This is a genomic window from Undibacterium sp. Jales W-56, assembly GCF_025548535.1.
Classification (GTDB): Bacteria; Pseudomonadota; Gammaproteobacteria; order Burkholderiales; family Burkholderiaceae_D; genus Undibacterium.
The window spans coordinates 861,396-976,738 of record NZ_JAJLQW010000001.1 but is presented as its reverse complement, the minus strand read 5'-3'; the positions used below and the strand labels follow the sequence as shown (position 1 = coordinate 976,738).

Here is a 115,343-nt window from a genome sequence, read left to right as displayed (position 1 = left end):
CAAGGCCGGCAATCTGCGCTAGTAGTAAAACCGGTTAAACAGAATCACACCCCAGGTTCCAAGCGAAATCAGCAAAGTCAGCAAGACCGCAGCACTGCCGAAGTCTTTCGCATTTTTTGACAGAGTATGTCGCTCCAGCGAGACCCTGTCGACGACCGCCTCGATCGCCGAGTTAATCAACTCAACCACCAGGATCAGCAACAGACTGGCAATCATCATCAGTTTCTCAAAAGACGAAACCGGTAACGCCAATGCCACCGCCATGCCGATCACGACTAAAATCAATTCTTGCCGAAAGGCGTGTTCATTTTTCCAAGCTGATTTAAAACCATCAATCGAATAAAAAAAAGCAGAAAAAATACGCTTGACACCGCTCTTGCTTTTAAACTCGCTGACGGCTTGTTCCTGATCGTTCATGAGTGCTTCCTGAAATAAAAAACTTTAGTATTGGATGGTCATGCGATCCAACAATCATCCCTAGCTACGACAGCAAACTAGCTGGTGCCGCAGATTTTAACAGCACCGTATCGCAAATATGCGACTTAGATCATTTCTGCGACCGGCTCGCTGATAAACTCCGTTCTCAGGTAGTCGCACAAAGCATCTGATTTAATTCAAGCACGACTCGCCTTCCTGACTTCATTTATCCATTCGTCATTCGCCAAATAATGAAAACAATCGCTCTGTGCTTTTTTTGCCTGTGTCTATGGATCGATGCTCATGCCGAAGTGACAGAGCATCTCGACTACATCAACTATCCGGCGAATGCCGATCCGCAGCTTTCGCTAAAAGCCATTTTGAACAGCGCTTCACCGATTCGGGAAAACGGCAGAGTTTTTCATGGCTTCACCAAATGGTGGGTGAAGTGGCATTTCTGGTGGCAACAAGCGCCGGATGGCCGATGCAAGATGCGCAAGGTCAAAGTTGACCTGTCAGGAACGATCACGCTGCCAAGATTGGTCGGCAATATATCTGACGCGCAGAAAATGCAATTTGAGCAGTTCGCCGCGGCGTTAAAAACGCATGAGCTTGGTCACTACAACAATGGCAAACAGGCGGCCTATGCAGTGGAGCAAGCGATACTCAGTTTACCTGGCATGGACGACTGTCAAAAACTCGAATCACAGGCGAATAATCTGGGCATGCAAATCCTCAAGGACTACAACCTGAAGGATGCCCAATACGATACGACCACCCATCATGGCAAAACGCAAGGCGCCTGGCTTAACTGAGCGCAACAAGTACGGCCAGCCAAGACAACTGCAGGGCTAATTACGCCATTAAATTCCAGCATCGTGAGCAATTCAGCTCGATTTCTGACGCCAACAAGCTGACGCGCTTTTCACATTGTGGTATAAAGCATCTATTGCAATGCACCAACCATCATATGAAAAACGACACCACGAATTCCGAAAAAACCTCGATACAGGTAATCGAACGACTGGTATCCCTACTGGATGCCCTGTCGCGCTATCAGGATCCCGTCAGCCTGAAAGAACTCGCCATCGTGACGGGCCTGCATCCGTCGACCGCGCACCGCATTCTGAATGATCTGGTCACGACCCGCTTCGTCGATCGCGCCGAGGCGGGCTCCTACCGCCTGGGCATGCGCTTGCTGGAGTTAGGCAATATTGTCAAAAGTCGCCTGAATGTACGCGAAGCCGCGCTCGAATTCATGCGCACCCTGCACCGCCAGACGCACCAGACCATTAACCTGTCGGTACGTCAGGGCGATGAGATCGTATATATCGACCGCGCTTTTTCGGAGCGCTCCGGCATGCAAGTCGTGCGCGCCATCGGTGGTCGCGCCCCTTTGCACCTGACCTCGACGGGCAAATTATTTCTATCGCTCGACGAGCCGAAAGCGATCCGTGCGTATGCGACCCGCACCGGTTTGGCTGGTCACAATAAAAACTCGATCACCGATTTACACAAGCTGGAAAAAGAACTTGCCGAGGTCCGCGAACACGGCTTTGCACGCGACAACGAAGAACTGGAACTCGGTGTGCGTTGCATGGCGGCCGGCATACGCGACGACAGCGGCAAGATGATTGCGGGCTTGTCGATTTCAGCACCCGCCGATCGTTTGCAAGAAGAATGGCTGGAGGATCTGATCTCCACCGCCGAGCAGATTTCTGAAACGCTGGGCTACGTTCCGTCCTGAATTATAAAATGCTGCAGCAGCGATTTGGTAATATTCAGCGGCGAGTCAGACGTATCACGAACCGGCTGCTGCCATTGTCGGTGCGCTCGCAGCGTGCCTCTCCGCCATGATGCCTGGCGATCTGCTGCACTAATGCCAGCCCCAGGCCAACACCCGTATTGGTCACGATATGCGGGCTGCGAAAAAACGGTTCAAATACGCGCTCCAGATGCTCGGCAGCGACACCGGGGCCATGATCGCTAACGACCAGTTCCGCGCCTTGCTCGCCGCCACGTAATTCGACTAAAGTCGGCGGCTTCCCGTATCGCTTAGCGTTTTCCAACAGATTCCTGATTAAACGCCGCAACAAGCGTGACTGCCCTTGCAAGATGACGGGAACGCCGCCAAGCTCGACATCGTCGTAGCGCGTGCATTCCTCGGCCACCAGCGCCAGCAGATCGACCTCTTCGAGCGCACCGAGTCCGACCGGCGCCTCCAGCCGGCTAGCCAGCAATATCTCGTCTAGCAAAGCATCGAGTTCAGCGATATCCTGCTCAAGTTCAGCACGTCGCCTGGGTTCGGCACTTTCTTTCATCAAGGTCACCGTCAAACGGATGCGGGTCAACGGGGTACGCAATTCGTGCGAGGCATTGGACAGCAGCGATTTATGCGCCACTACCAAGGATTCGATTTTTTCAGCCGCACGGTTGAAAGCATGTGCGAGTTGTGCAACCTCGTCGCGCCCCTCGACTGCGACGCGTGTCTGCAAGTCGCCCTCACCCAGCGATTCGACCGCCATCTGCAAGCGTTCCAGGCGTAGGGTCAGACGCCGGATAAACGGATAAGCACCGACACTGACGATGAGAGCCAGTCCGCCGAATACCAACGACCACACATGATCAGGCACGCCTCCGATTCTATGACGCAATCCAGTACCGATAACGGTATATACCGCCATGCACGCGAGTAACGTCAGATAAAAACTCAGGTAAAGCCGTGATCTCATTCCTGCACCTTTGCAAATACATAGCCTGCGCCGCGCACCGTGATGATACGCCGGGGTCGTTTCGGGTCATCTTCAATGGCGAAGCGGATACGCGAGATGTGAACATCAATCGAGCGGTCGAAGGCTTCCAACTTTTCACCTTTGACGCGATCCAGCAAGAAATCGCGGGTCAGGACCCGACCGGCATTTTCGGCCAAGACCTGCAACAGATCGAACTGATAAGAAGTGAGCGGCTGAACATCGCCATCTTTCTTCAAGCAACGTGTATCCGGATCGATTTCCAGGCGACCGAAACGCAAGCTGCGGTCCGGCGAGTAGGAAATATTCGACACACCCTGTCCATCAGACGCATCAGGCATATCGATTATTCGCCGTTGTCGCCGCAGAATGGCAGACAGTCGAGCCAGCAATTCACGCGGCTCGAAAGGTTTGGGCAGATAATCGTCGGCACCGAGTTCCAGTCCAACAATGCGGTCTGTAGCATCGCCGCGTGCAGTCAACATCAATAGCGGCACCTCGCTATGACGGCGCAGGCGGCGACAGACTTCCAGTCCATCCAGATCCGGCAGCATCAGATCGAGTACCACCAGATCGAAGCGTTCTTGCGCCAGACGCGCCAACGCTTCCGCACCGGTACCGGCGATACAAGTGCGGAAATGCGCTTCGCCCAAATACTCGCTGAGCATTTGGGCCAGACGGACATCGTCTTCGACCAGCAGAACGAGTGGATTCATCTCAAGAATCCGCTCATCCGTATCACATGGTCGCGCTCAACCATGACTGCCGTGATGATTGGCGGTCAATCCGCCGAAACGCTGGCGCTGCGCCGGGGTCAGCAATTTCGTCAGCTCGACCATCAACTGCGTGACGCGACGAGAACCCAGCTCTGCCATTGATACCTGTTCGCGACGCAAGCCCTCAATCGCCTGTTCATCTATTTTTTCCTGCGTCAACAACATCAACATCTTGCTATTCCTCTCTTGATAAGCTTGTTGCAAGGCGCTCAGCTCGGCACTCGCCTGCGTAACTTTTTCCATTGTCTGCGCTTTTTGCTGCTCACTCAAGCCCGCTATGACATCGATATGCGCCGGCAAACCGGTTAAACGTGCAGCGAGTGAGGCCGGACTGCTGACGCCCATGAGCATTACACCATGCTCCTCGTGCCCGCCGGCATGCTGATCATGCATATTGCCCGCGTAGACCTTCAGCCCGACTACGCCAGCCATCAGCAAGGCGAATACACCGGCCGCCGACCAGCTTGCGAACCAGCGTTTATTTATGGAGGAATTGCGCATCGTTGTTCTCCTGAAAAAGTAAGGGGAAAGTCCCGTTACGCAGTGTCGGAGAATCCGGTCAAGTCCGTGTGTAGCTTGAGTAAAGATTTGTAAAGCAGGATCGATTGCCTAGCTGACTTTTTTTGAATGATTTGTGAAGAGATTCGGAAAACAGTCGCAAACAAAAAAGGCATGAAATTAAATTCACGCCTCGGTTTGTTTAAGTCTTTGCCGCAATTCGTTCTAATCGTGGCAGATAAAAGTTATCGCCATCGAGTGAGTAAAGCAAGCGACTGACGCGTCCGGTGATCAGCTCGCGTTTGACAAAGCCGATGTAGCGTGAATCCTTGCTGTTATCGCGGTTGTCACCCAACATCAGATATTGTCCTTCGGGCACCTTGACCGGGCCGAATGAGCGCATGGCCTGGCGTTCTGGCATGACGATGATGCCATGCTGTTTGCTCCCTACGGTTTCCTGATACACAAGTTGTTTGCCCTGGTATTCGCGGGTCGGGGTCAGATGATTGGCGGAATGATCGAATGCCTCTTGATAAGCTGACGGCACGCCGTTGATCACCAGTTGCTCATCATGCATTTCGACCACATCACCGGGCACTGCGATCAAGCGCTTTACCAGGCGGGTACCGTCTTCCGGCGAACTGAAGGTCACGATATCGCCACGTACAGGATCCGCCACATGCGACAAAATCACATCGGTAAACGGCAGTTTGACATCATACGCAAGCCGGTTGCAGATCACCCTGTCGCCCTCGACCAGGGTCGGATACATCGAGCTAGACGGCACCAGGTAAAAATCCGCCAGGGCGCTGCGCACCAACACCATCCCGAACATAAACAGGATGAAACCCTTATTCTCAGCAATCAATTTCTTAGGACTAAACATAATGACACTCTCCAAACACGGTTAGCTGAAACGCCATCGTAATACTTTGTCAGATTTGGTGCGATTCCCGGATAATTCAAGGAAGCCTGAATAGGACAGACAAAGCAATAGACAAAAAAATACCCCGAAAGTTCGGGGTATTTTTAATCGCTGGAAAAAACCCGATTATTTCGCGTTCATCAATGCCACGGTCGTATCCAGCATACGGTTCGAGAAACCCCATTCGTTATCGTACCAGCTCGACACTTTAACCAAGCGGCCGCCGTTGACTTTGGTCAGTGTTTCATCGTAAGTCGAGGAGGCTGGATTATGGTTGAAGTCAACCGAGACCAACGGCGCTGTGTTGTAATCCAGAATGCCTTTCAAAGCGCCTTCTGACGCGGTCTTCAACACCTTGTTGATTTCTTCGACTGTCGTGTCGCGGGACGCTATAAAAGTCAGATCGACAACCGACACGTTGATCGTCGGCACGCGCATTGCGTAGCCATCGAGTTTGCCGTTCAGTTCTGGCAAGACCAGGCCAACCGCCGCTGCTGCGCCGGTTTTAGTCGGGATCATGCTCATGGTGGCGGAGCGTGCGCGACGCAAGTCTTCGTGCATCACGTCAGTCAATACCTGGTCGTTGGTGTAGGCATGGATGGTGGTCATCAAACCGCTTTCGATACCGATTGCATCGTTCAGCGGCTTTGCCAATGGTGCCAGGCAGTTAGTGGTGCAGGAGGCGTTGGAGATCACTGTGTCTGTGGATTTCAGGACATTGTGGTTCACGCCATAGACGATGGTTGCATCAACATCTTTACCGCCCGGTGCGGAGATGATGACTTTTTTCGCGCCGCCGGCCAAGTGAGCAGAAGCTTTTTCTTTGGTCGTGAAGAAGCCTGTGCATTCCAGAACGACGTCGACATTCAGTTCACCCCAAGGAATATTCGCCGGATTGCGTTCTGCGAATACTTTGATCTTGTCGCCATTGACGATCATGCTGTCGCCTTCAACCGATACTGTGCCCGGGAATTTGCCGTGGGCGGTATCGTAGCGTGTCAGATGGGCGTTGGATTCTGCATTGCCGAGATCGTTAATCGCAACGATCTGGATGTCGTTTTTGAATTTGCCACCTTCGTAGTGGGCACGCAGAATGTTGCGGCCGATACGGCCATAGCCGTTGATTGCGACGCGAATCGTCATGGTTTTATCTCCAATAAAAACAGTGAAAAATCTTTTTAAATCTTTGTAAATCTTAGGGCTTACTACTAAAAAATTAATGCAAAGTCGGAGCTGCCTCTGCTGTACTCAGGTGCAACTGCGTCAGTTCATTCAAATCAGGCCAGCCGTAAGCGACTTCTTGCAACTCCAGCTCATCCCAGATGAAATCCTGTTCGACTAAAAATTGTCCGCCAAAATTTTCATAAAACTGTCGGGCGGCCTTATTGCCGGTCAGTACCCAGACCAGCATATTGCTGGCGCCCATTGCTTGCAAAGTACGCGCTACTTTTTGCAACATACGCTGGCCGATGCCTGAATTCTGAAATGCCGTGCGCAGGTAAATTGCCGTCAACTCGGCGTGCATGCCCTGTTTTTCTTCCTTCAGCAGCATGCCGGAGGCGAAGCCAATAATCTCGTTATCCGCAATCGCGACAAACACGCAAATTGCGTCATTACCGGCACTAAGCACTTTCTCCCAGATTGCGGTACTGTCATCGAGTTTCATCTCATCCAGGTAATCGTCCGGCATGATGCCGCGATACGTCGCACGCCAGCTCTCGATGCGTACCGCAGCAATCGCCTGCGCATCGGCAACCGTGGCGCGACGCAGGCTGATTTCTTTCATGATATTTGCTGCGCTCATGCCAGCGTCGCTTTCACTTTGGCCACCACGTTATCCACAGTGAAGCCAAAATGTTTGAACAGCACGCCGGCCGGTGCGGATTCGCCGAAAGTATCGAGCCCGACAACGGCACCTTCCAGGCCCACATATTTGTACCAGAAACCGGTCACGCCAGCCTCAATCGCGATGCGTGGCAAGCCTTTGCCCAAGACACTCGCTTTATACGCTGCATCCTGACGATCGAACACATCGGTCGATGGCATCGAGACTACGCGTACCGCGATGCCCTGCTCTGCCAAGGCTGCGGCGGACTTCACCGCGAGTTCAATTTCAGAACCGGTGGCGATCAATACCGCCTTCGCATTTGCCGCATCTTGCAAAACATAGCCGCCGCGTGAGATATCCGCGATCTGTTGGGCGCTACGCTCCTGGTAAGGCAGGTTCTGACGCGAGAAAATCAGGGTTGACGGACCGTCGTTGCGCTTGACCGCAAATGCCCAGGCCGCCGCAGATTCAACGGTATCGCATGGACGCCAGTTATCCAGATTCGGGATCAGGCGCAGGCTGGACACGTGCTCTACCGATTGGTGGGTAGGACCGTCTTCGCCGAGACCGATGGAGTCATGCGTAAACACGAACAGCGTGCGGATCTTCATCAGCGCTGCCATGCGGATCGCATTGCGGCTGTAGTCGGAGAAGGTCAGGAAAGTCGCGCCGAACGGGATGTAGCCGCCATGCAAAGCGATGCCGTTCATGATTGCGCTCATGCCGAATTCACGTACACCGTAGTTGATGTGGTTGCCGGCCTGGTTGGCGCGCACTGCGACGCATTCCTTCCAGTTGGTCAGATTGGAACCGGTCAAATCCGCCGAACCGCCGAGGAATTCTGGCAAGCTCGGGGCAAAGGCCTGAATCGCATTCTGGCTGGCTTTCCGGGTGGCGATATTTTCTTTTTTCTCTACGCAAGCCGCGATAGCGTTTGCTACGACTTCATCAAAATTCGCCGGCAAAGCGCCTTTCATGCGGCGTGTCAGCTCAGCGGCTTTTGCCGGATATTGCGCGGCGTAAGTAGCAAACTGGTCATTCCATTCGGCTTCGGCTTTGGCACCATCGGCCTTGGCATCCCAGGCTGCATACACGTCGGCAGGAATGTCGAAGGGAGCGTAGTCCCAGCCGATGTGCGCACGAACTGCGGCAATTTCTTTATCGCCGAGCGCAGCGCCATGCACATTGTGGGTGCCTTCCATGTTCGGCGAACCTTTACCGATCACGGTTTTGCAGCAGATCAGGGTTGGCTTGCTCGATGTTTTGGCTGACTCAATCGCCTTGGATACCGCGGCGGCGTCATGGCCGTCAACTGCAGGAATTACATTCCAGCCATAGGCTTCAAAACGTTTAGGCGTGTCGTCAGTGAACCAGCCTTCGACATGACCATCAATCGAGATACCATTATCATCCCAGAAGGCGATCAGCTTGTTCAGCTGCAGTGTGCCGGCCAGCGAACAGGCTTCATGCGAAATACCTTCCATCAGACAGCCATCACCCATGAACACGTAAGTGTGGTGATCCACTACATTCAGACCGCCCTGGTTGAATTCGGCAGCCAGTAATTTTTCCGCCAAAGCCATACCGACCGCATTCGTGATGCCCTGGCCCAGCGGCCCCGTGGTGGTCTCTACGCCGGGGGTAACATGCACTTCAGGATGGCCGGCAGTTTTGGAATGCATCTGGCGGAAATTGCGAATCTCCTCCATAGGCAAATCATAGCCGCTCAGATGCAGCAGAGAATAATGCAGCATCGAGCCGTGGCCGTTGGACAGCACAAAGCGGTCGCGGTTAATCCATTGCGGATTCGCCGGATTGTGGCGGTAATGGCCTTTCCACAAAGCCACGGCAATATCGGCCATCCCCATGGGAGCACCCGGGTGACCGGAATTGGCTTTTTGAACGGCATCCATGGACAAGGCGCGGATCGCATTGGCCATTTTGGTGATTGTTGCTGGCTGGAGGGAAGAAGTCATAGCGTCTGTTTGGGCTGATGTAGTCTGAGAAAAACTGGTCGGTGAAGCAAGGCAGTAACGATTAAATATCAATCAAGTTCTGCAAAGTCCGTTATTTTACCAGAGCGTGACACGAGAACTACTGATCGCGGCTGCGGAGGCGCAAAACTTTGCGTGTTTCAAGCGTACAAGCAAGCTATATCGCGTGATTTCAATCATTAGCAGGGAATTCCCCATGGAATTGGCAGATTTAATTGCTATCTGCCAGACCATCCGCCAATTCAAGGCGATATTATTGCAATAATTTTAATAATTTTTAAGCAAATCTTTGCAAAATTGGCAATTGCGCGTATTGAATATAGCTTGCCTGTCCTATGGATCACCCCGGGATCACCCCGTCACGCATTCGCTACGAGTGCGCCGCGCCCTTGCTGTCTATATAATCCGTTAATCAAAGTAGTTCTGCGGCCGTGCTAACTACGCTTCAATCTTTCCTGCAGACACGATATGCCACGCTTTTATTGCCCTCTTCCGCTCGCCATTGGCGCTTCGATTGACCTGCCAGCCGAAGTCGCGCATCACGTCTTTGTATTGCGGCTTGCGGTACATGAGAATATTTGCGTGTTCAATGGCGAAGGCGGCAGCTATATTGCAACGCTGACCACGGTCGGCAAGAAAAATGTCACGGCAGACGTCAAAGTGTTTTTGCCGGAAGAATGTGAACTGCCGTATGCCCTGACCCTGGCGCAAGCGCTGCCGGAAGCGTCCAAGATGGATTGGATTATTGAAAAAGCGATTGAACTGGGCGTCACGACAATACAGCCGCTCTCGGCCCAGCGTTGCGTCGTCAGGCTATCCGCTGAACGGGCAGAAAAAAAACTCGCGCACTGGCAAGGCATCATCACTGCCGCCGCCGAGCAATGCGGGCGCAATCGCCTGGCCCACTTATCGCCCATCATGGATTTGCCGAAATGGCTGGCGCTGCAAGACATCCACAAACGCATCTTGCTGTCCCCCAGAGCAGAACAATCGCTCGCCGATTGGGCGCGCCATCATCCGGCGCAATCGGTCAGCCTGATGATCGGTCCCGAGGGCGGTTTTTCTGAGGATGAGGAGATGCTGGCGATCAGACAAGGCGTGCTGACTTTAGGCATGGGGCCGCGCATCTTGCGTACAGAGACTGCGGGTCTGGCGGCGATCGCCGCTTTAAATGCCGCGTGGGGCGGAATGTAAAAAAACGCATATTGACCGGCATGGATCAGATTATTCTCTCCGCCTCAGAATAGTTGGACCTGTCAATCCGCGTGAAAACGAACCCGCAAGCTGGGCGCGCCTATTGGCACGAAATGTCTCTGAAAGCCGCACCCAGCCTGCGGGTTCAATGTGGGAAATGCCTAAAAACACTTTCATCAAGATGCAGCGCCAGGCACAAAACGGTGCAATACGTCGGTATTGCCAGGCTTTAAGATTTTGTACAAAACGACGCGATGCGCTTGAGTACGGGGTTTTTTAGAAGTTACCTGCGAATGAGTGTAAGCAGCTTGCCGTTTTGGGTAAATCCACTTCATAAAAAATTCATAATCTCATTGATCTTTTAGTATTAATATTGCTGTCATTAAGCTTGTAATGTGATTCATCCACCACCTCAGAAAGGGATCGTATGGGACTTCTTGACGCAGCATTAGGCATGTTGGGCGGCAACGCGGATCAGAGCAATGATCCTAAAGCCAAATTGATACAGGCAGCGCTGGCGATGCTGACCAATAATCAATCGGGAGGCTCCGGCGCAACCGGAGGTCTGACTGGCTTGATCAATTCATTTCAAAACGCAGGCTTGGGCGACATCGTCAATTCCTGGATCGGCAACGGACACAATCTACCGATTTCCGCGGAACAAATTCAAAGCGCACTCGGTGACGGGCAATTGGCGCACTTGGCCGCCGCAGCAGGCCTGTCGCAGGATGGTGCGGCGGGGCACCTGGCAGAAATGTTGCCAGGCCTGGTCGACAAACTCACGCCGCAGGGCGCAGTATCTGAATCAGGCTCCGGCGATCTGGGCAGTATTTTGCAGCAAGTATCGGGGGCCTTCCTGAACAAAAAATAAGTCGACGCGATGCCGATTGTGAGTCGCACCGGCCGGTAGCGGCTCACCATCTGGCATCGATTTTCCAGCACCTTGCAATATTTATACTGGGTAGGAGTAATGGTGATTTCATACCTTAATCCGCAATGATTACCTCGTGATTTAAAAATACTCCCCCTAAATATTATTGATCCGATTCACGATCTGATCAAACTTCTGGACTGCGCAGCACCGCATCACAAATACCTCGCGTAATGTATAGGGGCTGTCAACAAACTCAGTTAAACTCTGCTGCTTTATTGCAATTGAGCTGGCCATGAGTGAATCCCCTGTAATTAGCTGGACTGAAAACGATCAGACTCATAGCGCCCGCTGGCATTCCGAAAGCGGTTCGCCCGCACCAAAACGGGTGCAGATCGCCGATGACCGCATGACCGCCGAATCCGCCTATCGCCTGGCTTGCGAAGGCACAGGATTGCTGTGGCGCGGCGACTTTCAGAATGCCCGCCAGCTCCTGCAGGCGCTGGCACGCCGCATCGATAAAAAACCCGCCAAATCTCGCAAAACAGATAAAACACCTGTGACGCTGACCGAGGCATTTCATCTGCACCGTCAAGCCCAATCGCAACGCGCCCGCGTGCTGGCGATGCTGCTGATCCCTTTCAACGCCGATTACAGCATTCCTTTACGGCGCGCTCCCGATGTGGGTCTGGCATGCACCGAAGTCTATGGCGCAACAGCTGAAAACAGCACTGCATTCGTCGCCTCTCTCAGAGAATTATTAGGTCTGGTAGGCGCCCATGAATGGCGTAGAAATGGCGTAGAAATTCCTGCCTTGGGCCAGCGTATCCATCCGTATTACGGCGTGTTCTCGCCGGTGCGCGGCGAATACCTCGATCTGCTGGCCAAAGCGCCGCTACCGGGCCAGCAACTCGCCTTCGATATCGGCACAGGGACTGGCGTAATCTCGGCCATCCTCGCGCAACGCGGCGTCCAGCGCATCATCGCCACCGACCAGGATGAGCGTGCACTGAGTTGCGCGCGCGACAATCTGCAACGTCTAGGCATGGCCGGTCAGGTCGAGGTCATCAAGGCCAATTTATTTCCGCCAGGCCGCGCAGCGCTGATCGTCTGCAATCCGCCGTGGCTACCGGCCAGGCCGAATTCACCGATAGAACATGCGATCTACGATCAGGACAGCAGCATGCTGCGCGGATTTTTATCCGGCGTCGCGGCGCATCTGGAGCCCGGGGGCGAAGCCTGGCTGATCATGTCCGACCTGGCAGAACATCTGGGCCTGCGCAGTTCGGCCGAGCTCTGGTCATGGATTGAGGCAGGCGGATTGGAAGTCATCGGCAAAATGGATATCAAGCCGCGTCATGGCAAAGCGACTGATGTCAGCGATCCTTTGCATGCCGCGCGTTCTGCTGAAATTACTTCGTTATGGCGTTTAAAAATCAAAGTCGCAAAGTAAGGTAAAGTAAAGGCACCTGAAGTGCGGCGGCGATAAGAATCGGCTTGCGCAATGCACTTGAGTTCCTTCTGGCAAATACTTACCGGTGTCAAGATGCGACGCGATGCACTCACTCTGCTAAAACTCGGCATGGCGACTTGGATGATCGCCTTCAGTTTGCCCGGCGCCGGCGCCGCCGACCGCTATCTGATCGACCCCGAGCACACTTTTACTGTCTTTGAATACAGCCATTGGGGACTATCCCTGCAACGCGGACGCTTCGATAAAAACAGCGGGGTGATTGAACTGGATGTGCCGAATAAAACCGGCTCGGTACAACTCGACATCGATGCCAGTTCCGTCAGCACAGGCAGCGCCTTGTTTGACAATAGTCTGCGTTCGGCCAGTTTTTTCGATACGGCCCAGTTCCCGACGATTGGATTCAAATCGACCGCCTTGCGCTTCGACGATAATGCCAAACTGACCGGCATCGATGGCGACCTCACCATCAAGGGCATCACCCATCCGGCAAAATTTGAAATCACCCAATTCAATTGCCGCTTCATGATTCTGTATCTGAGATCCGCCTGCGGCGCGAACGGCTATACCAAAATCCTGCGCAGCGACTTCAATGTCGGTCGCTATGTGCCCTTTGTCAGCGATGAGGTGACGCTATATTTCAGCGTCGAAGCGATTAAAGAGTAAGCTTCGTTGCAAATCCGTCCAGGTTTTCCTGCAAAAAGCCTCGGCCTGCTCGCATATTCAACCATAGCAGGGCATTTGCACCTGCGGCGAGGTGATGCGGCATACGACTGGCAATAAAGATGCCGTTGCATCGGATTTGACGTCGGACCATGTTATGTGGCCGCATCATCATTAGTTTTAAGCCGTTTTTTGCGCATCTTGCTGAGTATTCGGTGCTGAAAGCCCTTGTTTCCTCCGCCTTAAGCCAAAACCACCTTAGAAAGCATTTATAATCGAAGGTTTTTGCAGCAGTTTTCCTCAAACAATATGAAGGTATTTCGCGGACTCCCCAACGCTGCCTCCCGTGCGCCCTGCGCGCTGGCGATAGGCAACTTTGACGGCGTGCATCTTGGGCATCAGGTTCTGTTGTCCCATTTGCGTGCAGCCGCTACACGCCTGAATGTCGAGGCGGCGGTCATGACCTTTGAACCGCATCCGCGCGCATTCTTCGCGCAACGCTCCGGCGACCTCAGCAAAGCGCCAACGCGTATTGCCAATCTGCGCGACAACATGGCGTCGCTGACCGAGGCCGGGATTGACCGGGTGATTGTTGAACATTTCAATGCGCATTTCGCTGCCTTATCACCGCAAGACTTTATCGAGAAAATCCTGGTGCAAGGGTTGCATGTCAAATGGCTGATGGTCGGCGAAGATTTCCGTTACGGCGCAAAACGTGCCGGCGATATCGAGATGCTGATGGCAGCCAGCAAACTGCATGGCTTTGTCGTCGAGACGCTAGCAGCAGTACAACACAAAGGTCAGCGCATCTCGTCCTCGGCCGTGCGTGCTGCACTGGCTGCGGGTAATTTTGTCGAATCCGAACATCTGCTCGGCCGTCCTTACCGCATCTCCGGTCATGTCGTGCATGGCCAGAAACTGGGGCGCACGATCGGCTTTCCTACCCTGAATTTACGCATCGCGCACCACCGCCCTGCACTGCAAGGCATCTTTATCGTGCAGGTGCATGGCCTGGCTGACCAGCCCTTGCCTGCGGTCGCCAGTCTGGGGGTACGCCCAACCGTGGATGACAGCGGCCGCGTGCTGCTGGAGACGCATGTGTTTGACTACAGCGGCAATGCCTACGGCAAAGTCATTCAGGTAGAGTTTTTACAAAAGCTGCGCGACGAAGAAAAATACATCGATCTGCCGACCCTGACCGAAGCCATTGAACGCGATGCCGAACAGGCCAGGGCGTATTTCCGCAATCGCGCCACCGGCGCCATCTCGGCTACGGACCGAATTTGAAGATCGCGCATTGAAATTCAATTCCAAATGCATTGCGTAGCCTTCACGAAACATACAGAAAATATCCTACTTAAAGAAAATCATGTCCAACGAAAAGTCAGCAAAAATCGCCAGCAAGTATCCAATCAATATGACTGAAACGCCTTTCCCGATGCGCGGCGATCTCGCCAAGCGCGAGCCGCAATGGGTCAAGCAATGGCAAGATAAAAAAATCTATCAGCGCATCCGCAAGGCTTCCGCGGATCGCCCCAAATTCATCCTGCATGACGGCCCGCCGTATGCCAACGGCGATATCCACATCGGGCATGCCGTCAACAAGATCCTGAAAGACATGATCGTCAAAGCCCGCAACATGGCAGGTTTCGACGCGCAATACGTACCGGGCTGGGATTGCCACGGCATGCCAATCGAAATCCAGATCGAAAAACTGCATGGCAAAAACCTGCCCGTCGCCGAAGTGCAAGCCAAGGCACGCGCCTATGCGAACGAGCAGATCGAACGCCAGAAGGCTGACTTTATCCGCCTGGGTGTCTTGGGCGAATGGGACAATCCGTATAAAACCATGGCGTTCGGCAACGAAGCCGATGAAATCCGTGCGCTCGGCAAGTTGCTGGAAAAAGGCTATGTGTACCGCGGCCTGAAACCGGTCAACTGGTGTTTCGATTGCGGCTCGGCGCTGGCCGAAGCGGAAGTCGAATACGAAAACAAACGCGATCCATCGATCGACGTCGGCTTCCCGTTTGCCGAACAAGACAAGATCGCTGCGGCCTTCAAACTCGCCAAACTGCCGGTCGACCAAGGCTTTTGCGTGATCTGGACCACGACCCCGTGGACCATCCCGTCTAACCAGGCATTGAACATGCATCCGGAAATCACTTACGCACTGGTCGAGACCGTGCGCGATGGCGAACCTTTGCTGTTAATCCTGGCACAAGATCTGGTGGAAGCATCGCTGAGCAACTACGGACTCGAAGGTAAAGTCATTGCAACCTGTCTCGGTGCCGATTTATCCGAAGTCAAATTCAAGCACCCATTGGCGCAACTCGATGCGGGCTACGACCGGTTTTCCCCTGTCTACATGGGCGAATACGTCAGCACCGATACCGGTACCGGCATCGTGCACTCGGCACCGGCTTACGGCATCGAGGATTTCCAGTCCTGCAAAGCACACGGCATGAAGGATGATGCCATCATCGCGCCGGTCATGGGCGATGGCAAGTTTGCATCCTCACTGCCTTTCTTCGCTGGCATGACGATCTGGGAAGCCTCCAAACCCATCTGCGACAAACTCAAAGAAGCCGGCGCCCTGTTCTCGCTGAAAATGTTCGATCACAGCTACATGCATTGCTGGCGCCATAAAACGCCGATCATCTACCGCGCGACATCGCAATGGTTTGCGAGCATGGACAACACCCCGAAAGATGGCGGCAATAGCCTGCGTCAGACCGCATTGAAAGCGATTGACGAAACCGCATTCTTCCCGGCATGGGGCAAAGCGCGCTTGCACGGCATGATTGAAAATCGCCCTGACTGGACGCTGTCACGCCAGCGTCAATGGGGCGTGCCGATGGCATTCTTCCTGCACAAAGAAACCGGGCAACTGCATCCGCGCACAACCGAGCTGCTGGAACAAATCGCCCAGCGTGTCGAGCAGGAAGGGATAGAAGCCTGGCAAAAAATCGAAGTCGCCGATTTACTTGGCGACGAAGCCCCTATGTACGTGAAAAATCGCGACACCCTGGACGTCTGGTTCGATTCCGGCACGACGCATTACACGGTCTTGCGCGGCTCGCATAAACAGCAATCGCACTTCCCCGCCGACCTGTACCTCGAAGGCTCGGATCAGCATCGCGGCTGGTTCCATTCGTCCTTGCTGACGGCATCGATGCTGGATGGCCGCGCGCCTTACAAAGCCTTGCTGACGCACGGTTTTGTGGTCGATGGCGAAGGCAAGAAGATGTCCAAGTCCAAAGGCAACGTAGTCGCTCCGCAAAAAATCTCGGATACCTTGGGTGCCGATATCCTGCGCTTGTGGGTCGCGGCAACCGATTACTCAGGCGAACTGTCGATCTCCGACGAGATCCTGAAACGGGTGACGGAATCGTATCGTCGCATCCGCAATACCTTACGCTTCCTGTTGGCGAATGCCTCGGATTTCAATCCGGCGACTGATGCCGTAGCGCTGGACCAGATGCTGGAAATCGACCGCTATGCGATCGCGAATATGGCGGCTCTGCAAGCCGATATCCTCGCGCATTATGAACAGTTTGAATTCCACCCGGTAATCGCCAAGCTGCAATCCTTCTGCTCGGAAGATCTCGGTGGTTTTTACCTCGATATCCTGAAAGACCGTTTGTACACCAGCGGCACGACATCCGCAGCACGTCGCTCCGCACAGACGGCGATCTGGCATATCACGCAAAGTTTGCTGCGCTTGATGGCGCCGACATTGTCCTTCACGGCAGAAGAAGCCTGGGCAAATTTTGCAAGTAAAGAAGCGTATGCGGACAGCGACGAGACCATTTTCACGCAAACCTATTACGCCTTGCCGGACATCGACAATGCCAATGCCTTGATGGAGAAATACACTGCGCTGCGTGCGATCCGTACAGACGTGACCAAGCAACTGGAAGAGGTCCGTGTCGCTGGCGGCATCGGTGCATCTTTGCAAGCCGAAGTCACAATGAAAGCCAGCGGCGCCAAATTTACTTTGCTGCAAAGCTTTGCCGATGATCTGCGCTTCGTCCTGATCACTTCAGCCGCGACAGTGGAACAGGTAGCGACGGAAGCCGAAGAAGCAGTGGTCGTCACGCCATCTGCCCACCAAAAATGCGAACGCTGCTGGCACTATCGCGCCGATGTCGGTGCGCATGCTGAGCACGCAGGCTTATGCAGTCGTTGCGTCAGCAATTTGTTCGGCGCGGGCGAGGCCCGCAAATTTGCGTAATACTGTTCGGATCCCGTGCTTTTAGCTCCCTCTTCCGCCAGCGGAAGAGGCTTGGGGTTGAGGCGAGAGAGATTACCGTACTGAATCGATATTCATCTCGTTGACCGAAATAATTTACTTCTCATACTATGGCCACCAAAAAACGTAATTCGTTTTCTACCGTCTCTCAGTCCTCCGGCAATTCGCTAGTGCCGTGGCTGGGCTTGGCGAGCATTATCATTTTGCTCGATCAGCTCAGCAAAATTACGATTGCCAAATTATTTACGCTAGGTGAATCGCTGCCGCTCACCTCATTCTTTAATCTGGTGCTCGCGTATAACAAAGGGGCTGCCTTCAGTTTTTTATCGTCTGAATCCGGCTGGCAGCGTTATCTGTTCACCGCAATCGGCGTGATCGCAGCGCTATTCATCACTTATCTGCTGAAGCAACATGCGGGGCAGCGTTTATTTTGCTGGGCACTCTCGTTGATCATGGGCGGCGCGCTGGGCAATGTGATTGACCGTCTGATGTATGGCCACGTGATCGATTTTCTCGACTTTCACTACAAGGAAATTTATCACTTCCCGGCCTTTAATATTGCGGATAGCGCGATCTGTATCGGTGCGGCATTGTTCATTCTCGATGAATTGCGTCGCGTTAAAAAATAAGGAGTAATCATGCGACTTGCTGGCAAAAAAATCGTACTCGGCTTAACCGGCGGTATCGCCTGTTACAAGGTCGCAGAACTGACGCGCGGCCTCACTAAAGCAGGCGCATCGGTACAAGTCGTCATGACACCCAGCGCAATGCAATTCATTACGCCAGTGACCATGCAAGCCTTGTCTGGCAATACGGTATACACCGACCAGTGGGATGCCCGCATCCATAACAATATGCCGCATATCGACCTGACCCGCGATGCCGACGCGATTGTGATAGCCCCTTGCAGCACGGATTTCATCGCCAAGCTGGCGCACGGCGCTTGCGACGACCTGCTGTCAACTCTGTGCATGGCGCGCCCACACCATGTGCCGCTGCTGATCGCTCCCGCAATGAATGTGGAAATGTGGCTCAATCCGGCCACCCAACGCAATGTCGCGCAAGTCAAAGCGGACGGCATACAAGTACTGGGCCCTGCTGCGGGCGAACAAGCCTGCGGCGAAGTCGGCATGGGCCGCATGCTGGAAGCGGATCAATTACTGACCGAGATCATCGCGTCTTTTCAGGCGAAAACCCTAACGGGAAAATCTGTCCTGATCACCGCCGGTCCGACGTTTGAACCCATCGATCCGGTACGCGGCCTCACCAATCTGTCGTCGGGAAAAATGGGTTATGCGATTGCGCAGGCTGCATGGGAAGCCGGTGCTGACGTGACCCTGATCTCAGGCCCGACGGCTTTAGATACGCCCTATGGCGTACGCAGAATCACCATACAGACGGCACAACAAATGCATGACAGCGTCATGGCAGAACTGGCAGCACGTCATCAGAGCGTATTCGTCGCAGTCGCCGCAGTCGCCGACTGGCGTGTCGCCAACGCGAGTCCGCAAAAAATTAAGAAGACCAGCGACAACGATACGCCGCAACTCCAGTTTGCGCAAAATCCCGATATTCTCGCCAGCGTCGCTGCGCTGACCAATGCCCCCTTCTGCGTCGGCTTTGCCGCAGAATCGGAAAATTTACTGGAATACGGTACAGCGAAACGGGCAAAGAAAAACGTGCCTCTGTTGGTCGGCAATATCGGTCACCATACCTTCGGCAAAGATGAGAATGAATTGATCTTGTTCGATGCAAAAGGTCACACCACCCTGCCGCGTGCGGATAAGCAAACCCTCGCCCATCGGCTGATACAAGAAATCTCCCGGCGTTTGTCAAAATAAATCCGCTCAGGCAATCAACGAATTAACTTAACTACTTCCAAGCCAATATACGCATGAAAAATATCGATCTGAAAATCCTCGACGTCCGCATGAAAGAGCAATTGCCGGCCTACGGCACGCCAGGCAGCGCGGGGCTCGATCTGCGCGCCTGCATCGATACGGCGATCACGATCAAACCGGGCGAGACTGTCTTGATTCCAACCGGTCTGGCAATCCATATCGGCGATCCAGCGTATGCCGCGATGATCCTGCCACGCAGCGGCATGGGTCACAAAAACGGTATCGTGCTGGGTAATCTGGTCGGCTTGATCGATTCCGACTACCAGGGCCAACTGATGGTCTCCACCTGGAATCGCGGCCAGAATGAATTCACCCTGCAGCCAATGGAAAGACTCGCGCAACTCATCATCGTTCCCGTTTTACAAGTCGGTTTCAATATTGTCGAAGAATTCAGTGACAGTGCACGTGGCGAAGGTGGATTTGGCAGTACCGGTAAACATTGAGTATCAGCTGCTGAATAGCCCTGACAATGATAGTCTTGCCGTGATCTCACAACATGGCCGTATCGACCTATGTGCCGCCACCGCAGAAGACCTGCCTCGTATCGAGAATATGATGCAGTTCTACAATTACGATTTTAGCGAATGGCATAAGATCGAATTAAGCGATACAGGTCTTTTTGAATTGCAACCAAAAGCAGCGTATTGGAGCAGAAACGGCGTCAAACCTTTTCTGATCAAAGTGAATGATGCCTTGGCTGGATTTGCCGTACTGGATGATGAACTTGTGGACAATGCCAGCGATTATAATCTCGGCTATTTCTTTATACTGCGAGGCTATCGCGGCAAAGGCATATCGCAGCTTGCGATTCAGCTATTACTCGAACGATTTCAAGGCCGCTGGGAAATTTATTGCCTCCGTCAAAACCTGGTAGCAGAAAAATTCTGGCGAAAAACACTGGCGAGCGTTCTTGGATATGCAGTTATATCTAGCGAGGTACGAATCCATGACGAGGATTGCCGCTTATTTAACTTCAGCTCAAAAAAAATAACTAAACATTATTGAATTTGCACAAAAATAAAGCCTCCGAATTCACACTCGGAGGCTTTATGCATTGTTGGCTGGCGCTGCAGCCTTTGCTACTTTCTCATCTTGCGGCTGCGGCCTGCAGATTCACGCAATATGGTGTAATTCCACTCATCATTGCACACACCGGATTCTGTCGTAACACTAACCCTGAACGTATCCTTCCCATCTTTGAGTCTTTGACCGGATGCAACATACTTCTTACTGACATCGTGTCGCTCATACACATCCACTTCGACCTGATTGCCTTCCATCGCATCCTGAGAGAGAACCGAATCAATTGTTTTGGATGTGTATTCCAGCACATAGGTTGGTAGCGTAAGTCCCCCCATATTTTTCTCCTGAGCACAAATAATTTCAATTGTTGCCACATCAAAACCGGGTCAATCTCACTCCAGACAGTACTGCTAATGATTACGCTATTCGACTTCTACCACTTCCTGAGATGCTGCCGGCGGGGTCGCGTCACCCTCTGAAAATTCCAGCTTGATCTGATCTTTATCATCCAGATCCACGACGACACGGCCACCGCTGACCAGCTTACCGAACAGCAGTTCGTCTGCCAGTGCTTTGCGTATCATGTCCTGGATCAGTCTGGCCATTGGCCGTGCGCCCATCAATGGATCAAAGCCTTTTTTGCCCAGGAATTTACGCAAATTATCGGTGAATGTCGCTTCAACTTTTTTCTCATGCAATTGTTCTTCCAACTGCATCAGGAATTTGTCGACGACGCGCAAGATAATCTCTTCATTCAAAGCGCGGAAGCTGATGATTGCATCCAGACGATTGCGGAATTCTGGAGTAAACATGCGTTTGATATCGGCCATTTCATCGCCAGCTTCTTTGCTGTCGTTGAAGCCGATAGAACGTTTCTGCAAGCTCTCCGCACCCGCATTGGTAGTCATGATGATGATGACATTGCGGAAGTCGGCTTTGCGGCCATTATTGTCCGTCAGCGTGCCATGATCCATGACTTGCAACAGGATGTTGAACACATCGGGATGCGCTTTTTCAATCTCATCCAGCAGCAAGACGGAATGCGGTTTTTTGTTGATCGCTTCCGTCAGCAAACCGCCCTGATCGAAACCGACGTAACCGGGCGGCGCACCGATCAGGCGACTGACCGCATGACGCTCCATGTATTCGGACATATCAAAGCGGATCAGCTCAATGCCGAGCGTGAACGCAAGCTGTTTGGCGACTTCTGTTTTACCGACGCCGGTAGGGCCGGAGAACAGGAAGGAGCCGATCGGCTTATCCGTTTTGCCCAAGCCAGCGCGTGCCATCTTGATGGCAGACGACAAGGCATCGATGGCAGGTTCCTGGCCGAACACCACGTTCTTCAGGTCGCGATCGATCGTTTGCAATTTGCTGCGATCGTCCTGATTGACCGTTTGCGGCGGGATACGGGCGATCTTGGCAATGATGTCTTCGATATCGGCTTTGCCTATGGTTTTCTTTTGCTTCGATTTTGGCAAAATGCGTTGCGCCGCACCTGCCTCATCGATCACGTCAATCGCCTTATCCGGCAAATGGCGATCATTGATAAAGCGTGCAGACAATTCTGCTGCAGTAGTCAATGCGGATGCCGAATATTTGACGTTATGATGCTCTTCGAACTTGGATTTGAGTCCGCGCAGAATTTGTACGGTTTGCTCAATGGTCGGCTCGTTTACGTCGATTTTTTGGAAACGGCGTGACAGCGCATGGTCTTTTTCAAAGACGCCGCGATACTCGGTGTAAGTCGTCGCACCGATGCATTTAAGCTGACCATTCGACAAAGCAGGTTTCAGTAAATTAGACGCATCCAGAGTACCGCCCGAAGCAGATCCGGCACCGATGATGGTATGAATTTCGTCGATGAACAGGATGCCGTTTGGCGTGTCCTTCAATTGTTTGAGCACACCTTTCAGGCGCAACTCAAAGTCGCCGCGATATTTGGTGCCCGCCAGCAGTGCGCCCATGTCGAGCGAGTACACCACGGCATTTTGCAGCACCTCAGGTACATCGCTCTGAGTAATGCGCCATGCCAGGCCTTCGGCAATCGCGGTCTTGCCGACACCGGCCTCACCGACCAGCAAAGGATTATTTTTGCGGCGACGGCACAGGATCTGGATCACACGCTCGACTTCGCTCTCGCGACCGATCAGAGGATCGATACGACCTTCAGCCGCAGCCTTGTTCAGGTTCTGGGTAAACTGATCGAGCGGATTTTCTTTTGGCTGACCTTCGGCCTGCACTTCTTCGCTGCCCTCTTGTGCTTTTTGCGGCTCAGCTTGCTGATCCTTGCGCACACCGTGGGAAATGAAGTTGACGACATCCAGACGAGTGACGCCCTGTTGATGCAGGTAATACACCGCATGCGAATCTTTTTCGCCAAAGATCGCGACCAGCACATTCGCGCCGGTCACTTCCTTCTTGCCATTTGACGCCGATTGCACATGCATGATGGCGCGCTGGATCACGCGCTGAAAACCCAGCGTAGGCTGCGTGTCCACCTCGCTCGTACCGGGTACGGTCGGCGTGTTATCGCTGATAAAGTTGCTGAGAGATTTGCGCAGATCTTCAATATTTACGGCGCAAGCCCGCATCACTTCGGCAGCGGAAGGATTGTCCAGCAAGGCAAGCAACAGGTGCTCCACCGTGATGAACTCATAACGAGCCTGCCTGGCCTCAACAAATGCCATATGCAGGCTGACTTCCAGTTCTTGCGCAATCATACTTCCTCCATCACACATTGCAGGGGGTGCCCTGCCTTACGAGCGTGCGTTAACACGAGTTCTACTTTGGTTAAAGCGATATCCTTCGAATACACTCCGCATATCCCTTTACCATCTCGATGTACCTTGAGCATGATCTGCATCGCGGTTTCGCGGTCTTTATTAAAGTACTCCTGAATGATGGCCACGACAAATTCCATTGGCGTGTAGTCGTCATTGAGCAGCGTCACCTGGTACATGGAGGGCGGCTTGAGCTTTTGCTCCTGCTTCTCCAATAAAGTACCGTTTCCTTGCTTGTTTCCCATACGTCTATTCTAGTACGTTGATCTGATCGAGAGTCAAATAATAAACGAATAAAAAGAGGCTTATTTGATCAATGAGAGATGAATAAGTCTGACTCTTCTCAGATGTTACGCGTTTTCAGTATTTTTCGCAGATGGTGCCTAAAATCAATTACTCAAGCCCGCCCCGCATCGTAATTCACTGCCCCGCATAAAAATTCACTTTTTTTGTGCAAACACTCAATATTCTGGTTCAAGGCACTCGCCTGCGAGCGGCATTGGTTAGCCTCAGCCGGAATACTACGGATTTCTGCACCTTTTTGCTGCCTGGCTGAACGCATTGGACGCTACCTGAGATTATTGTCATTAAATAAAAAAACAACAGTGTTTCATATAGCAACAAAATCTCTTGACTTTACTTTTTTTTCCGCCAAGAATGATATTTATTGACAAGACAAAGTAGTAATTAGTCAATAGAAGTGGGCAAGTTTAGGAGGAGGCGGCGTTACGCTAGGTTTCTTGCTTTTACGGCTCGTGTGATTAGTTTATATTTGAAAGATGCATTATGGCAACAGGTACCGTCAAGTGGTTCAATGATTCCAAAGGCTTCGGCTTTATCACTCCGGATGACGGCGGTGAGGATTTGTTCGCCCACTTTTCCGCAATCCAAATGAACGGCTTCAAGACCCTCAAAGAAGGTCAAAAAGTACAGTTCGAAGTCACGCAAGGCCCTAAAGGCAAGCAAGCTTCCAACATCCAGAATCCTTAATCTCACTGATTAAGTTTTGACAAAAAGCCCCGCTTCGGCGGGGCTTTTTTTGTGTTGTGAGGTACAAAACGCCGGTCAATTAAAATGTCAGCGTCTTGACACCCCCGGCAGTCCCCAGCAAGCAAACATTCGCACCCTGTTTTGCGAACAGTCCGACCGTCACCACGCCCACGATATTATTCATCGCCGCTTCCAGCGCGACCGGATCGGTGATTTGCAGACCGTGTACATCGATGATGATATTACCGTTATCGGTCAATAAGGGCTGACCGTCTTTTAAGCGCAGATGCGCTGCGCCGCCGAGCGCATTCAGTTTGCGCATGACGACCGCCTGCGCCATCGGGATCACTTCTATCGGCAAGGGGAATTTACCTAACAGATCGACCAGCTTCGATCCGTCGGCGATGCAGATGAACTTGTCGGCGACCGAGGCGACGATTTTTTCGCGAGTGAGTGCCGCGCCGCCGCCTTTGATCATCGCGCCTTGCGGTGTGATTTCGTCCGCGCCGTCGATATACACCGGCATGGCGCTCACCTCATTTAAATCGAAAACGCTGATGCCGTGACCGCGCAGCCGCGCTGCCGTGGCTTCCGAAGACGCGACCGCACCTTTGATCTTATGTTTGATCTTGGCCAGCTCGTCAATGAAGAAATTGGCGGTAGAGCCTGTGCCGACGCCGACAATGCTGTCTTCGACAACATACTGGATGGCGGCTTGGGCAACGGCTTGTTTGAGTTCGTCCTGAGTCATGATGCGCATTTCAAAAGTGAGGAAATGACAGCATTTTAACGGATCGCCTTCGCATCCTTACCATCAAAATGCATAAAATCTGGAACTTTCCAGATCACCAATTCACACCGCCAGCGGCGGCTCATCCATCAAGGCGACCTGCTCGCGCAGCTCCAGAATGCGGTCTTGCCAGTAGCGTTGCGTATTAAACCAGGGGAAGGCTTGTTTGAACGCCGGATCGTCCCAGCGTTGCGCCAGCCAGGCGGAATAATGCAGCATGCGCAAGCTGCGCAAGGCCTCGATCAAATGCAACTGGCGCGGCTGGAATTCGGCAAAATCCTCGTAGCCAAACAAGATATCGCTGAATTGCGCAGTCATGTCAGCGCGCGTGCCAGATAGCAGCAGCCATAGATCCTGAATAGCCGGCCCCATGCGGCTGTCATCAAAATCGACGAAATGCGGCCCGCCATCGGTCCACAACACATTCCCCAGATGGCAATCGCCATGCAAACGGATCATTGCCATCGTCCCGGCCCGCTCATAACTGCGCGCTATGCCGTCTAACACTAAATTCGTAATACTTTTGTAGGCAGCAACCAGATCTGCCGGGATGCAGTCATGCGCCAGCAGATAGGCACGCGGCTCATGACCAAAGCTATCGATATCGAGATTGGCACGATGCTGGTAGTTTTTTTGCGCTCCGGCGGCGTGGATACGACCGATAAAGCGCCCCAGCCATTCGCGCGTATCGGCCTGATCGAGTTCCGGCGCACGTCCGCCCTGTCTTGGAAATACCGCAAAGCGAAAGCCTGCATGGGTCGGCAAACTGCGTCCATCCGCCGACACCAAGGCGGGCACCACCGGAATCTCCAGCTCATGCAACTCAGCCACAAATGCATGCTCCTCAAGGATTGCTTCGTCCGTCCAGCGTTGCGGCCGGTAAAATTTAACGATCTGCGGCGGCCCGTCATCCATACCGAGTTGATACACCCGGTTTTCATAGCTATTCAGCGCCAGCAGACGGCCATCGCACTGGAATCCGGCCTCATGCATGGCATCCAGCACGCACTCGGGCGTCAATCCGGCAAATGCGTGCGAGCTCGCATCCGGCGCACTCTCTGATGCGCTGCCTGACGCACTATCGGTGCTGGCAGCGTTAAAATTAGGTGATGTCATAGGCCGCATTGTACGTTCAAACTCCCCACGAACGCGGGACAAAGCGCTACACTTCCGGTATTTCCACCTTCACGACTCTAGCCATGCATCTCGACGAACCTCTCAGCGATAAAGAATTTAACGAACTGGACAAATTTTTGATGTCCGACCGCGTAGGCGACGATGGCATGACCATGGACGCACTGCACGGCTACCTGACCGCGATTGCGATCGGGCCGGAGATGATCCCGATGACAGAGTGGCTGCCGCTGGTCTGGGGTCTGCCGGACCAGGCCGAACCGAAATTCAAAACGCCGAAAGAAATGGAGCGCATCACCACGCTGATCGCCCGTTTCATGAATGAAATCCAGATTACCTTTGAAGTCGCGCCGCAGGAATTTGAGCCGCTGTTCTGCGTCATGGAGCAAGACGGCAAAGAACTCATCGATGGCGAAACCTGGGCCTGGGGTTTCTGGGAAGGCATGCAATTACGCGATGAACAGTGGGAACCGATCTACGAATCGGCGATCGCTCCTTTGCTGCGCCCTATCTATTTGCTGGGCGCCGAGGAGATCGAAGAAGAAGAGATGAAGCTGGTCGACACGCCGGAAAAATGCCACCATCTTGCGATTGAACTGGAAGCCGCGATCCCCGAGATCCGCCGCTTCTGGGCACCGCTGCGTAAATCGGGTGTGGCCACCATTAAGCGCGACGCCCCGAAAGTGGGCCGCAACGATCCCTGCCCTTGCGGCAGCGGTAAAAAATACAAAGCCTGTTGCGGCGCTGAACCGACGATCCATTAGCCATAGCGCCATTAGCGCTTTCAGCCGACTCCGATTGCAAGGGTATTTGTCTGAAGATTCCCTCTAGCGATCTGCTTGGGGCCACATGGCGAGTATGTTATTTTGCTGCTTTCGATTCATCCAACAGGAGTAGCGTATGAGCCTGCAAGACCAGTTCACCCAAGCCTTAGCCGATTCAAAAAACCTGCCGGAGCGTCCTGACAATATGACGCTATTGAAAATCTACGCCCTGTTTAAACAAGGCAGCGCCGGCGATGCAACGGGTGATCGTCCGGGCATCACGGACTTCGTCGGTCGCGCCAAGTTCGATGCCTGGGCTGCGCTGACAGGCACGACGAAAGAGGCGGCAATGCAAGACTACGTGGATCTGATCAATGGTTTGAAAGACTAAGCCAGGGCCTTAGTTTCGATAGCCATACAACATCAATTTAGGGGGGAGTATTTTTCATTTTCGCCGCAGATATTGCGGAATATGCTATAAAAATGATGGTACTCCCACCCAGTATGATATTTTAACCCTTACTTTTCCACACGTCTTGGTTCAATAAATTCGGTGGCCGCTGTCCGCTCAGGGCCGCAATCAGATTCGCCGCGGCACATCCCGCCATCGCTCGTCTGGTCGCCTCCGAAGCACTTGCAATATGCGGCGTCAGCACGACATTGTTTAAACCTAAAAAATCGGGATGGAATTTCGGCTCGTTCTCGAACACATCCAGGCCCGCTGCGGCAATCGTCTTGGCCCGCAAAGCGGCAATCAGCGCCGCATCATCGACAATCCCGCCACGCGCCAGATTAACCAGGGTCGCGGTCGGCTTCATCGCTGCCAGTTCGGCAGCACCGATCGTGTGGTGTGAAGCCGTTGAATACGGTAGCACCAGAACCACATGATCGGCGCTGCGCAACAAGTCTTCCTTGCTCACATAACTGGCGTTATTTGCATACGCTTCCTGCTCAGCATTCAGGCGTGAACGATTGTGATAAATGACTCGCATATTGAACCCCATGGAGCGCCGTGCAATCGCCTGTCCGATGCGCCCCATGCCGATTACACCCAGGGTAGATCCGTGAATATCGGCGCCGAGAAAACCGTTATACGACCATTTGTGCCAATGACCGGCGCGCAACCAGTGCTCGGATTCGGTAATGCGGCGCGCGGTCGCCATCAATAAGGCCCAGCCGAAATCGGCCGTGGTTTCGTTCAACACATCCGGTGTATTACTCGCCATCACAGCATGGGCAGAGCAGGCAGCGACGTCGATATTGTCGTAACCGACCGCCATTTGCGCAATCATTTTCAGCTCAGGCAATTGCCGCAATAAGTCACTATTAAAACGCGCGCTGGCGGTCGTGAATACACCCTGCTTGCCTTGCAATTTCGCGGCCAATTCTTGCGGCGAAAAAATCACATCATCCTGATTCGATTCGACCTCAAAATGCTGTGCCAGCAATTGCAAAATCTCCGGGAACACAGCGCGGGTCACCAAAATAGCAGGTTTCATTTTTATCCTAAAAAAAAGGAGCGTCATCCATATCGACCAAAGCACAAAAATCAGCACCGGGTCAATTCACCAACAATTTATCTGATTTTTCCGTCTTAATATCCTTATCGTAGGATAGGCTTTTGCTTGGAGTGATGTCGGCAGAATCAGCGGAATTGACGGAATCGGCTCATATAGTAACTGCAAATTCCGCAGGATATTTTTGCATTTGGCGAGCATCAATTAATTTCATCCAAAAGCCTTATTCAAAAAATAAGAGGCTTTTATGCCTGGTAAACCAGATGGGAAGTAAATTCTTAAAAAAATCCTTAAATGCGCCGCCAAGTGGCAGCAGGCAAGCATCTCTGCATCGACTCAGACGGGACCCACTCCGACCGGCCACGCATTTGCTTATGCGTATTTTATCTAAGCCTGAATTGTGAGTTAGAGTAAATTGCCTTAAAATACAAGGCTTTGCAGCTATGGCTTTATATAGCTGTGCCTTAATCCTCCCGAATACTTAAAGAAGGACTGTTATGACCCACGTTGTGACCGAATCCTGCATCCGTTGCCGCTATACCGATTGCGTGGATGTATGCCCGGTGGACTGCTTCCGCGCAGGTCCCAATTTCCTGGTAATCGATCCAGATGAATGCATCGACTGCGCTGTCTGCGTCGCCGAATGTCCAGTCAATGCGATCTATGCCGAGGAAGATGTGCCAGCGGATCAACAACAGTTCATCAAAATCAATGCTGATCTGATCCGTAGCTGGCCATCGATTACCAAAACTACCAGCCCGCTGGCCGACGCCGATGACTGGAAAGATGTTAAAGACAAATTGCAATATCTGGAACGTTAATCGGTTGCTGCGGTAAGCCAGCAATAATGCACTTGCCGATTCACTTATTCTCGCCCGCAAGAAAATCAGGAAATACCACGTCGTATGGAAAACAATAAAACAAATCCAGCAAACCCAGTGATCGAGGCCGATGCCGTGATCGTTGGCGCTGGTCCGGTCGGTCTGTTCCAAGTATTTGAACTCGGCCTGCTGGAAATCAAAGCGCATGTCATCGACTCTCTCGCAGTCGTCGGCGGTCAATGTGTCGAGCTGTATCCGGACAAGCCTATCTACGACATTCCTGCGGTGCCGGTCTGCACCGGTCAGGAATTAACGGATAATTTGCTGAAACAGATCGAGCCGTTTGAACCGACTTTCCATCTGGGTCAAGAAGTGACTCTGGTCGCACGCCGTGAAGACGGCCGCTTTGATCTGGAAACATCGGCTGGAACGCGCTTCATCACCAAAACTATTTTCATCGCAGCAGGCGTTGGATCGTTCCAGCCGCGCACCTTGAAAGTTGAAGGCATCGACGCCTTCGAAAACAAGCAAGTGTTCTATCGCGTCAAAGATCCTACGCAGTTCCATGGCAAGAATCTGGTGATCTGCGGCGGCGGCGATTCTGCCCTGGATTGGGCCCTGAACCTGGTCGGCAAAGCTGAATCGATCGTCTTGCTGCACCGTCGCGACGATTTTCGTGCGGCACCGGCTTCGGTCGCCAAGATGAAGGAGCTATGCGAGAACTACGAGATGCAATTGACGATTGGTCAGGTCACCGGGATCGAAACCAAGGACGACCTGCTGTCCGAGATCAAAGTCACCGGCGCCGACGGCGTCACGCGTCGCATGCCGCTCGATAATTTACTGGTATTCTTCGGCCTGTCGCCAAAACTCGGCCCTATCGCCGACTGGGGCCTGGATATCGAACGCAAGCAATTGAAAGTCGTGAATACCGAAAAATTTGAGACCAATGTTCCCGGCATTTTTGCGGTCGGCGATATCAATACTTATCCAGGCAAGAAGAAACTGATTCTGTCCGGCTTCCACGAAGCGGCCCTGGCGGCGTTTGGTGCAGCACCATATATTTTCCCTGAAAAGAAAATCCACATGCAATACACCACGACCTCGCCGAAACTGCACAAGATCCTGGGCGTGGAAACACCCGTGTTCGACTAAGGTTTTTCGCTTGAACAAAAACCGCAGCCATGCTGCGGTTTTTTTATGTCTGCATGGATGTTTGAATGGATGTTTGAATATTTCTCATCACACAAGCAGGCAAAATCTGGCATGCTTTCGCGGCATTGGGATGAATCAGAACAGGCAATTCAATTCCTTGCCTTAAGACTAAAAATTTAACAGTAATTTACATGACAGCAACAAGGAATCGGCGCGCGTTGCGACAAATTTTTAAATCTGGTTTATGATGCATTGCAACAAGGTGGACTACTTTTTCTCCTCTTGAATTGATACACCTATCCGAAAGACACGATTATGCTTTATCAATTTCATGAACTGAACCGCGCTTTTTTAAACCCATTGACGCAATGGGCAGAGGCCTCCTCGAAACTCTTTACCAATCCTGTCTCCCCTCTGGCGCACTCGCCTTATGCGCAGCGTATCGCTGCCGGCTACGAGTTGCTATTCCGGCTCGGCAAAGATTATGAAAAACCAGAATTTGGCATTACCACCACCACCGTTGACAAGCAAACTGTAGAAGTTGTGCAAAGCACAGCCGTCATCAAGCCATTTTGTAAATTATTGCATTTCAAAAAGAATTTACCGGCAAAAGAACTGACCAAGCTGAAGCAGGCAACGGTCTTGATCGTCGCCCCGCTCTCCGGTCATCATTCAACTTTATTGCGCGACACAGTGCGTGGTATGCTGCCGCAGCACGATGTGTATATCACCGACTGGACCGATGCACGCATGGTACCGCTCAGCGAAGGCAGCTTCCATCTGCACGATTACATCTATTATGTGCAAGAGTTTATCCGCTTGCTGGGCCCGGATGTTCATGTGATCTCAGTCTGCCAGCCGACCGTACCTGTACTCGCGGCGATCTCGTTGATGGCGACAGCCAAAGATCCTAAATTGCCAAAAACCATGACCATGATGGGTGGCCCGATTGATCCGCGTAAATCGCCGACGCAGGTCAACAATCTGGCAACCGAGAAAAAATTCTCGTGGTTTGAAAATACCGTCATCTACAGCGTACCGGCGAACTATCCCGGCTATGGCCGCAAAGTCTATCCGGGCTTTTTACAGCACACGGGCTTCGTCGCGATGAACCCGGATCGCCATGCGCAAAGTCATTGGGATTTTTATCAGCACCTGGTACTCGGCGATGACGAATCGGCGGAACAACATCGCAAGTTCTACAATGAATACAATGCGGTTCTCGATATGCCGGCGGACTATTATCTCGAAACCATCAAGACCGTGTTCCAGGAATTTAATCTGCCCAAAGGCACATGGGAAGTCGAAGGCAAATTAGTGCGCCCGCAAGACATCAAAACGGTCGCGCTATTCACCGTCGAAGGCGAATTGGATGACATCTCCGGCCCAGGCCAGACTCAGGCAGCACATGATTTATGTAGCGGCATCCCGGCCAAGATGAAGCAGGATTTCGTCGCGCCAGGTTGCGGGCATTACGGGATTTTTTCAGGCCGTCGCTGGCGCGAAATTATCGCGCCGAAGATTGCCGAATTCATCAAAGAACATGCGTAATCTTTTGCATTAGTAATTTAAGTATCTACAAAAAAACCGCTTCGCAATAAGCGGTTTTTTATTTTTCGGATGAGGTTAAACCATCCGCAGCGTGATGATTTTCGTAGCGAATAATGAGTGCCGATACCCCTGTATTGGTTAAATGCATGACGGCCCCGACATCAATACCTCCCGGCAAACACGGCTTTCAAGGATAATAGGAGAATCTTCGCTTCCCATAGAAAAAGCCGTGTCAGCCCCCCTCGCCGATCAATTAGAAAACTTGCTGCCGCAAACCCAGTGCACTAAATGCGGCTACCCTGCCTGTCGCCCATACGCTGAGGCGATCGCCGAGGGTAAAGCCAGTTATAACCAATGCCCACCCGGTGGGCAGGAAGGCGTCAACCGTCTTGCGCAACTGCTTGGCAAGCCCAGCATTCCATTAAATATCAGTCATGGACATGAGCGCGTACGATCAGTCGCACTGATTGATGAAGCCTTCTGCATAGGATGCACGCTGTGCATTCAGGCATGTCCGGTCGATGCGATTCTCGGCGCAGCCAAGCAAATGCATACGGTATTGCCGTCGCTGTGCACAGGCTGCGATCTGTGCGTCGCACCCTGCCCGGTCGATTGCATCAGCATGGTCGAGGTGACGCCGGGCAAAACGGGCTGGGATGCCTGGACGCAAAGCCAGGCGGATCAGGCACGTCAGCGATTTCATGCGCGTGAGTTACGTCTAAAAAGAGAAAAGCAGGAAAACGACGATAGACTGGCCGCCAAAGCCGTGGCTAAACTCCAGGCTCTGGAGAGTGAAGCGACCTTAACGCCGGAAGAAATTGCTGCCAGAGATAGAAAAAAAGCCGTCATCGCCGCAGCGATAGAGCGCGCCCGCCTCAAAAAAATGGATGCCGATACGGATAAATAACCAGTCATGAACAAACTCAAACGCCACGAAATTTTCAGCCGCTTGCAAGCGCAAAATCCGCATCCGACCACCGAACTCGAATACAGCAGTCCATTTGAATTATTGATCGCCGTGCTGTTATCGGCGCAAGCTACCGACGTCTCCGTCAACAAGGCAACCCGCAAACTCTATCCCATCGCCAACACGCCGCAAAAAATCCTGGCGCTCGATGTCGATGGCTTGATTCCGTATATTCAGACGATAGGATTGTTCCGCACCAAAGCAAAGAACGTAATTGCCACATGCAAGATCCTGATTGAACAACATGGCGGCGAAGTGCCGAAGCAACGCGAGGCATTAGAAGCGCTACCGGGCGTCGGCAGGAAGACCGCCAACGTCGTCATGAACACCGCCTTTGGCGAACCAACAATTGCGGTCGACACGCACATCTTCCGGGTCGCCAATCGCACCGGTATCGCGCCAGGTAAAAACGTCGACATCGTCGAAGAAAAATTACTCCGGTTTGTCCCAGACGAATTCAAACTCGATGCCCATCATTGGCTGATCCTGCATGGCCGCTACACCTGCCTGGCGCGCACCCCCAAATGCTGGAACTGCATGATTGCCGATCTCTGCGAGTACAAACAAAAAACGCCCTTACCAAAGAGCGTTTAAATCACTAGCTACCTTAAGCACACTTACCAAAAACATCGATCAGACGATCTTGCACACCTCGTCAAAACTCAAACGCGGTGAGCGTGGGAATACTTTATCGGCATCGCCATAGCCGATATTGCAAATGAAGTTGACTTTCACTGCGGTACCGGCGAAGAAAGCTGCATTTACTTTATCAGCATCAAAGCCAGACATAGGACCGCAATCCAGGCCAATCGCCCTTGCAGCCAGCATCAGATAAGCGCCTTGCAGGGATGAGTTGCGAAAGGCGGTTGCGTCGATCAAGGGTTGATTGCCGGCGAACCAGGAACGTGCATCCGCATGCGGAAAAATTTTTGGCAATTGCTCATAAAATTCCATATCCATACCGATGATCGCGGTCACCGGCGCGGTCTTGGTTTTTTCGACATTGCCCGGCGACATGCAATCGAGCAACCTGGCTTTTTCTGCCGCGCCCTTGACAAAAATCACGCGGGCTGGCGAACAGTTTGCCGAGGTAGCTCCCCACTTCATCAGATCGTAAATCTGCTGCAATTGCGCATCACTGACAGGTTTGTCGTGCCAGACATTATGGGTACGTGCGGCGGTGAACAAAGTATTCAAATGTTCTTGAGTCAGCATGATGACATCTCCAGGTGGGGTTAAGCTGCGGATGATACCCGAAACCGCCAATTTGTTCATAAACGGCGATCCCGGCTCAGGCCGGCTATGGCTTGCGGACGACTGCTCGCAGAGGCGGGTACAATATGCACATTCCAGATTTTGATTTTCACCATGTTCACACCCAGCCAACACGATGTACGCCGCTTTTTTTGCGAAACTTACCGCAAATCGAATGCCAGAGAAATCCTGACACCCTTAGAAAGTATCGCCGCCGACTGGCTGAATCAACATCCCGAATACCACATGATTCTGGGCGATCTCGATGCCGCACTGGCCGCCGACTACCCTGTCGATCAGGGGCAAACCAACCCCTTCCTGCATTTATCGATGCACCTGACCATCAGCGAGCAGATCTCGGTCGACCAGCCGGCCGGTGTGCGTTTCGCCTTCCAGCGCTTGACGCATAAAACCAGTTCCGAGCATGAAGCTCATCACCAGATCATGGAATGTCTGGGTGAAATGATCTGGACCTCGCAGCGCACCGGTCTGCCGCCAGATGGCGCGGCATATATCGATGCCTTGAATCTACGCGCGCGCTGATCGGAACAATATAGCGAAGTTAAAAATAAAAAACCACGAATAAATCGTGGTTTTTTATTGCTGCCAAATTAACTTAAATCAACTTAATTCAAATTAACTCAACTCCATCGTCGTAACTGGGCAAACTGATTAAGTCAATTATTTGCGCATGACAATGCTGCCTGGCAGGCTGTTCAGGTAGGCAGCGATGTTCTCGATATCGGCATTCGACAAGGCTTTTGCCTGTGCGCCCATGATCGCATTGCCACGGCCGTTAGGCGCATCTACGCCGTGCTGGTAAGCCTTCAACGCATGCGCGATGTAATCTTTGTGCTGGCCAGCCAGTTTTGGGTAGCTAGGATCGATTGGGGAGTTGTAGTCTTTACCGTGGCAAGAGAAACAAGCGGCTTTTTCAGCAGCTGCTTTACCTGCTTCGATATTGCCGCCAGCGACTGCCGACAACGACACTGCCGACAATGTCGTCAACAATAAGGCCAGTAATGTGTGCTTTTTCATGATTGCTCCTGTTCTTATTTTTGTTGGCTTATTTCTGCTGGGAATAGTAAGCAGCCAGATCCGCGATATCCTGGTCAGACAAGCTGCCGGCAATACCGCGCATCGACGGGTGCTTGCGATCGCCTTTACGATAGGCTTGCAATGCGCTTTCTATGTACTTGGCAGACTGGCCGCCGATCATCGGCACCTGGAATACTTCAGGATAAGTTGCTTTGTAACCAGCGATGGCGTGACAACCGATACACATGGCGACTTTGTTTTCAGCGGCCTTGGCATTGCCAACCACATCTGCCGCAGCGGCAATCTGGGCAACGCTCACCAGGGCGAGAAGTGCGAACAATTTTTTCATAATAGCGGAGATAGAATTATCGAAAGGGCGGTTTGATCCAACACGATATTCTAGCTGATTACGATCAAATTTGCCTAAAATAGCTGTCATGCAAGACCTGAAGTCAGTCTTTTTTTATGTTTTAGCACAACAATCCCGCGTCAAACTCAGGGTTCGGCCATCAAAATAGCACAGCCGTTCACAAGATTTGGCGTTCTCGCTTATACTCAATCCCAGCTCAAGCTATAAAATTAAACGCAATCCCCCTATTCCACACACCTATCATCCCAACCACACCATGACACAAGCAACCCGCTTTGATGGCGCACAAAACTACGTCGCGACTGATGATCTGAAACTGGCAGTCAATGCCGCCCTCAAACTGCAACGTCCCCTGCTCATCAAAGGCGAACCCGGCACCGGCAAAACCATGCTGGCCGAAGAAGTCGCCGCCGCGCTGAATATGCCGCTGCTGCAATGGCATATCAAGTCCACCACCAAAGCGCAGCAAGGTTTGTACGAGTACGACGCCGTATCGCGCCTGCGCGATTCGCAGCTCGGCGATGAGCGCGTCAAAGATATCCACAACTACATCGTCAAAGGCGTGTTGTGGCAAGCCTTCACGACCAACGAGCCAGTGGTATTGCTGATTGATGAGATCGACAAGGCCGACATCGAATTCCCCAACGATCTGCTGCGCGAACTCGACCGCATGGAATTCTACGTCTATGAAACTCGCGAAATGGTGCGTGCCGTACATCGTCCGCTGGTCATCATCACCTCGAACAATGAAAAAGAATTGCCGGACGCCTTCCTGCGGCGCTGCTTCTTCCATTACATCAAGTTCCCGGAAAAAGACACGATGCAGCAGATCGTCGATGTGCATTTTCCCAAACTTAAGAGCGATCTGCTTGCTGCGGCACTACAGACATTCTACGAAGTCCGCGAAGTTAGCGGTCTCAAAAAGAAACCATCGACCTCCGAGCTGATCGACTGGCTCAAGCTCCTGCTGGCAGAAGATATCCCGGCCGAAGCCCTGCGCAGCAAAGACAATAAACTCACGGTACCGCCGCTACACGGCGCCCTGCTCAAGAATGAACAAGACGTGCATCTGTTCGAGCGTCTGGTGTTCATGTCGCGCACCAACCGCTGATGCGAATATGTCAGGTAAAAGTACGCAAATGAAAATACCGCTGATTCAGCGGTATTTTTTTTCGCCCTATGAATTTGTCGTCGACAACATGAATAAGTAATGCGCCCCACCAATTCAATCAACACCGTTAATAATCCCCTCTCCCGCACGCGGGAGAGGACTAGGGTGAGGGCAGCTCAAATAACCGGAATGTCAAATTCATCAGCATTTCACATCGATACATCAAGCGCCACATCATCAAGTTAAGCTTCAGCCAATCAACCGCACTCATCCCCAACCCTTCTCCCGCATACTGGTGAAAGGAGCAAGCAACGCTCATCGTCCCGACTATCGTCGCATCACCGTACCAAATAAAATTCATCCAAACCCGCCCAAGTCAAGATAAGCGTCCGCAGAATTCACAAGAAAAAATATTTTCAAAAAAAGTATCTTTTATGACAGGTTTTCAGACAAAATAATGCGGCACCCCGCGCGCTGCTCCATTGACGCGTATGACAAACCAGCAAACACAGCAGCCGGGCATATTCACTATCGCCACCACAACCAGACAAGCAGACGACAGCCATGAAAAAATCTCTTCAGCGTAGCATTCTCTCTCTCGCGATTGCCTTTACCCTGCCCGCCTTTGCCCATGCAGAGACCGAAGCCGATCGCTGGAATCTTAAAGACCTCTACGCCACCAGCGCCGATTGGGATAAAGACGCCGCCAAGCTCGATGCGCAACTCAAAGAATTCAATGCCTGCAAAGGCCAGATCGGCAGTTCAGTCAAACGTTTTAAATCCTGCATGGACCTCTATCAAGACCTGCAAAAACGTCTGGCGCGTCTCGCTAACTATGCGTCCTTCTCGCATGACCAGAACACCGGCGACAGCGCGGGTCTGGACATCAACCAGCGTGCCGAAATCCTGATGAGCAAGGTCGAAGAAGCCAGCTCGTTTTTACGTCCGGAGATTCTGCGCATCGGCGCGCCGAAGATCCAGGGCTTCCTGAAGCAAGATGCCTCGCTCAAGATCTACGCGCATCCGATGGACGACATCCTGCGCACTGCCAGCCATACGCTCGACAACAAAGGCGAAGACATCCTCGCCGCCTTTGGCCTGACCGCGAATGCCGCGCAAGCCGTGCATTCCACGCTGTCGAATTCCGACACCCAATGGCCGAAGATCACTATTGAAGGCAAAGAAGTCACGCTCGACCAATCCGCCTACACCAAGTACCGCACCAGCGGCGACCGTACCATGCGCAAGCAAGTGTTCGACCGCTACTGGGCCACCTGGAAATCGTATGAACAAACCTACGGCGTCACGTTTTACGAAATGCTGAAAAAGGATACGGTCTACGCCAAAGTCCGCAACTACCCGGACTCGCTGACCCAGGCGCTCGACGGCAACAAACTGCCGCGCGCCGTGTACGATACCCTGATCGAACAAACCCGCGCCAACCTGCCGACGCTGCATCGCTACTTCAAGTTGCGCAGCAAACTCATGGGCATCCCCGATCTGCACTACTACGACATCTACCCGCCGATGATCACCGCGCAGGATAAGGCTGCACTGAACTTCCCTATCGGCCAGGGCGTCGACCTGATGCTCGCCGCAGTCAAGCCGCTCGGTGACGATTATGTCAAAGCGCTGGGACAAGCCGTGACCGGGCGCTGGATGGACGTCTATCCACGTCCGAAAAAACGTTCCGGCGCCTACATGCAAGGCACTTCGTACGACGTGCACCCGTACATCCTGCTGAACCACAACGATGACTACGAATCCGTCTCCACCCTAGCGCACGAATGGGGTCACGGCATGCACTCGTATCTCGCGAATAAATCGCAGCCCTTCATCACCTCCGACTACCCGATCTTCACCGCAGAAATCGCCTCCACCACCAATCAGGTACTGCTGCAAGATCACATGCTCAAGATCGCCAAAACCGATGAAGAACGTCTCGCCTATCTAGGTTCAGAACTCGAAGGCATACGCGGCACCTTCTTCCGCCAAGCCATGTTCGCCGACTTCGAGCGCACCGTGCACGCCAAGGTCGATAAAGGCGAATCCCTGACCGGCGAAGCCCTGACCAAAATCTACGGCGACATTCTCAAGACCTACCACGGCGACGCACAAAACATCCTCAAGATCGACGACCAGTACGCAATCGAATGGGCCGCCATCCCGCATTTCTACAACCGCTTTTATGTCTTCCAATATGCCACCTCGATCGCCGCCGGCACCATGTTCGCCGACGACATCCTCAAAGGCAAACCCGGCGCACGCGACAACTACCTGAACATTCTTAAAGCAGGCGGCTCGCAATATCCGTATGAGCTAGTCAAAGCAGCAGGCGTCGACCTCGCCACGCCAACACCGTACAAAGCGATTGTGGCGCGCATGAATAGCATCATGGATCAGATTGAGGGGATTGTTGCAAGGAAAAGTAAAGTCAATTGAAATCAGAAATGCATAAGAGTCTCGCAAAATTTTAGTGAGACTTTTTAAATTAAATCCGTAGGGTGCGCCATGCGCACCATTTCATCTCTGTATCGCAAATTATTGCCGCCATACTTGCATCAACGGTGCGCATGGCGCACCTACGGAGTATTAGTTTGCACATCGATGATTAAAATTAAAAGGTTTTCCATGCGTCGTTTGTTTTCTCTTGTTGCATTATCTTGCGCTCTGCTCTCTACATTCGCCTTCGCCGACACTCCAACTCGGATACGCGTAAGCACGCCCGAAGATATCCAGGTGATTACGCAAGTGACGCAGGATTTTCAGGCGGCGATCCGGACTAAGAATCTGAAGCAACTGGCTGGTCTGATGCTGCATTCCAAGCTGATGTTTGAATCGCCGGCGTCGCCGGAGATGATCCGTTCTGTGCGGGAGAAATTTGATCCTAGTTTTGATGGTACGGGGTCAAGCAGTTATACGAATTTTGCGCAATTCGTTGCGAAGGACAAAGGCAATCTGGACGAACGCTTTAGCAATGTGCAGATTACCCAAGACGGGCACATCGCCTGGGTGGTCTTTGATTATGAATTTATGAAAGACAATCAGGTAGAGAACTACGGCGTAGAAACCTGGCAGATGATGAAAAACGCAGACAGCCAATGGAAGATCCTCAGCGTCGTCTGGTCGTCGCATCCGGTCGCACCGGTGAACAAGCCTGCGGCATCCGACAGCACTACGGAAAAAAAAATAGATTCTCCTGCATTAGCTGGTACAAGCCCTGCCATCGACATCATGTAGCCAGGCCATCGGATCGTCCTGTTGCCCAACCCCACAATTCTGCAGTTTGTCGCAATCCACTTGTTCATGATGTGCGCTGGCGATACAGTCGGCGCCATCAACCACAACCGATTCCGGACTTCATTCGAATCTGGAAAACACATCATGACGACGATACTACTCGCCCCGGCAGCGGCCGCTCCATTGGCGCAACGTATTTTGCACTTCCCATTGACCCGCATTTTATTGGCCGTGATTTGCTTCATGGTGCCGTTCTTATTAATCCAGGCCGGCTCGTCGACATTCTTTGATGAAAAAATATTCGTCAAGATTGGTCAGTTGGCCGGTGCCTTTGTCAGCTATGCGTGCTATGCGCTATATGTGCGTAAAGTGGAAAAGCGGGTGGTGAGCGAATTATCCTTGCATGGGATCATTAGCGAATGTAGCGCCGGCTTTGTGCTCGGCGGCGTGATGGTGTGCGCAACGGTAGGAGCGATTGCGCTGATGGGTGGCTTCCAGATCACTGCGAAGTCGCCGTGGAATGTGATCATGATCCCGCTGCTGACGCAGCTGACCATCGGCATGATAGAAGAGATGTTGCTGCGTGGCGTGTTCTTCCGCGTGGTGCAGCAATCCCTCGGTAGCTGGCTGGCCTTGCTGGTGTCTGCGCTGGTATTTGGTGCGATGCATCTAGTGAATGACAATATTACTGTCCTCGGCTTTGCGAGCATCACGGCAGCAGGACTGTTGCTGGCGGCGGCGTTCATGGTAACCGGCAGATTGTGGTTATGCGTGGCGATGCATGCGGCATGGAATTTTTTTCAGGATGGAATTTTCTCAGTTCCGGTGTCGGGACATCCGGCACGCATCGGCTTATACACCGGCAAAATGAGTGGACCGGACTGGCTGACTGGCGGCGTGTTCGGGATCGAAGGTTCTGCGATTGCGCTGGTGGTGGTAGTCGCCATGACCCTGGCTTTGTTGACGCTGGCAAAGCGCAATGGCCGGATTGTGCTGCCGTATTGGAAGCGGGCTGGTGACTGATGGGCCTGGCGCCGGTGATGCAGGCAGACTGTGTTCCGCAGATGCCCTCGCCAGTCGCGCAATCCCCATGCGGCTTACCAGCCTAACCGGCTTGTCAGCCGCATGTTTGCTGGTGTCTGGCGCGATCGCCTGTTGAGGCGATCACTGATTTGCTACTATTTTTGTATTGCTCTTACTTTCATTCCAACAGGAGGATATACATGAAGATCATAGGCTTAGCTGGTTTTATCCTGATGCTGACATCTCTCTGCGCGCATGCGCAAGCGCCGGCGGAAGCGACCAGCTACCAGAAGGTAAAGGAAGTCATCCGGGATCTGGAGCACATCGTTGCGCCAGGCGGCATACAAGAATCCTATAAAACCCGCATCGGCGGAATCGATCAGTGGCTGAATGTCCGGGGGCAGGATCAGTCCAATCCCGTCGTTCTGTTCGTGCACGGCGGACCTGCTTCTCCCCTGATGCCGACCATCTGGCAATTCCAGCGGCCGATAGAAGAATATTTCACCGTGGTGAACTGGGACCAGCGCGGCGCCGGCAAGACCTATGGCGAGGCCGATCCCAAGGCTATCAGCGACAGCATCCATATCGATCGTTATGTCGACGATGCAATCGAAGTCGCCGAGCACATCCGTAAGCGCTATCACAAGAATAAAATTATCCTGATGGGGCATAGCTGGGGCACCATCATCGGATTAAACGCCGCGCTGAAGCGTCCAGATCTGTTCTATGCCTACGTCGGCATCGGACAAGTCATCAGCACCCGGGAGAATGAACGCATCAGTTTTGAGTATGCGTTGCAGCAAGTCAAAGCGCACGACAATGCTGCGGCATTGAAGGAACTGGAATCGATCGCGCCCTACCCTGGCGACCAGCCTATCACTCGTGAGCGCATCATCGTCGCCAGGAAGTGGCCGCAATTTTATGGTGGCCTGAGCGCATTTCGCGAAACCTCAACTTATTTTTTCGATGCATCGCTGCTATCACCTGATTATGACGACGCCAATGTGCGCGCCATCGATGAAGGCAGCTTATTCACCTTGGGCAGGATACTTCCCGAATTCGTCAATGTCGATTTTACGAAGGTACGGAACTTCCCTATCCCGGTCGTGATGTTTATGGGACGTCATGACTACACGACCCCGACCGCGCCCACAGTTGCCTGGCTGGAGCAAGTCAAAGCGCCCGAAAAGCAGAGCGTCTGGTTTGAACACTCGGCGCATATGATCCCGTGGGAAGAACCCGGAAAAATGCTGGTCAGCATGTTGAAGTATGTGCGCCCTCTGGCGGCGAGTACCGATCAGGACAGTAAGTAGTTGCAGCAAGTTGAAGTCTGTTCAAGGTTCTGGCTGCCACAATTCATACACCAGGCGAATTTACTAAGTCATCTGCTGCATAGCCTCATTGCTGCGGATAAAAATTCGACCTACGCCAAGCCGCAATCCCCATGCGGCTTACTAGCCTAACCGGCCTGTATGCCGCATGGGAATTGCGGCTTGAGCCTGCCCTGTTAGCAAATTCCAGATACGGACTGGCTGCAAGGGCTGGGTTTATTCGCCGCGATAAGCTTTTTCCAGCTCGGCGATATTGATCTTGCTCATCGCCATCATCGCTTGCATGACGCGTGTAGACTTGGCCGTATCGGGATCATTCAGCATGGCGATCAGCGGGCGCGGTACGATTTGCCATGAGAGTCCGAACCGGTCTTTCAGCCAGCCGCATACACCCGCGCTACCGCCCTCCGACAGTTTGTTCCACAGCGTATCGACCTCATGCTGATTCTGGCAATCCACGCTGAGCGAAATTGCTTCGGTGAAGGGGAATTGCGGTCCGGCATTGAGGGCGATGAATTCCTGGCCTTCGAGTTCAAACCGCATGGTCAGCACTTTGCCCGCCAGTGCGGGCATGGCGTCGCCATAACGCGATATTTCGTGAATTTTGCCACTGCTAAAAATACTCAGGTAGTAGTTGACTGCGTCCTCGGCGTTGAAATTAAACCATAAACAGGGGGTGATTTTTTTCATGGATAGTTTTCGATAGTTGTCTGGTTCCGGGAAGTTGTGCTGTGTACCTGTCGCATCATGCGCATGACAATTAGCGGTTGACGAGAACCTCGAATCCGCCATAGATCATGCGTTTGCCATCGAAGGGCATGGGATTGACCGCGGGGTCAAAGCGCGGATCTTTCATGAGCTTTTGCCATGCGACATCGCGGACTTCTTTCGATGGCCAGATCATCCAAGAGAACACCACGGTCTCATCTGCTTTACATTGCACCGCCATCGGGAATGAGGTCAGCTTGCCGTCGGGGACATCGCTGCCCCAGGTCTCAACGACATTGAGGACACCGGCTTCTTTGAAGATCGATGCGTATCCCTCTGCATATTTTTTATAAGCGTCGCGATTGGCGGTGGGTACGGCAAGGACAAATCCATCTATGTAAGTCATGTTGTATCTCCTGAGTGGTGATGCTGATCACGAATGATTGAACGTTTTTACGATAGTACGAAAAAATTCGTCACGCTGTTGCTGCATTGGGAATAGGATCTTACGCCTTAATTGTCATTGCGTCATTGCGCCAACCGGCAAAAATAGCCTGTAATAAAGCGCACAACGACCCGGTATGTATGCATCTTGGCGGTGCAGGTACATGCAGGGTCAAATTCTCCGTGCGATCAGTTTTGCGAAGGAAAAATACCAGACAAGGCTATCGCACAATTGACCGTCAATGTCGGCGATCTGATATCAAAAGCCTGACCGCCGCCGGTGCTGCTGGTTTGCGTGCCTGCCATTGACACCACATTCAGAGGATCGGTGTACAGCGTGGTGCGGGCCTTGGCCGCCGGAACTTTGCCGGAGGGCGACACCGAGTTTGCATCGTTATTGCTGCCCAGCGGCGCGACCATATGCGTATGCGCAGGCATATTAGCAACATTCAGCGAGGCTGTTTCTGCACCGCTCGTTTGCCCCATCGCGTAGCTGCTCAAGCCCGGCCCCTGTCCCATGTCCACCAATGAACGGCTGCGCATATCAGGCAGTGCAAAATTGTTTGTGCCATTACCGCCGAATTGGGTACCGAGCAAAGCGAACAAGGCGGTGTTTTGTGAAATAGAAAGTAGCTGTCCATTCAGAGGTGCCCAGCCTTTGGGCGCAAAATTAAAAGCGAAGCAGCGAATTTCGCCAAGAAAAGGATCGACCTGGGCTGCCGCTGGCAGGCTGGTGAAAGAGAGCAACGCAAGCAGGCTGGCAGCGGCGCGACGGATAATATTAAGCATGATGAATCTCCGGTTTGTTCATACGATCATGAAAAATGTAATTCAATACTCGCAATCTTGATGCGGCTCACGGGCTGAAATGGGCTGGTAAGGCGCATGGATGCGAGGTATTTAATTCTGACTTGGAAAAATACCGAACAGAGAAATCGCGCAATTCGCGGTCAATGTCGGCGCTTGATTATTCAATGGCTGATTGCCGCCGGTTGCACTGGTGTTCGATGCCGCCATCGACACCAGATTGAGCGGATCCGTCGTCAATTTGCTCAGGTTTTTGGCTGCAGGCACTTTACCTGCGGGGCTGATCGCGCTGGCATCGTTATTGCTGCCTATCGGTGTCGCCAAATGCGTATGCGGCGGCAGGTTGCTAACGGCGAGCGTCGTGTTCTCTTGCCCGGACAACTGACCCATGGTGTAGTTGCTCAAACCCGCTCCGGTGCCCTGATGCACCATCATGCGGCCACGCATATCCGGCACTGCAAAGGTGCTGACGCCGTCACCGCCGTAGGTGGTACCGATCAGGGCAAATAAAGCGGTATTGTCAGCGATAGAGAGTAACTGTCCGTTCAGTAACGCCCAGCCGCTAGGCGGAAAATTAAATCCAAAGCAGCGGATTTCACCGATGAAAGGTGTCGCCGCCGCTGGCAGTGCGGCAATCATTGTCGATGCCAGCACAGTCATCCACAGGCAGAATCGCAGGCCAAGCGCTGACAGCGTTTTCATGATTGCTCTCCCGATCCGGCACCAGTAACGCGGCGCAGCAGTAAGCAGAGTCCGACTGCCAGCAATGCCAGACTGGCCGGTTCAGGCACCTGATTGGTCGTCCCTGCCGTCGCCACGACCAGATCGTCCAGTGAGATCGCCAATAGACGGGTACTCGATGGAGTCAGATCACTTAGAGTGACACTGCTGAATGTATCGCCGCTATTGCTACCGACCAGGCCGAGGAAATATGCAAAGCTGCCGGCGCCATCCGTCAGCAACGCCGGCCCCAGGTTAGAGACGCTGTCCGCGCCGCTGCTCAGGGTCACGTCACCGTCGCTGAGATCGGATCCGCCAATCACCCACAGTCCGAAACCACGCGCAGCGCCAGCGAAATTAATGGTCAGCGCATCGCCGGCTTCCAGCGCGCAATCGTTATTATTCAACCCCAGATAATTGCTGCCGGAAGTGGTCCAGAATAAGTTGCAGATTGCCGGCATCGCCAGAATATCAACGCTGCTCAGCGAGAATGTCAATCCGCCGGTACCGGTGCCGGTGCTGTAGGTGGTCCCGGCAGCGAGTGCATCAAAATTGACTGTGCTGCTACTTAGTCCCAGACCGGTCAGGCTGGTAGCGAATGCGCTGTCGCTGTGATAGCCGACGATGCTGGCCGACGCGCTATGTGTCATTGCCATGGCGAGCGTGCACAGCATCGCCAGCCCAGCCCGTATCCATCGATGTCCCTGACTTAGTTTCATTGCGTTCTCCCTTTATTTACCCAAACTGCATTGCACTACCTTGCTGTTGCTGATACCGCTGCCGCCTTCACTGCCAGCCGACCTTTGATAACTGACTTGCGGCAGCGCTGCCCGACCTTTATTTCCGGCACCGCTACGCAGTACCAGCGCCTCTGTGAGCGGCGTCGGCCCGGCGCTGAAACGCGTGAGTTGTATGCCAGCCCGGGCGCCGTTGCTGGCGCTCTCCAGATTGCGCACCGGCTGACCCGCCATGTTGTGCGCGACGATTTCCCATTTGATCGCGATGAGTTCGCCATCATGGGCAAAGCGGAATAGTTGATTCTCTGCATCGACCTGCAAAGAACAATCACGTCCCTGCGGTGTCATGCCGCGATAGGTGCCGGCAGCGCAATGCCAGCTCAGCGACGTCTGTGCAGGGTCTGTGCCGATGCTTTGCTGGAGTTGCTGGACGATTTGTTGCAGGCATTGATTGACGGCGGGCACGTCAGCCAACTCAACGATGTGTTCGGCAACGGCATCTTTCTTGATGGCACGACCGGCATCATCGCCGCCGCAGGCACTGAGTAATGCAAAAACTGCACCGACGATTAAACAGAGACGGGGAAAAATCATTCATGGCACCATGTTTTTCGGAATGTTGAAAAATTAGCATTAAACATGCCTGCCAGTAGATTTCCGGTTTGAGTCAGAAAAATACGAATAAAAACAAGCGCTTGGCGCGCAGGATGAACGATGGCGAGGTTTTTAAACAAACCTGTTTGAGCAAGATGTAAAAGTTGTCGACAAAATAGATAGCTGCTACTCACCGGCAAGAACCGGATTATTCCTGCTGTACAGCACATAAACCAGGCGCGAGTCATCTGCCAATTGCGCATAAGACTGCCTGGCGCTGCATCGGCGAAATCTTGCCTCCCCCCGTTGAGCTTTAGCTGGCGCTAGTCCGGTCACCTGCGGCAAAAGACGATTTGCCTGCCCAGCCCTGACTTGCTTTTCGCACCTGTTTCAGCCAAGATTGTTCGATGACAACGATATAGCTGCGATCAGTCGATGAGATGCATGCGTACACGGCTAAACACACAAGGTAAAAGATGAAACTACTCCGCTTATTTGCCTTGCTAAGCAGTATGCTGCTGATGTTCCGTGCGAATGCTGAGTTGATCATTCATGTTTCCCCGATTCCACCTTATGTGCTCGACGGTCCTCGTCGGGGAATTGCCTGCGACATTATCGAACAGGCTTTTGCAACGCAAAGCGTCAAGATCAAATTCGTCATTTCGAATAACAAACGGATGGAAATCGAAGTACAAAACGGTACTGCCGACGCTGGATTTGCCGGCATTCCTGCTGATAGCGAGCATGTCTATTTTTCGGATCCGGTGATTGAATTCGATAATATTGCGGTGACTTTAAGCAACCGGAATTTGCATCTGAACCGCATCATGGATCTGGCGAATAAACGGGTAATTGCTTTTCGCAATGCACAGCGTGTGCTGGGTCCGGAGTTTGCCAAAGCGGCCCAGGGCAATCCGCTTTACATTGAGGTCGGTGATCAACGCTCCCAATTGCCCATGCTGGAAGCGGGTCGCGGCGATGTCATCGTGATGGACAGACGGGCTTTTTTATATTTCGCCTATCTGCTTCACGGCAAAAAAACCGCATTAGAAGAATATACGGTCCATCCGATTTTTAAACCGTTGCCACGGACTATCGGTTTCAAGCAAATCGCTACGCGTGATCTGTTCAATAAGGGCTTAAAAACAATACGCGACAACGGGATTTATACAATAATAGTACGTAGCTATCTGAGCGACTGAGTCAAGCGCTGCAATATCCGCCAGATAAACAGATACCAGCTCATTCCAATAAATCAGATAGGGGAAGGTTTACTCTAAATCTTCAATCTGCAAACTTGACATCGGCAGTAAGTCGCGCCGTTATCACCGGACCAAAGCTACCTATATCCGGCAAAGTCGCATTGTGATGTGCACGGATTTGCGCCGCAGTCGCATGCGCCTTGTCATGCGTCGTATGCGCATCGGCAACGAGTATCACCGGGAAACCCAAAGCCGCCGCGCGTCGGGTCGTGGTATCGACACAGAACTCGGACGCATAGCCGCAGATCACCAGTTGCCCGGTTCCCCATTGCGCCAGCAGCGCGCCAAGTTCGGTGCGCAGAAAAGAATCCGGTGTGGTTTTACGCAGATGCACGTCGCCGTCTTTAGACATCAATCCGCGTTCCAGTTGCCAGCTGTCGGAACCATATTCCAGCACCCCGCTCTGCCGTTCATGATGGATGAACACCACCGGCACAGCGGCTTGCCGGGCGCGATCCGTAAGCACATTGATACGGGCGACAACCTCATCCGCCTCGAAAGGGCGCGGCTCATCGTCGAACAGGCCGCGTTGTACATCGATGACTAGCAGAGCAGTTTTCATATTCTGATTGGAGAAATGACTTTATGTCGGACTTCATTCACTAAAGCTTAACGCTGCATACTTTCCCACACCTTCTGCAATCGCTTGACCGACACTGGCATCGGCGTACGCAATTCCTGGGCGAACAAGGATACCCGCAACTCCTCCAGCAACCAGCGGAACTCGGTCAGTTTAGGATCAGCATCGTTGCCGGTTTTACGCGGTGCGCGTTGCCAGGGCTGGGCGACGCTATTCCATTCCGCCAGCAATTTCGCGTCGCGGGCCGGGTCGGCGCGTAGCTTCTCCAGGCGTACCGTAATCGCCTTGAGGTAGCGTGGAAAATGCGAGAGTTGGGTGAAATCGTTGTCAGCGATAAAACGCTTGCCTATCAGTTGCTGCAATTGCGTTTGTATATCGCGCTCGGCTGCCGCATGCGCCTTGATGCCTTGCAGTTTTTTCGGCAGACCATAATATTCCGCCAGAATCTGTGCGGCGAGCCGGGCGATTTCATTGGCCAGCAGATTCAGCCTGCCCTTGCCTTCTTCGCGACGTTTATTGAACTCGCCGGAATTCGTTGGCAGCGGATGCTGCAGGCAGGCGCGTTCCAATGCCGTCTGGATGATCTGATCGCGCAATTCCTCCTGCGAACCCAATGCCATGAATTGCATGCCCATTTGCTGTAAGCCCGGGATATTTTTCTCCAGGAATTTGACCTGTTCTTTCAACTGCAAAGCGAACAGGCGACGCATGCCGATACGATGTACGCGGGCGGCTTCATCGGGATCGTCGAAGACTTCGATATGGCAATGCGTCAACTTATCGACCAGCGCCGGATAGCCGATCAGGGTTTGTTTGCCTTGCTGGACTTCGAGCAATTCCGGCAGTTCGTCGAAGCTCCAGGCGGTCAGGTTCTCCTGGAATTTTGCCTGTTGCGCCGTGCCCGCTTTTGCCGTGGAACTGGTGGATGACGCAGGATTGCGGCCTGCGCCGGAATGACGATCCGCGCGATCGGCGCCGGCATTCTGGGTGGCTAGCGACTGCGCATTATTCTGCTTGCCCGATTCCAGCAAGGCCAGCTTTTCGGCAGAGGCAATCCGCTGAAAACTCTCCCTGGCTTGTCCGCCAAATTCGGCGCGCAGACTCGACAGGTTGCGTCCCATGTCGAGCTGGCGACCGTGTTCATCGACAACCTTGAAATTCATCGTCAGATGGATAGGCAGCGTTTCGAACTTGAAGTCGGTGGTCTTGCACAGCAAACCCGTCTGTTCACGGATATCGGCAATCACCGCATCCAGCAGATTGCCGCTACCGAACTCATTGCGCTCAGCAAAACCTGCGGCATAATCCGGCAGCGGCACGCAATGACGGCGGATTTTTTGCGGCAGCGACTTGATCAGCAGATGGACTTTTTCTTTCAGCATGCCGGGTACCAGCCACTCGCTACGCTCAGCCGAGACCTGATTCAGCGAGAACAGCGGCACGCTCAGGGTCACGCCGTCGCGCGCACTGCCCGGCTCGAAGTGATAACTGAGTTGCAGCGCAACGCCGCTGACTTGCATGGTTTTCGGGAACAGGTCGGTGGTGATGCCCGCCGCTTCGTGGCGCATCAATTCGTCTTTGTTCAGGTACAGCAGCTTAGGATGCGCCTTGACCGCTTCTTGATGCCATTGCTCCAGCAATACGGCGTTATAGACGTCTGCCGGGATGTGTTGATCGTAAAACGCCGCAATCAATTCATCATCGACCAATACGTCCAGGCGACGCGACTTGTGCTCCAGATTCTCGATCTCGCGCACCAGTTTTTGGTTGTGGGCAAAGAACGCCAGGCGGGTCTCCAGTTCGCCGCCGACCAGCGCATCGCGGATAAAAATCTCGCGTGCTTCGGCCGGATGGGTCAGGCCATACTGAATACGCCGCTGGCTGTAGACCACCAGGCCATACAATGTAGCCCGCTCAAATGCCGAGACTTGCCCGGTACGCTTTTCCCAACGCGGTTCGCCATACGATTTTTTGAGTAAATGGCCGCCGATTTTCTCCAGCCACTCGGGTTGCAGTTGAGCGATGCAACGACCGTATAAGCGCGTAGTATCGACCAACTCCGCTGCCATGATCCAGCGCCCAGCCTTCTTCACTAATGCCGATCCCGGCCAGATATAAAACTTGATGCCGCGGGCACCCAGGTAATGCGCTTCTTCATCGGATTTATACCCGATGTTGCCGAGCAAACCCGTCAGCAAGGCGGTGTGCAATTGCTCATAGGTGGCAGGCGCTTCGTTCATGCGCCAGCCCTGCTCTTTGACTATCGTCAGCAACTGGCTATGCACATCGCGCCATTCGCGCAGGCGCATTTGCGAGAGGAAATTCGCACGGCAATTATCTTGCAGCTGGCGATTGGTTTTTTTATGTTCAATCGCGTCTTCAAACCATTTCCAGATTTTCAGGTACGAGGTGAATTCGGATTTGTCATCGGCGAATTTTTTATGCGCGAGATCGGCGGCGGCCTGCGCCTCCATCGGACGATCGCGCGGGTCCTGCACCGACAAGGCAGCGGCGATGATCAGCACTTCACTCAAAGCCTGATTGTCGCGCGCTGCCAAAATCATGCGGCCGACACGCGGATCGAGCGGCAATTTGGCAAGCTGCCGACCAGTCGGCGTCAGATGATTGGCCTCATCCATCGCGCCCAGTTCTTGCAGCAATTGGTAACCATCGGCAATCGCCCGGCCGGGTGGCGGCTCGATAAACGGAAAGGTCTCTACATCGGTCAGATGCAAGGATTTCATGCGCAAGATAACGGCGGCCAGGGACGAGCGCAGGATTTCCGGCTCGGTAAATTTCGGTCGCTGAATGTAATCGCTTTCTTCATACAGGCGGATGCAAACACCCGCCGCCACGCGACCGCAACGACCTGCGCGCTGATTCGCAGCCGACTGGGCGACCGGCTCGATCTGCAATTGTTCAACCTTGTTGCGATAGCTGTAGCGCTTGACGCGTGCCAGCCCCGTATCGACCACGTAGCGGATACCCGGCACGGTCAGCGAAGTCTCGGCCACGTTGGTGGCCAACACGATGCGGCGGGCATTGCTGACTTTGAAGACGCGCTCCTGCTCCTGGGCGGATAAGCGCGCAAACAGCGGCAAAATCTCTACATGCTCAGGATGATGCTTGCGCAAGGCTTCGGCGGCATCGCGGATTTCGCGCTCGCCCGGCAAAAATACCAGCACATCGCCAGAACCGACGCGGCACAGTTCATCGACCGCATCGGTGATCGCCGTCATCAGATCGCGCTCTTTATCCTTTTCATCTTCCTGCACCGGACGGTAACGCACCTCAACCGGATACAGGCGACCGGATACTTCGATTACAGGCGCCGGCTTTGGGTCCGGGCCGCCGGGATTGGCAGAATCGTCGGCAAAATGATTGGCAAAACGTTGTGCATCAATGGTCGCGGACGTGATGATGATTTTAAGATCGCGGCGCTTGGGCAATAGCTGCTTGAGGTAACCGAGCAGAAAATCGATGTTCAGGCTGCGCTCATGCGCCTCATCGATGATGATGGTGTCGTATTGCCGAAGCAGCGGATCGGTCTGGGTCTCGGCCAGCAAGATACCGTCGGTCATCAGTTTGACGGACGCGCCCTTGGTCAGCGTATCGGTAAAGCGCACCTTGAAGCCGACGTGCTCGCCTAGCGGCGAATTCAGCTCTTGCGCAATCCGTTTGGCGGTCGATGAGGCGGCAATCCGGCGTGGCTGGGTATGGCCGATCAAGCCTTTCTGACCGCGCCCCAGCTCCAGACAAATCTTCGGCAATTGGGTGGTCTTGCCTGAACCGGTTTCGCCACAGACGATGATGACCTGGTGCTTTTGCAAGGCTTCGGCGATTTCGGCGCGCTTGCCCGAGACCGGCAATTCCTCGGGATAGCTAATGACTGGCGGCGGATTGCGGAACGGCAGCGCACGCTCTGGCGGGACATTTGCCCCAGCCTGAGCAGCTTTACTATCTGCTGCGGTCGCAGGCTTGGCGGGCTGGTCCGTCTTATTTTGGGGTGCAGTGGGCCTTACCGCAGAGGATTTTTCAGCCTCCCCTGCCTTGACTCGTTGCGCCTGACGCAGGCTATCACGCAATTGACGTAAATCAGTCGTGGCTTTTTGGGGAGAATTTTTGGATGAATTATTAGCAGACATAGCGGAGCGCATTATAATCTGCCCATGGAAAATCCTGTTCAATTCGTTCAATGGCTGCGCTCGGTCGCGCCTTACATTCATGCCTTCCGCGGCAAAACCTTTGTGGTAGCCTTTCCCGGCGAACTGGTCATGGCGGGTGCTTTGCCGGTGCTGGCGCAAGATCTGTCGCTGTTGCATGCCTTGGGCATCAAGATCGTGATCGTGCACGGCTCGCGCCCGCAGGTCGCAGAGCAACTGGCTTTACGCAATGTCGAAGGCAGTTTTCATAACGGTGTGCGCATCACGGATACCGCGGCGCTGGAATGTTCAAAGGAAGCGGCCGGTGAATTGCGTCTGGATATCGAGGCCGCATTCAGCCAGGGCTTGCCGAATACCCCGATGGCGCATTCGGCGATCCGGATTATTTCCGGTAATTTTGTGACGGCCAAGCCGATCGGCATTGTGAATGGCGTGGATTTTGGCCTGACCGGCATTGCGCGCAAGGTTGCATATGAAACGATTCATGCGATCTTGAGCGCCGGCAGTCTGGTTTTGCTCGGGCCGCTGGGTTTCTCGCCGACCGGCGAAGCCTTCAATCTGACCATGGAAGATGTGGCGGTTGCCGCGGCCACCTCATTGCGCGCGGACAAGCTGATTTTTATCAGTGAAACGCCCATGATGCTGGATCAGGACAATGATGAATTGCGCGAATTGTCCTCGGTGCAGGCCGAACAGGAGATCAGGGCCAACTATTTGCCGCTGGATTCGGCCTTCTACCTGGAGCACGCGATCAAGGCGTCGCGCGGCGGTGTGCCGAGGGTGCACATCGTGCCGTATCAGATGGATGGTTCGGCGCTGCTGGAGTTGTTCACGCATGATGGCGTCGGCACCATGGTCAGCCATGAAAATCTGGAAAGCCTGCGCGAAGCCACGATTGAAGACGTCGGCGGCATTATCAAACTGATCGAACCGCTGGAGGCCGATGGCACCCTGGTCAAGCGCGGTCGCGAACTGATCGAGCGCGAAATCAACTATTTCTCCGTCATTGAGCATGACGGCGTGATCTTCGGTTGCGCAGCACTGTACCCATTCCCGTTCGAAAAAATGGCTGAGATGGCCTGCCTGACCGTGAATCCCGAGGTGCAAAGCCAGGGCGATGGCGAGCGGATACTCAAGCATATGGAAAAACGCGCACGGCGGGCCGGATTCCATTCCCTGTTTGTCCTGACGACCCGCACCGAACACTGGTTCCTGAAACGCGGTTTCGTCAAGGCGTCAGTCGACGATTTGCCGAAAGACCGGCAAAAAATGTATAACTGGCAGCGTAAATCGCTGGTCTTGATTAAGCAGTTATAATCTGGGACGTTATTTCAAAGATTGATAGGAGTTTTACCATGGTCCGTACGGTCCACTGCATTAAGTTAGACAAAGAAGCTGAAGGTTTGGATTTTCCTCCGTATCCAGGTGAACTCGGCAAGAGAATTTACGAAAGCGTGTCCAAAGAAGCCTGGGCAGGCTGGCTCAAGCACCAGACCATGCTGGTCAACGAAAATCGCCTGAACCTGGCCGATACCCGTGCCCGTAAATACCTGGCCACGCAAATGGAAAAACATTTCTTTGGCGATGGCGCGGATGCGGCTTCCGGCTACGTGCCGCCGACGGAATAAATCGCATAAAAGAGTTATCTACAAAAAACGCAAGCCTCGTTCGTCACGAGGCTTTTTTATTAGTACTTAGGCAAAACGGAAAACGGCTTATCTCAACTTCTATTGAATCCGCAGGCTGGATGCGGCTTTCAGAGGCATTTCGTGCCAGCAGGCGCATTCTGATTGCGGGTTCGTTTTAATCTATCCTCCGTGTCTCGGCGGTGAGAGGTTTTGTTTTTTTGCGCAAGTCCTATTTATTTGAGATATCCATGATGCGCTCAGATTGTGCCAGCATTTCCATAAGAATCTGATACCTTAGCCACTATGAAGCTGCGCTATAAAATCATCCTGTTTGCGATCATTCCGCTACTTTTATCGTTTGCGGCGATCGCGCTTGCGGTGTTTTATCAGACGAACTTGCTGGCGCAGCAACAGCGCAATACGGTAGAGCAAGCTTATCTGGCGAGTAAAGAAACCGAGCTCAAGCATTATGTGAATCTCGGTGTGGCAGCGATTTCCAAGCTGTATAACGCGCAGCTACAAAATGCCGCAACACAAGAAGAAGCGAAAGCGATTTTAGCCAAACTCGATTTCGGCGATGACGGCTATTTCTATCTGTACGACATGCAGGGCAAAAACCTGATGCATCCGCGCCAAAGCGATCTGGTCGGTAAAGACCTGTGGAATTTGACCGATCCGGAAGGCAACTTCACCATTCGCAAATTGATCGCCAAAGCCAAGGAAGGCGGCGGCGCCGTGCGTTATCTATGGGAAAAACCTTCAACCCATAAGGTTGCGCCCAAACTGGGTTACGTGGTGGCACTGGAGCGCTGGGGCTGGGTGCTGGGTACCGGGATTTATCTCGATGACGTCGATAATGCACTGAATAAAATCGATGCGCAGAATACCAGGAACAGCCAGAGTACGATGTTCTGGATCACCAGTATCGCGGTCATCAGTGCCTTGTTGATTGCGGTTTCCGGTATGGCTTTAAATATCAGCGAATCACGCATAGCGGAAGCAAAGTTAAAGGCCTTGGCGCAAAGCGTGGTGCGCTCGCAGGAGGATGAGCGCGCCCGCCTGTCGCGCGATCTGCATGATGGCATCAGTCAGTTGCTGGTCTCGATTAAGCTGCAAATCGAATCAGGCATTGCAAAATTGGGATTGCCGAAAACCGACACGGAATCGGCACGCCTGTCCTTCACAAGAGCCACCTCGCAATTGAATGAAGCACTGGGGGAGGTAAGACGAATTTCGCATGATTTGCGGCCTGCGATGCTGGATGACCTGGGGCTGGCCGTAGCGTTTGAACATCTCGCAGAAGAATTCATGGAGGACAGCGGTTTGCCGGTACACCTGCAAATCCTCGGTGATATCAGCGGCCTGAGCGATACCAGCAATACCGTACTGTTCCGGATTGCGCAGGAAGCCTTGACCAATATCCACAAGCATGCGCGCAATGCCTCGCAAGTCGATATCGAATTATCGGGCGATCAGCGCATGGTCAATTTGATCATTGCCGATAATGGTGCCGGGTTCGACGTACCAGGTATCGCCAGCCATCCCAAGCATGGCATCGGCCTGAGCAATATGCGCGAACGCCTGGCGAGCGTGAATGGCCGGCTGGCAGTGCGCTCTGATGCCGGCGGGACTCAGGTGAGCGCCCAGATTCCAAGGAGTATGCAATGAACGTACCGCCAATAATCAGCACTAAACCGATCAATTTACTTCTAGTCGATGATCACCCGCTAGTCAGGGATGGGTTGAAAGCGCGTTTAGAAACCATCCCGCATTTTCATATCGCCGGCGAAGCGGGTAATGCGGAAGACGCTTTCAGCCTGGCGGCAAGCCTGAAGATCGATTTGATTTTGATGGACATCAATTTGGGCAATGTGAACGGCATCACCCTGACCTCGCGCTTTTCCAGGGAATATCCGGATATCGCGATCATCATGTTATCGATGCATGAAAAGGCGGAGTATGTATCCCAGGCCATGCAAGCCGGAGCGCGCGGCTATGTGCTGAAAGGTGCGCCTGCCGAAGAAATTATTACCGCCATAGAAAACGTCATGTCCGGCAAAAACTATTTCAGTTCAGGGCTGCAAAATCAGGCGACAGCAGCAAATCCTCTGCAATTGTTAACCCAAAGAGAGCAATGTATTTTAAAAAGTATTGCGACCGGCAAGTCGAACAAACACATTGCACGCGAACTGGGACTGAGCGTCAGGACGGTGGAAACGCATAGGCTCAATATCAAGCGTAAACTGAATATTGAAGGGCAGGCGGATTTGATCCGCTTTGCGTTGAACCAGACAATTTTGTGAAGTCGGCAAGCTTGGTTTTAAGCGAAAAAACCGCTTAAAACTTACGCAAAACGGAAAAACGCCTACCACAACTCATATTGAACCCGCAGGCTGGCTGCGGCTTTCAGAGGCATTTCGTGCCAGCAGGTGCAGCCAGCTTGCGGGTTCGTTTTAGGTAACTTCTAAAAACCCTTTAATATCAACATCCCATGGCGCTGCTTACTCTTGCTTTTCCTCTGTGTCTCCGAGTCTCCGCGATGAGAGATTTTGCTTTTTGCGTAAGCCCTACCGTTAAAAACACCGACCGACTTTAGCAACTCTGACGCAGACTAATACACCAATACCGATCAATAAAAAAAGCCGATTCGCTTACGCAGAACCGGCTTTTTTGCTAACCGAGCATCAACACTTGTCTTACATGTTTTCGATCATGACATCGCCGAAACCTGAGCAAGATACTTGAGTAGCGCCTTCCATCAGACGGGCGAAATCGTAAGTCACTTTCTTGACTGTAATCGCTTTTTCCGTCGCGCTGATCAGCAGATCAGCGGCTTCCAGCCAGCCCATGTGACGCAACATCATTTCAGCGGACAAGATCAAAGAACCTGGGTTCACATAATCTTTACCGGCGTACTTAGGGGCAGTACCGTGCGTGGCTTCGAACATCGCGATAGAGTCGGACAAGTTAGCACCCGGAGCGATACCGATACCGCCGACTTGCGCTGCCAGCGCGTCGGAGATGTAGTCGCCGTTCAGGTTCAGTGTCGCGATGACGCTGTACTCATTCGGACGCAACAGGATTTGCTGCAAGAAGGCATCAGCAATGGAATCTTTGACCGTAATTTCTTTACCGGTTTTTGGATTCTTGAATTTGCACCATGGGCCGCCATCGATCAGTTCTGCGCCGAATTCCTTTTGCGCCAGAGCGTATGCCCAGTCACGGAAGCCACCTTCGGTGTACTTCATGATGTTACCTTTGTGAACGATGGTCACGGATGGCTTGTCATTGTCGATCGCGTACTGAATCGCTTTACGCACCAGACGCTCAGTACCTTGACGGGACACCGGTTTCACACCGATACCGGATGTATCCGGGAAGCGGATTTTCTTGACGCCCATTTCATCTTGCAAGAACTTGATCAGTTTTTTAACCTGATCGGAGCCTTCTGCGAATTCGATACCGGCATAGATGTCTTCCGAGTTTTCACGGAAGATGACCATGTCCGTTTTTTCCGGCTCACGCACTGGCGATGGCACGCCTTTGAAATAACGCACTGGACGCAGGCAGACATACAGATCCAGCTCTTGACGCAAGGCCACGTTCAGGGAGCGAATACCGCCGCCAACTGGCGTCGTCAATGGGCCTTTGATGGAAACGACGTAGTCTTTCAGGACTTTCAGCGTTTCTTCCGGCAACCAGACGTCCGGGCCGTATACTTTGGTCGATTTTTCGCCGGCATAGATTTCCATCCAGCTGATTTTACGCTTGCCGCCGTACGCTTTAGCTACGGCTGCATCCACCACTTTGATCATAACCGGGCTGATATCAACGCCGGTACCATCGCCTTCGATAAAAGGGATGATAGGATTGTCTGGAACGTTCAATGAGAAATCGGCATTGACGGTAATTTGCTTACCTTCAGCGGGAACTTTAATATGTTGGTACATCTTTTTCTCCGTAGATTTGGGCGATTTAGCGGGTCGCACTTCGCTCATAACAAGTCTTGTCTCGTTCTTATTTAGCTAATAATCGGACGTTTTAACTGCCTTTATATTTACTCTTATATAAGACACAAGACTACCATTTCGTATTATGCACTAGTATTTTACTAGATGCCATCAGTTTACAGCGCCAGGATCAACACCTCCCAGACAACGCAGATTATCATAGCGTCATGAATTTGATATTACTCAATAAACCTTACAATGTGATGTGCCAATTTTCCGCACATCCTGACCGCCAGACCCTGGCCGATTATGTGGATGTGCCAGGCGTCTACCCTGCCGGCCGCCTGGATGCAGATAGCGAGGGCCTGGTGCTGCTGACGGATGACGGTAAGTTGCAGCATGCAATCAGCCATCCTGACCTGAAGCAGGCAAAAACTTACCTGGTGCAGGTTGAAGGCAAACCTGATCGCGCGGCTTTGGAAAAATTGCGCAATCCGCTGGATTTAGGTGACTTCATTACCAAACCATGCGAGGTGAAGCATATTTATGCGCCGGAATGGATCTGGGCTAGGAATCCACCGATACGGCACAGGGAAGATATCCCTACCAGTTGGCTATGCATCAGTCTGACCGAAGGGAAAAACCGGCAAGTCAGGCGCATGACAGCGGCAGCAGGCTTGCCTACGCTGCGGCTGATACGCAGCGCTATCGGGGGATTTTCATTAGAAAACTTCCCCCTAATGCCGGGCTCCTGGATCAAAGTAGATCCTAAGCACCTCAATCGGACTGGCTCATAAATCAATGATGAGCCCGATGAAAAAGCAGGTTCCCGAGCTTTTTTTGTTTCCAACATGTATCTGTCAATTAAGAATGAAATCCGTCGTAGTACACTGACGTTTTAAAATTATCGTATTGGGCTTTATATTTACCCGCCCCTGCAAACACGCCAACATCAAATTCATATACTGAAATTTTATGACTAATTCTTCTGTCCGCAAACTTACAGCTCTGGCTTTACTTTCTTTGACTTGCGCCTGCGCTACCGCCCAAACCAGGCTTCCCGTTAAACAATTGTCCATCGGCATTAATGTGATTCAAGCTGAAGTCGCCGCCACGGATGCGGATCGCCAGCAAGGCCTGATGAACAGGACGCGCATGGGTGCGAGCGAAGGCATGGTGTTTGATTTTGGCGCGCCAGCCGGTGTCTGCATGTGGATGAAGAACACCTTGATTCCGCTCTCGGTCGCCTTTATTGATGGCGAAGGAAAAATCGTGAACGTCGAGGATATGCAGCCGGAAACGACCGATTCGCATTGCGCCAAAAAAACTGTGCGCTATGCACTGGAAATGAATCTGGGATGGTTTAAACAGAAAAACGTCAAGCCCGGCACCAAAATCGAAGGGCTGCCGCTGCAATAAAAGTTTTTAGCTCATCGTTTTAGCTTATCGGTGACGGCCTCAACTCCGTCATCGACAAAGGTATTCCTCATCTGGAACAGCAAAAACAAAAACCGCAATACATGATTGCGGTTTTTTATTGACTGCTTTTGCATTGCCACCTTCGACGGTAGCAACAACAGACTTAAATAATTAAGCCAAAGCTTTCAAAGCGGAAGCCAAACGGCTCTTATGACGTGCTGCTTTGTTTTTGTGAATGATGTTTTTGTCAGCAATACGATCAATCGTTGAAACAGACGATTGGAAGATTGTTGCAGCAGCAGCTTTATCACCTGCTTCAATCGCTTTGCGAACAGCTTTGATTGCTGTACGCAGCGTTGAACGCTGGCTGGAGTTGTGTGCATTTTGTTTTACTGCTTGACGAGCACGCTTGCGTGCTTGTGCGGTATTTGCCATGAGATTTCCTAAACGTGGTCAAGAGCGACGGGTTCAAAGTGACCTCACAAGATTGCCACGCCGCATAATTCTGTACAGCTTTGCAGTATAACTGTTTTTTTTTCAGTTAGCAAGTATCGTATAAAACGATTATGTCACTATGCCAGAATCTATTCAAAACCTATTTCCGGACAGCAAAAATATCCGGGAATGGTTGTATTCATCATCATAATTGATCACTGTATCTGTTCTTGCCGGAAAAATATCGGGAAACTCAATAAATTATCGTCGTCACAAAGGAATATTTATGCAATGCAGTCCGTTTACGCTACAAGGTCAGCACGTCAGCCTGGAACCATTAACGCAACAACACCTGCCCGCGATCCAGGCTGCAGCAGCAGACGGCGAATTATGGAAACTCTTCTTTACCTCGGTACCGCATCCGGATAAAGCGCAGGACTGGCTGGATATGGCACTCGAACTGCAGCAGCAAACCAAGGCTATTCCTTTTGCCGTCAGGGAAAAAGCGAGCGGCCAGATCGTCGGCTCCACGCGTTACTGCAATATCGATCATAATAATAAGCGCCTGGAAATCGGCTATACCTGGTACGCCCGACGTGTGCAGCGTAGCGCAGTGAACACCGAATGCAAACTCTTGTTGCTGACCCAGGCATTCGAACACTTAGACTGTATCGCCGTGGAATTCCGCACCGACTGGTTCAATCATCGCTCGCAAGCGGCGATTGAACGTCTGGGAGCAAAGCGCGATGCCGTGTTGCGCAATCACATGATATTGCCCGATGGACGCGTCAGAGATACGGTGGTGTACAGCATCATCCAAAATGAGTGGCCAGGCGTAAAACAGAATTTGCAGTACATGCGCGACAAATACCAGACGACATAAATACGAAAAACAAGCTCATTTGCAGGAGTAACCCGTGCTGATCGATTTTTTTTATACGCTCAAGGATGCAAAAATCCCTGTCTCCATCAAGGAATTTTTAACGCTGCTTGAAGCCCTGGACAAAGGTTTGATCAGCATGGCCATGGACGACTTCTACTTCCTGTCGCGCACCATCATGGTCAAGGACGAGGCGCACTATGACAAGTTCGACAGAGCCTTTGGGCTCTACTTCAAAGGTATCGATACGATCTTTGAAAAGCATCCTGAAATTCCGCTGGAATGGCTGACCAAGCGCATGGAGCGCGAACTCAGTGATGAACAAAAAGCGGCGCTGGAAAAATTCGGTTACGACAAGCTGATGAACAGGTTGCAAGAACTACTGAAAGAACAGAAAGAGCGCCATGAAGGCGGCAGCAAATGGATAGGTACCGGCGGCACCTCTCCGTTCGGTAACGGCGGCCAAAATCCCGAAGGCATACGTATCGGCGGCAAAGGCGGTAACCGCACTGCGGTCAAAGTCTGGGAGGCGCGCAGCTTCCGCGATTACGATGATGAACGCGAACTCGGCACCCGCAATATCAAGATCGCACTGCGCCGCCTGCGAAAATTCGCCCGCCAAGGAGCAGAAGATGAATTGGCACTGGATGCCACGATCAAGGCCACGGCCAACAATGCCGGCTACCTCGATATCAAAATGCAGCCCGAGCGCAAGAACAATATCAAGGTCCTGATGCTGTTGGACGTCGGCGGCACCATGGACGATCACATTGCCCGTACCGAGGAATTATTTTCGGCCGCGAAAACCGAATTCAAGAACATGGAATTTTTTTACTTCCATAACTGCGTGTACGACTATTTATGGAAAAACAACCGCCGCCGCAATGCAGAAAAATTTCCGACCTGGGATGTGCTGCGCAAATACACGCCGGATACCAAGGTGATTTTCGTGGGCGACGCGACCATGAGTCCGTATGAGATTCTGCAGGCCGGCGGCTCGGTTGAATACAATAATGACGAAGCCGGGGCGCAATGGCTGCAACGCTTTACCTCGACCTTTCCCAAGTTCATCTGGCTGAATCCCGAACCGGAAGGCCTGTGGCAGTACCGCCAATCGGTATCGATCATCAAGCAATTGATGAACAACCGGATGTTCCCGGTTACCATAGAAGGCCTGGAGAGAGGTATGCGCTTATTGAGCAAATAAGCGCTTGCCAAAGCAGGTCAAGCTGAGGTGGGCTACGTGAGTTGCAGGAATTTTTTAATCGTCGATAAGACCAGCTTGCGTGACAAGGGCTTATTCAGGAAGCCATCGCAGTTCACGCTGAGCGCAAAATCCTGGTTATAAACGTAAGTCTTGTCGATCAAAAAGATGACGCTGGTTTTACGGCCCTGATTCTGCGCTTTGAGCAAGCGGCACAGGCCGTAAGGATCAATATCCGGCGTCGATGTATTGATCATGGTCAGCGCGTATTTGTACTCGGCATCCAGCGCCAGCGCATTCTCGGCGTCATTGGTCATCCCGACCGGCACACGATAGCGATCCATAATCGCCGCCACATAATCGCGGAAGCGCATATCTTTATCGATGATCAGAATCCCGCCCCTGGGAGGCGCGGAATTACGCATTTTTTGATACACCGAAGGATCGGTCAGATCAAGATCAAGCCGCTCGCGACGACGGCGCTCCGGCACGGCGACTTCGCCATATGCACTCAAGGTCGTCAGCAGCAACTGGCGTTCATCAACCAGTTCATCCAGCACATCGAATAATTTGCGCCAGCGAATCGGGCGCGGCATGACTGCATACGGCAAGCTCACCTTGGTCTTGCCAATCAACAGCACCGGTTGCGCGCTGCCGGGATTAATGTCGGACAGCGTCGCCAGGGCCTTGATATCTTCTGCATTCACAATGAACAGATCTGGGTCTTGCAGGCTGCCATCCTTCAGGCACAGGTAGCGATAGCCTTTCTCGCGCAGGACCGCAAGAACGCTGGAAAAAGTATCTTCTTCTTTGGGTAAAAATCCAATCAGTCGAATAGCGATCGTAGGAGATTTTTGTGACATCGTTTATCCATCAACACATTGCAGCTACAATAGCCGCAAATGAACAAGCAGGGGGAAGTCGCTTTACAGCAGCGCTCTTGCCTCTGTTGTTCAAAAAATTGATTGCCAGAATACAGTGAAATCTTGCAAACACCTGCAAATTTTGCGAAATAATACCTAATTTTCAACACAAGCCACAACTCCAACGTATTTATTGCATGGCCACCAAGAAAAACACCACAGCTTCCGACTATAGCGAATCATCCATCCGTGTCCTGAAAGGGCTGGAGCCGGTCAAGCAAAGACCGGGCATGTACACCCGCACCGAAAACCCTTTGCACATCATCCAGGAGGTCATCGACAATGCCTCGGATGAAGCGCTGGGCGGTCATTGCAAGAATATCGTTGTCACACTCAACGCTGACAACAGCGTGACGGTGGAAGACGATGGGCGCGGCATTCCGGTCGGCCTGCATCCTGAAGAGCAGGTGCCGACGGTGGAAATCGTCTTCACCCGCCTGCATGCGGGCGGCAAATTCGACAAGGGCAGCGGCGGCGCGTACGCGTTCTCGGGCGGTCTGCATGGCGTCGGCGTCTCGGTCACCAATGCGCTCTCGACGCGCCTGGAGATCACGGTCTGGCGCGAAGGCGGTTTGCATAAACTGACCTTCGCCAGTGGTGATGTGATCGAACCCTTGACCTCGGAAGCACTGGGGCGTGGCGACAAAAAGAGCGGGACCCGCGTCACAATCTGGCCGGACGCCAAATATTTTGACTCGCCGAACATTTCTCAAACTGAGCTGCAGCGCCTGTTGCGTTCCAAAGCCGTGTTGCTACCGGGCGTCAAGGTCACACTGATCAATACCAGGAGCGGCGACACGCAAACCTGGCAATACGACCAGGGCTTGCGCGGCTATCTGACCGAAGCCTTAACCCAATCCTCCCACGCCGAACCCTTGATCCCTTTATTTGAAGGCGAACAATTCGCCGGTAAAGACGCCGACGGTTTTGCCGAAGGCGAAGGCGCATCATGGGTCGTCGCATGGACCGAAGAAGGTGCGCCGGTGCGCGAATCGTATGTGAATCTGATCCCGACACCGGCCGGCGGTACGCATGAATCCGGTTTGCGCGAAGGCTTGTTCGGTGCGGTGAAGAGCTTCGCCGAGATGCACTCGCTGTTACCGAAAGGCGTGAAATTGCTGCCGGAAGACGTGTTTGCCCGCGTCTCGTTCGTACTGTCGGCCAAGGTGCTCGACCCGCAATTCCAGGGCCAGATCAAAGAACGGCTGAACTCGCGCGATGCGGTGCGTCTGGTGTCGTCGTTCACCAAACCGCCGCTGGAACTGTGGCTGAACTCGCATGTTGATCTCGGCAAAAAACTCGCCGAACTGGTCATCAAACAAGCGCAATCCCGCCTGCGTTCGGCGCAAAAAGTCGAGAAGAAAAAATCCTCCGGCGTGGCAGTATTGCCAGGCAAGCTGACCGACTGCGAATCGAACGACATCACCCGCAACGAACTGTTTCTGGTCGAGGGCGATTCTGCCGGCGGCTCTGCCAAGATGGGCCGCGATAAAGAGTTCCAGGCGATCCTGCCCTTGCGCGGCAAGGTGCTGAACTCCTGGGAATCCGAGCGCGATCGCCTGTTTGCGAATAACGAAATCCACGATATCGCGGTGGCGGTCGGCGTCGATCCGCACGGTCCGAACGACAATCCCGATCTGTCGAATCTGCGTTACGGCAAGATCTGCATCTTGTCCGATGCCGACGTGGATGGCTCTCATATCCAGGTCTTGTTGTTGACGCTGTTCTTCAAACATTTCCCTAAATTGATCGCACGCGGTCACGTCTGCATTGCGCGCCCTCCGCTATTCCGTGTCGATGCGCCAGCTCGCGGCAAAAAGCCGATCCAGAAGATGTACGCGCTGGATGCCGGCGAACTGGTCGCGATTGAAGACAAGCTGCGCAAAGACGGCGTCAAAGACGGTGCCTGGGCGATCTCGCGTTTTAAAGGCCTGGGTGAGATGAACGCAGAACAGTTGTGGGAAACCACCATGAACCCGGACACCCGCCGTCTTTTGCCGGTCTCTTTGGGCGAATTCGATCAAGCCTTTTCCGAAGCGCGTTTCAATATGCTGATGGGTAAAGGCGAAGCCGCTGCACGTCGCGCCTGGCTGGAAGAGCACGGCAATGAGGTAGAGGCTGATATTTGATGGGCTCCGGCAAATCCCATTGTCGGGCCCATAGCGGCGTATCGCGACGTTGTGCGCCTTGCTCTGCATCCCGATAATCGGATTTACGGAAACGCCATAAAAAAACCAAACCGCAATATCCATGCGCATTCCAGGACAAAAATATCTGGAAACCGGCATGAATACTGCGCAAACGAATTTAAGTAAAAACAGACACTATGAGCGAACAAGCAAATTTATTTGATCAGGCACCTGATGACGATAACGGTGGCAACGGCGGCGAGGCAGGAGAGACCCTGACGCTGGCGAGTTTCGCCGAGCGCGCCTATCTCGATTACGCGATCTCGGTAGTCAAGGGCCGCGCCTTGCCGGATGTCTGCGACGGCCAAAAACCGGTACAGCGCCGTATCCTGTTTTCGATGAATGAACTGGGTCTGAGTTCCGCCGCCAAGCCGCGTAAATCGGCGACCGTGGTCGGTGATGTGCTGGGTAAATTGCATCCGCATGGTGATCAATCCGTGTACGACGCGATGGTGCGGATGGCACAGGATTTCTCTTTGCGCTATCCGCTGATCGATGGCCAGGGCAATTTCGGTTCACGCGACGGCGACGGCGCTGCGGCGATGCGATATACCGAAGCGCGGCTGACGCCGATCTCGCGCTTGCTGCTCGATGAGATCGATCTCGGCACGGTCGATTTCCAGCCGAACTACGATGGTTCGTTTGAAGAACCCAGCCTGCTGCCGGGCCGCCTGCCTTTCGTCCTGCTGAACGGCGCATCCGGTATTGCGGTCGGCATGGCGACCGAAATACCTTCGCATAATCTGACCGAAGTTGCGAAAGCCGCGGTCGCGCTGATCCGCAACCCGGCCATGCAGCATGCCGAATTGATGAGCATGATCCCGGGGCCGGACTTCCCGGGCGGCGGACAGATCATCACGCCTGCGGCCGCGATTGCCGACATCTACGCCGCCGGTCGCGGCAGCATGAAGGTACGCGCCTGCTGGAAGATTGAAGAACTGGCGCGCGGTCAGTGGCAAGCCGTGATTACCGAATTGCCGCACGGTGTTTCTTCGCAAAAAATTCTCGAAGAAATCGAAGAAATCACCAATCCAAAAATCAAGCTGGGTAAAAAAACCCTGACGCCGGAGCAGGCTTCGCTGAAGCAAGTCGTGTTGTCCATGCTCGATGCGGTACGCGACGAATCCGGTCGCGAAGCCGCAGTGCGCCTGGTGCTGGAGCCGAAATCCAAAAATCAGGATCAGGCCGAGTTCATGCAGATGTTGCTGGCGCATACCTCGCTGGAAACTTCGACCTCGATCAATCTGGTCATGATCGGCGGCGATGGTCGCCCGCGTCAAAAAGGTCTGCTCGATATCCTGAAGGAATGGATCGGCTTCCGCTTTACCACGGTCACCCGCCGCACCCAATTCAAGCTGAAAAAGGTCGATGACCGCATCCATATTCTAGAAGGCCGCGAAGCGGTACTGCTGAATATCGACAAGGTGATCAAGATCATCCGCGAATCCGATGAACCGAAACCGGCCTTGATGGAGGCCTTCCGGCTGTCCGATATCCAGGCCGAAGATATTCTGGAAATTCGCTTGCGCCAGTTGGCCCGTTTGGAAGCCATCAAGATCCAGCAGCAGCTGGAAGAATTGCGTCTGGAAAAAACCAGTTTGCAAGATCTGCTCGACAATCCTGCATCGATGAAGAAATGCATCATCAAAGAAATCGAAGCCGATGCCAAACAATATGGCGACGCGCGCCGCACATTGATCGAAGAAGCGGCACGAGCCTCGATCGAACAGAAAGTCATCGATGAACCCGTCACTGTCGTCATCTCCGACAAAGGCTGGGTACGCGCCCGCACGGGTCACGGCCACGACAATGCTCAATTCACCTTCAAGGCCGGCGACAGTCTGTACAACACCTTTGAGTGCCGCACCGTCGACCAGTTGCTGATGTTCGGCTCTAATGGCCGCGTGTATTCCGTCCCAGTCGCCGCCCTGCCCGGCGCGCGCGGCGATGGCGTGCCGATTACGACCCTGATCGACCTGGCCAGCGGCAGCAAAATCCTGCATTACTTTGCCGGCACTGCCGAATCGACGCTCTTGCTGGCATCCAGCGCCGGCTATGGCTTCACCGCCAAGGCCGGTGATATGGTTGGCCGTATGAAAGCGGGTAAAGCCTTCATGACACTCGAAGAAGGCGACGAACCATTGCAACCGACGGTGGTGGCAGAAGACAGCAGCGCAATTGCCTGCTTGTCGGAAAAAGGACGCCTGCTGGTATTCGGCCTGACGGAAATCAAGCAACTCGCCAGCGGCGGTCGCGGCGTGATCCTGATGGAGCTTGAGGCCAAGGAAAAACTGCTGGCAGCGCAAGCCATCAGCCAGAAAGGCGTCAAAGTCTCAGGTACCGGACGCGCTACGAAGCCTCAGGAAGTGACATTAAGCGCGAACGCTCTGGGCATTCACATCGGCAAACGTGCGCGCAAAGGCAAGTTGCTGGAAGCGAAATTAAAACCGCTCACCATCGCTCGCGTCAGTTAAATGTATTAACTCACATTGAATCCGCAGGCTGGATGCGGCTTTCAGAGGCATTTTGTGTTGACAGGCGCATCCAGCTTGCGGATTCGTTTTGATATCGACATTCCATGGAGCAGGGTTACTCTTGCTTTTTCTCTGTGTCTCTGTGGTGAGAGGTTTTGGCTTTTGCGTCAGTCCCAATAAAAAACGAGTGCCGGTTTGAAGCGGCACTCGTTTTTTCCATCGATTAAATCAAAAAATCACGGACTGGCCAGCGCAATGCGGTTGCGCCCGCCTTGCTTGGCACGGTATAAAGCGGAATCTGCGATATCAAATAATTCGTCAGCATCGATAGTTTGCTCCAGATCTGCAACCCCGGCCGAAAAACTCACCGAAAACTCGCCTTGCTCCGCATGCTGTTCTATCTTGTTAAAAGCGACTCTGATTTGATCCAGCACTTTGCCGGCCACTTTAGCGGTAGTGCCGGGGAAAATAATGACGAATTCCTCGCCGCCATAACGACCGACAATATCGCTGCGGCGTAACCTTTGCTTAAGCAAACGCGATAAAGTGCGCAGCACCTGATCGCCCACCGGATGGCCATAAGTATCGTTGACGTTCTTAAAGAAATCCAGATCGAGTACCGCTAATGCCAGTGAGGTTTGATTTCTTCCGGCGATGGAAATCTCTGCGGCAAGCTCTTCTTTAATCGCAGTATGGTTGTACAGGCCAGTCAGTCCGTCACGCATGATCAGGGCACGCAAGGAACGATAGCGCTCCGCCCGGGTGGCGAGTGAGGAGACCAGGAATTGCGCCTCTATCGGCTTGGTGATAAAGTCGTCCGCCCCCGCCTTGACCGCCTCCAACTGCTTGGCCATGTCATTTTCACTGGATAGAAAGACGATAGGAATATCCAGATAAGAATTATCCTGACGTATCATCTTGGACAGCTCGACACCGCTACACAGCGGCATGTAGACATCGAGCAAAATCAATTCAGGCCGAAAATCCGTTAAGGTATTCAGCATGCGTGCAGGGTCATGCAAGGTCCTGACGCTCATCCCGGCATTACGCAATACCGCCCCGTAATATTCCGAGGTCACGACATCGTCATCGATGACCAGGATACGATAACTCTTCGGCTCTTCGCGCCCCACTACCGCGTCGATACGTTCGGTCAGAGCCACTATATCAACCGGCTTGGTGAAGTAGCCATCACCGCCTGCCCTGACTGCCTGCAAGCGATTTTCAAAACTGCTGGCATGTGACACAAAAATAGTCGGGATATGCAGGCGGGCATGTAACTTGATCCTGGCTATTTCATCGGCGCCTGCCATTTTTCCGTCAGGAGAACCGAATTCCATCACCACGATATCCGGGCGCCGCGTTGCGATCGCCACTGCCAGCGATTTAAGTTGGGTGATCAGTACCACTTCGTATCCAAAATGCTCAAGCTGGACTTTGATCGATTGCGTGGTTTCGTTATCATCATCGACCATGTAGACCAGCCGTGAGCTTGCATCTTCCTTTTGATTTTCTACTGATTCTTCGAGCAGGGTAGGGATAATTTTATTTGCCGCGCACAGGATCGCATCTTCAAAGTAAGCACGTAGTTCTTTGGCATACGCGTTCCTCTCTTTCTTGGTCCAGGTTTCACCAGTCAATATCGGTTTTAATTTTTTTTCAAATTCACGGGCATCTACACCAATTTCAGAAAACCCAAATGTTCCCGCTGATCCCGCCATCGTATGCAATGCACGATGCAAGGAAGTCAGTGCCTCCTGATCTTGCGGGTTAATTAAAAAACGCTCCAGCGCCACTTCCATTTCTTGAATTTTCGAAGGAAGTCTTTCGCGAAACAAATTTTCTAAAACCTGTAATTTCGCCTGCAAACCAGAGTTGTCCGATGACATTTAGCTTTCCTTGCTCCATAAGCTCAGCACTTGTCCGGACAATTCCATAGGATCAAACGGCTTGGCAATCACGCCAACCGCACCCAGTGACTTGTAATAATCGAGCTCAATGGATTGCACTTTTGCTGTCATAAAAATGACGGGGGTATCTTCAGTTACCGATAATTTACGTAATTCTGCCAAGGTCGTCGGACCATCCATATTGGGCATCATCACGTCCAGCAACAGCAAATCGGGGATAGCGCCGGCACGAATTGCCGCCAGGGCTTCGCTGCCTGAACTGCATTTAATCAATTCGAAACCTCCGACTACTTCCAGCGCTATCTGGGCAACGGTCTGAATGTCCGCATCGTCTTCAACATAAAGTATTTTATTCAGAGGTTTCTCACTCATCGCATATCCTTGCACACTTGCATTTCCTTGTATTGATGCTTGCCCATATTGCCATATTGAGCCACAAATTTGATACGGAGACAACTCCACAAAGGCGCTGGAGAATATCGAACCCTCTTTGCCATTTTCTTCAACTTGTAGCAACGATGCTTTACCGGCTTAATCTTGAAATAAACAAAAAAACAAGCTTACCAGAACTCGTGCAAATAAAGCGATTTAAGGCAAGTCAATCCTAGGTAACTCGAAGAAAAATTCGGTCCGTACCCCTGGATCGCTGACAAAGTCGATCTTTCCGTGATGCGCCTCAATAATTGTCTTACAAATGCTCAAGCCCAACCCTGTGCCACCTTTTTTGCGCGTATCGGAAGAATCTGCCTGAGCAAATTTCTGGAATATCTGTGCACGAAACGAGGCTGGCACTCCTGTGCCATGATCAAGAACAGATAAGCGGATAGCGGACTCAACTTCTTGAAGGTGCAAGGTCACAATGTTGCCTGGTCGTGAAAACTTACAGGCATTGGAAAGTAAATTAACCATAACCTGAATCACCCTGTCACTATCGACCAGCACCATTAATGGATAGTCGGGTACGAGCACTTCATAAGTCACCTGATAGGTATCGGCGTAAGAGCGCGTCGTGGCTACCGCCAGCGCTATCAGCTCTTGCATACTGTGGCTATGAAAATCGAATTTCATATTACCTGATTCAATTTTTTCGATATCGAGAATGTCATTAATCAGTCGGACCAGGCGCTCACAATTCGCGTTTGCGATCTCGAGTAACTCTTTTACCTTAGGTGGCAAATGCATCATTTTGCCCGAGGTTAGTAAGCCTAGCGATCCACGTATGGAAGTCAGCGGTGTGCGAAGTTCGTGCGATACGGTAGACACAAATTCGTTTTTCATTTTTTCTACCCGCTTTTGGGCTGTCAAATCATAAGCAATCCCGAGGAATCCGATGACGTTTTCTGCCTCATCAAACAAGGCAGAGATCGATAGCATTACCGGCAAACGGGAGCCATCTTTACGCAAGTAAGCCCATTCGTGCTCGTCATAACCACCTTTGCGCACTTTAGCGACAAAGGCATCAAATCCCGGCTCTACGACTTGCTGTAATTCCAGGCTGGATTGTTTTGATTTATTCAATATCTCCAGAGGGTCATGCAGAATAGCTGGCGTGTGCTTGCCTATCAATTCATTAGCTTGATAACCCAGCATGTTTTCCGAACCGGCGCTGAACAACTGTATGACGCCCGCAGTATCGGTTGCAATGATAGAAAAATTCGCAACATCCAAAACTGCTTTTTGAAAAGCGCTACTTTTGACCAATTGCCGGTTCAGCGATTTCAGTTGGTCTTGGCTGGCTCGCAAAGCTTGCTCATTGAGCCTGATCTCCGTGACGTCGGTTGCTACTATGCAAAGCCCATAAATTTGTCGGCTCTGGTCAAACAAGGGTGAACGCACGGTATGGAAATAGCGATCGCCATCGGGTAAGGAAAAGATAGCCTCCTTTACAGAGGACTGCCCGCTTTGCAACACTGCCAAGTCGTCGAACCTGGTGCGCTCCGCCAGATCCGCGGGATAAACCTCTTCCAGAGATTTCCCTGCAAAACTCTGATGCGATATCTGCAGCAGTTCTTCATAACGCCTGTTAACAAATAAAAAGCGACTATGCACATCCCTCACGGCAATCAATGAATCTGTGCTGTTCATGACGGATAACAGCAATTCCTCACTCTCGCGAAATTTTTTCTCAGAAAGCAGGCGCTCAGTAATATCCGTGCTGACGACACACACGCCATAAATCTCGCGATTCTTCCTGAACAAAGGAGTTCTGATGACCTGATAGGTATGTATACCGTCGCTTTGCTCAATAGTGGACTGTGACTGCAATGTCGCACCACTTGCAATGACCTGCCGGTCCGCATCATGGCTTGCCTGCGCAAATGTCGGTTCAAATAAATCAAAAGCAGTCTTACCTAGCAAGTCGGAACGCTGTCGTTGATGCACGGTTTCATATTCGCTATTGACGAACAGATAGCGTCCTTGCACATCCCGCACGGATAACGTAGAACGCATGCTTTCCATGATGGCTTGCAGTAAATCGAACTCATGATCCCGCTGGCGACGCAATTCGGCCAGATCGATGGCATTGAGTTCTGTTTCAACCAGGGCAGCCATGTCTTGCAACATCGCCTGATCGAGCAAGCTAAACTGGCGCGGCTGACGATCGATGACGCAAAGTGTACCGATGTTATAGCCACTGGGACCTTTTAAAGGCATTCCCGCATAAAACCGAATGCCCGGAGAACCTGTGACCAGTGGATTATCTGAGAATCGGATATCATGCAGAGCATTCTCAACTATGAATATCCGGTCTTGCAAAATCGCATGGCCGCAAAAAGAGATATCACGTCCCGTTTCTGTGGCATCCAGTCCCTGCCTGGATTTAAACCATTGCCGATAGGTGTCAATCAGGGAAATAAGTACGATAGGCGCTGAAAAATACCGCTGTGTAATTCTGGTCAGGCGATCAAAACGCTCTTCTGCCGGCGTATCCAATACACCAAGCATACGTAAGTCTGCTAGGCGGACTTTTTCATTCCATGGCAGACTAGCTTGTATCATAGTCCCTCTTCCGGCTGAAGCATTCTCTTCGATGTGTCGTTGAAGCATTGGCGCAGCAGTAAAGAATACGACCATCTTCTGAAGTGGCGGTATTTGCCACTTACGGCAACAGTATTTCGCCTATATTACTCCACGCCACTTACCAGTTGAAAATACTTATTAAATGACGCTTGCTTAGAGCAAAAAAGCAATGCTATTTGATCAAAAAGTCTACCCGGCTTGGCAAGCCTTTATCTTTAATTCCGTCGGTATTCAGCTTGGGTGCAATCAAAAATAATCTGTCTTTGCTGACCCCCGCCTTTTGCTCCAGATAGTCTCTGACAATGTCTGCTCTATGCTGCGCCAATTCACGCAGGTGATCCGGTGTTACCGGTGTATTGCTGAGGATTAATCGCTCGACCTCTTCGGCTGGCAAAGTTTTGGCGAGTCCGAGTATATTACGCGGCTTGCTGAATTTCTCTGCTTTATAGACATCTTGCAAAAATGCTTTTTTATCGGCGTCGTCCGGAATGAGCTGTTCACCCGCAAGCTGAGGATTTTTCTTTTGCAGGCTGGCCAATTTGGCGATCTTGATTTTTTTATCTAGGCTGATATGGCGCAAGCCCTCGGCATCAGTAACAGGGTCGATTCTGCCCAGGATATCCATCCTCAAACTGCCGCGATTATTCAAAGCCTTGGCGAGTTTATCGAGTTTGCTGATGGCATCCGGTGTCAACGCAGTCATGCCGGGTGCGAATTCCACATAGGCGAGTTCTTCACCACCGCCGAACGCCGAACTGAGCAAAGAGAATGGTGCAGTCACCGCCTTGGTAATCAGATTGACCAGCACTTTCCAGATAATCCCACCGACGGAAAATTGCGGATCAGATAAAGATCCGGAAATCGGCAAATTGATATTCACCTTCCCATCGTTATCGCGCAACAGCGCCAACGCGAGCTGTACTGGAAGATGAGTCGCAGTCGGGCTGTCGATTTTTTCGCCGAAGGTCAATTGATCGAGACGTACTTCATTCTCGGCTTTCAATTGCTGGTTCTCGACACGATACGACACCTGCACCGACAGCTTTCCTTTATCAATCGCATAGCCCGCATATTTGGCGGCATAGGGCGTCAGGCGCGTCAGTTCCATGCCGCTCGCGCTGCCTTTAATATCCAGGAAAATCGGCGATGACAAGGGATTCAGCGAACCGGAGATGACTAATGGCGCATCGTTATCGATTTTCCCGGTGAGTTCTATGGTCGCCGCTTGCGGATCATCGGACGCGATGGCGCCGATGGTGCCGCTGACGCCGGTCAGGTTGGCGCTGTAATTCGGACGGATGAAGTTATCGGTGAAATTGATATTCCCGCCGCGCAGCGTGGTTTGCGCGATGCGGATGATCAGAGGATTCGCTGCCTGCGCTGAACCGACTGCGGGTTGGGTCGCCGGCGTGATCGCTGAAGCCGATGCAGTTATTGCCGTATCGCTGGCAGGCGCTGCGACTGTGCTTGCTATGCTGTTGATATCTTGAGTGACATCCTTAGTTGCGTCCTTAGTTACATCCTTAATTACGCTCTTAATTACATCGGCATTGGCGGCGGTCGCCGTGCCTGCTGCCGCTCCAGGCACTTCCGCCGTTTTGCTGACCATGATATTTTGCAGATTCAGCTTACCTTTGTCGGACAGCACCGCACGCACATAAAAATCGACCAGGTTTAATTTTTTCAACAGCACGGCAGGCTTCGCATTGCCCAGCTTAGCGCTGATACCATCCATATCGATGGTTTTCCAGGTCAGGAAATCTTCGTTATCGCTGCCTTCCAGCATGTGGAAGTCGCTGAGCCTGAGATTACCGTCATAGGCGATTTTCGGCGCTTGCCCTTTTTCATTCAATATACTCAGCTTACCTTTGGCGCTGGCATCGCCGCGACTCAAGCTCACATTCAATTGCTGCGCGAAATAAGGATAAAAAGCGGCGACAGATAAAGTCTGCGCATCCAATGCGACCGTGATGTTTTTCAAACCACTGCTAGCATCCGCACTCAGACTCAGTGTACCTTTGCGGTTCAGCACGCTCTTCAACTTCAGGCTAGCCGCTTGCGACAGATCGCTGCTGAGATTGCTGGCTTGTAAGTTAATGCTATCGATGTCCAGATGGACGCTAGGGTAGCGCGAATAATCGTCAAACCGTACATGGCTATCCGTCAGCGCAACATTCTGCACGCGCGCTTGCCAGGCTTGCGTAGCTGATGGATCCGGTACTGGCTTGCTTGCTGTTGCCGATTCCACTGCAACACTCGCCGGTGCAGGAGTGTTCATCGGCGCTGTCCTGTTATCTGCTACAGATACCTTGTGCTCCACCATGAATTTTTGCAGATTCCATTTTGCCGTCTGATCGCGCCGGATATCGGCTTTGATGCCATGCAGGTCAAGACTGGCCGCATTCACCCGCCTGCTTGCCGTATCGAGATTGAGCTTGCCCAAAGACAGCGACTTCAGCGCAATGCCGCCCTCGCCTTTGGTCTTTGCCTGCATGGAGAAATCCGCCAATTGCGCATTCAGATCGCTGATTTGCCATTGTCCATCCTGACTATGCAGATGCGATTGCACCGACAATTTGCCCGCCAGTGTCGCAGCCAATAGCGGATTCAGATAAGCCTGATAGGCTTCCAGCGGCAGCGTCGTCAGCGCCATCTGACCATCTGCCATGCCATGAGCGCTGCTGAATTCGCCTTCAAATGTTGCCTGTGCATCTTGCTCAGTGCGCAGATGAAGCAAGATACTGGCAGGCTTGGCTGCGGCATCGGTGCTGAATTGCCTGACCGTGAGCGCGATCTCTTTTAGATTGATGGTACTGACTGGCGATGAATGGACGGCATCGCTGAAATGCACTTGCCCTTTGTTGATTTGCAGGATATTCAATGTCAATGCCGGGGCAGATTTTTTGCCAGGTGCCGGCGCTGCTGTCTTGGCGACGACGGCAGCGGTCGATCCCGCTTTTTTATCGGCATCTGGCTTTGCTAATGTTAGCCAGTTCAACTGACCTTTTTTATCCAGGTCGAGCCAGACTTGCGGGGCCTCCATCTGTAACTGATCAACTGCCGCGACACCGGTCAAGAGATTGACTTGCTTGAGTTGCGCGCTGATTGCATCGCTTTGCAGCAAAGGGGCATCCGCGTGGTCGTTCACGGCAAGCTTATGCAATTGCAACTTGCCGGACAGGAGTATTTCTGAGCGCTGTTGTTTACGGCTAAATACCAAATCCAGCCTGGTGGAAAGTTTCGCGCTATGTATTTTCAGCGGCATTGGAATGGGGACGTAAGCCAAGTAATTGGGCACATCGAGTTGATCGATATCAATTGCCAGGGTCGTATCGAGACTATCGACAAAAGGTTTGCTGCGCGCTTTCAATTCAAAAGGTGTGCCGTTGATTTTGGCGGACAACATCGGCTGCACGAAGCTGTTCACTTCTGTCGGGAAGTTAGATAAAAATGGTAATGCAATTTGCAGCGCTTCTATCCTGGTTTGTTTCTTGACGACCTGATCGTCAAATGTGATGCTGCCGTTTTGCAATTGCACATTCGCCAGCGAAAAGCGCAAGGGAGCGCTGCTGCTCTTGGGTTGGGCTGCAATCTTGTCGATAATGTCCGAAAAATTATAACGGCCATAGTCTTCCGCGCTGGTGCGTGCCAGATGAACGTAAGGATCGCCCAATCGAATTTCATCAATGACCAGGGCTCGGTGCCAGGCAGAACTGAGCGAGAGGTTGAGTAATAGATTTTTGACAGAAACGGCGACAGTTTTTTGATCTGCCTCATACAAGGTGAGATGATCCGCCGTCATTGCCAGCGCGAAAGGTGAGAAATGCATCGCGCCAATCTCTAGCTTGCGTCCTAATTGTTGCTGCACTTGCTCGGTGGCGATACGTTTGACGTAAGACGGCAAAAATAACCAACTAAGCGAAGCGAGCAATATCAGGAGGCACGCCAGACTGATCAGGATTTTTCCGATGCGACTTTGCCAGCTTTTTTTCAAATGCGCTTGCAGGCTTGATGGCAAATTCGCTCTGGCAGATGTCGTCACGATAGGACCCTATTAAACTAAAGTGCCAGTTTAACCAAGCCGTGGCACTCCCGCAAATACAATACCCGTACAGGGATTGCCGCCGATCGCGTAAGCCAGGTCGCCAGGTCGGTCGATCGCCCATAAAGCGAAGTCGGCAGCCTTGCCTACTTCTAAAGTACCGATCTGATTTTGTAGTCCCAAGGCGCGTGCGGCATGCCTGGTGGTACCCGCCAGTGCTTCCAAGGGCGTCAGGCGAAATAAGGTGCATGCCATATTCATCGCCAGCAGCAAGGAGGTCATCGGCGAGGTACCGGGATTGCAATCCGTAGAGATCGCGATTGGCACCTGGGCTGCACGCAGGGCGGCAACCGGCGGCAATTTGCTTTCGCGCAAAAAGTAGAAAGCGCCCGGCAGCAATACCGCGACCGTGCCGTTCTGCGCCATCGCATTGATGCCGTCTTGCGACAGGTATTCCAGATGGTCGGCAGACAATCCACGGTAGCGTGCGGTGAGTGCGGCGCCGCCTTGATCTGAGAGCTGTTCGGCATGCAGCTTGACTGGCAAGCCATGACGCTGAGCAGCCTGAAATACTTTTTCGGTTTGCGTGGGTGAGAAGCCGATTTTTTCGCAAAAAGCATCGACCGCATCGACCAGGCCTTCGGCGACCAGGGCGGGCAGCATCTGTTCACACACCAGCTCAAGATAGTCGTCGGCGCGTCCTGTATACTCGGCCGGCAAGGCATGCGCACCGAGAAAAGTCGTTTGAACACGCAGCGCAAAATCATTGGCGAATTGACGCGCCACGCGCAGTATCTTGGCTTCCGTTTCCAGATCCAGACCGTAACCGGATTTAATTTCCAGTGTGGTCACGCCCTCCTTCAAGAGATTGCGCAGGCGCGGCAAACTCGCTTGCCTTAACTGAGCGGCGCTGGCTAGCCGGGTGGCGCGCACGGTGGACAGAATGCCGCCGCCCTGGCGTGCGATTTCTTCGTAAGCGACGCCGTTCAGGCGTGCTTCGAATTCATCGCTGCGATTGCCCGCATAGACGATATGCGTGTGGCAGTCGACCAGACCCGGCGTCAGCCAGCAGCCATGTCCGTCATGCGCGATCGCAGATTGATATTGATCGGGCAAATCCGCTTGCTTTCCCAGCCAGACGATCTTGCCATCGGCGGCTACGATGGCGGCATCACGGATCTCGCCATAGCCGTCTGCCATGGTGGCGAGGTGGACATTGATCCATACGTTCGTCATGGTTTAAGCACCTGCAAGGTTGAGAAAGCTGATGCGCATCAGGTAGAGCACGCTATCTTCATTGGCTTGCACCACCATGCGTACGCCTGCCCGCTCATGGTCTTCGTCGAGCAAGACTAAATCCGCTTCCCGCAAGTCGATTTCCCGGTTCAAGATGGCCTGGCCCTGCGCGCAATACAGCAGAATTTGCTGTGCATCCTGCGCCGTGACATAGTGCTCGCCTGCTTCCAGGCGTTGCATAAAATGCGTGCATACATCGCGTCGCGTCATCAGATTCAGATCCCGGACGGGATCGTCCAATAATTCCGCACGGATCGGTGTCTCGCCGGCAAAATAATACGGCATGCTATCGCGCGTCAACGTCACGCTAGACGGTGTATGAATACCGTCGCTATCCGCATGCAAGCTCATACCCGCGCCCGACAAAATCGCCAAACTTCTGTCGATCTGCGCAAAATGCGAAAACGCGCCATCGCTGCTGACCAGCGCGGTACTGACACGCCAGACAAAATGCTCCAGGCTCGCGCCTTCGGGGAAAACCGCTAACTCGGTCGTGCTGCCGCCGCCGTTTTTCCAGGGCATGGTTTTGTAGTCTTGCTGGCTCCATTTACGCATGATGACTGATTTGGTTTAGTTAAATTGTTCGGCTTATCGAAACACCGCTTGCACCACCGGGGACCGAGACTCAGGCGACAAACAAGAGCACGCGATCAAAGGCCAATCGATGTCTCTCATGTATTCCCTGTGCTCCTGCATCCCGGTAGTGAAATGCCTGGTTTTATCCGCTTGCCCTTACGCCAGATAAAGATGGCTATATAAATGCTGACATTGTGCACTCAATTCACCATCCAGCACCATCTGTTTCGCCGCCGCGATATCCGGCGCGAAGAAACGATCTTTATCGTAGAACGCGACTTTGCGGCGTAGCGCATGATGCACGGTCGCCAGGCTGGCGGAAGTCTCTAAAGGCTGATGAAAATCCACACCCTGCGCGGCAGCCAGTAATTCTATACCGACGATGGTGGCGGTATTGTGCGCCATTTCGTGCAGACGACGGCCAGCATAGGTCGCCATGCTGACGTGGTCTTCCTGATTGGCCGAGGTCGGGATGGTATCGACGCTGGCCGGATGCGCGTGGGACTTGTTTTCTGACGCCAGCGCCGCCGCTGTTACATGCGCAATCATGAAGCCCGAATTCAAACCAGAATTCGGCACCAGGAAAGGCGGCAAGCCGGACAGGCTTGCGTCGATCAGCAGAGCGATACGGCGCTCGGAAATCGAACCGATTTCGGCAATCGCCAAGGCCAGGGTATCGGCGGCAAATGCGACCGGTTCGGCATGGAAATTGCCTCCGGAAATAACTTCGCCGGTATCCAGAAATACCAGGGGATTATCGGTGACGGCATTCGCTTCGATCAACAAAGTGCGTGCTGCGTTGTTGATGATATCGAGGCAGGCGCCCATGACTTGCGGCTGGCAGCGCAGGCAGTAAGGATCTTGCACGCGCTCATCGTTAACCAGATGCGAACGGCGGATCTCGCTGCCGCTCAATAATTCGCGATAAATTTTTGCCGTTGCGATCTGGCCGGGCTGGCCGCGTACCGCATGGATGCGCGGATCGAACGGCGCATCGCTGCCCTTGGCCGCATCGACTGACAAGGCGCCGGTGATGGTTGCCGCTTCGAGCAGGCGCTCGGCCAGGAATAATCCGTTCAATGCCAGCGCGGTCGAGACTTGCGTGCCGTTGATCAGCGCCAGGCCTTCTTTGGCAGCGAGAACAACCGGCTTGATAGCGGCAGTTTCCAATGCTTGTCTGGCAGCGACCAGTTGACCATTGACGCGCACCTGGCCTTCGCCCATCAAGGCCAGGGTCATGTGGGACAAGGGCGCCAGATCGCCGGATGCGCCGACCGAACCTTTGACCGGAATCGCCGGCATGATGCCCGCGTTGTACAAGGCAATCATGCTATCGATCACGCTGGCACGGATACCCGAATAACCGCGTGCCAGGCTGGCGATTTTCATCACCAGGATCAGGCGCACGACATCGTCGGCGATCAATTCGCCGGAGCCGACCGAGTGTGACAGGATCAGGTTTTTTTGCAGCAGTTCCAGTTGTTCATCTGGAATGCGGGTCTTGGCGAGTTTGCCAAAACCGGTATTGATACCGTAAGCCGCATCTCCTTTTTTGACAATGCGATCTATCGTCGCGGACGAGGCATTAATCGCCTCATAAGCCGACGCGTCCAATGCCAGCGGCAAAGCCGTGCGCCAGATCGCACGCAAGTCGGACAGGCTCATTTGACCCGGGCGAATGATGAAAGTATTGATGTTCATGGTTGTCCTTTATGGCACTTCAACAAAGCATCCCGCAATATCCATGCGGCTTCTGGGCCATTTATGCTCCAAGAGGCCGATGGATAGTGCGGGTTGCATTTTTAATTATTTAAACTCAACTTTATCGTCCCCTCTCCCGCGTGCGGGAGAGGGAGTCTTCACTTGCTCACCCTCATCTACTTACTATTATTAATCATCGGCAAATTCAGTCCATTGCGTTCAGCACAGGCCACCGCTTGCGGATAACCGGCATCGGCATGGCGCATCACGCCCGAACCGCAATCGTTGACCAGCACGCGTGCCAGGCGTTTGGCCGCGGCCTCGCTACCGTCCGCCACGATCACCATGCCGGAATGCTGCGAGTAGCCCATACCGACGCCGCCGCCATGATGCAAGGATACCCAACTCGCACCGCCTGCGGTATTCAACAAGGCGTTCAGCAAAGGCCAGTCGGATACCGCATCGGTACCGTCCATCATCGATTCGGTCTCGCGATTCGGACTGGCGACGGAACCGGTATCGAGGTGGTCGCGACCAATCACGACCGGTGCCTTCAGTTCGCCGTTTTTGACCATCTCGTTAAATGCCAGGCCGGCGATGTGACGCTCGCCCAGGCCCAGCCAGCAGATACGCGCCGGTAGACCCTGGAAGGCAATCCGCTCACCGGCCATGTCCAGCCATTTATGCACGCCTTTGTTCTGCGGGAACAGTTCTTTAATCTTGGCATCGGTTTTACGAATGTCTTCCGGATCGCCGGATAAAGCGACCCAGCGGAACGGGCCTTTGCCATCGCAGAACAGCGGACGGATATACGCAGGAACAAAGCCGGGAAAATCGAAAGCGTTTTTAACGCCGCTATCAAACGCAACCTGACGGATGTTATTGCCATAATCCACGGTAGGAATACCCATCGCATGGAAATCCAGCATCGCCTGCACATGCACCGCGCAGCCCTGCGCCGCATCGGCAGTCAGCCTGGCATGCTGGCTGGCGTCCTGCTGTGCCGCCTTCCATTGCTCGACGCTCCAGCCTATCGGCAAATACCCATTGATCAGATCATGCGCCGAGGTTTGGTCGGTCACCAGATCGGGCTTCATGCCGCCGGCTTTGGCGCGTTTCACCAGCTCGGGCAATATCTCTGCGGCATTGCCGAGCAAGGCGATCGATACCGCCTCCTTACGCTCGCAATGATGCCTGATCAGCGCCAGGGCATCGTCCAGATCCTTGGCTTGCTTGTCGACGTAACGGGTACGCAGACGGAAGTCGATGCTTGATTGCTGACATTCGATATTCAGAGACACCGCACCGGCGAAACTCGCTGCCAGTGGCTGCGCGCCCCCCATGCCGCCCAGACCTGCGGTCAAAATCCAGCGTCCGCCCCAGTCGCCGCCGAAATGCTGACGCCCTGCTTCGGCGAAGGTTTCATAGGTGCCCTGCACGATACCCTGGGTACCGATGTAGATCCAGCTACCGGCCGTCATCTGGCCGTACATGAACAGACCCTGACGGTCGAGCTCATTGAAATGTTCCCAGTTGGCCCACTTCGGTACCAGATTGGAATTCGCGATCAGGACGCGCGGCGCATCTTCATGCGTTTTAAACACGCCGACCGGCTTGCCCGACTGGATCAGCAAAGTTTCGTCTTCGCCCAATTCTTTTAAGGACGCCAGGATCTGGTCGTAGCAAGCCCAGTTGCGTGCAGCACGGCCGATGCCGCCGTACACCACCAGGTGCTTGGGATTCTCGGCAACGGCCGGATCCAGATTGTTCTGAATCATGCGGTAGGCGGCTTCGGCTACCCAGGTTTTGCAAGTCTTTTCAGCGCCGCGTGGTGCATGGATTTCGCGGCTTGCATCCCAGCGTGGATCGTTATTCATCATTTTTCCCGTCTCCAGTCTCTATCCTAAGGTTTGATCTGATTTCATTCACTTAACATTCACATAAGCCAGCCGATGCCGGATCAATGGGATTAGTTTAAGTTGTATATACAACTTTTGCAAGAGGATTTTTGTATGAGACAATACGGCAAATTATTTCTTCAGGAATGACGTGTCCACACCAGCAAAAAATGCCCCGGTCTTCCAGCGGATCAAGGATTATTTACTCAGGGAAATCCAGTCCGGCACCTGGAAAGAAGGCGATGCCATCCCTTCCGAAGCCGCACTGGCAGAACAATTCAGCGTCTCGCGCATGACCGTCAATCGGGCTGTGCGCGAGTTGACCAGCGAACAAATCTTGACGCGCATCCAGGGCTCCGGCACTTATGTCGCACAACATAAATATCAGGCAACTTTAGTCGAGATCAAAAGCATTGCCGAGGAAGTCCGTGCACGCGGCCATACGCATCGCAGTGAACTCCATCAACTCGAAGCGGTCAAAGCGACTGACATACTGGCGCAACAATTCAAGGTGAAAATTGGTCACAGCTTGTTTCATTCGGTGATTGTGCATTTTGAGAATGAGGTCGCGATTCAGGTCGAAGATCGTTGGGTGAATTCCGCTATTGCACCGGATTATCTGGAACAGGATTTCGCCAGCATGACGCCGAATGAATACCTGATGGTGGTGGCGCCCCTGGAAAGCGTCAGCTACCGGATTGAAGCCTTGTTGCCGCCCAAGCATATTGGTGACATGTTACACATCACTTACAAGGAACCCTGCTTACTGTTACACCGCCAAACCCTGTCCAAAGGTAAAATCGCCACCATCGTCACCATGTGGCACCCTGGCCTGCGCTATCAGTTTGCCGGTAGTTTTTAATACGTTTTACCCCTATAGAAATACCGATCCAATGCGTTTTTTATTTTTACATCTTGCCTCGTCATCGCCACGCCGATCAATTTACCGGCTCAGTACCGTTGTTGCCGCTTTGGTGCTGACTGGCTGCGGCAGCTTTGGCGGCGGCCTGAGCAATAACAAAGCCCATTTAAAAGATGAAGAATTCGGTTCCGCCGACGTCTTCACCCATAGCTTCCCCGGTACAGAAAAAACCTCCTGCGAAGCCGCGCGCCGCGCTTTGCTGAGCCAGGGTTATGTCATCAGCGAATCAAAAGCCGCCTTCGTCAAGGGCCGCCGAAAATTCCAGCGCGACAGCGACATCCATGCCGAGATTGAATTCACGGTGGTCTGTGCGGCAGACAGCAAAGGCAGCAACAGCACCACCGTATTTGCCAATGCAGTACGCGACCGTTATTCACTCAAGAAAAGCACCAACTCCGCCAGCATCGGTGTCGGCGCGCTGGGATCGGTGTCCTTACCATTCGGCGCAAGCGACGATTCGCTGGTCAAAGTCGCGAGCGAAACGATACCCACCGGGGATTTTTACGGGAAGTTTTTTGAGCTGCTTGAACGCTACCTCGACGATTCTTCAGTCAATGGCGATGAAGAAGCGGAGAAAAAAGAAACGTCGACACCATCGGGCATGAAAAAATTGTCCGAGTCGAATCAGTAAAAGACACAATGCGCCGTGAAACAGCCAGGCGTTTTGTCGCGCAGTAGTGGATCGGCGTTATTTTTTACAGCAATCACGGGCAATTTGCCTGCCCATTTGCAGCGCATTTTCAAAATCTGCATCCGACATCTGCGCGCCAAACTTACGGCGCAACTGCACGTCCGACCATACCGTATTTCTTGCTTCTGCTTCAGCGACTTTGTAGCTGAGAGAAAGTTTGGCATCACGCGGTACCAGCTCACCGATATCGTAGCTCTGGGAAAGCAAGGCCAACGCAAATGGCTCACCTTGGCTAGCCGCGGACTTTAGTCCTGTGATGGCGTCATCTTTCCATTTTTGGACTATCGGATCGTCACGGTTTTCTTTCAGGTCAATGGGGCGACCATATGGTCCCTCCATAAAGTAATCGATTTGCGCATCGACTTTGCCTGAGCGCGCGGCAATGCCGAGGAAATGGAGCCGCTCCTGCACCTGCACGGGCGTCACGCCTTCACATAATTTGCTTAATTTTTTACGCTCATTTAAAAATTGATCACGATCGGCAACGCTATCGTATTCGGCGATGGCTTCATCATTATTGGCGCAGACAGACTCCGCCTGATAGACGTTATACGCGGCTTCTACGCTGCCTGCCCTGGCCAATCCGGTCCATTTAGAAATATAGTCAAATGCCGTAAGTCCGCCAAAATCGACCTGCCGTCCGTTACGGCCATAAATGGCAGCCGATTTCAGCTCATGCGATATTGTCTCGTCATTGCCCATCACCGGCTCCCCCAATCCAAACGGAGAAATTGATCCATACAACGCACGCGATGGCCTTGAGCCAGCATCCTGCATCTTGCCTGTAGTAGCCCGCAGTTTCGCCGAGGGATCTTCGGTCTCTCTGGATAACAGAAAGGCTCCCAGGCATAAGCCGATCGCAACAACCGCCAGTGAGTAACGAATAAATGAAGTCACAAATTAAACCGAACTTAGTGAGTTAAGGAAAAATAAAATAGATGAATGATGCTCTGAATATAATGTGATTTTTTGCAGCATCCATTTTCTATCCGCCTGATACCGATGCGTCCAGCATACCGGTATCAGGTTTGATCGAATCAAGCGCCAATCAATTCCACAAATAGCAATACGCCTGACTTGATTCTAAATTGCTGCCTTCAACTCCACCCACTACTTTTTTGACAAAACCATCAGGATGGGCACGGTCTGGCGTGACATTGCAATTATCATGAACCCAGTGAATACCATAGCCGCTTGAATACAATTGACCGCACATTTCCACTTTGTCGCCCAATTTAATCGCTGCAAGCGATTTTGGTATCGAGCTGGAATTTTTCACGTAATCGTTTGCATACACATTGTCCATCGCAACATCATAAATCTGGCCATCCTGATCGGTCTGGACCCGGATATGCGTATGCGAGAGACCAACTCCTTTGAGCGTCTGTGTCGCACGCGCAAATTTCGGACTACCCACTACGGTACCAGTGCGATAGCTGCCGGCTGCAGCATTGCAATCCGTTTTACCATCTGCCAGGGCAAAAGCTGCCTGACTCATCAGAACAAGGGAAATCAACAATTTTTTCAATTACATTCTCCTTAATGGTTCACTTGATTATTCAACATGAGTGGATCTAGGTTTTATTACATTAATAAACGACAAGCAGATGGTAAAAACGCGATGACCATCACCTACATTGCTCCAGGCTGCCAAACTTAATTGTTCTGTTTTAGCAAATACCTTCCGCGGCACATACATCTACATAGCTAGGAAAGTTTTCTGAGCAAACCAAAATATATTCTTTTTGGCAAGATGTCAGATTAACAGTTACTTATTACATAACAGTGAATTTTTATCTGGAAATATGCGTAAAAAACGACATATCTACCGAAATTGAAAGGAGATCGAATGTAAGCACCCGGCAATATCACCTTGAAGCGGATACTGAAACATAGATTATCGTGTCCATTTAATAGGTGGACACATGTACACGAAACAGAACGGAATGGTTGCGCCCAGTCAGTACCGGCGCCATAGCACTGAATTCAAAGCCCAGATAATCAAGACCTGCAAGCAACCTGGGGGGATCCATCGCAGCAACGACACTGCATTATGGGTTGCCCTTGGCAATGCATTCTGTTTCGGGCGCATGCACGCTGTGGCGTTTTTCGCGGTCTTGCCGTTGCTGTGCATGAATGTGTTTGGCGAAGCGCTCAGTCATTGCGGTTGCGCCTGGAGCTTACGCTCGATGTCGCGAATGACCCGCCCCAGGTATTGACCTCGTGAGTCTTACTATCGGTGATATGAATAACGCTGGGAATAGAGCCGCGTTGCCGTCCAACTAAACCGTGGGAAATTTAGTCAGATGAAGTCCCGACTACTACAGCTAATTGACTCACACATGGGAAAATATGTTCGCCAGCGCTTCTGTTATCCAAGCTAAATGAATAATGTCCCTTATCTCTTTATGCCAAGAAGTTCTTCGATATGAACCAATGATCCTTCGTCTTTGACGACGGCTCTCAGCCATTCATGCAGAGGCAAGTCCCCCCAATCTGCTGCTTTTTCTGCCAGATAAATGACTGGGCTATGAGGTTCCGTTCTACGGAAAAACTCTGCCACCAGACGGAGCTGAGCGAGAGCCTGCGTACGCGTTTGGATCGCGCCTGTGAGCGGTGTTGTCACTAACATCTTTTGATCATTATTTATAATAGGCGATGCCATTTCTGGCACTTCGACTGGATTATTATCTGTTTGCGCACCAACATCTCGCGCAAATGGCAAGATGAGACTGATAACGGCCTCAAGCGCGTCCTTGGATGCAGTGAACCCGGGGCCATCCACACCTAACCAGGCATCCACAGCCTGCTCTAGCTCGACCAATGCGCTAAGACAATGACGTGCATCCGCGAGCAGTCCCTGATAAAAAACTCTGGAAGATTTTTTACGCGCTGACTCTACATCCGCTAATTTGAGATGACCATGATGATGTCCGCCATCTTGGCTATCCGCATTTGTCGCATTTGTTCGGGCAAGCTCAAATTGAATTGTTGAATACCCTGTATCCTTACCTTCAGTAATCGGAATTTCACGAACTAATTGTACCGATCGTTTTAGCAACCAATGTAAATTTCCAATACGCTGTTCATACCCGTCTTCATCTGGTAAGGGATACAAGCCCTCCCAAAATTTATCGCATAGCCCAGCCAACAATAAATAGGCATCACCTAAACCGCGAAACTGATTTATTTTTGCGCTGGCTTCGGCCAGCCAAACAGCAAGGCGTAAATCTTTACTTTTAAATTGGATTAAATCCGAGCAACTTTTTATAACAAACTGCCAATCAGCCTCCTTTAATTCGGCCACCCACTCGCCCTGATCTAGAGAAGGATCATCAAAACGACGCGCTTGGGCAATCGCATCGAGTTCAGTTGAAAAAGACAAATCTTCTCCGCAAGGATCCGTTGGATTGATGGGCAAGAGAAGCTGGTCAACAGCAAACATAATTTTTCCTAAAATAGTGATGATGGATTTAAGCGGCGCATTAATTCTTGTCACGGATGATTAGCATATCCAGATCAGTCACATTATTTGTATTTCATCTGCCACTCTCGAGCCATCGCTTGGGCATGTTCAATCTGTTTTGGTGTCATCATCGATTCGGCTACTTTGCGATTTTTGATCGCATCTTTATCACCACTCGATGCTGCCAGATTGAACCACATGTGTGCCTGCTCTATGTCAGCAGTCACACCCTGGCCGTTTGCGTACACCCATCCCAAGTTAAATTGGGCCTCTGCATGCCCTTGCTCCGCCGCCTTCAGATACCACAGCAAAGCCTCTTTATCGTCTTTAGCCGCACCCTTCCCGTTGGCATACATGGAAGCCAGATTGTACTGGGCCATAGCAATACCTTGCTCCGCTGATTTTCGATACCAGACAAGGGCCAATTTATAGTCTTGAGCAACAATTTGGCCTGACTCATACATGGCACCAAGATTATATTGCGCGTTGGCCTGACCGCGATCCGCTGCCTGCTGAAACCATATCATCGCAGACTTATCGTCTTGCCTGACACCACGCCCCAACGCCAGCATGACGCCCAACCGATATTGAGCCTCTGGATGCGCTTGTTGAGCGGCCTTTTGATACCAACTCACCGCCGCATTGTAATCTTGCGGCACACCACGACCGTTTTCGTAAACCTGTCCGATATTGAACTGTGCACCGGCATTACCTTGATCCGCGGCCTTGCGATACCAGAGAATTGCCAGCTTAGCGTCCTTCGCAATACCGATACCGTTTTCATACATCGAGCCGAGTTGATATTGGGCGTTGGGCTCAGCCTGCTCTGCAGACTTGCGCATCCAGAGAATGGCCGTCTTTTCATCTTTGCTCACGGCCTTGCCATTCGCATACATCAATGCCAGCTTGTATTGCGCTTGCGCGTTACCGTGCATGGAGGCTTTGCGGTACCAGATCATCGCAGTCTTGGCATCTTGCGATACGACACGTCCGTCGTCATACAGACTGCCTAAATTCAATTGTGCTTTTGCATATTCCTGATCTGCTGCAGCCTTGTACCATGTCATAGCTAACTTGTAGTCTTGCGGCACACCCTGACCGTTTTCGTACATGAGACCGAGATGATATTGTGCCTCAGCGTCACCAGCATTTGCCAACTGCCTGAACTGGGCAAATGCAGCAGAAAATTGACTATTTCTATAATCAATTAAAGCCTCATTCACTCCGCTGAATGCCGGTATAGCCGGCATACCTAGTGCAAAAAAAACGGAGATATAAAACAATTTTATTAATTTTTTCTTCATCAGATCACTCATCGTTTGTCTCTGCATTTACTTGAATTTAAACGCTGCGATTCAAACAAAAAAAGCCGCCATAGCTTATTTCATGGTGTATTTAAACTGTCCCTGTTTTGTTGCGCTGACTTTAATTTTGCTAATCCCCACGCCCTCCGCCATTTTAGCCAAGACAGATTCAGCAATTTCTGGCAAAAGAGTTCCGTTCAAAATGTTATCTACATTGCGGGCGCCGGAATCAACCTCTGTGCAACGAGATAACACTGCCTCTACCATGGCGTCATCGTAGACAAAGGTCGCCTTATGGTTGACGGCGATGCGCTTCTGGATATGAGAGAGCTTCAACTCAATAATTTTAATAAGCACCTCATCTGGAATCGGATAATAAGGTACTACTTTTAACCGCCCCAGAAACGCGGGCTTAAATGCTTTCATCAATTGCGGACGGATTTGCTGCTCCAGCTCCGCAGATGAAGGCAACTCGTGAGCCTGTTTATTCAGGCAAGCTTGCATCATGAGACTGGATGCCACATTTGAGGTCAAAATAATGATGGTATTTTTAAAATCAACTTCACGCCCTTCTGCATCGTCCAGCACACCTTTATCAAATACCTGAAAAAATAATTCAAGAACATCGGGATGAGCTTTTTCAATTTCATCCAGCAAAACAACGCTATACGGATTACGACGTACTGCTTCGGTCAGTACGCCACCTTCGCCATACCCTACATAACCGGGAGGTGATCCTTTTAAACCAGAGACGCTGTGCGCTTCTTGATATTCACTCATGTTGATGGTGATGAGTTTGCGTTCACCGCCGTACAAAACATCAGCCAGTGCCAGCGCCGTTTCCGTTTTACCGATACCTGAAGGTCCGACAAATAAAAATACACCTTTTGGTTTATTCGGATCATCCAGATTTGCACGCGATGTCCGCACCCTTTGCGCAACCGCCTCAATCGCATGGGATTGACCAAGCACGCGCTCTTCCAGCAATGCTTTCAAGTTGAGCACTGTTTTTATTTCGTCCTTGACCATTTTCCCCAAGGGGATTCCGGTCCAGGCAGCGACAATTTCTGCGATAACATGCCCATCGACCTGCACCGGCACCATTGGGGTCTCGCCTTGCAATATTTTCAGATCTTCAATTTTTTTCTGGATATCGCTGGCGAACTCATATCCTTTAGTCGTTTTCTTAGTTGATTTGGCAGTTGATGCCAGGGAAGACAGTAACGGTGTTGGTAATTTTGAGCCGTCTGACAGTGAAGATGCTTCTAAAGCGGCGCGAGCCGTCTTAATTTGCTCCGTCAGCATTTTTTCTTTTTCCCATTGACCGGTATGTTGCTTGATTTCCGCGTGAGCGATTTCACTCACACTGCGTAATTCAAACAGCCGTTCCGCATGGTTCATACCACTGCTTTGCTCTCTTTCAAGCATCGCTATTTCGACATTCATCTGCTCCAGTTTTTTTGTGATCGCTTCCAGCACAGCTGGTGTTGCATTTTGACCCAAAGCTACTTTCGCGCAGGCTGTATCGAGCAGACTGATCGCCTTATCAGGTAATTGCCGGCCACTGATATAGCGATGCGACAAACGAACCGCTTCAGTGATCGCTTCATCATAGATACGCACGTTAAAATGCCTTTCCATCAGCGGTGCCATGCCGCGCAACATGGCGCATGCAACCGCCTCTGTAGGCTCTTCAACTTTAATCACCTGAAAACGACGTGCCAGCGCAGCGTCTTTTTCAAAATATTTTTTGTACTCGCTCCAAGTGGTAGCTGCGATCGTTCGCAGCTCCCCTCTTGCCAGTGCTGGCTTTAGCAGGTTGGCAGCATCATTTTGTCCTGCCTGACCGCCCGCGCCAATCATGGTGTGAGCTTCATCAATAAACAAAATAATCGCGTGTGAACTTTTTTTGACTTCATCAATCACATTTTTTAAGCGATTTTCAAACTCGCCTTTGACACTCGCACCGGCTTGCAACAGGCCCATGTCGAGCGTGTGAATCTCAACACCCTTTAAAATATCAGGCACATCATTCAATGCAACACGCAAAGCCAATCCTTCGACTACGGCAGTTTTTCCGACACCTGCCTCGCCAGTCAGAATAGGGTTGTTTTGACGTCGGCGCATCAGAATATCAATTGTCTGGCGAATTTCCATATCGCGTCCGATCACGGGATCCACCTTGCCATCGCGTGCGCGTTGCGTCAGATTCGTAGTGAACTGATCCAAAGCAGGTGTCTTCGATTGCGCTGCCTGACCGTTCATTTCGCTCACTGGATCTGAGCCATCCTGCTCCGTATCATCCCGTCCAATACCACCATCCTGAGATTCTTGCGAACCTTCTGTCAGTTTTTGAATGTGATGTTTTAAGTCATCCAATTTGAATTTAGCGAATAGCTTCGAACCGCGATAAGCAAGCTGTGCCAAATCAGGTTCAGTGAGTAGCGCAAGTAATAAGTGACTACTTCTGATCTGACTTATCTGATTAGCACGGTTATCCAGAGAGGCTAGAAGCCAGGCATGTTCAAATAATTTAGGTAAATGCGGAGAAAATACAGGTGTGCGCGTATTACCTGTTTTAAAGCGGCTGATTTCGCTACGAAGATCCGCATCCAGGCTCGCTGTGCTGATGCCTGACTTGCGTGCAATAAGAACGAAGTCACTATTTGTCTGTTCCAACAATGCCAAAAACAAATGTTCGATATCTACTTCATAGTGGCCTAGACCGACACAGAGACTGGCTGCACGGGTAGCCGCAACCCGCGAGGTTTCATTGAGTTTGCTAATCAGAGTTTTAAGATTAATGCTCATTCCTGCTTCTTCCTTGATCTAACATTTTTTATTAAAGCGCATGAATATCGTAGCGAACGTCGCAGCGATTATTCGATTCCGCTCCTGACAGCAAAAAGGTATCCCAGCCTAAACGACCACCGTCGCGCCGGGACGCCAAATTGATTCCACTGACTTCTTTGGTATTTAGTACCAATTGAATTTCATATTCGAGATAGCTACTGGTAAACATGGTCAACATTTTTTCCAGAGATTTTGCGGACTTTCCACCTGGTAAAAATGCATCAAAGTCTTTTTTCCTTAAAGGTCCAAGTGTCAAACGTAAACGCAGGTCACGCTGCCAGACTCGGGCGCCAACCAATGCAACAGAACCCAATACCGCATTGTTTTCCCCTAAGGCTGTTTGCTGATCTTGCGGTACGTCATACCATTGACCAACAAACTGATCCACCTGAATAGGTACGGCAAAGTACTCACTGACCACACCACGAATATAGGATGCCGAAGCAGGACGATGCCGCACCGCGGTAGAAAAATATCCGATTGATTCATCGAAAATACCATCAATATCGTTATCCAGACGCCCTTGTAAATTAGAGTGACCAGTACCTGCCAAGGAGAGCAATAAAGGTAAAAAGCGATCTTTTCCTTCAACTTCGAATTTGAACTCCAGGCGATATTTCCGCCATGCCTCATAAAAAAGAGTCAGTGCCCGATTTGAAAACGTATCAAGAAAGGCACGCGGACTATCATCCTTTTCATACAATAAATGGGCGGCAATCTGTTCTGTGTAATGGTTCGGCAAGGCACCATTACCCCCTAAAAATCCCATAAAGGCAGGTGTCAGACTGATGTGATCAAGTTCATCTTTCTGCAGTGCTTCTAATAACGCAAGGTCCGTTACCTCCAGCGTTTTAGGGTGTAACGATAGAGCTTCAATTTCACTTGCCGGGAAATTGAGGGAGATTGAATTTTTAAAACGTACATAGTCAGCAACAGCGCAATCGCTTGATGCGCCATTTTTTTTCAACCATAACTCAATTAATCTTACCGCCTGAAAAAACTGGAAACGATATGGCTCATCAAGTAAACGTTGAATTACACTAGGCTCAAATCGCCGCTTCGCGGTAAGCATCGCAACAATTCCTCCCCACTTCTTTTTGACACCATGACCAACTGTGTAAAGCTATTCGCATGCACATAGAGCCCCAGAAATCGATCAATTACGTCCGCAAAAATATGGATTCCGCTGCCTACAAAACCCTCTTCATCAATGGTCATGCGAACTTCAATACCGCGCACCAAACAGGCAAAAGGATTACCTGGCAGCCAAGCCTTAGCTGCCTTATGTTCAATGCTGACAATGCCACTAATCTGCCGTTGAGAAATTGCAGAGCAAGGCAGATCATATAAAGTTAACATTTCTTGAAATGCTTCCAAACCACCATTGCTCAAAGAGAGATGATTCAGGGACAAATGAGAAATGAGACGCCAATGCGCACCGCGACCCCGTTCAAAAGAATAGGATTCAGATGGTTTACGTAAAAAACCAATTGATTGAATCGGCAAACCACCTTCTAAAAATAAATCGCCGCCTGGCAAGCCGTACGTCAGTGACGCAGGTAAATCACGGTTCGTACAGGTGAGCTCAATACTTAGTGTGTCCGTTTCAATCGCTGCAGGATCGAAATCGATATCAACGATGGATATTTCGGTTTCATAACCAGGACTTTTTAGTGCGACCATGTCATCCCGTCGCATCACCCAGTAATGGCCTTTTTTTTCTGCCCGTTCTCCATGTCGCAAAGAATAAAAAGGACGAAACTCTGTCACGGACTCACCTTGTGGCGTTTGTCGTACTAATTTCACTGAATCTATTGAATGCACTTCATACGCATAGGCGCGCCGAGAATCTGCAATTACCGGGTAGCGTTCGGTTGTCTGGGTCAAACGTATCGGTTCACCGTGCTGACTAAACAAATTAATCACAGGCGTACATCCAAGCACAACATGCTTAGTTGATAGCGTACTTAACATGCGCGCGATATTAGAGTCGCTTCTCAATCCAGTGAGAGCCAGATGCAAAGTAAATTCCTTGCAATTTTCAGGTAAGGCTGCCGTCAAGGAGAGTAAATCGATATCAAAAAAATTGAATTTTTCCGGACATGAAAAATACTCAGTTAATAAACGATATGCAGGATGAGAGCGCGACGAAAACGGGATCAAGGAGTCGTCTTCATGAAATCCAACTGCCTTGATTGGCAACGATTGCAAGCTAATCCAGGATAGCTGCCCCGGAACTTCAATATAGGCCTTCACACCACGCATAAATAGCGTATCCCTGAGCGCCGCACAAAATGAGGGCTCACCATCAATAAATGCGCGCAAGGAAGGAATTGCTAGTTTTTTCAAACTAATTTGTTGCGACAAAGCGTTGATAGTAATGCTGATTTTGGATGTGGCAGACGGAGGAAGAATGACTGAGTCAGGCACCGTTAAGATCGGATCAAATACGACTTTAGACAAAGCTATTGGCGCAACATGAACGTCGTAAGCAGTTCTAAATTTGCAGGCAACCCCCTTAACCTGGCCTGTTGTCAGCTGAGTTCCCCGAGGAATGACCGCCGGCACTGTCATCTGCCTTACTGCGTCACTATATTCTATGCGCGCAATGGAACATGAAGGAAAAGGTCGCAAATAATGCGGGTACAGAACTTCGAATAATGCTTCTGTGAACTCAGGATAATCGTCATCCAACCGTTTTGAAATACGAGAATTCAGCAGCGCAAATGACTGAATCATTCTCTCGATATGAGGATCCTCGCAAACCTCGCCAGCCATCAATAAACCGCCTGCGATCTTCGGGTAACGCTCAGAAAATTCGCGTGAATAGCGTCTTAAAAATCCGAGCTCACGCTCATAATAGGGAAGTAATTCGTCCAATTTAATCGCCTGTACGAGCCATGCGGCGCGTTTTACTAATCGAATAATGCAAGGTAGATGGTTGAAGCACCGCATCGAAACTAACGGGTTCACGCGCTAAATCAACCACCAGTAACGCCGATATCGCGAAATTAAGTCGATTAATCGATCCTTCACGAACCTCAAGCGATGCGCGTACATTCCTTAGACGGGGTTCATGGCGAGAAATAGCTTTTTCCAGACAACGGCAAATATAAGTACGGTCATCCGTACTCGCCAAGCTAAGTCCAGAAAAATCGTTCAATCCATAAGTGAGGATAGAATTATGGCATTCGGGGTAGCGCTTTAATAATGCCTCAGGCCAAACTGTTCGGGTATTTAACAGCGCCTCCAAATCTCTGGCGACAGTATCTTTCAGTTCTTCTATCGATAAGCGCAAAACAACACCGAGATTCTTATTTTCAGATGTTCCTACTCCCATCAAACGATCAAACAGACTCGGTGCAAAGCCATTCATTTTGTTCCATTCAGGTGTTGATTTTTCTCAATTTTGGTTCTGAATAACTGGATTGGTTTGAAAAATTTGTCTGCACTATGCAACCGTTATACATTTCTAATAATGCGGCTATATACTTACTCACACTTGATTTCTTTCACGACTGGTGAAGTGAATCTCGCATCGTATGCAACCGTACAAATTTTAATGTTGTCAGGTAATTCCCTTGCCAAAGTTGCCTTGGTCTCGCTATATATACAAGAAATCCAATAAGCTTTTTCTGACGGTTCAAAACGCCAGATTGCAATATCTTCCTTGTTCCTTTTTAATTCTTTTGAGGGAACCAGTATGAAACTCTGTGTTGGATCGCCATTCGAAAACATGACATTCACAAATCGATGTTTCTTATTTGTGCTGTATCCAGTCCAGCCTTCAGGTAGCTTACTTACTGTTTGTTCGACCTGTAATTCACTAGGGCAAGCGGGTACGGCATTAACTGCAAACGCCAGGTAAGATGGCGCAATAAGAACAAAAAATAGTATCGACTTAATCTGAGGCAAAAGCATTATTGTCCTATGCCTCATTTGATGACAGAGAATGCATCGCCATTGTTACTTGGATCGACATAATTACCATCCTTATCTTTTCCTTTGAACGATAATCTTCTCTTTTGTATAGTGCCGCTCTTTGCCCACTGATCGATTACCCATATTCCGAGTGCGTCTTGAGCGAGATACAATGCAGCATGATTGCCACTACCGTGGTTAGGATATTTTCCGTCAACGAAAGTAGCAATTGCAGTTCCCTTCTTCAACGAAAGATTTTTCCTGACTACGTCACCCTCTCTCCACAAGGATGCAGCAGGTGCCTTTGCAAACTCTTTAACCAAAGCCACGCATTGCTTACTTCCCAATGGGGGTTGACCTTCAAGGATTTCAGCCTCTTCAAAAATATATGGCATTAATTTTCCGTTCAATGACTAATTAATATTCAACAACGCAGTAAAACTCAGACCACATGAGCACAAATAAAAACTAGCCTTTTAACCCGATGTATTCTGTCGATTAGGTCGGCAAAATACATCGAAATTACTTTATTAATTACAAATACTTATGCTGTCTTGTTTGCTGACAAATCCCATCCGCCAGACGTATTGCCACCAGATCCGCCGCCAATTTTTTGTTGCGTGTATTTCCATTTGACTTTGGAATATTTCAGACCAACCAATTCAGTCAGAATATCGCCTTCAGTTACCATCGGAGATACGCTACCAATCAAGACATTTTCAATTTCAACTTCAAAATACTTGATACGCTGACCCTGTCCATCTGCACGCATGAACTCCAGCTTTGCTTTAGCAATGGTTTTTCCTGAGGAACAGTTTTGCAGTAATAATGGGCTTGCTAAATCTGCAATCTTTGAGATAACGATATCTTTATGTTCGCAACGCTCTGCAGTATGGCCACCGCCTGTAGAAGCAGTCGCTGATTTTGGCTGTAACACTTCCCATTGAACAGATTTGCACTCTATCCAATCTTTATGTGTATCGTCAGTAGATTCACCTTTGATACCATCAATTTGCAAGTAGACGTCGATTGCCATTATTCACCTTCCTGTGTAAAAAATTCAATATAAAATTAAGATTTGGTCGACTGCGGTAACTCCGCGACCAAACGGAGTGAAACGGATAACTCATCGAGTTGAAAATGTGGGCGCAAGAATGACACGGCGCGATAGACGCCAGGACGTCCTGGTATTTCGGATACTTGTACAGATGCCTCGCGCAATGGGAATTGCGCTTTTTGCTCCTGACTCGCATTATCATCAAGCAGTACATATTGTGTCAGCCAGCGATTCAGAAAATCTTCGACATTAGAGGCTGCAGCAAAACTGCCTATCTTGTCGCGCATCATGGCTTTCATGTAGTGCGCAATGCGTGACACCGCAAAAATATATTGCAACTGAGCTGACAATACAGCGTTGGCGTTAGCCGAATCGGTATTGTATTTTTTTGCTTTTTGTGCAGACTGCGCACCAAAAAAAGCCGCGTAATCTGTATTTTTGCAATGCACGAGAGAAATGAATCCCAAGTCGCTCAATTCTTTTTCCCGGCGGTCCGTAATCGCAATTTCAGTTGGACATTTCAATGCAACTTCGCCCTCGTCGGTTTTAAATGTATGAGTAGGCAAGCCCTCAACCAAGCCGCCGCCTTCAACACCACGAATTGCCGCACACCAGCCAAAATCCTCAAACGCTTTCGTCAACTTAGTACCGAAGGCATAGGCTGCGTTACACCATAAATATTTATGATGATCGGTACCATCGACATCCTCAATGAAATTAAAGCCCTCGACAGTAGCACCATCAACAGGATTGAAAGGTAAGCGACCAAGGAACCGAGGCAATGTCAGTCCAACATAACGTGAATCTTCAGATTCTCTGAAAGATTTCCATTTTGCATACTCAACCGTATCAAATACCTTTGACAAGTCACGCGGTTTACCCAGGTCGCTGTATGTTTCCAAGCCAAACAATTCAGGTGATGCAGAAGAAATAAAAGGAGCATGAGCGGCTGCAGCGATATGCGACATTTGCTCAACGAAATACATATCTTCCGGTTGACGCGTAATTTCGAAATCACCTAACAATGCACCGAATGGAGCGCCGCCAAATGTACCGAATTCTTCCTCGTAGACTTTTTTGAACATGGCACTTTGGTCAAATTCCAAAGCGCTCTGAAAATCTTTCACCAGATCGCGTTTTGTGGCATTAAGCAATTTGATTTTTAAGCTAGTACCTGTGGCCGTGTTCTTGACCAGATAATTTAGTCCTGTCCAGCTACTCTCTAATTTCTGAAATTCAGGCGCATGCATTACCGCACTCAATTGACGCGAAATCAATCGATCCAGTTCAGCGACTCTTGCGTCAATCGTCGCAGATAAATTATCAGAGACAACGACTGTACCTTGCATCACCTGATTGACCAGCTCAGAAATAATATCCTTCGCACGAGCATGCTCCACACTGGATTTTGCAACCTTACTTTGCTCAACAATCTGATCAAGCAATGCAAGCTCAGTAGCTCCTGGATTAGCAGACATTGTATTAAGTTGTGCTGACATGCTAGCTCCCCTGCTTTGTCGTTTGTTTGCTCAAACTAACCAACTTTTCGGTGTTGTTCAGGACATCATTTAAGATATCTTCGAGTTTGTCGTTTCCAGCTAATTTGTTACGCAAATCTGCCAGTTTGGTACGGGCTTCCAGTAATTTTTTTAATGGTTCGACTTGCTGAACGATAGATTCAGGACGAAAATCTTCCATAGATTTAAATTTCAAATCTACGGCGAACTGACCGCCCTCATCGCTAAGTTCGTTTGCCACGCGAAATGTCGCTCTGGGCTCCACACCCTTCATGACTTCATCAAAATTATCGCGATCCAGTGAAACGAATTTCCGGTCTTTTAAACGCTTCTGCTCAAGCTCCGAGTTGCCACCAAAATCACCTACAACGCCAAGAACGAAAGGTAATTCTTTATTCTCAATAGCATCACCGATCTCTACGTCATAAGTCATCTGCACTCTAGGTGGACGAACTTTTTGCAATCGCTTTTGAACACTTTCGTTTTTTGCCATGACAACTCCAAAAAAAAACTAAAAATTAGACTTAGAAAAACTAAGCCATCAACAATGAAATAACCGGGGAAAATTTATTTCAAAACACCAAACGGATTCGAGCTACCCTGATCTTTGTCACTCACTTTTCCGCCCCCCACATTAGAGGGTTTTGTGGTTGATGGACGTGGAGCCGAATTCGACGCAGACTTATTTTTTGCGGGAACCAGCAAATTTTCGCCCAGACTTTCGCGTAATAACTTGGCCAAATCTTGTGCTTCAGTTCGCAAACTTCCGGTTAAATTGTTCTGCTGACTCAAATCAGTTAATGCTTTAGTTGATAGACGCAAACCACTTACGGCAATAATGCTATTAGCCAATTTATCAACAGGATCACGCTGCAAAACTTCCTGTGCATTCATGACGGCTTCAGCGTAATTTGCCGTATCAAACTTCATTTGAGCCATTTGCGCCCAAGGCGCCTTATCGGTTGGAAAGGTGTTGGTAGCATTTTTTAAAATTGCCAATGCCTTGTCTTGCTGCCCGGCTGCAGATGCCAACTCCGCATCTGCCATCATGGTTTCTATTTTAACAATTGGTAGAGGTGCACCTGTTTTTACCGGATCCGTTACGCAAGCGCTCAAGATCGTCGATAGAATCAAACACGGAATAAGTCGAGATTTAATTACCATTGAGCAAAACTACTTTCAAAACAATATGATTCTATTAATTAAATTATCATTAAAGCAATTGATAGGATTATCATAACGACAAAATAATAAAACTACAATAATATTTTGGTTTCAAATTGATACTAATTCATGGAAATTGTAATAATTTTAAACAAATGCAAAAAAATACATTTTTCATGCTATTTAAATATCTAATTAAATATTTATTATTATTTTTTAATAACTTAACCATCTCTCATCCTATCCAATGAAATATGTCAGATTCATAAATACTGTCTACTTAGCTGGAACGGTAAGCCTTGCAGGATGCGCCGCAGTATCAACAGTTGGCTCTGTGGCAAATATTGCACTAGAAGCAACGGGGCTTAAAAAACCGGATGCGCCGGAAATACCGGATGCACAGCAGGCGCCGAGAAATATTGCTATCCGCTTGCATGCATCGGAAAATTTAAATGTAGACGCGAATGGACGTCCTCTAGCCTTAGTCACCCGGGTTTACAAGTTGCGGCAAGGTGCGGCGTTTCAGCAGATACCGTTCGATGTATTCCTGAACCCACAAAAAGAAAAAGAGTTGCTCGGTAATGATTTGCTAGAAGTAAAAGAAGTGATGCTTGTGCCCGGCCAACGCTATGAAATCGTTGAAAAGGTAACAAAAGAAGCTTATTTCATTGGGGTTGTTGCTTTATTTCGTTCTCCGGCACAACAACGTTGGAGGGCGACATTTGTCGCAAAAGAAGCTGAGGTATCCGGAATTACGATCGGACTTCATGCATGTGCCCTGTCTGTAGGAATAGGTTCTGCCATGCTGGATAAAGAGAATCCAGGCAAGCTGCTAGGGCCAGTGCGCTGCCAGTAAAATTGTAAAAATATTCACGTTAATCCATCATTTATATGCCAAAATATTAATAAATTTAAATTTGACTCATTTTAAGATTGTTCAAAGTCCATAATTTGGACTCAACATAAATCACAGCATCACCCTCTTCAATTATTTAGCACAACACATGACTTCAAAAATTTTATGGGGCGAAGGTTTATTTTTACGCCCGCAACATTTTCAACGGCAAGATCTGTATCACGAGAAACGATTGCATGAAGTCACTAGTGCCCTACACCCTTACGCTTGGGGCATCTCGGCAGTTCAATGGGATAGAGACGCTTTAGTGAATAACACGTTGCGAGCGACTGAGTTATCGTTGATATTTCAAGACGGAGAAATTGTCAGAGCTTCTCTGCAAGACGAACTTCCGCATGATATCGATCTCAGCGACATCCCGATGTCACAACAATCCATTATTTACTACGTAGCAATTCCTGTGATGAAGGGATTTGGCGGTAACTTTTCAGCCTCAGGACAAATCAGTAACAGCACCCGCTACAAACAATCAAATCAGGAAATACCCGACTTATTTACACACGCAGCAAATGCGGAGTTGTCATTCCTAAAAAAAACTTTAAGGCTCGTTTCAGAATTTGAAGCACGGGATTCCTATGTCAGTTTCCCTGCAGTTCAACTGCGTAGAGTATCCACTGGTGGTTTTGAAATTGATCCAAGCTTCGTCGCCCCCAGTTTATCCATCCGTAGTTCGCCAATGTTGTATTCGCAACTTCGTCGACTGATGGATGCGCTACAAGCAAAGGTCAATGCGTTATACGGTCACCACCGAGAGCCAAATAAGAACATTATAGAATTCAGATCAGGAGACATTTCCTCTTTTTGGCTTCTGCATACAGCGAGTTCTGCCTTCGCACAGTTGACACATTATTTTCACCATCCAGCTTTTCATCCGGAACGTCTGTACGAGCAATTACTTAGCTTAGCGGGCGCTTTAATGACGTATTCAAAAAATTATTCCCTATCCGATTTACCGCCGTACAACCATGCTGAACCTGGGCCTGGTTTTAGTAAATTGGATAAAATCATCCGGGAACTTTTAGACACTGTCATTTCAACAAAGTATTTTTCTATCGCGCTCTCTGAGATCAAACCTTCTTATCATCTTGGTTCACTGGACTCCGGCAAAATCGATGAAAAAACACAGTTCTATCTTACGGTCGCTGCAGATATGCCTGCTATAGAACTAGTCGATATTGTCCCTATGCGCTTTAAACTCGGTGCACCAGAGGATGTTGAAAAATTTGTACTTTCCGCAATGCCCGGCGTGAAACTGGTTCACTCGCCTCAAGTGCCGGCGGCGGTTCCAGTACGGCCAGACACCTATTATTTTTCTATCGAGAATAAAGGGGCGATGTACGAGCGCATGCTTCAGGCGCAGTCTATTTCAATTTATGTCCCGTCCGGGATTCGTGACCTCAAAATCGAACTGATCGCTATAACGTCTTAATTATCGCCATGAATATGAACGCAGCTCCCTCCTTGCTAAGTAATAACTCAACACGCTATGAAGGCTCAATCAATGACTCATCATCAGCTGCACACTCATTATTAGATTTAATGTACGACGGATTCTACGCATTATTCATGCTCAAGAATCGCTGCGCGCCTCAAGATGATGAGAGCTTTTTAAATAAAATGACCCAATTTCTTAGCGATTTTGATCGAAATGCAAAGAAGATGGGAGCGTCAGCTGATGACATCCATGCCGCAAAATATGCATTTTGTGCCGCAGTTGACGAGATTATTTTGCGCTCTCAGTTTGACATCCGGAGCGCATGGGAGCGACGTCCTCTGCAGTTAGCCATGTTTGGCGATCAATTGGCAGGAGAAAATTTCTTCCATCGACTAGAGGAATTAAGAGCAAAAGGCAGCCCCCACATACAAGCCTTAGAAGTATTCCATATGTGTTTATTGCTAGGGTTTGAAGGCAAATACATCATAGAAGGTACGGAAAAACTCAATTACTTGACCGCACGATTAGGGGATGAAATTGCTCATATGAAGGGTAAGAGCAATGGATTTTCCCCACACGCAGAACGCCCGGATCAAATAGTGAATAAATTACGCAATGAGACGCCACTTTGGGTAATCGCCTCTGTGTTCGCCTTGATAAGTATTTCTGCTTACGCAGCCTTACATTGGAAATTAACGAAATCAACACAGAACAATATTAACGCATATAACGATGTTGTTAAAATGACGCCACATGCAGCGAATCTGACAATTACATTACCTTAAAAATTGCCCCCCCCCAAAACAGCGCCTTTCAAAAAGGCTGCTGTTTTTTTGCATCTACTTATCGCGTCGATGATCAAGAAAATAGCTCTGCCATATTATTGTGCAACCCTAAATTCAATGCGACGATTGCGAGAACGGCCTTCTGATGTCTCATTGCTGGCGATGGGGCGATCAGAGCCCTGACCTGAGGTCGTGATCACATCTGCATTGATATTTTTGGTAAGCAGATATACCTTGACCGCATCCGCTCGGGCCTGACTCAACGACAGGTTCGATGCGCGTAGTCCTTGATTGTCCGTATGGCCTATTACCTCAATTTTGCGGTTACTGATTTTTTGTAACGCCAGTGCCATTTCGTCCAAAATAGCTTTGCCACCCGACGTCAGTGCAGCTTTTCCACTTTCAAATTCAATAATACGGTTTGCAAGAGTTGTGTCTAGAATATTTTGCTCTGAAGCGGAAACGCGCAATCCATTGTTCACCGTGTATGTCGGATTAAGATTGGTCGCGATATCACTGGCAATCTGCTGACGTTGCGCCTCATTTGCAACCTCGCCCCGAACGCTGACCGTATTACCATCGATCTTCAATTGCCCTCTACTAATCAACTTCAGATTAGGATTAATCAATTTTTGAACATAAGTATTCCAGTTGGCTGGTAATGCAACCTGCCCCACCGCAATCTGATCGACAACCCTGTCTGCGCCATAAAGCTCACGTAATTTTGCCAAGACACTGGCTTTACTTGCCTCATCTGGAACGGTGCCACTGGCCAAGACTTGCCCTGGGGCTGGAGACGCAACAGGCGGCGCCACATTTTGAGACCATACCAGTTTTGAAACAACCAATAAAACAAACAACATAATACGCATAGCGTTAAGCTCCAATAAAAGCTTCGCGGAACGAGTCGCGAGCGGATTTCAACGAAAGATGAGGCTGATTCAGATAGCTGGAGAGCTTTTGTATCTTGAAGTTAGCATGAATCTGTTCGTCTACCCATTGCACATTTTCGAACGGAATATGGTGAGATAGTCCGACCTGAGCATCCATGATCGCTTGCAGAGTGCGCGGTGAAGCGCCACTAAACCCAACTATCATCGATGGTTTTTGTTGGATCTGAGTAAAAAATACTGCCAATTCAAAGTCGACCTTTAACAAGAAAGGGGCAATCAAATTCATCCAAAACGATGCCGCCAAATAGCGATATATCGGGTCTGCAGGCAAGGGAATCACCAGACTCTTTTCCAGGCGGCTGGAGCCACTCGACATGACAGGCTCCAACAAAAAGCCTAAGGCCAGCATGACTTCCCGGACAGATCCTGTGAAACCCGTCTGTAACAACATAGCGTCAAGTGCACCAACCGTTTGCACATTTAAAAAATCCGTGAAAGCCGCCTCGTAAGCAGTGGGACTCAGCTCTAAATCAATGTTCGTTGCCGACAGTTTTTGCAATGAGCTTCCTGGATTTTCAGATACGAGAACATCACCGACAAGGGTCTGCATATTCTTCCAAAGACGAGCTAATACCAAAGGATGGCGCTGTACAAATTCCGATGGATCTTCAATCTCCATCGTACTCATCGCCATAAATGGAAATCTTCGTTGTGCCTCATCCGTACTGGCGACGATATGCCCGGCAATAGCGCGCTTGCGTCGTGGCCCAATAAAAGCAAAATGCATCGGCACCACGGTGTCATAGGTAATTTTCCAACGTGGATCTGAGCTCAATAACTCCATAGCTTGCGCTAACCAATCGTCGATGACTGAAATCAATGCCGGACTATCTGTCGCTTTGACAAAATCACCCCGGGTAGGTATTTTTCCGAAATAACTGATCGCCGTTTGAGTGGCATTCTTAGTCATCATTTGCCCCCTGCAACGGTCGCAGCGACACTAATGGAAGTGACTGTCGATGACACATTAGAAGGATTAGGGCTGCCGCTCATGGTCGGAGCACCGCCGACGATAGATTCAGGAAGTTTGACGCCACGAAATCCTTGTCCCTGCGGCGAATTAGATCCGGCGGCGGTTTGCGGACTGCTGATCGTCCTCAAATTAAGCGCGACTGTGATATTACTATTGGTCCAGGACAATTCAAATACCCCGCCATCCTTACGCTTACGGCTAGCCGTATTAATCATACGTTCCAAACCAAAACGCCCCGGTTGATTGAGCAGCTCAATAGTTTTCCCATCAAAAGTTACCGCGGTGATACGCGCTCCCGGCGTTCCTTGCGGGTTAGGCCAAATCATGTTCGTCCACTGAGCTGGCGTATTTCGATAACGCAATTGCTGCCCATCGATTTCAATCGTATATTCCAAGGTGCCCGGCACCGGTAAGGGCTGAATCTGGAATACTGTTTGCGCTTCTGCACCAGTTGCACTGGCAACGCCACCAGCACTCAACGGCGCTACCCAGCCGGGGAAACTAGTCACCACTTGTGGAATTAACGAAATCCCCATATTGGCCCATGTTTTCGGCGCCAAGGTATCGCCGCGTCTGACAATTAGCGCCCCCATTGAGGTATTGGCAAATTTGGCGATAGCCCCTTCCGGTCCAAAAATCTGGCCAATTTCTGAGTTACTGGCTTCAATTTTAGAGTCCGGCGTAAAAGGATATTTACCCGCCAAGGTTTTTTGGAATGGTTCATAAACCTGCGCTACCCAAGTTTTATTCACTTCCATTTCACTTGGTTTGACGATCACCGCAAAACTTTGTATTAAAGGTCTTACCAGCAATGGCCGAATCGCCGTCTTTTGTTCATCCGTCATACCGGTCAACATTTGCTCATCGACATATTTTAATGCTTCAGCTAATTCAGAATTCCCTCCCTCCAGGGTCTGCTGCATCAGTTGCTTAGCGCCTGGCCCTGTATCACCTTGATTTTTAAGCTGATTAAATCGACTACGCAACTTTGATAAAGCGTCCATGTAGCCACGCATTAATGATGCATCTTTCTCCTTGCCACCGACCAATCTGGCAACCCCGGAAAACTCACGGCCAACAGGTCCCATAGGTATTTCAGTTTTCGGTGCATTAATATCGAGGCTCACATTTACCGGGGTCGGATTTTGTCGAAGTATCGTCTCCTTAAACCAGCCGACGATACCTTTTTGCGCACGCGATAAACTGTCATTCAATAATGAAGGATTATCCCAAGATGTTTCCTGATAAATACTAGTCACAATCTTGTTAATAGGTGATGTTTGAGGATCTCCCAGGCGGTTCATCGCAACGACTGCGCTATCGAAGCTACTCAATTCGGCAACAGAAATACCTTGCACAAATTTCTTCCATTCCCTGGCATATTCTGTCTTGTACATCTCAACCAAAGACTTTTGAATTTGCTCCGGACTCCCCTCTAAAGTAAGATCGTCTTTCGATGCTGTTTTCAACACCCAATCAGCACTTTGTAATTCTTTATTTGCTGCATCTTTAAATGCCTCTTGTACAAAATTTTTCCATGCATCACGGGTAAATGTCCCGGGTACCGCATAGCTTCCTACCACTAATTCCTTATTTTCATCACCGACGATTTTTGCGACGGTAATAGCCGGGAATCTGGTAGAAGCACGGGCTTTCACGTCGGCATAAACGCGATCACGTGCCGGCAGACCTTTGACTACCCGGCGCAAGTTTTCTCGTGACTGATCAACCAAAGTCAGCTTATTCTCGATTTGAGGCCATGACGGATCACTCATTTGCGTAAGATAAAAATCAATCATGCGCTCCGCACTACGGATCATCTGTTCACGTGACATCGCACCACGATTACTCTCCAGCCAGACGCGCCAGAACCGGGTCAACTGGTCATTAAGATGACTCGACTCAGCACGGGTTTTGTCACCCAGCATCAGATAAGTTTTAAGCGCGTTATAGGCATCTTCCACGTTCGTTGGCGATGCATCTTTGAACTGCTGAGCCAGATTAGTATTATTTGCCGTGGCAACAGGTCCTGATTGGGCATTTGCGCTCGCCGTCACAGTTGTGCTGGCGGCACCAGAGATGACGGTTGAACTGGCGACGGCAGTCGTAGATACGCCTGCAAATTGCGGCGTTTTTGTCATTGGCTCTAATTTACCGGCGTTTGCGTTCATTTCAGCCAGAAACACCTCAAGATTTCCAGCTACAGGTTTCAACATCACCTCTTTCATGCCGGAAAAATATTCTTCACGTAATTTACGTTCAAGAATATCGCCCTGATATAAGCCCATACTAAGAGACCATGGTCGGTCGGTGCGATATTGATTTAATTGTTCGATACGGTCCTGCAAAATTTCCAAGGCCTCAAAACGGGACTGCAAATCAATCCGCTTTTCTTGAAGCTTTATCACCTTATCCAGATCTGCCTGGACATTGGCGACAAGTTGCCTGTTGCCTAGGTAAGACCAGCTCCAGGATCCAAGCAAGAGACCAACCAATATAGTCGCTGCAAAAAACGTGGTGTAACGGAGTTTTATTTTGTTACGGCTAGCGTACTGCGCAACCAGATCCTTATCCGCAAAAATCACTTTCCTGAATAAGTCCAATAAGAAAAATCCATGCTGAGAAGAAATCTCTGCTTTTGGCTGCGCCTTCATTTTCAAATCAAAGCGCTGGGCAATACGCTCCGATGACGCACTGACCGAAGCACCTTCTTGCAAGGCGCTCGTGAAATAAAATCCTCGAAAAATTGGTTTGAACTGGAATGGATTTTCCTCAAAAAGAGTCGCAATGAAGGCCCTTAGCGGATTTTTAATTGAAGCGAATTCAAGCGGAAAGGTAAATACACCGGGAGGCATACGATCCCCACGATTGAGTGACATACTTGCCAGACTCATTTCCTTCAGGCCGTCATATAACTCATCGAAGCGCTCATCAAAGAAATGAAGCATGTCTTGATTGCCGCTTTTGAGATTGTATGGAAGCGTTGCCCCCCATACCCGATCTCGCTCTGTGCGTTCACTGTCAAGAAAAAATTCACTAAAACCGGCAATCAAATCTGCTTTAGTAAAGACGACGTAAACGGGCGCAAATACTTCTAGTCTCTCTGTCAATTCCTGTACGCGCTGACGCAAATTTTTGGCCAGATTAATACCAAACTCAGGACGATTACCCGTCAGGTCAGTAATGCTGACGGCAATAATAATGCCGTTGATTGGCGCGCGTTTACGGTATTTCTTCAGTAAATCAAGAAAACCAAACCACTCTCCCCGATCTTCCTCATTCACAGAGTAACGACCGGCAGTATCGAGCACAATCCCATTGGTAGTGAAAAACCAATCGCAATTACGAGTACCGCCGACACCCTGTACGATTTTTCCGCTCTTGTCAGCGAATGGAAATTGCAAACCAGAATTGATAATCGCGGTACTTTTACCTGCGGCAGGGTTCCCGAGAATCATGTACCAAGGTAATTCATACAGAGCGGCTTCGCCAGAGACTAAACCTAATTTTGATGTTTTGATCGTGGTAATGGCATCGAGCATGCGCTTGCGGATCCAATCCACCTCAGTCTTATTTGCATCGATGCTCTTGCCTGGCTTATCTACCTGCTGCTCCAACATCTGACCGAATTGTTGCGAAGAACGCTTTTCTCGTCCCCGTAGCAAAAGCTGATATCCCAAATACGTCAGCAAAACCATGGAGAAAACAATTGCCGCCCACAGCATCGAGATTTGCAATAAGTCGGCAGATAAAAACAAAAATGCCGCAAGCGCTACAAAACCAATGACAACCAAAGTTCGTTTATCAGTTAAAAATTGCCAAATTCGATGCATGATGAAATAAGTAATAAAAAATTTAAATGAGATAATCGAAAATCAAGGTGACCAGGAATCAGTCAACTACACCTGACTGCATACAAGCGAAGCGCTGCATTTGAGATGGCATACCATCCGCAATACAAATGGCAATACGCATTTAAGAAATGTTTCAGCATATGTTTTGAAGCAATCACTTGTTTTTGATTAGGTTGGACGAGCGCAACTCAGTATGACCAAAATCCATCATCTTCCAACGTCCTCCCCAATGCAAACCAACTGACTCGGCAACTTCGCCATATAACTGATACCCGCGCATTGTCCATTCATCCTTCTCTGAAATGACTAATTTTCCGTTGCGTAAAAATGCACAATCGGCCGCGAGTCCATATTGATGGAAACTTTGAAAAGCACGCGCATTGGTCACATTGACTCCCATCGCTGCCAACATGTTTTGCCGCTCAGGACTGCGATAGCCCTCCAGGATAGCCATCTCGTAACCATGTTTTTCTTTCATGATCTTAAAAGTAAGCAATAGTCTTTGAGAAAAATCATTATCGAGCAGTTGCCAATTCCTGCTGGCACTGAACAGCATCGGCCTTACTTGCAACACCTCTTCTGTCGTAAATAACAGCGGAGGCAATGCGGCGGGAGGCGCCAACTGCTCCCCTTTCAACAGATCTGCAACCTGAGAATTTACTTGCCTCGTAGGGACATCAAAACCATCCAGCATGTTTTTATCGCTGGCTAGCCAGGCAATTAACGGCGGCAAGCAAACCGCAACCAAACAAATCGTCAATATCAACACATGTCGCGTTACAAACACTGAACACACTTCTAGCAGGCCGTTAAAGCTATTCCTGACCGACTCAAAACCACTCCCCGGCAAGCCTCTTACACTCTCAAGACGGCGCTCAATACGAGCACCAACATCCTGCAAAGTATGCACAACTGCCTCTCTACCTACTGGAAATAGCAATAACCAGGCGGCAAAACAAGCAAGTAAAAAATACAGGGCAACTAACAAAAAAAACACTCAAAACCCCAAAATAAAACGATGCATTCAATTAAAAATAATTATTTGTCATGCCTATTAATCAACCATTACAATAGAGTATAACTTATTATTATAGCAATCTGAATTTGAAATTTAATATTTAGTCAACGAATTAAGTCTTCTCTTTGCGAATATCGGCATCAGAAGGGCTGATTTGAAACATCGCTTTTATTCATCAAAAGTAATATTTTTATCGCTTGTTAGGAGTAGATTTTGTCAAGACCGGAAGAAAACCCGTTGGGTAAAAGCAAGCCAAGTTTATTATCTTCAGCAAATACGCCTACTTTAGATAACAACCGTATCCTCGCCAATCTTGAAGGCAACGGTAAGTCATCTGAGAACGCGCACCACATAACCAGCAAACGTTCAATTACGTTAAAAATAGCGCTTGGTACGTTGTTGCTTTTAGCGATGGCCGGGCTATGGGCCATGTACGAAAATGCGACCTCACCGGTACAGCGTCCAGCTGAGTTAGCGAAAAATGACCGCCATGCAGTGCCGACTGCCGCACCACGCCTCATCGCGCCAGACGATTCAGAAAAACAATCTTTATCTAAAACCGATCCTACCTCCCAAGCCGCAGCCATTGTGGATGAGCCAGATGCACAAGCGCATACAGCGCCGGGCAATACGGCGAATAACAATATGCAAGAAATACTCGCCGCAAAACCTGAACCAGATGCGTTAAAGAAAGCACTTGAGGCGAAACCGGCAGCATCATTCACTACCAACAACGTTGCAGTAGCGCATGCGACCGAATCAAGAAGAGCGACGAAACCGATTTCTACAGCAACCGACACTAAAACTGCGCACAATGCTCCCGCTAAATCTCAAGCCGATCCGGATGTGACATTACTCACGGCGTTAGTGGCTCACGCACATGCGATAAATCCTGCGGCTCCAGTGCCAGCAAAACAAACGCCGATGGCTGGTGCACAAACGCAGAATTTCAATGCCGCAAGCATGGCAGCAAGTAACAAGTTCAACCCTGTGGACAATAATCGCGCCATTGTCGAACGTGAAGAAAGTGATGTAACTGCAGACCTTCTGCAGCGATGCAAAAAACTGGGCTTAGTCGAAGGAGAGCTATGTAGATGGCGCATTTGCTCTGGAAGATGGAACTCAGACAGCGCATGTAAGTAATTGTAACGAAGACAATATAGTCAAATAATGTTGTGATAAAATAATTTTATATTGTCATTATTGCATTTTTACCAGACTAATCCTATCAATTCATCCTCGCGAATAGAGCTGTTCAATGCAGGTTAATTGGCTTATTTAAGCTTGTTGATGATCACCAAATTACATTGACTTTTAAGAAACATGCTTGAATTAGCGCTTTACAGATGGATCACCAGAACATGATTTTCTACAACAATGCCTGATTACGTCATCGGGAAAAATGCGCCGCGGATATCACCCGATCCTGGCTCGGGACAATGGTGCTCAGAAACACAAACGGCAAATTTTTTAGTCTACAAGCGTGCGCTGGAAATGGCGCTGGATACACACGCCGTTGACGTCACCATTGGTGTTGATGCCGTGAAACATATGCGTCATTACATGAATAACACTGGCAATGACTACCTATTGGACATGCCGGACTTACTCAAGAAGTCGTCGCAATTAAAGCAGAAATATGAGGGGGATTTAGCTTTGGCAAAAACCTTTGCAAGAAGTCTCGTCGATGGGGAATACGACATCACCTCACAAAAATTAGGTCATGGTTACTTCTACAAAGCACAAGATATCAATTTGTTTTTTGCGATCGGCGGTTATTCATTTTGGGGACAAGGCAAGGTCAATGTCAGTACACAAAAAGGCATCACTACTTATGTCCTGGATTATGAGTTCCATTTTTATGATCGATATAACTGGGATAGCGGCAAATCGGTAAGCATTGCAGGCATTCAAATTACCGACGCCTTTATGCAAAAGTTTCATCGGCAGTGCTATGCAAAAGAATTCGATGTACGCGGCCTTTTCAAACAAAAGATGATCTGGACAGAGAACAGAACAGCGGAGAAAAACAATGCTCCGGTAAACAAACCGCTCAGCAACCCTTTTGAGTCACTGATGAAGTAATGCTCGTATGAAAAAACTTTTATTGATCTTGCTCATAGCCGTGTGTGGTATCTCGCTGGTTGTTAACCTAAAGACACTCACCGTTGCCTCGCAATACTCGCATCTGATTGCGGTGAGTTGGGGTGATAGTAAATATGCGCCAGCCTTATATGGTGCCTATGTCTTTACCGAACCCAAAGATAATGCGCGGTTAGTACGAGCCACTATCTATATCGACAGGCCAAGTTTCTGGATCAGCGAACAGCATCAGACAATCGATCTTGGATTGGCAAAAGACGATGCTGAAGCGGTCGCCCGCTGGAGCAAAATCAATTGGTCGGATGAAGGTGTCCAGTTCGGCCACGACCAACACACGGTATTAATCAAACGGACAGACTTAGAGTCCCATCGATAAGCACAACGATAAATCCCTTGCGGCATCCATCGCCGCCCATTGCCGCATGACCTTATTTGCCCTTATTTAAATCCTATGAATCCATTCCTAGACCTTCTCAGCAACCGGCAAACCAATCGCTTGTTACGCTTGTCGTTTCCCAACCAGGATGGTCCCGACGATGCACAACTCTTGCCGCAGGTGTTGAATGCCAGCGAACATGTTTCTAAGGATTTTGATTTTTTAGTCGAGCTGATTTCCGACAATGCGGAGCTCGAATTAAAACAGCTCATCGGTAAAATGGTCACCATTGAACTGGTACGGGAAGACGGTACGCTGCGCTACTTCAATGGCTATGTGTTTCGTTTCAGCCTGGATCATGTGGACGGCAGTCTGGCGTATTACAAAATGCAGCTCTGCCCCTGGTTAGCCTATCTCAGCCAGCGACATGATAACTATCTGTTCCACGGCAAGTCTTTACAAGACCAGACCGAAGACATCTTCGCAGACTACCCGATCAGGGACAGTGAACTCAGGATTCAAGGCGCAGACCCCGTCATGACCGATGCCTGCCAGTTTGCCGAGAGCGATTACAACTATCTGCATCGGCGCTGGGAAGCCGCAGGCTGGCTCTATTGGTATGAGCATCGCGCCGATGGCCATACCTTGATCCTGGCCGACCAGAGTGATGTGCAGTGTCCGCCGATTGACGGCGAAGCGCATATGCCATGGCAGGCCGAAGGCGGCTCGCAGGAAGATGACGGCATCCATCGCTTTACCCCGGTGCGGACCTTGATGCCGACCCATTACGCGGCCAGTAGTTTCGACTTTAAACAGCCGCGCCCTCTGCTGGCCGATATCCCGACCACCACCCGGCAAGGGGATGTGCCCAGGCTGGAAGTCTATGAATATACCGGTGCCTACGGTTTTAAGAACCAGGCCGATGGAGAAGCCCGCATCAGTACCAGCATGGAAGCTTTAGAGGCCTGGTCGAAACGCTTTGAGGCCACCGCTAACGATCGTAGCGCTCAGCCGGGCCGGTGCTTTACGCTGACTGGCCATTTCGCTATCGGACAGACGGATCACGGTGCCAGTGGCGCCAGCGGTTCTGGTCATGCCAGCGATGCCGAGTTTTTGATTCTGGATGTGTTTCATTTTGCACAGAATAATTACCAGGCCACGCAGCACGGTGGTGGTGCTGCCGAATACCGCAATGTCTTTACCTGCCTGCGTAAAAAAATCCCCTGGCGTCCGGCCCGCGGCTACAACAGCCAGGACACCAGGATCTATGGCCTGCAAACCGCGTTGGTCACCGGCCCTGCCGGTGAAGAGATCCATACCGATGAATATGGCCGGGTGCGGGTGCAGTTCCATTGGGACCGGGTGGGCCAGTTCAATGAACAAAGTTCGGCCTGGATCCGGGTCGCCAGTGCCTGGGCCGGCAGCAGCTTTGGGATGACCTCGATTCCGCGCATCGGTACTGAAGTCATCGTGCAATTCCTGGACGGCAATCCGGACCGCCCTCTGATCACCGGTATGGTGCCTAATGCCGCTACCATGCCGGCCTGGAGCTTACCCGCCAACAAGACCCAGAGCGGGATCCTGTCGCGCTCTACCCCGGGCGGCAATTACGATACCGCTAATGCGATCCGCTTTGAAGACAAGAAAGGCGCGGAACAACTCTGGCTGCATGCCGAGAAAGACCAGCTCACCGAGGTCGAGCATGATGAGGATAAGTGGGTCGGCCATGACCGGCGCAAAACCATCGATCATGATGAGACTAGCCATATCAAGCATGACCGCACCGAGACGGTCGATCACAATGAAACCATCACCGTTCACAATAACCGCAGCGAACGCGTTGATCATGACGAGGCCATCAGTATTGGCGATAACCGGACTGAGGATGTGGGTAAGAATGAGACGATTCATATCGGACAGAATCGTAGTGAGACGGTGGGGGCGAGTGAGGATATCCATATCGGCAGCAACCGTAGTGTCAAAGTCGGCGGCAATAAATCGGAAACAGTCTCGATGATGAAGACCGAAACCATCGGCCTGGCCAAGATGCTGACGGTGGGCGGCGCTTACCAGACGACGGTGGGTGCGGCGATGAATACTACGGTGGCTCTGATGCAGGCTGAACAGGTGGGCTTGTCTAAAACGGTGAACGTAGGTCAAACAATTTCGTTTACTGCTGGCGAACAATTCAAAATCGCCGTTGGCAAATGCACATTCATTATGAATGCGGATGGTCGCATCGAAATTTCGGGCACCGAGATTCTTATTCGTGGTCAGAAAAAAGTTGAAGTACATGGAGATGATGTTGATACCAATCCAGTCTCCTGAAAAAGTAAATCAGCCTGAGCTGACGATACCTACCTTACTGTTTGAAAACCGGACTGATTATGCGGCATTACATTTCGATACCTTAGATCAACACCGATCGGCGTTTCACATCATCGTGACCAAGATTGCCTATCAGCTTAAGCTCTGCGACGCAAAAGGCTTTTCCACACTCGAGGAAATTGACAATCCCGCCGAATTGAATACAGAAGATCATTATTATGAAGATGATTTCACAAAAGGCGTCCAAGCAGAAAGTGACCTGGCACCTTATAAACCATTCTGCGACGTAATCGTCAACGCGCTTGCATACCCACCTAAGAAGAGTACCGCTAGTCGCTTTAGTGTTGGTATTCGTGTGGAAAAGCCAGATTTACCGGCACCGCTGCCAAAACGGCCAGCCCCGTTAAATCCTTTACAGAGTTTGTCCCCTGCGGTATTTGAAGAATGGCAAAAGGAACTTGCCGTAGCGAAGAATTCTCGCCTGCCTGGCGAGATATTGATAGATAAGACGCTCGAGGTTTGTGGTGAGCGCTGGTTCATTAAATGGGCGTGGCCGGTCCGATTGTGTATGTCCGTGATCCGGATCTGTACTTTAGGAATACTCGTATTCAATCCCTGGCGACTCACCCGCGCAAAAAAATGTGACGTTGTACCCGTTCGTTATAACCTTGCGCAAGGAGGAGAGTGTCGCATTGAGTTGATAGATAAAGCAGCAAAGCGCGTTGGTAAAAAGTATCGGCTAACAGATGAGCAAAGGTCCGCTCATCCTGATAAGGATAATGTACCGATCGCTCATGAAGCTTGCTTAACGAATCCACTCGGGCAAGGTTTCTTATTGAGATGGTTTCTTGAAGCGAAGAGGATTGCGCGTTTCCGTGCACCGCAGATTGACTATCCTAAACACGCGTTAACGTCCTATAAATTTTGGCAGCAAGCCAATGGAAAAAATACCCTGATCCCCGCTGGACTGGGCTTTTTAGGACGAGCGTGGACACCTCGTCGCGAGCTGGTCGGGCAGGTCAAAATGAAACCGGTTTGGTCGGAAGAAGAGTTCCCCGTTTTACCCGAAAATTTTGATTTCCGATATTGGAATGGAGCGCCAGCAGATCAGCAATGCACGCATCTATCAGCCGAAGAACGTTTTACGCTGACCAACCTTTCGCACCCAGACTCGGCACATTCTCAGACCGATGCTAATGGCAATACCTTATTGCAGTTTCGTCTGCCGCGTCAGTCATTTTTTGTTATGGCAATAGGAGCCGAGGGGCAGGTCGAAATTCATCCGTTGCTAATTGATACCGTCACTATTGATGTAGAAGCGGCGCGTGTAGATCTGGTATGGCGTCTCTGCCTGCCGGCAGACGGCAGTATCGATCAAGCAAGGTTAATGCACGCCAAAGATAGCGAACAATTAAAGCGTTTGCAGGAATTGCTAATCCTTGAAGCACAAGAACTGAACGTATCCAACGCGCCCCTCTCCTCTTAGTAAAATTTCTATACCATGGCTCACGAAACCGTCACCAAATCCAAACGATTTTACTGTGTTAGCTTATCGCCAGACATTTGTAAAACACCGATAGGAAATAGCACGCCGCCGATCCCCTACAACATCATCGGTGAATTCAGCGACGCGCAAGCCGTTTCACCAAATGTCAAAGCGCATAGCGAATTCGTGCTGCTACATAATCGGAGCTTTATACCCACTGTCAAAGGAGATCAGCAGGGTACCGTGGGCGGCATCAAA

Annotated in this window: 103 protein-coding genes and 1 pseudogene (1 of these 104 only partly in view); 48 read left to right on the top strand and 56 right to left on the bottom strand. The window is 50.9% G+C overall.

All coding sequences use genetic code 11. The features are described 5' to 3' along the window. Positions 1-18 precede the first annotated feature (18 nt). Entirely contained in the window at positions 19-417 is a 399-nt protein-coding gene (locus tag LPB67_RS04385; protein ID WP_262835835.1) for a diacylglycerol kinase, read from the bottom strand. A 251-nt stretch (positions 418-668) separates the two neighbouring features. Here LPB67_RS04385 and LPB67_RS04380 point away from each other — a divergent pair, with 251 nt between their 5' ends. After that, a complete protein-coding gene (locus LPB67_RS04380) occupies positions 669-1,232 on the top strand; it encodes a DUF922 domain-containing Zn-dependent protease (RefSeq protein WP_262835834.1) in 564 nt (187 codons plus the stop codon). A gap of 155 nt (positions 1,233-1,387) precedes the next feature. Beyond that, entirely contained in the window at positions 1,388-2,164 is a 777-nt protein-coding gene (locus tag LPB67_RS04375) for an IclR family transcriptional regulator (protein WP_262835833.1), read from the top strand. A 34-nt stretch (positions 2,165-2,198) separates the two neighbouring features. Here LPB67_RS04375 and LPB67_RS04370 read toward each other — a convergent pair whose 3' ends face one another. The 7 genes from LPB67_RS04370 to tkt form a co-directional block, all read right to left on the bottom strand. Further along, positions 2,199-3,149, bottom strand: coding sequence for a sensor histidine kinase (locus tag LPB67_RS04370; RefSeq protein WP_262835832.1), 951 nt, complete (start codon positions 3,147-3,149; stop codon positions 2,199-2,201). Then, a complete protein-coding gene (locus tag LPB67_RS04365; protein WP_262835831.1) occupies positions 3,146-3,883 on the bottom strand; it encodes a response regulator in 738 nt (245 codons plus the stop codon). The genes LPB67_RS04370 and LPB67_RS04365 overlap by 4 nt, the downstream gene beginning before the upstream one ends. A 36-nt stretch (positions 3,884-3,919) precedes the next feature. After that, positions 3,920-4,444 carry a periplasmic heavy metal sensor gene (locus LPB67_RS04360; RefSeq protein ID WP_262835830.1) on the bottom strand — a complete coding sequence of 175 codons (525 nt, stop codon included), beginning with the start codon at positions 4,442-4,444 and terminating at the stop codon, positions 3,920-3,922. Positions 4,445-4,643: 199 nt separating this feature from the next. Further along, positions 4,644-5,327, bottom strand: a complete 684-nt coding sequence (gene lepB / locus LPB67_RS04355) for a signal peptidase I (protein WP_262835829.1) — start codon at positions 5,325-5,327, stop codon at positions 4,644-4,646. 165 nt (positions 5,328-5,492) lie between these two features. After that, positions 5,493-6,509, bottom strand: a complete 1,017-nt coding sequence (gap, locus tag LPB67_RS04350) for a type I glyceraldehyde-3-phosphate dehydrogenase (protein WP_262835828.1) — start codon at positions 6,507-6,509, stop codon at positions 5,493-5,495. A 73-nt stretch (positions 6,510-6,582) separates the two neighbouring features. Continuing rightward, positions 6,583-7,170, bottom strand: a complete 588-nt coding sequence (locus LPB67_RS04345) for a GNAT family N-acetyltransferase (protein ID WP_262835827.1) — start codon at positions 7,168-7,170, stop codon at positions 6,583-6,585. Further along, complete coding sequence (gene tkt / locus LPB67_RS04340; protein WP_262835826.1) at positions 7,167-9,170, bottom strand: transketolase; 2,004 nt, start codon at positions 9,168-9,170, stop codon at positions 7,167-7,169. The genes LPB67_RS04345 and tkt overlap by 4 nt, the downstream gene beginning before the upstream one ends. 486 nt (positions 9,171-9,656) lie before the next feature. On the opposite strand from tkt, the gene LPB67_RS04335 reads away from it, so the two are divergent. From LPB67_RS04335 to LPB67_RS04285, 10 genes are all read left to right on the top strand, one after another. Then, positions 9,657-10,382, top strand: coding sequence for a 16S rRNA (uracil(1498)-N(3))-methyltransferase (locus LPB67_RS04335; RefSeq protein WP_262835825.1), 726 nt, complete (start codon positions 9,657-9,659; stop codon positions 10,380-10,382). Between the two features lie 427 nt (positions 10,383-10,809). Then, complete coding sequence (locus LPB67_RS04330) at positions 10,810-11,253, top strand: YidB family protein (protein ID WP_262835824.1); 444 nt, start codon at positions 10,810-10,812, stop codon at positions 11,251-11,253. Between the two features lie 295 nt (positions 11,254-11,548). Then, positions 11,549-12,706, top strand: a complete 1,158-nt coding sequence (locus LPB67_RS04325; RefSeq protein ID WP_262835823.1) for a methyltransferase — start codon at positions 11,549-11,551, stop codon at positions 12,704-12,706. 51 nt (positions 12,707-12,757) lie between these two features. Further along, on the top strand, positions 12,758-13,390 hold the full coding sequence (locus tag LPB67_RS04320) for a YceI family protein (RefSeq protein WP_262835822.1): 633 nt from the start codon (positions 12,758-12,760) through the stop codon (positions 13,388-13,390). Positions 13,391-13,696: 306 nt separating this feature from the next. Further along, positions 13,697-14,674 (top strand): bifunctional riboflavin kinase/FAD synthetase, encoded by a 978-nt coding sequence (locus LPB67_RS04310; RefSeq protein WP_262835821.1) that lies wholly within the window; start codon positions 13,697-13,699, stop codon positions 14,672-14,674. Between the two features lie 82 nt (positions 14,675-14,756). Next, positions 14,757-17,621: an isoleucine--tRNA ligase gene (gene ileS, locus LPB67_RS04305; protein ID WP_262835820.1), complete on the top strand. Its 2,865-nt coding sequence runs from the start codon at positions 14,757-14,759 to the stop codon at positions 17,619-17,621. A 128-nt stretch (positions 17,622-17,749) separates the two neighbouring features. Further along, on the top strand, positions 17,750-18,268 hold the full coding sequence (gene lspA / locus LPB67_RS04300) for a signal peptidase II (RefSeq protein ID WP_262835819.1): 519 nt from the start codon (positions 17,750-17,752) through the stop codon (positions 18,266-18,268). A gap of 9 nt (positions 18,269-18,277) precedes the next feature. Continuing rightward, a complete protein-coding gene (gene coaBC, locus LPB67_RS04295; protein WP_262835818.1) occupies positions 18,278-19,480 on the top strand; it encodes a bifunctional phosphopantothenoylcysteine decarboxylase/phosphopantothenate--cysteine ligase CoaBC in 1,203 nt (400 codons plus the stop codon). Positions 19,481-19,533: 53 nt separating this feature from the next. Then, complete coding sequence (dut, locus tag LPB67_RS04290) at positions 19,534-19,983, top strand: dUTP diphosphatase (RefSeq protein WP_262835817.1); 450 nt, start codon at positions 19,534-19,536, stop codon at positions 19,981-19,983. Then, positions 19,934-20,545, top strand: coding sequence for a GNAT family N-acetyltransferase (locus LPB67_RS04285; RefSeq protein WP_262835816.1), 612 nt, complete (start codon positions 19,934-19,936; stop codon positions 20,543-20,545). The genes dut and LPB67_RS04285 overlap by 50 nt, the downstream gene beginning before the upstream one ends. A 74-nt stretch (positions 20,546-20,619) precedes the next feature. Here the strand turns inward: LPB67_RS04285 and LPB67_RS04280 are convergent, their stop codons facing one another. Genes LPB67_RS04280 through clpS form a run of 3 tightly spaced genes read right to left on the bottom strand, consistent with a single transcriptional unit; the run spans position 20,620 to position 23,591 of the window. Continuing rightward, positions 20,620-20,937: a hypothetical protein gene (locus LPB67_RS04280; RefSeq protein ID WP_262835815.1), complete on the bottom strand. Its 318-nt coding sequence runs from the start codon at positions 20,935-20,937 to the stop codon at positions 20,620-20,622. A 48-nt stretch (positions 20,938-20,985) separates the two neighbouring features. Further along, entirely contained in the window at positions 20,986-23,286 is a 2,301-nt protein-coding gene (clpA, locus tag LPB67_RS04275; protein WP_262835814.1) for an ATP-dependent Clp protease ATP-binding subunit ClpA, read from the bottom strand. Then, positions 23,283-23,591 carry an ATP-dependent Clp protease adapter ClpS gene (clpS, locus tag LPB67_RS04270; RefSeq protein ID WP_262835813.1) on the bottom strand — a complete coding sequence of 103 codons (309 nt, stop codon included), beginning with the start codon at positions 23,589-23,591 and terminating at the stop codon, positions 23,283-23,285. The genes clpA and clpS overlap by 4 nt, the downstream gene beginning before the upstream one ends. 541 nt (positions 23,592-24,132) lie before the next feature. Between clpS and LPB67_RS04265 the strand changes: the two genes are divergently transcribed. Next, entirely contained in the window at positions 24,133-24,336 is a 204-nt protein-coding gene (locus tag LPB67_RS04265) for a cold-shock protein (protein ID WP_126129050.1), read from the top strand. A 79-nt stretch (positions 24,337-24,415) separates the two neighbouring features. Here the strand turns inward: LPB67_RS04265 and rpiA are convergent, their stop codons facing one another. After that, positions 24,416-25,087: a ribose-5-phosphate isomerase RpiA gene (gene rpiA / locus LPB67_RS04260; RefSeq protein ID WP_262835811.1), complete on the bottom strand. Its 672-nt coding sequence runs from the start codon at positions 25,085-25,087 to the stop codon at positions 24,416-24,418. Between the two features lie 102 nt (positions 25,088-25,189). Beyond that, positions 25,190-26,242 carry a serine/threonine protein kinase gene (locus LPB67_RS04255; protein ID WP_262835810.1) on the bottom strand — a complete coding sequence of 351 codons (1,053 nt, stop codon included), beginning with the start codon at positions 26,240-26,242 and terminating at the stop codon, positions 25,190-25,192. A gap of 83 nt (positions 26,243-26,325) precedes the next feature. Between LPB67_RS04255 and LPB67_RS04250 the strand changes: the two genes are divergently transcribed. Both LPB67_RS04250 and LPB67_RS04245 read left to right on the top strand, forming a co-directional pair. Next, positions 26,326-27,024 carry a UPF0149 family protein gene (locus LPB67_RS04250; protein ID WP_262835809.1) on the top strand — a complete coding sequence of 233 codons (699 nt, stop codon included), beginning with the start codon at positions 26,326-26,328 and terminating at the stop codon, positions 27,022-27,024. Positions 27,025-27,160: 136 nt separating this feature from the next. After that, complete coding sequence (locus LPB67_RS04245; protein ID WP_262835808.1) at positions 27,161-27,415, top strand: acyl-CoA-binding protein; 255 nt, start codon at positions 27,161-27,163, stop codon at positions 27,413-27,415. Between the two features lie 121 nt (positions 27,416-27,536). On the opposite strand, the gene LPB67_RS04240 is transcribed toward LPB67_RS04245, so the two are convergent. Further along, on the bottom strand, positions 27,537-28,523 hold the full coding sequence (locus LPB67_RS04240; RefSeq protein ID WP_262835807.1) for a 2-hydroxyacid dehydrogenase: 987 nt from the start codon (positions 28,521-28,523) through the stop codon (positions 27,537-27,539). A gap of 515 nt (positions 28,524-29,038) precedes the next feature. Between LPB67_RS04240 and fdxA the strand changes: the two genes are divergently transcribed. From fdxA to nth, 5 genes are all read left to right on the top strand, one after another. Next, a complete protein-coding gene (gene fdxA / locus LPB67_RS04235) occupies positions 29,039-29,362 on the top strand; it encodes a ferredoxin FdxA (protein ID WP_186915210.1) in 324 nt (107 codons plus the stop codon). Positions 29,363-29,446: 84 nt separating this feature from the next. Continuing rightward, positions 29,447-30,517: an NAD(P)/FAD-dependent oxidoreductase gene (locus LPB67_RS04230; protein WP_262835806.1), complete on the top strand. Its 1,071-nt coding sequence runs from the start codon at positions 29,447-29,449 to the stop codon at positions 30,515-30,517. A gap of 315 nt (positions 30,518-30,832) precedes the next feature. Further along, positions 30,833-32,068: a polyhydroxyalkanoate depolymerase gene (locus LPB67_RS04225; protein WP_262835805.1), complete on the top strand. Its 1,236-nt coding sequence runs from the start codon at positions 30,833-30,835 to the stop codon at positions 32,066-32,068. Between the two features lie 229 nt (positions 32,069-32,297). Then, positions 32,298-32,975 (top strand): electron transport complex subunit RsxB, encoded by a 678-nt coding sequence (gene rsxB / locus LPB67_RS04220; protein ID WP_316685081.1) that lies wholly within the window; start codon positions 32,298-32,300, stop codon positions 32,973-32,975. Positions 32,976-32,981: 6 nt separating this feature from the next. Continuing rightward, entirely contained in the window at positions 32,982-33,629 is a 648-nt protein-coding gene (nth, locus tag LPB67_RS04215) for an endonuclease III (RefSeq protein WP_262835804.1), read from the top strand. Between the two features lie 39 nt (positions 33,630-33,668). Here the strand turns inward: nth and LPB67_RS04210 are convergent, their stop codons facing one another. After that, positions 33,669-34,250, bottom strand: a complete 582-nt coding sequence (locus tag LPB67_RS04210) for a malonic semialdehyde reductase (protein WP_262835803.1) — start codon at positions 34,248-34,250, stop codon at positions 33,669-33,671. 153 nt (positions 34,251-34,403) lie between these two features. Between LPB67_RS04210 and LPB67_RS04205 the strand changes: the two genes are divergently transcribed. Beyond that, entirely contained in the window at positions 34,404-34,832 is a 429-nt protein-coding gene (locus LPB67_RS04205) for a DUF1841 family protein (RefSeq protein WP_262835802.1), read from the top strand. Between the two features lie 138 nt (positions 34,833-34,970). On the opposite strand, the gene LPB67_RS04200 is transcribed toward LPB67_RS04205, so the two are convergent. Beyond that, on the bottom strand, positions 34,971-35,327 hold the full coding sequence (locus LPB67_RS04200) for a c-type cytochrome (protein WP_262835801.1): 357 nt from the start codon (positions 35,325-35,327) through the stop codon (positions 34,971-34,973). 28 nt (positions 35,328-35,355) lie between these two features. Continuing rightward, the gene (locus tag LPB67_RS04195) at positions 35,356-35,676 is read right to left on the bottom strand and encodes a c-type cytochrome (RefSeq protein ID WP_262835800.1); all 321 of its coding nucleotides are present in this window, start codon (positions 35,674-35,676) and stop codon (positions 35,356-35,358) included. 277 nt (positions 35,677-35,953) lie between these two features. Here LPB67_RS04195 and LPB67_RS04190 point away from each other — a divergent pair, with 277 nt between their 5' ends. From LPB67_RS04190 to LPB67_RS04170, 5 genes are all read left to right on the top strand, one after another. Beyond that, a complete protein-coding gene (locus LPB67_RS04190; RefSeq protein WP_262835799.1) occupies positions 35,954-36,808 on the top strand; it encodes an AAA family ATPase in 855 nt (284 codons plus the stop codon). A 564-nt stretch (positions 36,809-37,372) separates the two neighbouring features. Beyond that, on the top strand, positions 37,373-39,250 hold the full coding sequence (gene pepF / locus LPB67_RS04185; protein ID WP_262835798.1) for an oligoendopeptidase F: 1,878 nt from the start codon (positions 37,373-37,375) through the stop codon (positions 39,248-39,250). A 189-nt stretch (positions 39,251-39,439) separates the two neighbouring features. Further along, the gene (locus tag LPB67_RS04180; RefSeq protein ID WP_262835797.1) at positions 39,440-40,048 is read left to right on the top strand and encodes a nuclear transport factor 2 family protein; all 609 of its coding nucleotides are present in this window, start codon (positions 39,440-39,442) and stop codon (positions 40,046-40,048) included. A gap of 144 nt (positions 40,049-40,192) precedes the next feature. Then, positions 40,193-41,071, top strand: a complete 879-nt coding sequence (locus LPB67_RS04175) for a CPBP family intramembrane glutamic endopeptidase (RefSeq protein ID WP_262835796.1) — start codon at positions 40,193-40,195, stop codon at positions 41,069-41,071. Between the two features lie 200 nt (positions 41,072-41,271). Further along, positions 41,272-42,384, top strand: coding sequence for an alpha/beta fold hydrolase (locus LPB67_RS04170; RefSeq protein ID WP_262835795.1), 1,113 nt, complete (start codon positions 41,272-41,274; stop codon positions 42,382-42,384). A 234-nt stretch (positions 42,385-42,618) separates the two neighbouring features. On the opposite strand, the gene LPB67_RS04165 is transcribed toward LPB67_RS04170, so the two are convergent. The 7 genes from LPB67_RS04165 to LPB67_RS04135 all read right to left on the bottom strand — a co-directional run bounded on the left by LPB67_RS04165 (position 42,619) and on the right by LPB67_RS04135 (position 46,675). Next, positions 42,619-43,092 (bottom strand): VOC family protein, encoded by a 474-nt coding sequence (locus LPB67_RS04165; RefSeq protein ID WP_262835794.1) that lies wholly within the window; start codon positions 43,090-43,092, stop codon positions 42,619-42,621. A 70-nt stretch (positions 43,093-43,162) separates the two neighbouring features. Further along, on the bottom strand, positions 43,163-43,516 hold the full coding sequence (locus LPB67_RS04160; protein ID WP_262835793.1) for a DUF1428 domain-containing protein: 354 nt from the start codon (positions 43,514-43,516) through the stop codon (positions 43,163-43,165). Positions 43,517-43,743: 227 nt separating this feature from the next. After that, complete coding sequence (locus tag LPB67_RS04155; protein WP_262835792.1) at positions 43,744-44,343, bottom strand: phage tail protein; 600 nt, start codon at positions 44,341-44,343, stop codon at positions 43,744-43,746. Between the two features lie 111 nt (positions 44,344-44,454). Continuing rightward, complete coding sequence (locus tag LPB67_RS04150; RefSeq protein ID WP_262835791.1) at positions 44,455-45,063, bottom strand: phage tail protein; 609 nt, start codon at positions 45,061-45,063, stop codon at positions 44,455-44,457. Further along, on the bottom strand, positions 45,060-45,800 hold the full coding sequence (locus LPB67_RS04145; protein WP_262835790.1) for a PEP-CTERM sorting domain-containing protein: 741 nt from the start codon (positions 45,798-45,800) through the stop codon (positions 45,060-45,062). The genes LPB67_RS04150 and LPB67_RS04145 overlap by 4 nt, the downstream gene beginning before the upstream one ends. A gap of 12 nt (positions 45,801-45,812) precedes the next feature. After that, positions 45,813-46,412: a hypothetical protein gene (locus tag LPB67_RS04140; protein ID WP_262835789.1), complete on the bottom strand. Its 600-nt coding sequence runs from the start codon at positions 46,410-46,412 to the stop codon at positions 45,813-45,815. Further along, positions 46,409-46,675, bottom strand: coding sequence for a hypothetical protein (locus LPB67_RS04135; protein ID WP_262835788.1), 267 nt, complete (start codon positions 46,673-46,675; stop codon positions 46,409-46,411). The genes LPB67_RS04140 and LPB67_RS04135 overlap by 4 nt, the downstream gene beginning before the upstream one ends. Positions 46,676-46,888: 213 nt before the next feature. On the opposite strand from LPB67_RS04135, the gene LPB67_RS04130 reads away from it, so the two are divergent. Beyond that, on the top strand, positions 46,889-47,614 hold the full coding sequence (locus tag LPB67_RS04130) for a substrate-binding periplasmic protein (RefSeq protein ID WP_262835787.1): 726 nt from the start codon (positions 46,889-46,891) through the stop codon (positions 47,612-47,614). A gap of 82 nt (positions 47,615-47,696) precedes the next feature. On the opposite strand, the gene LPB67_RS04125 is transcribed toward LPB67_RS04130, so the two are convergent. Both LPB67_RS04125 and hrpA read right to left on the bottom strand, forming a co-directional pair. Then, a complete protein-coding gene (locus tag LPB67_RS04125) occupies positions 47,697-48,236 on the bottom strand; it encodes a cysteine hydrolase family protein (RefSeq protein WP_262835786.1) in 540 nt (179 codons plus the stop codon). A gap of 47 nt (positions 48,237-48,283) precedes the next feature. Continuing rightward, positions 48,284-52,399, bottom strand: coding sequence for an ATP-dependent RNA helicase HrpA (hrpA, locus tag LPB67_RS04120; protein WP_262835785.1), 4,116 nt, complete (start codon positions 52,397-52,399; stop codon positions 48,284-48,286). A gap of 24 nt (positions 52,400-52,423) precedes the next feature. On the opposite strand from hrpA, the gene argA reads away from it, so the two are divergent. The 4 genes from argA to LPB67_RS04100 all read left to right on the top strand — a co-directional run bounded on the left by argA (position 52,424) and on the right by LPB67_RS04100 (position 56,348). Beyond that, complete coding sequence (argA, locus tag LPB67_RS04115; RefSeq protein WP_262835784.1) at positions 52,424-53,734, top strand: amino-acid N-acetyltransferase; 1,311 nt, start codon at positions 52,424-52,426, stop codon at positions 53,732-53,734. A 38-nt stretch (positions 53,735-53,772) separates the two neighbouring features. Further along, positions 53,773-54,045, top strand: coding sequence for an oxidative damage protection protein (locus LPB67_RS04110; RefSeq protein ID WP_262835783.1), 273 nt, complete (start codon positions 53,773-53,775; stop codon positions 54,043-54,045). 303 nt (positions 54,046-54,348) lie between these two features. Then, positions 54,349-55,713: a cache domain-containing protein gene (locus LPB67_RS04105; protein ID WP_262835782.1), complete on the top strand. Its 1,365-nt coding sequence runs from the start codon at positions 54,349-54,351 to the stop codon at positions 55,711-55,713. Further along, the gene (locus LPB67_RS04100; RefSeq protein ID WP_262835781.1) at positions 55,710-56,348 is read left to right on the top strand and encodes a response regulator; all 639 of its coding nucleotides are present in this window, start codon (positions 55,710-55,712) and stop codon (positions 56,346-56,348) included. Before LPB67_RS04105 ends, LPB67_RS04100 begins: the two co-directional genes overlap by 4 nt. Before the next feature lie 393 nt (positions 56,349-56,741). Here the strand turns inward: LPB67_RS04100 and icd are convergent, their stop codons facing one another. After that, positions 56,742-57,995 (bottom strand): NADP-dependent isocitrate dehydrogenase, encoded by a 1,254-nt coding sequence (icd, locus tag LPB67_RS04095; RefSeq protein ID WP_262835780.1) that lies wholly within the window; start codon positions 57,993-57,995, stop codon positions 56,742-56,744. 227 nt (positions 57,996-58,222) lie between these two features. Here icd and LPB67_RS04090 point away from each other — a divergent pair, with 227 nt between their 5' ends. Both LPB67_RS04090 and LPB67_RS04085 read left to right on the top strand, forming a co-directional pair. Next, positions 58,223-58,792, top strand: a complete 570-nt coding sequence (locus LPB67_RS04090; protein WP_262835779.1) for a pseudouridine synthase — start codon at positions 58,223-58,225, stop codon at positions 58,790-58,792. A gap of 178 nt (positions 58,793-58,970) precedes the next feature. After that, entirely contained in the window at positions 58,971-59,414 is a 444-nt protein-coding gene (locus LPB67_RS04085; RefSeq protein WP_262835778.1) for a DUF192 domain-containing protein, read from the top strand. Positions 59,415-59,585: 171 nt separating this feature from the next. On the opposite strand, the gene rpsT is transcribed toward LPB67_RS04085, so the two are convergent. After that, entirely contained in the window at positions 59,586-59,849 is a 264-nt protein-coding gene (gene rpsT, locus LPB67_RS04080) for a 30S ribosomal protein S20 (RefSeq protein ID WP_262835777.1), read from the bottom strand. Between the two features lie 286 nt (positions 59,850-60,135). Here rpsT and LPB67_RS04075 point away from each other — a divergent pair, with 286 nt between their 5' ends. After that, the gene (locus tag LPB67_RS04075; RefSeq protein ID WP_262835776.1) at positions 60,136-60,732 is read left to right on the top strand and encodes a GNAT family N-acetyltransferase; all 597 of its coding nucleotides are present in this window, start codon (positions 60,136-60,138) and stop codon (positions 60,730-60,732) included. Between the two features lie 34 nt (positions 60,733-60,766). Then, positions 60,767-61,936: a vWA domain-containing protein gene (locus LPB67_RS04070; RefSeq protein WP_262835775.1), complete on the top strand. Its 1,170-nt coding sequence runs from the start codon at positions 60,767-60,769 to the stop codon at positions 61,934-61,936. Between the two features lie 32 nt (positions 61,937-61,968). Here LPB67_RS04070 and LPB67_RS04065 read toward each other — a convergent pair whose 3' ends face one another. Beyond that, positions 61,969-62,796: a two-component system response regulator gene (locus LPB67_RS04065; RefSeq protein WP_262835774.1), complete on the bottom strand. Its 828-nt coding sequence runs from the start codon at positions 62,794-62,796 to the stop codon at positions 61,969-61,971. Positions 62,797-62,993: 197 nt separating this feature from the next. Between LPB67_RS04065 and LPB67_RS04060 the strand changes: the two genes are divergently transcribed. Together LPB67_RS04060 and parC are read left to right on the top strand one after the other, a co-directional pair. Then, positions 62,994-64,985, top strand: a complete 1,992-nt coding sequence (locus LPB67_RS04060) for a DNA topoisomerase IV subunit B (protein WP_262835773.1) — start codon at positions 62,994-62,996, stop codon at positions 64,983-64,985. 197 nt (positions 64,986-65,182) lie between these two features. Further along, complete coding sequence (parC, locus tag LPB67_RS04055; RefSeq protein WP_262835772.1) at positions 65,183-67,519, top strand: DNA topoisomerase IV subunit A; 2,337 nt, start codon at positions 65,183-65,185, stop codon at positions 67,517-67,519. Between the two features lie 236 nt (positions 67,520-67,755). On the opposite strand, the gene LPB67_RS04050 is transcribed toward parC, so the two are convergent. The 8 genes from LPB67_RS04050 to hutU form a co-directional block, all read right to left on the bottom strand. Further along, on the bottom strand, positions 67,756-69,408 hold the full coding sequence (locus tag LPB67_RS04050; protein WP_262835771.1) for a diguanylate cyclase: 1,653 nt from the start codon (positions 69,406-69,408) through the stop codon (positions 67,756-67,758). Continuing rightward, entirely contained in the window at positions 69,409-69,801 is a 393-nt protein-coding gene (locus LPB67_RS04045) for a response regulator (RefSeq protein ID WP_262835770.1), read from the bottom strand. 216 nt (positions 69,802-70,017) lie between these two features. Next, entirely contained in the window at positions 70,018-72,504 is a 2,487-nt protein-coding gene (locus LPB67_RS04040; protein WP_262835769.1) for a PAS domain-containing protein, read from the bottom strand. A 118-nt stretch (positions 72,505-72,622) separates the two neighbouring features. Further along, positions 72,623-76,492, bottom strand: a complete 3,870-nt coding sequence (locus LPB67_RS04035; RefSeq protein ID WP_262835768.1) for a DUF748 domain-containing protein — start codon at positions 76,490-76,492, stop codon at positions 72,623-72,625. A 30-nt stretch (positions 76,493-76,522) separates the two neighbouring features. Then, positions 76,523-77,728 (bottom strand): imidazolonepropionase, encoded by a 1,206-nt coding sequence (hutI, locus tag LPB67_RS04030; RefSeq protein WP_262835767.1) that lies wholly within the window; start codon positions 77,726-77,728, stop codon positions 76,523-76,525. A 3-nt stretch (positions 77,729-77,731) separates the two neighbouring features. Next, positions 77,732-78,343: a HutD family protein gene (locus LPB67_RS04025; protein ID WP_262835766.1), complete on the bottom strand. Its 612-nt coding sequence runs from the start codon at positions 78,341-78,343 to the stop codon at positions 77,732-77,734. A gap of 177 nt (positions 78,344-78,520) precedes the next feature. Continuing rightward, positions 78,521-80,065 carry a histidine ammonia-lyase gene (hutH, locus tag LPB67_RS04020; RefSeq protein ID WP_262835765.1) on the bottom strand — a complete coding sequence of 515 codons (1,545 nt, stop codon included), beginning with the start codon at positions 80,063-80,065 and terminating at the stop codon, positions 78,521-78,523. 176 nt (positions 80,066-80,241) lie between these two features. Further along, the gene (gene hutU, locus LPB67_RS04015) at positions 80,242-81,942 is read right to left on the bottom strand and encodes a urocanate hydratase (RefSeq protein WP_262835764.1); all 1,701 of its coding nucleotides are present in this window, start codon (positions 81,940-81,942) and stop codon (positions 80,242-80,244) included. 172 nt (positions 81,943-82,114) lie between these two features. On the opposite strand from hutU, the gene hutC reads away from it, so the two are divergent. Both hutC and LPB67_RS04005 read left to right on the top strand, forming a co-directional pair. Continuing rightward, complete coding sequence (hutC, locus tag LPB67_RS04010; RefSeq protein WP_262835763.1) at positions 82,115-82,825, top strand: histidine utilization repressor; 711 nt, start codon at positions 82,115-82,117, stop codon at positions 82,823-82,825. Between the two features lie 31 nt (positions 82,826-82,856). Further along, the gene (locus LPB67_RS04005; RefSeq protein WP_262835762.1) at positions 82,857-83,516 is read left to right on the top strand and encodes a DUF2242 domain-containing protein; all 660 of its coding nucleotides are present in this window, start codon (positions 82,857-82,859) and stop codon (positions 83,514-83,516) included. Between the two features lie 57 nt (positions 83,517-83,573). On the opposite strand, the gene LPB67_RS04000 is transcribed toward LPB67_RS04005, so the two are convergent. The 15 genes and pseudogenes from LPB67_RS04000 to LPB67_RS03930 form a co-directional block, all read right to left on the bottom strand. Beyond that, positions 83,574-84,473 (bottom strand): hypothetical protein, encoded by a 900-nt coding sequence (locus LPB67_RS04000; RefSeq protein ID WP_262835761.1) that lies wholly within the window; start codon positions 84,471-84,473, stop codon positions 83,574-83,576. Positions 84,474-84,624: 151 nt separating this feature from the next. After that, positions 84,625-85,104 carry a hypothetical protein gene (locus tag LPB67_RS03995; protein ID WP_262835760.1) on the bottom strand — a complete coding sequence of 160 codons (480 nt, stop codon included), beginning with the start codon at positions 85,102-85,104 and terminating at the stop codon, positions 84,625-84,627. A 532-nt stretch (positions 85,105-85,636) separates the two neighbouring features. Continuing rightward, positions 85,637-85,791 (bottom strand): annotated as a pseudogene (locus LPB67_RS03990) (IS5/IS1182 family transposase); the annotation flags it as partial. Positions 85,792-85,974: 183 nt separating this feature from the next. Further along, positions 85,975-87,075, bottom strand: a complete 1,101-nt coding sequence (tssA, locus tag LPB67_RS03985) for a type VI secretion system protein TssA (protein WP_316685080.1) — start codon at positions 87,073-87,075, stop codon at positions 85,975-85,977. A 29-nt stretch (positions 87,076-87,104) separates the two neighbouring features. After that, complete coding sequence (locus LPB67_RS03980) at positions 87,105-88,358, bottom strand: tetratricopeptide repeat protein (RefSeq protein WP_262835759.1); 1,254 nt, start codon at positions 88,356-88,358, stop codon at positions 87,105-87,107. A 63-nt stretch (positions 88,359-88,421) separates the two neighbouring features. Next, complete coding sequence (gene tssH, locus LPB67_RS03975) at positions 88,422-91,157, bottom strand: type VI secretion system ATPase TssH (protein WP_262835758.1); 2,736 nt, start codon at positions 91,155-91,157, stop codon at positions 88,422-88,424. A gap of 31 nt (positions 91,158-91,188) precedes the next feature. Next, the gene (gene tssG / locus LPB67_RS03970; RefSeq protein WP_262835757.1) at positions 91,189-92,271 is read right to left on the bottom strand and encodes a type VI secretion system baseplate subunit TssG; all 1,083 of its coding nucleotides are present in this window, start codon (positions 92,269-92,271) and stop codon (positions 91,189-91,191) included. Further along, complete coding sequence (gene tssF, locus LPB67_RS03965; RefSeq protein WP_262835756.1) at positions 92,235-94,079, bottom strand: type VI secretion system baseplate subunit TssF; 1,845 nt, start codon at positions 94,077-94,079, stop codon at positions 92,235-92,237. The genes tssG and tssF overlap by 37 nt, the downstream gene beginning before the upstream one ends. A gap of 1 nt (position 94,080) precedes the next feature. Beyond that, positions 94,081-94,575: a type VI secretion system baseplate subunit TssE gene (gene tssE, locus LPB67_RS03960; RefSeq protein ID WP_262835755.1), complete on the bottom strand. Its 495-nt coding sequence runs from the start codon at positions 94,573-94,575 to the stop codon at positions 94,081-94,083. A gap of 116 nt (positions 94,576-94,691) precedes the next feature. Then, entirely contained in the window at positions 94,692-95,120 is a 429-nt protein-coding gene (locus LPB67_RS03955; protein WP_262835754.1) for an STY0301 family protein, read from the bottom strand. Between the two features lie 14 nt (positions 95,121-95,134). Next, positions 95,135-95,515: a BPSL0067 family protein gene (locus LPB67_RS03950; RefSeq protein WP_262835753.1), complete on the bottom strand. Its 381-nt coding sequence runs from the start codon at positions 95,513-95,515 to the stop codon at positions 95,135-95,137. Between the two features lie 149 nt (positions 95,516-95,664). After that, positions 95,665-96,156 carry an Hcp family type VI secretion system effector gene (locus LPB67_RS03945; RefSeq protein ID WP_262835752.1) on the bottom strand — a complete coding sequence of 164 codons (492 nt, stop codon included), beginning with the start codon at positions 96,154-96,156 and terminating at the stop codon, positions 95,665-95,667. A 35-nt stretch (positions 96,157-96,191) separates the two neighbouring features. Next, the gene (tssC, locus tag LPB67_RS03940) at positions 96,192-97,676 is read right to left on the bottom strand and encodes a type VI secretion system contractile sheath large subunit (protein ID WP_262835751.1); all 1,485 of its coding nucleotides are present in this window, start codon (positions 97,674-97,676) and stop codon (positions 96,192-96,194) included. 1 nt (position 97,677) lies between these two features. Beyond that, complete coding sequence (gene tssB, locus LPB67_RS03935) at positions 97,678-98,187, bottom strand: type VI secretion system contractile sheath small subunit (RefSeq protein WP_262835750.1); 510 nt, start codon at positions 98,185-98,187, stop codon at positions 97,678-97,680. 74 nt (positions 98,188-98,261) lie between these two features. Further along, entirely contained in the window at positions 98,262-98,810 is a 549-nt protein-coding gene (locus tag LPB67_RS03930) for a tetratricopeptide repeat protein (RefSeq protein ID WP_262835749.1), read from the bottom strand. Between the two features lie 295 nt (positions 98,811-99,105). On the opposite strand from LPB67_RS03930, the gene tssJ reads away from it, so the two are divergent. From tssJ to icmH, 3 genes are all read left to right on the top strand, one after another. Beyond that, positions 99,106-99,714 (top strand): type VI secretion system lipoprotein TssJ, encoded by a 609-nt coding sequence (gene tssJ / locus LPB67_RS03925; protein WP_262835748.1) that lies wholly within the window; start codon positions 99,106-99,108, stop codon positions 99,712-99,714. Positions 99,715-99,862: 148 nt separating this feature from the next. After that, positions 99,863-101,203 (top strand): type VI secretion system baseplate subunit TssK, encoded by a 1,341-nt coding sequence (gene tssK, locus LPB67_RS03920; protein ID WP_262835747.1) that lies wholly within the window; start codon positions 99,863-99,865, stop codon positions 101,201-101,203. Positions 101,204-101,217: 14 nt separating this feature from the next. Continuing rightward, positions 101,218-101,994, top strand: coding sequence for a type IVB secretion system protein IcmH/DotU (gene icmH / locus LPB67_RS03915; RefSeq protein ID WP_262836159.1), 777 nt, complete (start codon positions 101,218-101,220; stop codon positions 101,992-101,994). Positions 101,995-102,089: 95 nt separating this feature from the next. Here icmH and LPB67_RS03910 read toward each other — a convergent pair whose 3' ends face one another. The 4 genes from LPB67_RS03910 to LPB67_RS03895 all read right to left on the bottom strand — a co-directional run bounded on the left by LPB67_RS03910 (position 102,090) and on the right by LPB67_RS03895 (position 108,771). Further along, positions 102,090-102,866 (bottom strand): OmpA family protein, encoded by a 777-nt coding sequence (locus LPB67_RS03910; RefSeq protein ID WP_410482695.1) that lies wholly within the window; start codon positions 102,864-102,866, stop codon positions 102,090-102,092. 4 nt (positions 102,867-102,870) lie between these two features. Continuing rightward, on the bottom strand, positions 102,871-103,857 hold the full coding sequence (gene tagF / locus LPB67_RS03905; RefSeq protein ID WP_262835746.1) for a type VI secretion system-associated protein TagF: 987 nt from the start codon (positions 103,855-103,857) through the stop codon (positions 102,871-102,873). Continuing rightward, on the bottom strand, positions 103,857-107,753 hold the full coding sequence (tssM, locus tag LPB67_RS03900) for a type VI secretion system membrane subunit TssM (protein ID WP_262835745.1): 3,897 nt from the start codon (positions 107,751-107,753) through the stop codon (positions 103,857-103,859). The genes tagF and tssM overlap by 1 nt, the downstream gene beginning before the upstream one ends. Positions 107,754-107,928: 175 nt before the next feature. Further along, on the bottom strand, positions 107,929-108,771 hold the full coding sequence (locus tag LPB67_RS03895) for a M15 family metallopeptidase (protein WP_262835744.1): 843 nt from the start codon (positions 108,769-108,771) through the stop codon (positions 107,929-107,931). Positions 108,772-109,005: 234 nt separating this feature from the next. On the opposite strand from LPB67_RS03895, the gene LPB67_RS03890 reads away from it, so the two are divergent. The 6 genes from LPB67_RS03890 to LPB67_RS03865 form a co-directional block, all read left to right on the top strand. Further along, a complete protein-coding gene (locus LPB67_RS03890; RefSeq protein WP_262835743.1) occupies positions 109,006-109,935 on the top strand; it encodes a hypothetical protein in 930 nt (309 codons plus the stop codon). A gap of 234 nt (positions 109,936-110,169) precedes the next feature. After that, positions 110,170-110,877, top strand: coding sequence for a hypothetical protein (locus tag LPB67_RS03885; protein ID WP_262835742.1), 708 nt, complete (start codon positions 110,170-110,172; stop codon positions 110,875-110,877). Between the two features lie 7 nt (positions 110,878-110,884). Beyond that, positions 110,885-111,271, top strand: coding sequence for a hypothetical protein (locus LPB67_RS03880; protein ID WP_262835741.1), 387 nt, complete (start codon positions 110,885-110,887; stop codon positions 111,269-111,271). A gap of 75 nt (positions 111,272-111,346) precedes the next feature. Further along, positions 111,347-113,599 (top strand): type VI secretion system Vgr family protein, encoded by a 2,253-nt coding sequence (locus LPB67_RS03875; protein ID WP_262835740.1) that lies wholly within the window; start codon positions 111,347-111,349, stop codon positions 113,597-113,599. Next, positions 113,574-115,085, top strand: coding sequence for a DUF2169 domain-containing protein (locus tag LPB67_RS03870; RefSeq protein WP_262835739.1), 1,512 nt, complete (start codon positions 113,574-113,576; stop codon positions 115,083-115,085). The genes LPB67_RS03875 and LPB67_RS03870 overlap by 26 nt, the downstream gene beginning before the upstream one ends. A gap of 15 nt (positions 115,086-115,100) precedes the next feature. Next, positions 115,101-115,343 carry the start of an RHS repeat-associated core domain-containing protein gene (locus LPB67_RS03865; RefSeq protein WP_262835738.1) on the top strand. 4,992 nt of this gene lie beyond the right edge of the window, so 243 of the gene's 5,235 nt are visible here — the first part of the coding sequence; it begins with the start codon at positions 115,101-115,103; its stop codon lies beyond the right edge, outside the window.

Coding starts and splice junctions, on each gene's coding strand:
- LPB67_RS04385 (WP_262835835.1), bottom strand. CDS start 417: ATGAACGATCAGGAACAAGCCGTCAGCGAGTTTAAAAGCAAGAGCGGT.
- LPB67_RS04380 (WP_262835834.1), top strand. CDS start 669: ATGAAAACAATCGCTCTGTGCTTTTTTTGCCTGTGTCTATGGATCGAT.
- LPB67_RS04375 (WP_262835833.1), top strand. CDS start 1,388: ATGAAAAACGACACCACGAATTCCGAAAAAACCTCGATACAGGTAATC.
- LPB67_RS04370 (WP_262835832.1), bottom strand. CDS start 3,149: ATGAGATCACGGCTTTACCTGAGTTTTTATCTGACGTTACTCGCGTGC.
- LPB67_RS04365 (WP_262835831.1), bottom strand. CDS start 3,883: ATGAATCCACTCGTTCTGCTGGTCGAAGACGATGTCCGTCTGGCCCAA.
- LPB67_RS04360 (WP_262835830.1), bottom strand. CDS start 4,444: ATGCGCAATTCCTCCATAAATAAACGCTGGTTCGCAAGCTGGTCGGCG.
- lepB (WP_262835829.1), bottom strand. CDS start 5,327: ATGTTTAGTCCTAAGAAATTGATTGCTGAGAATAAGGGTTTCATCCTG.
- gap (WP_262835828.1), bottom strand. CDS start 6,509: ATGACGATTCGCGTCGCAATCAACGGCTATGGCCGTATCGGCCGCAAC.
- LPB67_RS04345 (WP_262835827.1), bottom strand. CDS start 7,170: ATGAGCGCAGCAAATATCATGAAAGAAATCAGCCTGCGTCGCGCCACG.
- tkt (WP_262835826.1), bottom strand. CDS start 9,170: ATGACTTCTTCCCTCCAGCCAGCAACAATCACCAAAATGGCCAATGCG.
- LPB67_RS04335 (WP_262835825.1), top strand. CDS start 9,657: ATGCCACGCTTTTATTGCCCTCTTCCGCTCGCCATTGGCGCTTCGATT.
- LPB67_RS04330 (WP_262835824.1), top strand. CDS start 10,810: ATGGGACTTCTTGACGCAGCATTAGGCATGTTGGGCGGCAACGCGGAT.
- LPB67_RS04325 (WP_262835823.1), top strand. CDS start 11,549: ATGAGTGAATCCCCTGTAATTAGCTGGACTGAAAACGATCAGACTCAT.
- LPB67_RS04320 (WP_262835822.1), top strand. CDS start 12,758: ATGCACTTGAGTTCCTTCTGGCAAATACTTACCGGTGTCAAGATGCGA.
- LPB67_RS04310 (WP_262835821.1), top strand. CDS start 13,697: ATGAAGGTATTTCGCGGACTCCCCAACGCTGCCTCCCGTGCGCCCTGC.
- ileS (WP_262835820.1), top strand. CDS start 14,757: ATGTCCAACGAAAAGTCAGCAAAAATCGCCAGCAAGTATCCAATCAAT.
- lspA (WP_262835819.1), top strand. CDS start 17,750: ATGGCCACCAAAAAACGTAATTCGTTTTCTACCGTCTCTCAGTCCTCC.
- coaBC (WP_262835818.1), top strand. CDS start 18,278: ATGCGACTTGCTGGCAAAAAAATCGTACTCGGCTTAACCGGCGGTATC.
- dut (WP_262835817.1), top strand. CDS start 19,534: ATGAAAAATATCGATCTGAAAATCCTCGACGTCCGCATGAAAGAGCAA.
- clpA (WP_262835814.1), bottom strand. CDS start 23,286: ATGATTGCGCAAGAACTGGAAGTCAGCCTGCATATGGCATTTGTTGAG.
- clpS (WP_262835813.1), bottom strand. CDS start 23,591: ATGGGAAACAAGCAAGGAAACGGTACTTTATTGGAGAAGCAGGAGCAA.
- LPB67_RS04265 (WP_126129050.1), top strand. CDS start 24,133: ATGGCAACAGGTACCGTCAAGTGGTTCAATGATTCCAAAGGCTTCGGC.
- rpiA (WP_262835811.1), bottom strand. CDS start 25,087: ATGACTCAGGACGAACTCAAACAAGCCGTTGCCCAAGCCGCCATCCAG.
- LPB67_RS04255 (WP_262835810.1), bottom strand. CDS start 26,242: ATGACATCACCTAATTTTAACGCTGCCAGCACCGATAGTGCGTCAGGC.
- LPB67_RS04250 (WP_262835809.1), top strand. CDS start 26,326: ATGCATCTCGACGAACCTCTCAGCGATAAAGAATTTAACGAACTGGAC.
- LPB67_RS04245 (WP_262835808.1), top strand. CDS start 27,161: ATGAGCCTGCAAGACCAGTTCACCCAAGCCTTAGCCGATTCAAAAAAC.
- LPB67_RS04240 (WP_262835807.1), bottom strand. CDS start 28,523: ATGAAACCTGCTATTTTGGTGACCCGCGCTGTGTTCCCGGAGATTTTG.
- fdxA (WP_186915210.1), top strand. CDS start 29,039: ATGACCCACGTTGTGACCGAATCCTGCATCCGTTGCCGCTATACCGAT.
- LPB67_RS04230 (WP_262835806.1), top strand. CDS start 29,447: ATGGAAAACAATAAAACAAATCCAGCAAACCCAGTGATCGAGGCCGAT.
- LPB67_RS04225 (WP_262835805.1), top strand. CDS start 30,833: ATGCTTTATCAATTTCATGAACTGAACCGCGCTTTTTTAAACCCATTG.
- nth (WP_262835804.1), top strand. CDS start 32,982: ATGAACAAACTCAAACGCCACGAAATTTTCAGCCGCTTGCAAGCGCAA.
- LPB67_RS04210 (WP_262835803.1), bottom strand. CDS start 34,250: ATGCTGACTCAAGAACATTTGAATACTTTGTTCACCGCCGCACGTACC.
- LPB67_RS04205 (WP_262835802.1), top strand. CDS start 34,404: ATGTTCACACCCAGCCAACACGATGTACGCCGCTTTTTTTGCGAAACT.
- LPB67_RS04200 (WP_262835801.1), bottom strand. CDS start 35,327: ATGAAAAAGCACACATTACTGGCCTTATTGTTGACGACATTGTCGGCA.
- LPB67_RS04195 (WP_262835800.1), bottom strand. CDS start 35,676: ATGAAAAAATTGTTCGCACTTCTCGCCCTGGTGAGCGTTGCCCAGATT.
- LPB67_RS04190 (WP_262835799.1), top strand. CDS start 35,954: ATGACACAAGCAACCCGCTTTGATGGCGCACAAAACTACGTCGCGACT.
- pepF (WP_262835798.1), top strand. CDS start 37,373: ATGAAAAAATCTCTTCAGCGTAGCATTCTCTCTCTCGCGATTGCCTTT.
- LPB67_RS04180 (WP_262835797.1), top strand. CDS start 39,440: ATGCGTCGTTTGTTTTCTCTTGTTGCATTATCTTGCGCTCTGCTCTCT.
- LPB67_RS04175 (WP_262835796.1), top strand. CDS start 40,193: ATGACGACGATACTACTCGCCCCGGCAGCGGCCGCTCCATTGGCGCAA.
- LPB67_RS04170 (WP_262835795.1), top strand. CDS start 41,272: ATGAAGATCATAGGCTTAGCTGGTTTTATCCTGATGCTGACATCTCTC.
- LPB67_RS04165 (WP_262835794.1), bottom strand. CDS start 43,092: ATGAAAAAAATCACCCCCTGTTTATGGTTTAATTTCAACGCCGAGGAC.
- LPB67_RS04160 (WP_262835793.1), bottom strand. CDS start 43,516: ATGACTTACATAGATGGATTTGTCCTTGCCGTACCCACCGCCAATCGC.
- LPB67_RS04155 (WP_262835792.1), bottom strand. CDS start 44,343: ATGCTTAATATTATCCGTCGCGCCGCTGCCAGCCTGCTTGCGTTGCTC.
- LPB67_RS04150 (WP_262835791.1), bottom strand. CDS start 45,063: ATGAAAACGCTGTCAGCGCTTGGCCTGCGATTCTGCCTGTGGATGACT.
- LPB67_RS04145 (WP_262835790.1), bottom strand. CDS start 45,800: ATGAAACTAAGTCAGGGACATCGATGGATACGGGCTGGGCTGGCGATG.
- LPB67_RS04140 (WP_262835789.1), bottom strand. CDS start 46,412: ATGATTTTTCCCCGTCTCTGTTTAATCGTCGGTGCAGTTTTTGCATTA.
- LPB67_RS04135 (WP_262835788.1), bottom strand. CDS start 46,675: ATGCGCAATTGGCAGATGACTCGCGCCTGGTTTATGTGCTGTACAGCA.
- LPB67_RS04130 (WP_262835787.1), top strand. CDS start 46,889: ATGAAACTACTCCGCTTATTTGCCTTGCTAAGCAGTATGCTGCTGATG.
- LPB67_RS04125 (WP_262835786.1), bottom strand. CDS start 48,236: ATGAAAACTGCTCTGCTAGTCATCGATGTACAACGCGGCCTGTTCGAC.
- hrpA (WP_262835785.1), bottom strand. CDS start 52,399: ATGTCTGCTAATAATTCATCCAAAAATTCTCCCCAAAAAGCCACGACT.
- argA (WP_262835784.1), top strand. CDS start 52,424: ATGGAAAATCCTGTTCAATTCGTTCAATGGCTGCGCTCGGTCGCGCCT.
- LPB67_RS04110 (WP_262835783.1), top strand. CDS start 53,773: ATGGTCCGTACGGTCCACTGCATTAAGTTAGACAAAGAAGCTGAAGGT.
- LPB67_RS04105 (WP_262835782.1), top strand. CDS start 54,349: ATGAAGCTGCGCTATAAAATCATCCTGTTTGCGATCATTCCGCTACTT.
- LPB67_RS04100 (WP_262835781.1), top strand. CDS start 55,710: ATGAACGTACCGCCAATAATCAGCACTAAACCGATCAATTTACTTCTA.
- icd (WP_262835780.1), bottom strand. CDS start 57,995: ATGTACCAACATATTAAAGTTCCCGCTGAAGGTAAGCAAATTACCGTC.
- LPB67_RS04090 (WP_262835779.1), top strand. CDS start 58,223: ATGAATTTGATATTACTCAATAAACCTTACAATGTGATGTGCCAATTT.
- LPB67_RS04085 (WP_262835778.1), top strand. CDS start 58,971: ATGACTAATTCTTCTGTCCGCAAACTTACAGCTCTGGCTTTACTTTCT.
- rpsT (WP_262835777.1), bottom strand. CDS start 59,849: ATGGCAAATACCGCACAAGCACGCAAGCGTGCTCGTCAAGCAGTAAAA.
- LPB67_RS04075 (WP_262835776.1), top strand. CDS start 60,136: ATGCAATGCAGTCCGTTTACGCTACAAGGTCAGCACGTCAGCCTGGAA.
- LPB67_RS04065 (WP_262835774.1), bottom strand. CDS start 62,796: ATGTCACAAAAATCTCCTACGATCGCTATTCGACTGATTGGATTTTTA.
- LPB67_RS04060 (WP_262835773.1), top strand. CDS start 62,994: ATGGCCACCAAGAAAAACACCACAGCTTCCGACTATAGCGAATCATCC.
- parC (WP_262835772.1), top strand. CDS start 65,183: ATGAGCGAACAAGCAAATTTATTTGATCAGGCACCTGATGACGATAAC.
- LPB67_RS04050 (WP_262835771.1), bottom strand. CDS start 69,408: ATGTCATCGGACAACTCTGGTTTGCAGGCGAAATTACAGGTTTTAGAA.
- LPB67_RS04045 (WP_262835770.1), bottom strand. CDS start 69,801: ATGAGTGAGAAACCTCTGAATAAAATACTTTATGTTGAAGACGATGCG.
- LPB67_RS04040 (WP_262835769.1), bottom strand. CDS start 72,504: ATGGTCGTATTCTTTACTGCTGCGCCAATGCTTCAACGACACATCGAA.
- hutI (WP_262835767.1), bottom strand. CDS start 77,728: ATGACGAACGTATGGATCAATGTCCACCTCGCCACCATGGCAGACGGC.
- LPB67_RS04025 (WP_262835766.1), bottom strand. CDS start 78,343: ATGCGTAAATGGAGCCAGCAAGACTACAAAACCATGCCCTGGAAAAAC.
- hutH (WP_262835765.1), bottom strand. CDS start 80,065: ATGAACATCAATACTTTCATCATTCGCCCGGGTCAAATGAGCCTGTCC.
- hutU (WP_262835764.1), bottom strand. CDS start 81,942: ATGAATAACGATCCACGCTGGGATGCAAGCCGCGAAATCCATGCACCA.
- LPB67_RS04005 (WP_262835762.1), top strand. CDS start 82,857: ATGCGTTTTTTATTTTTACATCTTGCCTCGTCATCGCCACGCCGATCA.
- LPB67_RS03980 (WP_262835759.1), bottom strand. CDS start 88,358: ATGAGTGATCTGATGAAGAAAAAATTAATAAAATTGTTTTATATCTCC.
- tssH (WP_262835758.1), bottom strand. CDS start 91,157: ATGAGCATTAATCTTAAAACTCTGATTAGCAAACTCAATGAAACCTCG.
- tssG (WP_262835757.1), bottom strand. CDS start 92,271: ATGCTTACCGCGAAGCGGCGATTTGAGCCTAGTGTAATTCAACGTTTA.
- tssE (WP_262835755.1), bottom strand. CDS start 94,575: ATGAATGGCTTTGCACCGAGTCTGTTTGATCGTTTGATGGGAGTAGGA.
- LPB67_RS03955 (WP_262835754.1), bottom strand. CDS start 95,120: ATGCTTTTGCCTCAGATTAAGTCGATACTATTTTTTGTTCTTATTGCG.
- LPB67_RS03950 (WP_262835753.1), bottom strand. CDS start 95,515: ATGCCATATATTTTTGAAGAGGCTGAAATCCTTGAAGGTCAACCCCCA.
- LPB67_RS03945 (WP_262835752.1), bottom strand. CDS start 96,156: ATGGCAATCGACGTCTACTTGCAAATTGATGGTATCAAAGGTGAATCT.
- tssC (WP_262835751.1), bottom strand. CDS start 97,676: ATGTCAGCACAACTTAATACAATGTCTGCTAATCCAGGAGCTACTGAG.
- tssB (WP_262835750.1), bottom strand. CDS start 98,187: ATGGCAAAAAACGAAAGTGTTCAAAAGCGATTGCAAAAAGTTCGTCCA.
- tssJ (WP_262835748.1), top strand. CDS start 99,106: ATGAAATATGTCAGATTCATAAATACTGTCTACTTAGCTGGAACGGTA.
- tssK (WP_262835747.1), top strand. CDS start 99,863: ATGACTTCAAAAATTTTATGGGGCGAAGGTTTATTTTTACGCCCGCAA.
- icmH (WP_262836159.1), top strand. CDS start 101,218: ATGAACGCAGCTCCCTCCTTGCTAAGTAATAACTCAACACGCTATGAA.
- LPB67_RS03910 (WP_410482695.1), bottom strand. CDS start 102,866: ATGCGTATTATGTTGTTTGTTTTATTGGTTGTTTCAAAACTGGTATGG.
- tagF (WP_262835746.1), bottom strand. CDS start 103,857: ATGACTAAGAATGCCACTCAAACGGCGATCAGTTATTTCGGAAAAATA.
- tssM (WP_262835745.1), bottom strand. CDS start 107,753: ATGCATCGAATTTGGCAATTTTTAACTGATAAACGAACTTTGGTTGTC.
- LPB67_RS03885 (WP_262835742.1), top strand. CDS start 110,170: ATGCCTGATTACGTCATCGGGAAAAATGCGCCGCGGATATCACCCGAT.
- LPB67_RS03880 (WP_262835741.1), top strand. CDS start 110,885: ATGAAAAAACTTTTATTGATCTTGCTCATAGCCGTGTGTGGTATCTCG.
- LPB67_RS03875 (WP_262835740.1), top strand. CDS start 111,347: ATGAATCCATTCCTAGACCTTCTCAGCAACCGGCAAACCAATCGCTTG.
- LPB67_RS03870 (WP_262835739.1), top strand. CDS start 113,574: ATGTTGATACCAATCCAGTCTCCTGAAAAAGTAAATCAGCCTGAGCTG.